Consider the following 115343-nt stretch of genomic DNA (forward strand, 5'->3'; position numbering starts at 1 on the left):
AGATTTCTTTGAGGAAAGATTAAGATGGCACAAACTTATTCCGTTTATGAAATTACTTTACAGATAAAAGAGCTTTTGGAATCCGGCTTCGGATATGTTTCGATTGAAGGAGAAATTTCCAACTTCCGTCCCTCGGCGGCGGGGCATCTTTATTTTACGCTAAAAGATGAAAAGGCCTCGATTCAAGCCGTGATGTTTAAGGGAAAGACCCGCTCTTTGAGCTTTGTGCCCAAGGACGGGATGACTGTAAAAGCTGAAGGGGCAATTTCGGTATATGAGCAGCGCGGTTCCTATCAGATTATAATAGAAGAGATGAGCCTTGCAGGCGAGGGAAATATCTTAAAAATGCTGGAAGAACGTAAAAAAAAGCTTGCCGCAGAGGGCATTTTTGATTCTGAAAGAAAGAAACCTTTGCCTTATTTTCCGAAACGGATTGCCGTAATTACAAGTCCCACAGGAGCCGCCGTTCGGGATATTATAAATGTAGTAAAAAGACGGAACGAAAAAATAGGCATAGTTGTTCTTCCTGCAATCGTACAGGGAGAAGAGTCCGCTCCTGTCTTAATCAGGCAGCTAAAAATTGCCGATGAAAAAAACTTGGGCGACCTTATCATAATAGGAAGGGGAGGCGGCTCTTTGGAAGACCTCCTTCCATTTTCGGATGAAGATCTTGTCAGGGCAATAGCTGCCTGCAAGACCCCCGTCATTTCTGCAGTAGGGCACGAAATAGATTGGGCTCTCTCCGATTTTGCCGCCGACATGAGGGCTCCCACCCCATCCGCCGCCGCAGAGCTGGCCGCTCCAATCTTAAACGATATTATGTACTCCATAGCCGTAAATCGGGAAGACCTTACACAAAATATTGAAAACCGCATCGAAAGGATAAGACTCATGTTAAATAATTTTAAGCCAGATTCATTGGAGCTGCGCTTTAGAAACATTCAGCAGCCCCTTCTTGCAAGATTTGACAATGCAAAGGAAGAAATCTTATCCGCTATGCAAGATCGATGTAAGGAGTTTCGTCAACGGCTTTTAGTTTTAAATAAGATTTTGGAAGGGGCGAACCCTCAAGGTATCTTGGACAGGGGCTACTCCATTGTCCGTAATGCCGAAACGGGAAAAACTATCCGCTCCTTTTCCCAAGTTAAAGAAGGCGAAAGCCTTTTAATTCAGCCTTCAAAAGGAAAAATCGAGGCCGAGGTAAAAAAAGCAATGAGCTAAAACTCAATTTATCTCTACAGCAAGAGCCTTCTTATTCCGATACAATAAAAAGAACTGTTTTACAGAATCTATTTTTTAATTATGGAGGTTCTTATGAAAAGAACTGTAGGGCTTGTTGTGCTTCAGATTGCTTTAGCTTTCTTTTTGATTGTTGCAGGTGTTTTAGGTCTTATCCGCTCAACTGCAGGAGAATTAGGCCAGACTATTGCTCTTTTGGATGCCGTCTTTAAAAGCCGAACAATAACAACGGTTATTATAATAACTTTGGCTGTATCTGAATTGATTGCAGGTGTATTTTTGATTGTAGAATTTTTTTCGGGCGAAATTCGTTTGACCGGTATAATTCTAATTGTTTTTATGATTTTATGGATTGTAAATATTGTACTAATAGATATTATCGGTCCCATCAATGGTAATACTTTTACAAGCACAATGTCCGTATTAAATTATCTTTCACAACTTTCAAGGCACCTAATGATTCTGGGTGCTATTATTGCAGTAAAGGATAAAAGCCGAGTTTAAACTATCTCGATTGATGAATGGCAAATGCCGATTGTCATTTGTCATTCATCACAATTTACAAATTCAATTCTTATTTGATAAAAGCCATGCTGAACCATGGAATGTATGTGATTAAAAGCAAGATAATAAATTGAACAGCCAGATAGGGTAGAATGTTTTTTACTATTTTTATTACAGGCTTTTTAAATGTATAACTTGCTATAAAAAGGTTCATTCCTATAGGCGGTGTCAAAAAGCCGAGAGCTAGGTTAGTTAAAAATATTACTCCGGTATGTACCGGATGTATACCGAAACTTTCGGCAACAGGAATTATAAGGGGCGATACTACCAAGATAGCCGAGTATAAGTCCATAATACAGCCTACTACCAACAGCAAAATATTTAATAGCAGCAAAAATAAAACCTTTGAACCGACAAAGGTAATTGCAAAATCCGAAAGCATTTCGGGGATTCCTGCATAGACTAAAAATAAGGCCAGCCCCTTTGCAGCTCCTATTATTACAAGCACTCCTCCTGCGACGGGAATACTTTGTAAAATAACGTCGATAGCTTTTTTTATGCTCAAGTCCTTTCTTATAAAAACTTCCAGCACAAACGAATATAAAACCGTAAAGGCTGCGGTTTCAAAAAGGGTAAAATATCCTCCAAAATACACAATTACTATCAATATGGGAAGAAGAAGCTCTAAAAAACCTGCCTTAAAACTTTGAGCAAGAGCTTCTTTTGAAAACCTAATTCTTTTTGAGTTTTTATCTTTTATGATTCCTATGACCATCATAGACAAGGCTAAGAGTGCTCCCGGAAGAATGGCTCCCTTAAAGAGGTCAAATATGTTTACGGTCATAAAATTGGTTGCCCCATAGACTATAACGGCCAAACTTGGAGGTAACAAGAGACCTATGGAACCGGATGCTGTTATAAGGGCTTCCGAGTCATCTTCCGAATAGGCCGAACCTTTTAAAATTACGCTTAAAATCCCTCCCAGGGCTAAGATGGTTACTCCCGATGCTCCCGTGAAGGTTGTAAAAAATGTTGCAACCAATACTGCTGCAATCACAACGCCGCCCCTTATACAGCCGACAGAGCTTTTAACAAAATCCAAGAGCCTTTTTCCGGCACTTCCTCCTGCCAAAAGATAGCCTGCAACCGTAAATAGAGGAATTGCAGCTATGGATGTATCCGTTAAGATGTTATAGGTTTCCATGGGGATACTCTCTACGTAGCCTCCTGTGGTCATAAAGGCAAAATATGCCAGACCTGAAAGCACAATGTAAAGAGGCATACCGAAAAGGCTGAATACGGTAAAAATTAAAACAATCAGCCAAATAGCATTTTCAGAAAAAATTTGCACGGACTCGGAAATACCGGTTAAAAGATTTGCAAGACCTGAATCGTTTATTTCAGGGTACCACGAACCGAATACTAAATTTAAAAGGCCCAAAATAGAGCCCGTACTTATTAAAAGTCCTATTAAAAGCCCTGCTATGCTTGAAACTATGCACTTGTTTCTCTTTATTTCCAATGCAAGTATTATTAAGTACATCGGAGGGAGGGCAGAGAAGAAAATTTTTATCGGGATATATAAAACACGATCTTCTGAAGATAGCATATTGTAGTTTGGGAATACGGAGAAAAATACGGCTGTAAGAATTGCTATATTTACACAGGATAAAAATGCATTTATTATCAACTGAACTTTTTTATCTAATTTGAAAGTAAAAACTTCTATATTCAGTTGTTTTTTTCCTATTGTTGTGATAAGACCTGCAAGGCAGGCAAAAACAAAGACCAGCTGAACAATCAACCGCTCATACTCTAAACTATTTCCGCCTAAATTTGCAAGTATATGGCTTACAAAAGGCAGTACAATCAGTACTGCCGTAAGAGCTAGAATAAAACCATTAACTACCTTTTTCATTCCGATATAATATACTTATTTTCGGTATGCTTCAAGCTGTTTTGTTATTTTTTCGTATATTTCCGCATTGATGATATTAGGAAGTGTTTTTTGAACTTTTTTCATATCTTCATGGAATTCTTTTGTCCATTCCTTTTTTTGTTGAGGATTAAGGCTTATTATTTTTATACCGCCTTGTTTCATTTCTTTTGCATATTCCCTTTCCATATCTTCAAGGGCGGCGTTTAGACTTTTTGTTGTTTTATTCATTGCTTCCAGCATTGCCGGTTTATACTGATCAGGGATAAGTGCCCAAGATTCATCCGACATAACAAAGCCTGCCATTATAGGACATAGACGTGCATCAAGCATATAGGATACGTCCTTGTATAGTCTTAGTGTATAAGCAAGAATAGAAACCGATGCAAAACTCCTTGCTCCTGCCGAGGCCTTTAATTCTTGAGTGAATTTGGCGGGTAGTACGGGTAATACATTAAAACCTGAGACTTTTAGCACATCCGTAAAATCCTTTGTGTCATTTGAGCACAGCATTTTTATCTTTTTTAACTCATCAAGGCTTGAATAGGAATCCTTTGTATAAAATGAAAGCCATCCTACATTGGACCATGTTATAAGCTTACATCCGTTTTTTTGTATTTCGCTTTCAAAGGCATATCCGTATTTGCTTAAAACCAAATCAAGCTCTTCCTGACTTTGTATTAAAAATGGCAGGGAAAGGGTAAAAATTTTTGCATTCGGTGCAAGTTCATTTAAGCCAACCGGAGTTAAAATTGCACCGTCAATTTGAGGTCTTTGTCCGGGGCGTGAAGGTTTCATCTTTACAACTCCTGCTTTTTCTCCCCCAAGGACGGTCATATCCATAAACCTGATGCTTACAAGACCCTTTGTTATCTTATTCCATTCTTGGGCTAACTTTTTTAATTCGATATCCCAAGGTGTTCTCGACGGGGCACTGCTTGCAATCTTTAAAATAATCTTCTGTTGAGCAAAGATGCATGAAACCGTTATCAGCACAAAAAAAACGAACAATAATTTTTTCTTCATTTTATATCTCCCAATATAAACATGTCTTTATTTTCTTTTAGCCATTCCGCATATCTTTGTGAAATGCTGATGACCAGCTTATTATCCGGATCCGATTCGGGATTGACAGCCAAAGCTTTTTCTATTGCTTCATCAAATCCTTTACTGTCTTGCTTAGCTACACAAAAAGAGAGGGCATAGGTTACATATATTGAAGGACTTTTTCCTTGAGAAAGCTCAAGCGCTTTTTTATAGGCATTTTCGGCCTTTTCAATATTACCGCCTAGGCTGTCCGGTGCGGAGGCATAGAATTTTGCTAAAATTTCCCATGTTGCCCCGTCAGAATAGCTAGGATCAAGGCTGCAAACCTTTTCGAGCATAAGTCTTGCTCCTTGAACTTTTTGTAAACATTGAATATCCAAAGGATCAAGGGAAAAGGCGGCCAAGATACCGGCTCCCGCCCAGTGCAGGGCTTCCGTGTCATAGGGCTTACAGTTTTTTAGCATTGCTTCTATTTTTTCCGTATTGTCGGAGTTTATAGCTTCGGTAAATCCGGGATAAGCCATGTCTAAGGCTGAAAGAATTTTGTTATAGCCTCTTTTATAAAACTTTTTTGCTCTATTAAAAGCCTTGTCTTTTTTATCGTACTCGTCATCCGAAAGATAGGCCGCAGGACCTTCTACGAATACATTCGAATACATTATATAGAGCTCGCCTGTCATTATGGCAAGCCCCCTATGTGCGGGGTTTGCTATGTGCATTCCCTCATAGAGTTTTAAAATGATGGGAAAAACTTCCCCGACAAGCTCTACATCATCTTCTCCGGTTAAAGCCGTAATTGGGTTCGGAGCATCGGGAGCAGGTTTTGTTTTTTTTTCAGGAAGGGGAGCCATTGCATTGGCTGCCGAATTATAGGCCATTTTTTTTATCGAACAAGAAGAAAAAATCAAGCCGATAATAATGATGAGTGTAAAGATAATCTTATTTTTCATTTTTCCAGTCCTCTATAAATTTTTCGTAGGCTGCGATTGAAGCGGAAAGAGCTATTTCATGCACCTTACTGCGTCCGGCAATATTGTTTCCTTCCAATATGTATAGAGCGTCTAAGGTACCTTGCAGGTCTTCGATGGAGCAGTCATTGGAATTTGCCCTTCTTCTAGTTAAAACCCTTATTTCGTCATCAAAGAGCTCGTTAAATTTTTGTGTTTCCCAGTCTGTAATTTCCGACACATTTTCCGACATAAGGACAATATACTCAATTTTGATACTTTTTACAAGAAGTACTCTTCGTCTTTTTAATGTACTTGACACATCTTCATTTTAAGAATAGACTAGGCCTCAACACGATAAATTTTTAGGAGGCGGAATATGGCAAGAAAAATAAAACTTGTACTGGGTGTAATAGGTTCTGATTGTCATGCTGTCGGTAATAAAATTTTGGATTACTCTTTGACCGAAGCCGGTTTTGAAGTAACCAATATAGGCGTTTTAAGCCCCCAAGAAGACTTTATAAATGCAGCCCTTGAAACGAATGCGGATGCGATTTTGGTATCTTCGCTTTACGGTCAAGGAGAGCTGGATTGCAAGGGTTTACGCGAAAAATGCGATGAAGCCGGCTTAAAAGGGATTAAGCTTTTTGTCGGCGGAAACATAGTTGTAGGTAAACAGGATTTCAATGAGGTACATAAGCGTTTTACCGCAATGGGTTTTGATCATGTTTATCCGCCGGGAACACCGGTCGAAACGACTATTAAAGATTTACATGCCGACTTTCCGGATCACGCATAGGACTTAAGAGAGCGCATTAAGATTTACTCAAAATGAACTGCTATTTATTTGTTGACTTTGGAAGTACTAATACAAAAGTAACTCTTGTAGATATCGAAAAAGAAGACATAATCGGTACGGCAAAGGCTTATACTACTGTTGAAACTGATGTTATGACAGGCTATAATAATGCCCTTGAGCTTTTGCACAAAAAAACCGGAATGGATTATACGGTGGTAAAAAGCCTTGCCTGCTCCTCGGCGGCAGGGGGCTTAAAGATAATTGCCATAGGCCTTGTGCCGGAACTTACAAGCGAGGCAGCAAAACGGGCAGCCCTCGGTGCCGGAGCCAAGGTAATTCACACTTACAGCCACAATCTCAACAAGAGTGAAGCTGAGGCGATCGTAAACTCAAGTGCGGATATAATCCTCTTGGCCGGAGGCACAAACGGCGGCGATTCACGCTGTATAATCCACAATGCGCAGATGCTTGCAGATTACGGAGTACGGGTTCCTGTCGTTGTTGCAGGCAACAAGAGTGCCGAAGATGAAATCATAGAGATATTTAAAGACAAGGTAGAGTTTCACTTGGCCGAAAACGTAATGCCGAAGATAAACAAGCTCAATGTTGAAAGTGCACGTGAAACAATCCGCAGTATCTTTATGAATAATATCGTGCATGCAAAGGGTATGACCCATGTCGAAAACAATATAGATAATATCCTGATGCCGACCCCTGCTGCCGTCCTAAAGGCGGCTCAAACTCTATCCGAAGGTACTGAAAATGAAGCCGGTTTAGGAGACCTCATTGTCTTGGATATAGGCGGGGCTACAACCGACGTTCATTCCGCTGCTGAAGGAGATCCGACTCAAGGCTCTGTCTTTTTGTATGGTCTCCCTGAAGCCTTTTTAAAGAGGACAGTGGAAGGCGACCTTGGTATGCGTTACTCACTTCCGACAGTTGCTGATGTTCAAGGCCCTCATGGGCTTAGACACTATCTTTCAAAAGAGTATAAGTACAATATTGAAGAAGAAGTCAAAAAACGGAATGAGCACACCGATTTTATTTCTGAAAACGAAAAAGATTTGGCATTTGATTGTGCTGTTGCCAAGGTTTGTGCCGATGTTTCTATGGGCAGGCACGTAGGAGTTTTGACCCCTGTCTATACGGGCTGCGGTGCCAGCTTTCAGCAAGAGGGAAAGGATTTAACCCAGCTGCGTTATATAATAGGAACGGGCGGAATCTTAGTTTATAATTCCCATTATAAGGAAATTATGGAAGCATGCAAATTCCGTGAGGATGATCCTTTTAGCTTAAAACCTAAAAATCCTCAGTTTCTTCTTGATAAGGAGTATATACTATCGGCCATGGGGCTTTTGGCTACCGAAGATCCTGATATGGCCATAAGAATAATGAAAAAACATTTGGTATAAGCCGATATTTTATCATCTTTTCAATTTTGTATTGACTTTTTATGCGTTTTAGTGTAGTATGAGCCCTTAAATGTATGGTAAGGCCGCATAATGGTGCGGCAGATATGCTTTTTTAATTTTAGATATTTTGTAGTGGAGGATTGAGTATGGCTGTACCAAGAGCGAATACATCAAAAGCTAGAACAAGACGCCGACGCGGTGTTAATATGCGTTTACAAGCGCCAAATCTTGTTGAGTGTTCCGGATGCGGTAACTTGATTATGCCTCATCATGTATGCCCCAAATGCGGGTTTTATAAAGGCAAGCAGGTTATTAACCCCGATAAATTAGACTAAAGGAGATAGTTTATGGATGATTTATTCAAAAAGATTCAGCAATTAATTGCAACAAAGTTGGAAATCGATGAAGACAAGGTTACATTGGATTCTTCTTTCCGACAGGATTTAGGTGCCGATAGTCTTGACACCTATGAACTTGTTTATGCTCTCGAAGAAGATATGGGCATTAAGATCCCGGACGAAAAGGCTAATGAGTTTGAAACAGTCCGCGACGCCTATGAATTTATCAAATCTCAGCAAAAATAAGTTTTGTTTTTAAGGAGCAGCTCTTTGTTTCCGATAAAAAGCGGTCTTGAACCCAAGAGGAAGCAGGAGCTCCTCGAGTTCCAAAAGCAAGCGGGGTTGAAATTTAAAGATCTACGCTTGCTTGATCTAGCCTTCCATCACAGGTCTTTTTCCAACGAACATAATAATTTCCACGCAAATAATGAACGTCTCGAGTTTTTAGGGGACTCCGTACTCGGGCTTGTCGCTGCTTCCTATCTTTATAATTCTTTTAAAGATAAGCCGGAGGGGGAGCTTGCAAAGATAAAGGCTTCTGCTGTTTCCGAGGAAGCTCTTTCAAAGACTGCTTCTAAACTGAATATAAGTAATTACTTGGTTTTAGGAAGGGGAGAGGAAATGTCCGGCGGAAGAGAGAAAAAGGCCATCCTTGCCGATGCCCTTGAAGCCGTTATCGGAGCCTACTATATTGATTCGGGTTTTAAAACAGCTCAAAAATTTGTTCTAAGGCTTTTGGAATCTACCATCAATTCGGTATTAGAAAAGAAGTTTATAAGTGACTATAAATCCCTCCTTCAGGAATTGGTACAAAAGAAATTTAAAACGGTTCCCAAGTATGAGCTTAAAAAGGCAAGCGGTCCCGACCATGACCGCACTTTTTGGTTTTCGGTTTCGGTAAACGGTAAAGTTTACGGTCCCCTTTCAGGTAAAACAAAAAAAGAAGCTGAACAGTCTGTAGCAAAAGTAGCCTATGAAAACCTGTGTTCAGAGTCCACTGTGTCAAAATAACTCTATTTAAAATGAAATTTTGGCACAGTGGTGTTTTTTGTAACGATTTCATTTGTATTTTCTATGTTTAAAAATCAAAAATCTGTTTATTTTAATTATTTCGATTTTATAATTCTATATCCAATATAAAATTATAAAATTATGTCAAAAACCGCCTCTTTTCTTATAGATTGGCATAGAAATTGCTTATATATAAGTGACAGCTTAAACAGCCGGCTCAAAGAGCCGCTCATTGAGCTTGAAAGAACAACTTATAAGCAGGAGGTGCTTTATGAATAGTTTAAGTCTTTTTAGTCCGTCTTTTACGGACAGCGTATTTGATGCCCTTGATAAGAGCTTGGGTCCCAATTTTGGAGTTTTTGCTCCGATCAAGAATGCAAGCTGCGGAATGCCGAGTGTCGATATCCGCGAAACCGAAAAAGCCTATGTTATGGAAGTAGATCTTCCGGGTTACAGCGAAAAAGATGTTGAAATCAGTTTAAAAGATAGGCTTATGACAATCTCATCTTCCAAAAAAGAAGAAAAGGAAGATAAGGGAGCAGAGTACATCATAAAGGAGCGAAGTTCAAGGCATTTTATGAGGCGTTTTACCTTGCCTGAGGATATAAACTCCGATGAAGTTTCTGCAAAATTTGAAAACGGTGTTTTGGTTGTAAATATTCCGAGAAAACCTGATACCCAGCCAAAACAAATAGAAATCAAAACTGCATAAAAAACTACCTCTGTTCACCAGCTTACCTGCGTCTTGCCTTAGGGCAGGGCGCAGTTTTTTTATAATGCTTTGTGTAAAAACTGCCGATAAAATTATCGATGGTTTCCGTATATAGACAATATGAAAATTCCAATTCCTCTGTTTTAACCAATTCGCTTTTGCGCAGGGAATTTCTTTACGGTCTAAAATTTTTTGCCGTACAAGAGAATTTTATGAGCGAGCAAGGCGCTGTATTGCGTATGAGGATTTCTTTGGCCTGCGTAGAAGCCAGAGCTGTGGTTATTGATGCCTATATTCAAACCGACGGAAACCTGTCATACCTCTTTGTTTTATGCTCATCGATTCTGCCTCCTCAAGTTTTTTCTGAAACCGTAAAAAATATCCTTCCGAATGCGGTTATCGAAGAATTTTATAAGACTCAGGCTGAAGGCTATTTGGAATCGGCCTCTCAAGAGGCGCTGGCAAAAAAGCCGATCCCGTTTTTCTCACCCGCAGGAGTAAATTCCGAATCAAACCATCTTTTAATTTCTCTTTTTATTGAGCATAGGGCTGTCCTTTTGGAGAACAAAAAGGGCGGCCTTTTGGAAAAAAGCCTAAAAAAAGGCTCTCGAAGTCTTTTAAATGAGGCTTCCGAAATACGCAAATATTCTGCTGCAAATTTGGATCTAAACATCTTGTTGTTTCAAAAAGAAAATCTAATCCTTTCGGTTCCGGTTTTTCAGGTCAAAAAAATCGATAAGGATGTTTTTCAAAAAAAGTTTATTCAAATTTTTCCCGAATATGGAGGAAAAAAAATCTATGTAGATGATGTCTTTTGTATAAAAAACATAGATCTTTCCAAAGTAAATTTTACCAAAAGGTTGAAAAGGGGTATATATAGAATCACAATACCCGGTGCTAAGACTATCATGGAATTTAACCTTTTAGTTCCTTCGATGTATGAGTGAACCCCTATGCGCTATCCTGTTTCAAAAAAAAATAAATAAAATATAAAAATGTAAATTCTTAAAAACTTTTCTATATTCCGTCGCTATAAAATAAACAATTCTTTTTTCAAAATTTTACTATTTATTCAACTTAGAACCCTATAATTATGTGAAGACAGGCAAGAATAATTTGCTGTTTTAAGGAGAAAAGTTATGTCAAATGAACAAACTATTTTAAACCCCAAAACCGATTGGGTTTTTAAGCTGATGTTTTCCAAAGGCGAAGAAGGAAATAAGGCTCTTATAAGTTTCCTAAACGCTTTTTTGGAAGATTCTTACGGTAAAATCAAAAAGGCAGAAATAATAAACACCGAGCTTATCAGGGATAGGCCTTCGGGAGAAACTTACCGCCTCGATTTTTTGATTCGTGCGGAGGGTTTAATACCCCGACGCTCTGCGTCGTAACAAAGGGTATTAAAGCCGACTGCAACCACCTTATGAGAACAACATACCCCGATGCTTTGCGTCGGGGTTGTTGATTAGAACCGACAACGGTCTTCTTGTAGACCTTGAGATGCAGCAGTTTTGGAAAACAAATTATCATCGCAGAAGTCAAATGTACCTCATGCGCCTAGCTTCCCGCTTTTTAAAGACTGAACCCAAAGAGGACGATTTTTTGTACGCTATAAGTCTTTCCGTTTTCGGCTGCGATGTTCCTAAAAACGCAGAGCTTGTAAAGATGTCTGAGAGCTCAATAATTCAATATCTTTATGTTGAATTAAACGAGCTAATAGGTTATACTATGAAAAAGAGATTGGAAGAGTATAGCTTAAAAGATTTTTGGATAAGATTTTTAGCCAACTATGAAGAAGACAAAAAAAGCGGAATGTTGGAAGAATTGTGTAAATTAGAGGAGGGTATAAAAATGGCAGAAGCAACACTCTTTAGGGTAACTGATGAAGAGAGGCGAATGGCAATAGAACTCTCTGACGAAAAATACCGGATGTATGTGGAAGATGAACGCAGTGAAGCTAGAAGAGAGGGCTTGGCAGAAGGCCGAACTGCCGGTTTAGCTGAAGGCTCATATCAAGCAAAAGTGGAATTGGCTGCGTCTTTTAAAAGACTTGGTGTTGATATTGGTAAAATAGCTGAAGGTACAGGCTTGAGCCGAGAAAAAATAGAAGCGCTCTAGCTTAAAAAAGCCTATAGACAGGTCCTAAATTTTTGTGTAAACTTTATTCCTATGCGCTATCCTGTTTCAAAAAAAATGAGTGAAATCGCTTCTATTTTTTTTAATGCCGGTTTTTCGGCCTATCTTGTGGGCGGAGCTGTGCGGGACTGGTTTTTAGGAAAGCCGTGCAAGGATTATGATATAGCTACCGATGCCGAACCCAAGGAAGTTCAAGCCCTTTTCCATAAGACGATTCCTACGGGGATAGCCCACGGTACGGTTACTATTCTTTACAAGGGCGAAAAAATAGAATGTACTACCTTCCGCTGTGAGGCCGATTATTCCGACGGCCGAAGACCTCAGAAGATTAACTATGTCCGTTCAATCGAAGAAGATTTGAGCCGCAGAGACTTCACTATGAATGCAATAGCCGTTTCTTTAAAGGACGGCTCCATTGTTGACCCTTTTGAGGGCGTAAAATCGATAAAATCAAAAACCATTAAAACCGTCGGCTCTCCCCTTGACCGCTTTGGGGAAGACGGCTTGAGACCTATCAGGGCGATCCGCTTTGCTTCACAGCTGGGCTTTAAGATAGAAGAAGAAACCTTAAAAGCGATTCCTTTAAGTATTGAAGTTTGCAAAAAAGTTTCGATAGAAAGGTTTCGGGACGAATTCGTTAAAATGCTTTTAAGTGAGCATCCTATAATTTCTTTAAGGCTCTTGGAGGATACGGGGCTTTTAAAAGTCTTTTTGCCCGAGCTTTCGGATTGCCGCGGGGTTGAGCAAAAAGGAATGCACTCCTTCGATGTGCTTGACCACAGCTTTTTAAGCTGCGATACCGCTCCGCAAGATAATCCGATTGTACGATTGGCTGCCCTTTTCCACGATATAGGAAAGGTAAGCACCAGAGAAAAAAATGAATACGGCGATTATACATTTTATAAGCATGAGGCGGTTTCGGAAAAACTTACCAAAAAGATAATGCAGCGTTTAAAATTCCCGAATAAGGAAATTGAAGAGGTTTCTCATCTGGTGGGGCTTCACATGTTTCATTATACGGAAGATTGGAGCGATGCTGCCGTCCGCCGCTTTATAGTCAGAACCGGAGTAGAAAATATTCCTAATCTCTTCGATTTAAGAAGAGCAGACGGTTTCGGCATGACGGGACAGGCTCCCGATTTAAGCAATTTGGTTTCCTTTAAAAAGAGGCTTGAAAAAGTCATAGCCGAAGATTCTGCCCTGAGTTTAAAAGATCTGGCCGTCGGCGGCAGAGAGCTGATGGAAATCGGAATTCCTGCAGGGCCTAAACTCGGCATAATCTTACAAAAGCTATTTGAAGCTGTTCTTGAAGACCCTTCACAAAATACCAAGACTCAACTTTTAAAAATTGCGGAAGCAATAAATTCCAATTTAAGCAAATAAATCTAAGGAAAACCTCAAAAACTGAAGTTTTTAGAGGTTCCCATAATATAAAAAATATGATAAGTTAAGATATGTTTGTAAAATTAGATGCAGAATTGACACCGATTGATCCTCGGGCCGAAAAAATAACGGGGCCTGTTGCCGGCTATATAAGATTTAAAGAACTCATCGAGCTTCAAGGGCTTTTAGGCCTAGATCCTCTTTTTATCGAGCAATGCAGCGATTTTTCCCAACAAAATACCCTCGGCGTTTGGGAAGACTACAGTTTCGGTGTTATAAATATAGTCGAAATGGAAAACATTTTTAAAGACCGTGATACGATAGGTCTTTATATATCGAAAAATCTTTTTTTGGCAATAGAAATTATCGACAAGGACTATTCTACCCAAAAGGCCTTTGAAACTGCCTTACAGCAAACTATAGTTCGTGAAAGAAATATTCCGCGTATTCTTAACCGTTTTTTTAAAGAGCTTATCAAGTCCCATGCCGGTGTCTATCACCGTTTTAGAAAAAAAATATCGGAACTGGAAATGCGGGTTTGGGAAAAAATAGAAGAAGACAGTCACTTTGAAACGGAGCTTTCAAATATAAACAACGAGCTTTTAACCCTCTTTAGTTATTATGATCAGTTGGAAGATTTTTGCCAAGAGCTGGCCGAAAACGAAAACGAAATTTTTACCGAAGAAGAGTTGACAATCATAAATCTGCTTTCCAAAAGGGTAGAGCGTTATGGAGCAAATATCCGTATTTTAAGGGAGTATTCAAATCAGTTACGGGAATCCTATCAAGCTCAGCTGGACCTCCATCTAAATAAGATTATGAAAATCTTTACGGTTGTAACTACAATCTTTCTTCCTCTGACTCTTGTAGCGGGCTGGTACGGTATGAACTTTACCCACATGCCTGAGCTTTCATGGAAGTACGGCTATATTACGGTTATAATATTGAGTATTGCCATCGTTGTTTTAGGACTTTGCTGGTTTAAAAAGAAAAAACTGATATAAAAATTCTTATTGCCTAATTTACTTTAGATACCTTGACAGGTTATGTATATTATGTTATAATATACATATGTTAAACAAACAGGAGATATTACGCGGACTTACCGATACGCTTATTTTAGGCCGGCTGTATTCTAAGGACAGTTACGGTTATGAAATAAATAAACAAATTCATCAAAAGAGTTCATCCTTATTTCAACTTACCGAAGCAACATTGTACACTGCCTTTAGACGGTTGGAAGCGGCAGGACTTTTAACTTCCTATTGGGGTGATGGCGATACGGGTGCCCGAAGGCGGTATTATTCAATCACAAAAACGGGGAAAAAGTTGTACCGTGAAAATGTAAACGATTGGGAAGAATTTTCCGCTGCTATTTCCGGTTTGCTTGAATTATAGGAGAATAGAGGAGAAGGTAATGAACGAGAAAATTAAAAACTATGTAGGGCTTCTTTTTGAAGGTGTTCCTCAAAGCCGCAAAGCTATCGAGCTGCGGAATGAAATTTTGGCAAACTTAAATGACCGGTTTGAAGCATTGCTGGCAGAAGGCAAATCCGAACATGAGGCTTACGGGTTTGCTATTGCAGGACTTGGAGATGTCGATGAACTTATTAAAACGGTTTTACCGGATAAAGAGATTACCGAAAAAATCGATAAAGAACGCAAGCGCAAAGGCTTTCTTACCTCAATTGCCGTAGCACTGTATATGCTTTCGCCTGCCGTGCTTATTTTTCTATCAACGTCTCGTTATGCCTATATTGGTGTTGCGCTGCTGCTTTCTATGGCGGCTGTTGCAACCTCCATTTTAATTTATGCAAATATGAGTACTCCAAGTGAAGTTCAATCTTATTTCAAAAAAGAAGAAAAAATATTTTCGCATGATAATTACGGTCCTAATAAAAACTATTTTTTCACATCGCTTGAAAAATTTTATTGGACATTAGTTCCGCTCGTTTATTTGGCGGTAAGTTTTTACACACACGCATGGCATATTTCATGGCTTATTTTTATTGCCGCCATAGCTGTTTGGCAAGGCGTAAAATTGCTTATTATTTGGTCTAATTATAAAGATGAGGAAAGCAAATGAAAAAAAATATTATTTTGGCTCTTGCCTGGTTTTGTTTGGCTTTTGCAGTCATTGCTTTTTTTACAAATGAATTACGCAGATTTAACCGGTCGGGATATAAAGATTTTATGAGATTCGGTATTGTAAACGGAAAATTTAATCCACATACTTCCGTGTTAAAAGAAATGCAATTTGATATAAACGAAATAAATTCTATAAAGGCATCGCTTATCAATGAAGACATAAAATTTATTCCGAGTAACGATGATAAAATTCTAGTAAAAATTATCGGCATCGAAGAAAATAAAGAACTTCCCGAAATAAAAAAAGAAAATGAAGCTCTCCTTATTACGGCTTCTAAAAATGAAAAAAAGAGATTTTTTTTCGGTTGGAATTATTCGCATAGAATCGAGATTTCCATACCGAGTGCCGAGTTATATATTGCAGAGAATACCGGAAACGGTATGACTGAAAATACAATAAGTGCATTTATCGAAAGCTCTTCTTCGGATATTAGGATTTATGACATTACACTAAAGAATTTACATTTTAAAAGTGTCAGTGGTGATGTGATTTTTAGAAATTCCAAGATTGAAAATCAATTTGAATTTAATACAAAATCAGGCGACATAAAAGGTGAAGCATTTATTTGCGGGTTTACCGGAACTTCCGTATCGGGAGATTTTAAATTAAGGTTTTTATCCGCACCTAAAAACGATTCTACATTTAACAGTACTTCAGGAGACTTTTCAATATATTTACCTAAAGATATAACCGGCTTTTCATGCGATTTTAATTCATCTTCGGGTGATTATAAAAATCATTTTACCGGCTCTTCCGCCGAAAAGAAAATATACGATGTCTATAAAACGGACAGCCCGCGGCTTTTTATAAAAACCGTTTCAGGAGATTGCAGAATTAGAAGCTAAAATATCCCTAAAACAGTCCTTATCATAAAAATTGTTTTCATCGGAGCTGTGATCGTCATACCAAATTTGTGCATAAAAAGGGACATTCTTTGCCTGTTCATCAAAATTCCATGGAGGACATGCGCATTCGGGGCACCAGTGCCCTGTTTTTAGAACAAGGAAAGGACTCGCTTTAAATTTATGGCCGTAAGCGCAGCTCCATTCAAGAGGAGTGTAGAGGTCGCCCTTTTTCATTTCGGTGCTTAAGCATTCGCCGCCCCTAAAACGGGCTGCCTCCCGTACATCGCTTATATCAAGTTCGTTTTCTTTTTTGGATTCGTCATAGCCGTGATTCAGCAAAAGGGAAGCGGCTTTTTTTTCATCTTTTAATTCGGAATAGTTCAGCATTTCTCCCGTTTTCGGATTTTTGTTTTCCGATAAAAGGTTATATTCTTTCCAGTTTTGAGGGATTTTTTCAAAGTCTTCTTTCGAGCCGAAAAAAGCCCTTATTCTGCCTTCAAAATTATTCTTAACCCAATAAAGAGGAGCATTGCTTGTTTTTAAAAGAGGTTCTATGGCAAATTTTCTAATAAGACGCGGAAATGGTTTTCCCAGCTTAAAATACCAAAATTTTTTATCGAGTTTTTTAAAAAAGTCCTCAAAGCCTTCATATTGAAAGTCAAGATAATCATTTAAAATACGGGAATCATAGAACCAGCCGCAGTGAAAGTTGCGGGCCGCATTCCAGTAGGGTTTAAAAATTTCCTTTGCCGATCTGCCCATGAGTTTAAAGCCTCGGTCTAGGGTTTCGTAACCGGTAACCCGTGCCTCTTTTCCGTTTCCTATATTATAGACCTTCTTCCAAAAATCTTCGGGCAAGGTGCCGCCTGTGTCTTTTTCGATGAGGTTTTTAAGCATGAGGCCTGAGGTGCGGGCTGTTGCCCATTCTATCGGAGTATTCCAGCCTGTGTGGAACATAAGGCCGTCATCCATGTTTTTAAGCATAATATCATCATATAAAACTCCCGACTGCCTCAAGGAAACCCAATATTTTAGGCCCGATTCTATTACTTCCCGCTCGGCCATAATCTTCGTAGCCCCGTAAAAGTCAAAGGCTGAACTTATTAAAGGGTCTCCTGTTCTTATCCATGGGTGTTTAAAGGTTCTGTTCCCGTATTGGGCGACCGTTCCTATATGAATAAATTTTATTCTGTCTTTTTGGGGTCGTTTTTTTACGGCATTTATCAAATTTAAGGTGCCCCAAAAGTTTGATTTATAGCCTGCATCGGGATTGTGGTCGATTACGGGAGGAATTATAGCTGCACAATGGATTATATAATCGGCATTTTCGACGGCTCTTTCGCAGTCGGCAAAGATTGATAAGTCTCCGAAGATAATTTTTAAAATATCCGGATATTTTTTTTGCAAAGATTTAGCTAAACGTATATTGACTTTTTTTGTCCGTAAGATTATGGTAATGCTATATTTTCCGGTTTCGGCAATTTGTTTTAATACTTCAGAGCCCATGGAGCCTGAAGCTCCGGTAATTAAAATAGTCTTTTTCATATGTCTATATTATAAAACTTTTTAGACTTTTGCAATAGGAATAAAAAAAAATATTCAAACTCCAATCTAAGCCCAAAACCGGGAATAAGTATAAGTCCTCTTGAAACAAAATAGAAAAAAAGATATAATCCGCTCTATAGTAATGGATGATTTTAAGGTAATTTCGTGGGAGGCTCTGGTTGAAGCAGCTCAGTCTGTTTTGACGGGTTCGGATTTTTTCCCCGAAGGAAAAGAAACAGCGATTAGTGTGGGCGGTTTTGACGGCCCCCATAAAGGCCATGATAAGCTTTTACGGCAGGTTTTAAACTATGCAGCCGAAAATGCCCTTGTTCCGGGGCTTGTTACTTTTTTCCGCTCGCCGGCAGCAGTAAAAAATAAGGCTTATTCGGGCGATGTTTCATCGCTCAGGCTAAGATTAAAAAAGTTTCAGGAATTAGGTTTTCATTTCATTGTACTTATTGACTTTTCCGCAAGTTTTGCTAAAATAGAGGGAACTGCGTTCTTTGATATTCTTATAAAGACTATCCGTATGAAGTATTTGGCTGTAGGCAGCGATTTTTTATGCGGATATCGCCGAGGATTGGGGGTTGACGATTTAAAAGAAATCGCCCCTCAGAAAGGCTTTTGCTTTGATTCCATCGATCCCGTAAATCGAGGCTCCCTTAAGATTAGCTCCAGTGCTATCAGGGAAGCTGTAAGTTTAGGGGATTTTTCCCTTGCAAAAGAACTTTTGGGTTATCCTTTTTTATTTGATTTCGTAAGTTTGCCGTGGGAGGTAAAGGACAAAAACAGCATTTTTGCTCCCAAAGCATATATATCGCAGATTCTTCCGCAAAGCGGGAAGTATAGGGTCTTGGTTCAAAAAACAGACAGACAAGAACAAGAAGCTCATTGCCTTATAAATGACGAGGGGCTGCTCTTGTGTTTTCCTGAAAAGGATTCAAAAGGTTTTGAGCTAAAAGACCTTAATAATTTTGACACTATAGAATTTATTTGTAAGGAGTAAGTAATGGCAGTTACTAAAGAACAAAAAGCATCGATTGTAAAAAAATTCGGTGCAAGCGAAAAAGACACAGGCGATGTAAAGGTGCAGATTGCCTTATTGACCGAAAAAATTAACCAGTTGACAAACCACTGCAAGGATCATCCTAAAGATGCAGGCAGCCGACGAGGTTTGATCAGCATGGTAGGTCATAGACGCAGTTTGCTTAAATACTACCGCAGAACAGACATTGAAGGTTATAGAACTATTCTTAAAGAACTTAACCTTAGAAAGTAGTTTGATAAGGTGCAGGGACAGGGAGGCTGAATTCTTGTCCTTGCGCCTTTATCTTTATTTATTGAGTTTTAAAATTAATGTAATTTTAAAGAAGAGATTTTCAAAGAGAAAAAATGATGAGAAAAAGAGTAACTTATAAAATCGGCGAACATGATTTAATTTTAGAAACCGGTTATTTGGCAAAACAGGCCAACGGTTCTATTTATGCGGAATATGCCGGTTCCGCAATTTTAGCTACAATCTGTGCCTCGGGACAGGCTCAGGAAGGTTTAGACTATGTCCCCCTAACGGTTGATTATAACGAAAAATATTATGCAGCCGGAAAAATCCCCGGAGGCTTTATAAAAAGAGAGGGTAGACCAAAGGATAAGGAAATCCTTGTTTCCCGTCTTATAGATAGGCCTATGCGCCCCTTGTTTAACAAAGAATTCGGACGGGAAATTCAGCTTGTTCCTACATGTATTTCAACGGATATGATAAACCCGCCCGACATCCTTGCAGTTATCGCGAGCTCTGCAGCCGTTCATATTTCGGATATACCCTTTGACGGCCCCGTTGCAGCGGCCCGTGTTGCCTATAAAAACGGCGAATACATTATAAACCCGACCTTTAGTCAAATTGAAACGGCCGATATGGAAATCGTAGTTGCCGGAACAAAAGAGGGCATTACGATGGTCGAAGGCGGTGCTAACGAGGTTTCCGAAGAGGTAATGCTCACAGCCTTGGAAAAAGCCCATGAAATGATCAAGGCTCTTTGCAAGATGCAGGAAGATTTACGCGAACTTGCCGGAAAAGAAAAACTTCCCCTCGTTCCCCTTGAAGCCGAGCTTGAAAATAAGCAGGCAATTTATGACGAAGCCTTCCCTCGTTTAAGCAAAACCCTCTATCTTTCAACAAAGATGGAACGCCGCGAAGAATCGGACAAGGTAAAAAAAGAATTGGCCGAAAAATATGCCGAACAGCTTGAAGACGAAATTCAGCTTAAACTTTTTAATGCCCTCTTTGAAGAGATGGAGTATAATATTTTAAGAACCAATATCTTGGACAAGGGCTTGAGGGTTGACGGAAGAGGCACTAAGGACATTCGTCCCATTACCTGCGAAATCGGAGTTCTTCCCCGTCCCCACGGTTCGGCAGTCTTCACACGAGGCGAGACCCAGTCCTTGGGTGTTGTAACTATAGGAACGGTCTTTGACGAACAAATATATGATGACATCGAAGGCGACAGAAGAGAAAACTTTATTCTTCACTATAACTTTCCGCCCTTCTCGGTAGGAGAGGTCGGAAGGCTCGGAACGGGCCGAAGAGAAATCGGGCACGGAAACCTTGCACACCGCTCCCTTTATCCGATGGTTCCCGAAAGGGAAAAATTCCCCTATACTGTACGTGTTGTTTCGGAGGTTTTGGAATCAAACGGTTCTTCTTCGATGGCTACCGTATGTTCGGGAACCCTTTCCATGCTCCACGCAGGCGTTCCCATGAAAAAGCCGGTTGCAGGTATTGCCATGGGGCTTATCACCGAAGGAAATGACCGCTATGCCATTCTTTCCGACATTCTTGGAGAAGAAGATCACTTAGGCGATATGGACTTTAAGGTTGCAGGTACGGCCGACGGAATTACGGGTTTCCAGATGGACATAAAGATTGCAGGTGTTTCGCCTGAAATTATGAAAAATGCCCTTGCACAGGCCAAAGAAGGAAGAATGCACATCCTCGGCATAATGAATCAGTGTATTTCCGCTCCCAATGCGGAACTTTCCCAATATGCTCCAAGGGTTGAGATGATGACAATACCCGAAGACAAGATAGGTGCTCTAATCGGCCCCGGCGGAAAGAATGTAAAAGCTATTTCGGATAAGTATAATGTAACAATCAATACCGAAAATGACGGTACTGTAACCATTTACGGCAAGGACGGAACTTCGGATCTTAAAGGCGCAAAGAGTATTGTTAAGGGAATCACAAGCGATCCCGAAGTCGGAATGATCTATGACGGAACCGTAAAAAAGATTATGGACTTCGGTGCCTTTGTCGAAATCCTTCCCGGAAAAGAAGGCCTTTGCCATATTTCAAAACTTTCACGCTCCAGAGTCGAAAAGGTTTCGGATGTGCTTAAAGAAGGACAGGAAATACCCGTTAAACTTTTGGAAATCGATAAGCTAGGAAGGCTCAACCTTTCTTATGTCGATGCTCTTGAAGAGCGTTCCAAATAAAAAGGAGCATGGAGCCGGTTGTTCGGCCCATGCTTTTAAATTTTGCGCATGGTGATTTTAGGAGATTGTAAATGGAAGTTTTTACAAAATTAAAAGAAGGTGCCCTTTTACCGGAATACAAAACGAGCGGATCTGCCGGAGCGGATTTGCGGGCCCTTATTGAAGAACCCATTATCTTAAAACCCATGCAAAGATGCTTAATTCCTACAGGCCTTTCAGTCGAATTACCTAAGGGAATTGAGCTTCAAGTGCGTCCCCGATCGGGGCTTGCCCTAAAACACGGCATTACCGTTTTAAACACTCCCGGCACTGTAGATTCGGACTACCGCGGAGAGCTCGCCGTTCTTTTAATAAATCTCGGAAATGAAGACTTTAAAATAGAAAACGGAGACCGTATCGCCCAAGCCGTTATTGCCCAAGCTATTCAGGCTGATTTTGTTCAAAAGGATGAGCTATCCAATACCGAACGCGGAGCAGGGGGCTACGGTTCTACAGGAATAGCATGATTAAAAAGAGCGTAGTTTATGAGAGGTCTGTCGTTTAATCATAAAACAATCTTTGTATATGTTTTTAAAGAACTCCTTTTATATTTTATAGTTTCTTTTTTGTTCTTCTTTTTTATTTTTTTTGTAAATCAGATTCTTTTAATGGCGGAAGAAATCCTATCTAAAAAAGCTCCCACAAAAGATGTTTTATTGCTCTTGTTTTATTCTCTTCCGTTTATAATAGCTACAACAGCTCCATATGCAGCCTTGATCGGAACCCTCATGTGTTTGGGCCGTTTTTCGGCTGACCATGAATTTATTTCGATGAATGCTCTAGGAATTTCGACCTCCTTTATTTTGATTCCGGTTTTTGCTTTAGGAGTTTTTGTTTCGGTAGGTTCGTTTATAACAAACGATATTTTGATTCCGCGCGGGACGATAAAATTTAACGAGGTGCTTTACAATATTGCTTCTTCGACTCCTGCTCTTGAACTTGAGTCTTATTCGGTTAAGCGTAATGAAAATTCGATAGTTGTTTCCGGCTTGATAAAGGATAATTCAATCCATGATCTTTTAATAATCGATTCAAGTCAGAGAGGAGCAAAAAGATTTTTATCTTCATCTAAAACCGATGTAAAAAAATCCAACGACAGATCGATTATCATGCAGCTTGAAATGCTCAATCCTCGTCTTTTAAATTTGGATTTAAACAATAGATCTAAATTCGATGTTGTCTATGGGGAAAGTATAACCTACAATGTTCTTGCAAAGGATGTTGCCCCTAAGTTTATTTCGAGTGCAGGCCCCGACAAGATGACTTCTTATGACCTAATAAAGGACATAAAGCAAAAAAAGGAAGCCGGTGATACGAGCCCGCGTCTTTTGAATATCTATATTATGGAGCTTCACCGTAAATTTTCGGTTCCATTCGGAGCCTTCTTTTTTGTATTGTTGGCTTTTGCTATAAGCCGTGCCGGTAAGACCTATGATCAGAGTACGGGTTTTATAGTGGGGCTTTTAATTTCAGTTGCTTATTGGGCATTTTTAATAGGCGGGCAAATGCTTTGCCTTGAATCGGGCCTAAATATAAACGGTGCTCTTGTAATGTGGTTTCCGAATGTTTTATTGGTTATTTGCACGGCTGTGATTGCAATAAAGAGGTTCTTAAAATGAGACTGCTTCAAAGATATTTGCTTAAACTTTTTATACCAACCTTCGTTGTAGCAATGCTTTTTTTTATCTTGCTTTTGCAGTTGGGAGACTTATTTGCCAACATAGTTGCCTATCTTCAAAACGGAGCACAGTTTAAAGATATTGTAAAAGTTATGTGGCTCTACATTCCTAAATGTATTGCTTATTCCGTGCCCTTGGCAATTCTTTTTGCCGGCTCTTACACCATGGGAAATTTATATGCCCGCAATGAGCTTACATCGATATTTTCGGCGGGAATATCGTTAGGACGTTTTACTCTTCCCCTTTTGATTTTAGGATTTTTCTTTTCCGTAGGGATGATTTTTTTTGAAGACAATGTGGTTATAAAGTATTTTTATGAAAAAACGCAGCTTTCAAAAAAACTTTTGCAAGAAGAAGAAAGTTTGGATACTCAAGATTTGGTAATTTTATCCGAACTCGGAAAAATCGTATACACGGCCGATTATTTTAATGCAGAAAATAAAACTCTTGCAAATGCCTACATAGTAGTCCGTGACGAGGGTGGAAATTTATCGTTGATTATTAAAAGCTCTCATATGGTCTGGAATGAAGACCGTTGGACTACTGACAGTGCTGAAGTCTACCGATTTGATGAAAAAAATAGTGTAAGCTGTTTGAACCATATTCCCGATAATATAATTCTTTCAGAGTCTCCTTCTAATTTTCAAAAAAATCTAAGCTCAGTCGATGAAATGAGAATTTCGGAAGCAAAAGAATTTATAGCTGCCCTTAAAAAAAACGGCCTTCCGTATTATGAGGCCCTTTCAAAATATAACAGGCGCTTTTCATTTCCGTTTACGATTTTTATAGTCTTATTTTTTTCGATTTCTTTGGGCGGTAAATTTAAAAAGAATATCCTGTTGATGAGTATCTTGTTCAGTTTAGGAATAGCAACTCTTTTCTATGTTACGGAAATGGTGACTATGTTATGTGCAAAATGGGAATACATTTCGCCCCTTGCAGGAGCGTGGACTCCTATTTTTATATTCTCTATTTTAAGTATCATTTTACTAAAAAAATCGCGGACTTAGGGCCGGACATTTCTAAAAATCTGATAAAGTTTTTAAAAGATGCCCGCAAGGACCTTAAAATCTAATTACTTGATAAAAATTAAAAAATAACATAAATTACGACTAACTAGAGGTGAGAGGATTATGAAGATAATAAATATTTTTTGGATTGTGTTGGGCTTTATTTGTCTGGGCCTTGGAATTATAGGTATCATCATGCCTATTTTACCGACAACACCTTTTTTTATTGTAACAGTCCTATGCTTTGCTAAGGGCTCCGAAAGACTAGAACGATGGTTTATGAGCTCATCTTTTCATAAAAAATACATTCAAAGCTTTTACGAAAAAAAGGGTATGACTTTAAAAAACAAGCTTATCATACTTTCCTTTGCCTCAATCATGCTTGCAGCCGCTTTTTATTTTTCGGCTAAACTATATGCCCGAATTTTAATAGCCTGTGTATTTTTGGTTAAATATTACGTATTTATATTTAAGATAAAAACTCTTCCGGATGATGAAAAATCGGCAATAAAAGCAGATGCGGGTTGTGTTGAAAAAAGATAAAATAAAGGCCTTTTTACGGCATTGACTTTTTTTTAAAATTTATGTTATACTATACTTTCTGATATTCCGTAGTGCTGGCGGATAAATTAAGGAGATAAGGCTTATGCCTACAATTAATCAATTGATAAAAAAGGGACGCAAATCTGCTGCAGTTAAGACAAAGAGTCCTGCTTTGCAGTCTTGCCCCCAAAAGCGCGGTGTTTGCACCAGCGTTAAGACAATTACGCCTAAAAAACCGAACTCGGCCTTAAGAAAGGTTGCCCGTATCCGTTTAAGTAACGGAATCGAAGTAACCGCTTATATTCCCGGTATCGGACACAACTTGCAGGAACACTCTGTTGTTCTCGTAAGAGGCGGACGTGTTAAGGACCTCCCGGGTGTACGCTATCACATTATACGCGGTACTAAAGACGCTCTCGGTGTAGAAGACAGAAAACGAGGCCGCTCCAAGTACGGAGCCAAGAGGCCCAAGGCTTAGGGGGTAAAAAATGGGTAGAGGAAAAATTACTGCAAGACGCCCTGTTGCTCCCGATAGCAAGTACAATAGTGTGGTAGTTACCCGCTTTATCGGAAGAATGATGCTTTCAGGTAAAAAGAGCATTACTACAAAGATCATGTACGATTCTTTTGATAAAATCAAGGAAAAAACCGGCGAAGAACCATTGGCCGTTTTTTCAAAGGCCTTGGACAACGTAAAACCCGTTGTTGAAGTAAAGTCCCGCCGAGTCGGAGGTGCCACTTATCAGGTTCCTATGGACATTCCGGAGGGAAGGCGAGAAGCCTTGGCCATGCGCTGGATTATCGGCGCTGCTCGAAAAAGAAGCGGTCACGAGATGTCCGAAAGATTGGCTTCAGAGCTGATCGATGCATACAACAACACCGGAACAGCCTTCAAAAAGAAGGAAGAAGTTCACAGAATGGCCGAAGCAAACAAAGCTTTTGCACACTTCAGGTGGTAGTTCAAAGGGGAGTTCGGAATACGGACTCCCTTTTTTTGTAAATATTTTATCCGCCATGGACGGCGGATGAAAAATGTACAAGGATGTACATTCATAAATGGACACGGATGTCCATGGTTCCAAACTTCGAGAGTTTTGCGTAAGCAAAACTCTAAGATGAAAAATATACACGGATGTATATTTTTCATCGACCCCCTTGTATATTATTCTTTTTTTTATTATACTGTAACGTCTTGTATCTTGAAAAGTATTATGACTTTTCGGTTTTATAAAATCATTTAGGAGAAACTGCCTGTTTCCTCCTAAAAATCTATAAAGATGAGGTATTGATTATGGGTAATGATATTTCTAAGATGAGAAATATCGGTATTAGTGCACACATTGACTCCGGTAAAACAACTCTTTCGGAACGAATTCTTTTTTATTGTGATAGAATTCATGCTTTACACGAGGTCCGCGGAAAAGACGGTGTGGGTGCTACGATGGATAATATGGAGCTTGAAAAGGAACGAGGTATCACGATTCAGTCAGCTTCAACTCAAGTTAAATGGAAGGATTATACGGTTAACGTAATTGACACTCCCGGGCACGTAGACTTCACAATCGAAGTTGAACGCTCTTTGCGCGTTTTGGACGGAGCTATCTTGGTTCTTTGTTCTGTCGGAGGTGTTCAGTCCCAGTCTATCACTGTTGACAGACAGTTAAAACGCTACCATGTTCCCCGAATTGCGTTTGTAAATAAGTGCGACAGAACGGGAGCTAACCCGTTTAAAGTTAGAATGCAGCTTAGGGAAAAATTAGGACTCAATGCTTATATGATGCAGATTCCCATAGGTTTGGAAGACAAGCTTGAAGGCGTTGTAGACCTTGTTACCATGAAGGCTATGTATTTTGAAGGCGAAAACGGTACCCAAATCCGCATGGCCGAAATCCCCCAGCATCTTTTAGCCGATGCCCAAAAATACAGGGAAGAAATGATTGATGCCGCTACCATGTTCTCCGATGAACTGGCAGAAGCCTTTTTGGAAGGTGCCGAAACCGAAGAAATGATAAGAGCTGCAGTCAGAAAGGGAACCCTTGCAGAGCAGTTTGTTCCCGTCTTCCTCGGTTCAGCTTATAAAAATAAGGGTATCCAGCCTCTTTTGGATGCCGTAGGTTATTATCTTCCCGATCCGACGGAAATCGAAAATACGGCTTTAGATATCGATGAAAATGAAAAGCCCGTCGTTCTCGGTACGGATGAAAACGCTCCCGTCGTTGCATTAGGCTTTAAGCTTGAAGACGGAAAATACGGACAGCTTACCTACGTCCGAGTTTATCAGGGAACTTTAAAGAAAGGTGAGGAGCTTTTTAATACCCGCGCCAAAAAGAAGTTTAAGGTAGGCCGTTTGGTTCGAATGAACTCTGCAAGTATGGAAGATATTAACGAAGGCGGTCCCGGTGACATCGTAGCTCTTTTCGGTATTGACTGTGCTTCGGGAGATACATTCTGCGGAGGAAACTTAAACTATGCAATGAGCTCCATGTATGTTCCGGATCCCGTTATCTCTCTTTCTCTTACACCGAAAGATAAGCAGGCTGCCGATCAAATGTCCAAGGCTCTTAACCGCTTTACAAAAGAAGACCCGACTTTCAGAAGCTATGTAGACAAGGAATCGAATCAGACCATTATTCAGGGTATGGGCGAGCTTCACTTGGAAGTTTATATCGAGCGAATGAAGAGAGAATATAAGTGTGATGTTGAAACAGGTATGCCTCAGGTTGCTTACAGAGAAGCTATTACCCAGAGGGCAGACTTTAACTATACTCACAAAAAGCAGACAGGCGGTTCCGGTCAGTTCGGCCGTGTTGCAGGCTTTATTGAACCCATTACCGAACAGGATTATGAGTTTGACAATCAGATAAAGGGAGGAGCAATTCCTTCGGAATTTATACCTTCTTGCGATAAGGGCTTTAAAGAAGCTATCAAGAGGGGTACCCTCATCGGATTCCCGATTGTCGGAACTAAGGTTACTATAAATGACGGACAGTCCCACCCGGTAGACTCCTCGGATATGGCCTTCCAAGCTGCTGCAATCGGTGCCTTCCGTGAGGCTTACAAGGCTGCAAAACCTGCAATTCTTGAGCCCATTATGAAGGTTTCTATTGAAGGACCTCAGGAATTCCAAGGTAATATCTTCGGTCTTATTAATCAAAGACGCGGAATTATTATTTCATCAACTGAAGACGATAACTTTACCCGTGTAGATGCCGAAGTTCCGTTAAGCGAAATGTTCGGATTTTCTACCATTCTGCGTTCTTCAACACAGGGAAAGGCTGAATACTCTATGGAATTTGCCAAGTACGGCAAGGCTCCGGCAAGTATTTCGGAAGAACTGATAAAAGAATACGAAGCTAAAAGGCTTGCAGAAAAAAAATAAGGAGGCTCTGTAATGCTTAAAGAAGATTTGATTGAAAAAAGCCCGATGAGAAAACTTGAAAAAGCTCTCGGCGGCGGCTTGGCAGCAGGTGAGGTAGGTGTTGTTACATCAAAAAAAGGTGTAGGAAAAACATCTATTTTGGTTCAGTTCGGTTTGGATAAACTTTTACAGGACAAGCCTGTTGTTCATATATCGTTCAGTCAGCATGTAGACTATGCCATAACTTGGTATAATGATATGTTTAATGAACTTTCAAAGAAAAAGAACCTGGGCAATGCTCCGGAAGTAAAGGCTCAGGCCTTTTCAAAGAGGATTGTTTTAAACTTTAACCAAGATACGGTTAGAACTACTCAGATTTTAAAGACAATCAGGGCTTTATTTGAAGGAGGTTCAAAGCCGTCTGTAGTTATGATTGACGATTTTAATTTTGCAAAGGCTCTCCCCGAAGCAATGAAGGAAATGAAGACTTTTGCCAAAGAAATGGGTGTTGCCGTTTGGTATACGGCTGCCGCAGATGTTGCTTCTTTTGAAATCGATGAGAGCTTGAAGAAGTATGTTGATGAGATTGATGTACTTCTCTATCTTGAAAATGACGGAGATTTTGTAAGGATTAAGGCTTTAAAAGAACATGGAAACGGAGCTTCCGATACCGGTTCTTCTTTTGATGCTAAAACCATGCTTTTGAGCGAAAAATAATCCGTAAGACTATTAAAAAAAGCCGTGTAAGGTTGGTACCCTGCACGGCTTTTTTATTGTATGTTGATTGTGAAGATTAACCGGGAAAAAGCAGGTGTTTACCAGACTAATTTCTTTTTTACTTCAACCTTAGAGACTCCGAAAAGTCTCTTGATTTGTTCTTTTTTGTAATTTGAGCGGGAAAGTTTATTATATTCATCAGCTACCTTTTGAAGGTCTTCTTCGGATTCGGTATAAACGGCATAGGCTGCGGCAGCCCTAAAAGCTCCGGCTTCTAAAAGTTGGTCAAGATTTTTATTTGAATTTTTTGATAGTCTTGCCTTATCTACTATAGCTGAATTTCCGTCATAACCTATTGTGTTTATAAAATCTTTGATTTCCATAACTTCTCTCCAATTTAACTTTTTTATAAATCAACAACCCCGACGCGAGGTCGGGGTACAGTACTCAATGTTTCGCACTGTATGTTCTCATAAGGTGGTTGCAGTCGGCTTTAATACCCTTCGTTACGACGCAAGCGTCGGGGTATTAAACCCTCCGCACGAATAAAGCCGGCTATGTTTTATAAGCCGGCTCCGTTTTTGATACCTTAAAGCATCACACCTTTGTAAAGCTTTCTTTTCCTACTCCGCAAAGGGGGCATACCCAATCATCAGGTATATCTTCAAATGCTGTTCCGGGAGCAATTCCACCGTCGGGATCGCCTAAGGCCGGATCATACACATATCCGCACAAATCGCATACATATTTATCCATTTCATACTCCTTAAATGATGTGATAAAACACTCTATGTTTCATATAATACACTTTTTTTTGTTAATCGGCAAGTAATTTATCCAGGTTTTCCGATAAATTAACGAGATTTTTATTTGAAGGATTTAGGGCCAATACTTGGCCGAGATAATATTTTGCTTTTTTGTAATCTTTAGTTTTTAAATACCATTCATACATAGCAAAAAGAGAGTCTTTGTTTCGCGGGTTTGACAAGAGGCTTGATTGTAGAAAATTTAAATATTCACTTGAATTGCCCTGTTCCAGTTTTGCATTATAGTAATACAAAATCGATTTAAGCTGCGAATCGGCTCCCTTCATTTTTTGATTTATTACCTGCTTTACGGTTTGATAATCCTTTCCTGCATATAAAGCTTCCATATAGAGGTTTATAAAGGAATTTGAAGGATTTTTTGTATTTGCATAAAGCTGCTTTGCAAGGCTGAGTGCCTTTGATGTTTGACCTGCACCAAGGTATGAGGTTAATAGAAGTTCTTTGTTTGCCTCGCTGGGGTATTTCGCGGCTAAGTCTTCAGCCGATTCTACTGCTTGTGCCCATTTTCCATTATTAATATCGTTTTTTACCAATAGGGCCAAGGCTGACGTATTTTTCGGGTAACCTTCCAAGACTTTGCGGATGAAAAAGTCGGCCGGTTTATTGTCTATCTTGGTTGAAGCTTCAAAGCAAATTTCCGCACATGCTAAAAGAACATTAAAATCTTCAGGGTAGTATTTATAAGCTTCGGTTAAAAATTCGGATGCTCGAATCAGATTTTTATTCCATTCTTTTGTTAGCCGGGCTCTATATAGAAGATAGTTTTTTGCAGTTTTGTTTTTGGTTGAATAAGCATCCAAAAGAGAGTTTGCTTTTAGGTACTCTTTTTGTTCTATCAATATTCTTATCCGTAAAAGGAGTGCGGAGATGTTTTCAGGCTCCTTTTTTAAAACCGATACAATGTTCTCCGAAGCCTTGTTTAAATCGTTTTTTGCTATATGAGCTTGAGCATATAAGAGTTTAACTTCAGTATTGTTATTGTAGATGTTGTTTAGTGTATCGGCTATTTTTAAGGCTTCAGTTCCGTTACCTGATTCGGCAGCAAAGTGCCCGTATTTAAAACCGGCAGGATAACAAGAGGAATCAAGCTGCCAAGCTTTTTGGTATAGGGTAACAGCTTCAGTCAATTTATTGGTTTTTTCCTTATAAAGACCTAAAAGATAATAGGCTAGGACGGACTGAGGTCTTAGCTTTTGAGCTTCCATAAGTCTTGACTCTATATCCTCGGAATATTGTGCAAGCGTTGTGTCGGAAAAATTATCATTGGCTAAAACCAATGTAGGAATTATAAGGCTTAAAAGACCGTCTTTTTTTGTTGAAACAGGATATAATCCGGATTTTACCTCTTTTAGAGCCTGCAAATAAGGTTCATCTTCGACATAGGCTGGCGGTTTAACACCATTTGTTTCTAATGGATATACAAGATACATTATATCTGCAATTATTTTTAGATAAAGTTTGTTCTCGCTTGTGAGACCCTTGCTGTCATTTTGGATAAAAAGAACCGCTTCTTTTAGGCTTGCAGGGGAACCTTTTTCTATGAGGGCTGCAAGGGTTGAATCGAGCTTTTTTTCGGCAAGTTCATTTTTTCCGGGGAGAGAAAGAATGGTGCCTTCCCCTATAGGCTTTAAGCCTGCTCCATTTTGCTCTATAGAACCTATGGGCTTATCTTCCACAACTGCTTTTTTTGTGCTTACACAAGAAAAAAAAGGCAGACAGCACATTATGACTGCAAAAACTAGGAGAGAACGATATTTATCTGCAATTTTTTTTACGTAAAAGCTCACTTCTATATTATAATATATTTTAATAATGTTGCCAATATCTTTTTGAAATCTTAATTAAGAATTTTCATTCGTGTTGATTTCAACTTTTTTCTTTTATTACTAGATAATTTTGACAAAATATATTAAAATGAGAAATAAATATTTAGTTTGGGGCTATAATGAAAATTAGGACATCGGTAAATTTATTTTTGGCGCTTACTTTGATTATTGTTGTATTTGGAGCTTTAACTTCAACCATTTATTATACAAGATCATTTATAGAGGATGTTTTTTATAAAAATATTCATTATATTTTGGACTCTTCTTTTTCGGAGCTGCAAAGAGATCTTGAAAGCGGTTTACTTCTTTCACAAAATTTTGCAAGGCAGGACAATTTGATAAGATGGTTTGGATCTTATGAAGAGGAAGGAAAAGACGAGGAAGATATAAAAGCCATGATGTTAAGGTTGGCAAGCGATGAGAAGTTCACTACCTGTTTTGCCGCATCCGGATTGACAGGTTCTTATTATGTAGTTAAAGATAAAAAGGTTGTACGGGATAAATTATCTGAAGATAATTCGGCCGATTCATGGTTTTATACCCTTTTAAAAGAAAAAGAAAATATATTTTATAATATTGATTATAATAAGACCTTAGCAGCTGTAAATTTTTGGTTTGATTATAAAGTTGTTAATAATAGAGGTGAAACCTTAGGACTTGCAGGTGTGGCCGTTAATTTGGATAAGGCTGTAGAAAAAATGAAAAAATCCATACCCAGTGATAATTCGTGGCTGGCTTTTATTGGAAAGGATGATGAGGTTATAATATCCTCTAACTCCGAGGTAATAGGAAAAAAATTAGAACTTATTACCGGCAGCCTGATTCCGGTTAAAGGTATTTCAGAGCTTTATTATTACACGGATAAAGATTTAGGTAAGGTCATTATTGCAAAAAAACAATTAAAAAATTTCCCCTATTCAATTATGTTTTTTGCTCCTATGGGTGATTTTGTGCCATCCATACTTTTAATTTTACGCCTACCTATTATTTGGTCATTTGGTATTTTGCTTATTGTGTTATTGCTTAGCTCCTTTTTATTAAGACTCTCTTTTGCCCGTTTTGCTAAAATGAATAAGGTATTTAATAAAATAGCCGAAGGAGATTTTAGCATAAGGGCTGATGTTTCAAATGATGAAGTTGGAAGTATAACCTCGGTTTTAAATAACGCAATAGAGAAAGTCAGTGCTTCCTTGGCAAGTATTGGGAAGCATGCGGATAAGATGCAGGGGATATGTGAAAATTTATCTGCCAATATGGTAGAATCCGCTGCCGCCTTAAATGAGATTACGGCAAATATTGATGGAGTTAGAGGACAGGTTCTCACTCAAAATTCCAGTGTAGAAAGTACGGTCAGCAAAGTGGATGAAATATCCAGAGGTATTTCAGAGCTTGATGTTCATATCGATAATCAAACTGAAAGTTTTATGTCTTCTACAAAGGCTGTAGGAGAAATAGTTTCAAATATTGAGGGTGTAAGAGGAAAGGCACAAGATAATTTAAAAGCCATTAAAGAACTTGAACAGACAACCCACCAAGGAAAAGAAACGGTAAAGTTAGTCGTAGATATTACCGGAATCGTAACCGAGCAATCTGATGGACTTTTAGATGCAATTTCCGTTATCCAAAATACGGCAAGTCAGACAAACCTTCTTGCAATGAATGCTGCGATTGAAGCTGCTCATGCCGGAGAAGCCGGAAAGGGTTTTGCCGTTGTTGCCGATGAGATTAGAAAACTTGCCGAAGAATCCGGAGAGCAGGGTAAAAATATTACAAAGGTTTTGGAAGAATTAAAAAGCAAGATCGAAAATCTAAACGGTGTCGGTCCCCGTGTTTCCGAGCAGTTTGAAAAGATAAGCTCTATGATGGATTTTATTTACCGCCATGAAGACGGAATGATAAGAACTATGAATGAGCAGCTTAAAGATGCAGAGGCGGTCTTACACGAAATACACGGAATGGAAGAGGTAAGCCAAGCTGTTAAAAAAGGTTCCGATGAAATGCTTTTAAAAATAGAAAAAATTTCACAGGAGCTTAAAACTCTTTCTTCTCTTTCAGAAAATATAACTCAAAGTATGACCGAGATGTCGATTGGTGTAGGGCAGGTGAACAAAACCGTTCAAGATGTAGCCGATATTGCAAGAGTGAATAAAGAAACGGCTTCCGGGGTTGCTTCGGAAATTTCAAAGTTTAAGGTGTGAGTTTAGAGGCTGCCTTAAGGAGATTATAAATGGAAATAGATTATAACAAGATTTGGCAAGAGTCCCATTGTTTTGCCCTTTCTGCACAAGATAAGGAAAAAACAAAGAATATGAGTAAAAAGGAGGCTGCATCTTATGCAGCTTCTGCTCATATTTGGGAAGACGGAAAACGGAGATCTCAGGGAATAAAAATTACGCCTGATGAGACCGTTCTGGAAATTGGTTCAGGCCCCGGCATTCTTAGCTTTGGCCTTGCGGCAAGAGCAAAACATTTAACTGCGATAGAACCGGCTTTGGGAATGATCGAACTATTTAAAGACGAAGCCAAAAAGCGGAATATTAAAAATGTGGATATAGTTCAAAGTTTTTGGGAAGATTATAAGATCGAAAAAAAATATGATGTTGTTGTCTCTTCTCTTTCTCTCATAACCGATGATATAGTTTTGTTTTTAAAAAAGATGAAGAAGACTGCCAAAAAAAGAGTGTACATTCATTGGTTTGCAGGTGAAAGTACTTGGGAAAAACAGGGAAAAGTTGTTTCAAAAATTACAGGAGTACCTAACTCTGCCCGCCTGCCTAAAATAGATATTGTATTTAATATACTATACAGTATGAATATTATTCCGGAAATTAGAATTCTTAGAAATTCTTCGTTTGATCGGATATATAATTCAAAAGATGAAGCTCTTAAAGCCTTAAAAAAAATATACTCGGTTGATACGGATAAATATGACAAAGAACTTTTGGATTATATTGAAAAAAATTATGAATATAAGGATTTAAAATATATCTATTACGATAAAACAAAATTTGCAGAACTAATGTGGGAAAAATAGTTTCTGCAACACATTTTGCATATAGACTTGCATTGAAGCTCGTTACCCAAAATAGCCGAATGGATTATGTCAAAGCAGTATTTTCTATCAAGCAAATGTAGAAACCTTTCCTTTTCAGTATAATTTTTTTCTATACATTGGATAATAAATTATAAATATAATGCTTGTCAAAGTCCACGAGATAGGGAAGGCCAGAACAATCATTTCGATTACAGGGTTTATCGGAACAAATAAAAATATCCACGCAATGCGGGAGGCACAAACTCCGAGGAGGATTATTAACATGGGCTTAAAAGTTTCTCCGGTTGCGTGGATGACTGCCGAAAAAACTTCGGTAAATATGAAGACCGTATAAAAGGGAGCAAGGATATGCATAAGTTTTTCGCTTATTATAAGAACCTCGTAATCCTTTGAGTTGATAAAAAGTTTCCCTAAGGGTACATTCCAAAAATAAAGCATTACACAAACACTTCCTATTATGATGCCGGACATAATAAGTCCTATCCGCACAACTCCGGTAATGCGCTCATATTTTCTTGCACCGTAATTTTGAGCAACAAAGGTTGCAATCGATGAGGTCATGGCTTCAAGCAAAATCCAAATTAAAAAATCCAGCTTGCCGCAAAGAGCCCAAGCCGCAATGTTGGCCGTTCCCGTACCGTTTACCGTCGCTTGAATTATCATATTGGCTATGGGGAAGAAGGCTGACTGTATGCCGATAGGAAGTCCGAGCCTTGCAATCTTGGCAGAAGAAAACCTGTCAATTTTTATCTTGCTAAGAAGCAGGGGACAGTATCCCGTTTTTTTGGTGAGAGCAAAAAGAATTATTACCGCACTTATAAGCTGTGAAAGCACAGTCGCAAGGGCTGCTCCCCCGATTCCCCGCTTAAAGATTCCTATAAAGATTAGGTCTAAGATTACGTTTAATATTGAAGAAACTATCAGGGCATAGAAGGGCGTTTTGGAATTTCCCATTGCACGCAAAATTCCCGAACCTATATTATAAAAAAGAGAGACTCCCATTCCCGCAAAATAAATTCTGACATAGCTCAATGTCATATCAAAAATATCTTGAGGAACGCCCATCATAAAAAGAAGCAGGGGAGAAATAAGAACTCCGATTATCGAAAGACTTATGCCCGCAATAAGAGTTAAGCCTATTGAAGTGTGGATTGCAGAAAAGAGTTCCTTGATTTTTTTTGCACCGAATAATTGAGAGATAATAATCGTTGCTCCCGCCGAAAGTCCGCTGAAAAGATTTATCGGCAGTTTTAATAAACTTAAAACGGAATCAATGGCTGCAAGACCTTCCTTGCCTGTAAACTTCCCCACAATGACGGCATCGGCTGCCGTATATAAATGCTGAAAAAAGTTTCCTGCCAAAATGGGAAGAGTAAATATTATCAAAGTTTTCCAAATTACGCCTTCGGTAAGATCCAAGTTTTTTTTGTACATAGCCTTTTTTCCGTTTTGAGGTTCCCTGCTAAATCTTGGATTATATAATAGAGATAAAATTAGAGCTTGTCAACGAAAGAAAACCGTTTTTTTTTAATTTTAGGATATTATAAATTTGATAAAATTGATATTACGATAAGGTTGATATTTGTGTGGAAACATGCTATACTGCACAGTAATAATAGACAAACGCTCCAACAGCAGTTACAATCATTCTCACAAAAAAAATGCAAAAAGTTTAGCAAAAGCTCTTGACATAAAGCAGCGTATCGGGCAAAATTCGCAGCCTCGCAGTAAAGACCAATTACTCAAATCATGCCCAAAGACAGCCCGTCAGTAAAATACTGATGTTCTGTCTTTGGCCTTTTTTTATATTAGACCTGTTAATAAAACCGCAACGGGCGCAGAGAACGCAAAGGATTATAGAGGAATCTCATACAAAGATACCCTTAAAAACCTTTGCGAACTTGTGCCGCAGCTCAGCGCTTGGCGTGCGGTTAAATAAAAAAACAGCTCTTACAAAATTGAGGAAGTTGTGGTATAATACAATCAATGAGGGGATGGCTATGAGTACTTCAAATAGAAAATATAAGGACTCGGTGTTTGTCGATTTGTTCAGTGAGGACGAAAAAGCAAAAGAAAATTTCTTGTCTCTTTACAACGCCTTGCACGGAACGAACCTTCCGCTTTCGTCTCCGGTAGAAAATATAAGGCTTGAAAATGTCATGTACATGAACATAATCAATGACGTCTCCTGTCTTGTAGATGGTAAAATTATCGTATTGGCTGAACATCAATCCACTATAAATGAAAACATGCCTTTGCGTTTTTTAGAATACATAGCTCGGCTCTACGAAAAACTGCAAGCTCCTACAGACAGATATTTAAGAAAGCTGTTAAAAATACCCACACCTGAATTCTACGTTTTCTATAACGGCAAGGAAGATTATCCTGAAACTACAACATTAAAGCTATCCGATGCATTTATCACAAAACCAGAATCAATTCCGCTGGAATTGACAGTGCAAGTCTTAAACATTAACACTGATAAGGCAAACAAAATCCTAACAGCGTGCAAACCGCTTGAAGAATACAGCCTCTTTGTTGAAGAGGTAAGAAATCAAACACAACTCGACCCAGAAAACGGCTTTACCAATGCGGTAAAGATATGTATAGAAAAAGGAATCTTAAAAGAATATTTAATGAGAAAATCACGGGAGGTAATAAACATGTTAGTAGCCGAATACGATTATGATACGGATATTGCAGTACAGAGAGAAGAAAGCCTAAGGATTGGCATACAGCAAGGAATACAACAAGGTTTTTCTGATGGGGCGTACCAAAAAGCCATCGAAACAGCAAGGAATTTATTCCGTTTAGGACTGTCAATTGAGAATATAGCAGAAGCTACAGGCCTTGCCAAAGAGGAAATTGAAAGCTTTTGAGACCACCGCTATCCGTGCGACGCAGTAGATACCCATATATTTAAAAAAAATCCCAAAAAGGTTGATATTTGTGTGGAAACATGTTACACTGTAGCGTAATGATAGACAAACACACCGATACGAGTTGCAATCATTCTCACAGTACACCACGCGCACAAGAGCGAATCCCGTCCTTCGTGCGCTTTTTTACATTACACCGTTTAATAAAACCGCAACGCCCGCAAAGCGTTGAGCTTCGCTCAACTTTGCAGAGGATTATTAAGGATGCCCTTACAAAGACTCCCTTAAACCTCTTTGCGTTCTTAGCGGGCTCCGCGGTTAAATTAAGATATAGAGGAGGTTGTTTATGAAAACAAATAACAAGAAGGCAAAAGCCTTCACAGTTAAGGGAGCCGCGACGCTCATCATAGCCGCAATATTAGCACTGGTCTTTACAGCCTGTCCGAACAATGCAGGCGGAAGCGGTTCGGGCAGTGGCACACCGCCTGCGCCGCCCGATGTAGGCTCTTTTGAAGACACAGGCGACGGCTTTGTAACAATAACCCCGCCTGCAAACGGCATTGTAGGCGTTGACCCTGACTACCCCTTACCCGGAAATCAAGATTATTGGAAAGGCGTATTTATTAAAGACCGGAAGGTAAAATTAAGCCCCTACAAGCTCGGCAAAACAGAGGTAACATATAAACTTTGGAAAGAAGTTTACGACTGGGCGGTAAAAGCTGAAAACGGATACAAGTTTGCCAATGCAGGAGTAAAAGGCAGTGATGGAACCGGAAATGACGAAGAGCAGCCTGTAACGAGTATAAGCTGGCGGGACTGCATAGTGTGGTGTAATGCGTATACGGAAAAGACAAAAGGTTCCGAAACCGAATGCGTATACCGCAAAAGCAAAACCGATACTACGGTATTAAAAGACGCAACAGCGAAAGATGGGGAAAAATATATTTGCGATGCCGCCTATGCCGATATGAGTAAAAAAGGCTTTAGACTTCCGACAGAAGCCGAGTGGGAATATGCGGCTCGCTGGCAGGGAAGTGATAAAACAAATGCGGCACAATACGGGGAAGTATGGCTGACCAAATTAAACAGTGCAAGCGGAGCCAAAGCTGACTGGAATAATGCGGATGAGACAGAAGCGGTTGCGTGGTATAGTGTTAATTCAGGAGGAAAAACTCATCCGGTCGGAAAAAAGCGGGAGAATGTACTCGGCCTTTATGACATGAACGGAAATGTCTGGGAATGGTGTTTTGATAGGTATGATAATAACCCTGCATCAAACGATGCTGCTTATGAGCAAGACGATATTGTTACCGATCCTCAAGGTGCCGCATCAGGCTCTAACCGTGTTGGACGCGGCGGCGGCTGGATCTACAACACGCACTACTGCTGCACTGTAGGCGATCGGGGCAACTCCAGTCCTGGCCACAGGAACAACTTTGTTGGCTTCCGCCTGGCTTGGCGGCCTTGAGTCGATGAAAAATGTACATACGTGTACATTTTTCATCTTAGAGTTTTAGACTTGCGTCTAAAACTCTTGGAAGTTTGGAACCACCGCCGTCCATGGCGGTGTTGTATTAACTATTTAATTTGTTGTAGTTGAAAATGATCAGTTTTCACCAAAATAAGAGATGATAGTTAATATTTAGAATTTTTTATTTGAATCTTTAGTTTTACCCAAATCCCTCTGTTTTCAATCTCAACTAAAGATTAAACTAAAAATTTGATAACAATGCGGGTTCTTAGGGGCGGAGCCCCTAATCTACAGTTTTTCGATTTCTTCTTCGGGAAGTCCGGTCATTAACAAAATCTCGGAAATGGGATAACCTCTGTTTTTCATAAGTTTGGCTGTTTCCCGCTTAACCCTATCCTTAATATCCATCTCAAAAGTTGACATTAACCTATATTCTTGCCTTGCTTGTATATATAGGGGGAGAGAACACCCCGTTCAGAGCAGGGTTTTCTCTCCCCCTATACCCCCTCTTTTTCCCGCGCTGCCAAAGGGGCTACCCCTTTGGAAACCCCGATTTATGGGTAAAGATAAGTTATATAGAATATTTGAAAAAAATAGTAAATTATAAAAAAAATCTCAGCGGTCTTTGCGTCCTCTGCGGTTAAATTATCTGCCTTGTTAAATTATCCTCGCCTTTGACACTTTTCCCTATTTATGTTATCATCTTCCCTTATGGAAAAAGAGGAAAAGAAAGAAGAACCTATAAAATACGGGATTTTAAGCAATGTTTTGTTTATGCTTAAAACATCTTTTAGAACTTATAAGTCGGTGCCTGTTTTGATTTTGCTGGAATCTCTTTTATATGTTGGAGATAATTTAATTTCGATATTTTTTGCGCCTGCCGTTTTGAGCCTTATTCAAAGCAATGCTTCCATTAAAAATCTTTTAATAACTATTTTTGCCTTTGCTTTTTCTTTAATGCTTTTACGCGGACTCCTTTCTTATCTGCAAACGAACCATCTATTCGGGCGGATTGGAGTTAGGAGTGAGCTTATTTTTATGATAGGCAGTAAGGCGATGAACACTTCCTATAATAACTTGGATAATAAGGATTTTGAAGCAAAGAAAAATAAGGCGATGGATGTTACCGGCGGTAACTCGGAATCTACCGAAGCTATTTGGACTACCTTACAGGGGCTTCTTCAATACCTTCTTTGCTTTATCATCTATCTTGTTATCCTTGCTTCCTTAAATATTAATATAATTTTAATTACACTTTTGACAACCTGCGTGAGCTTTTTTATCACCAACAGTGTAAGCTCTTGGATGTATAAGAGGCGTGATGAAGAAAATAAGCATGTAAATCATTTACGCTACATAACCCAAACCGGAAAAAATAAGCAGCTTGCAAAGGATATCCGCCTTTTCGGAATGGAGGCTTGGCTTAAAGAATTATATGAAAAGCATTTAAGGCTTTACAGCAATTTTCACCTCAAAGGAGAAAAGCGTTATTTTTTTGCCGACCTTGCAGACCTTGTTTTAACATTTTTGCGGAACGGTCTTATTTATTATTGGCTGATAAGTCTTGTCTTACAAAAAAATATAAGCGTTCCCCAATTTATTCTTTATTTTGCCGCAGCGGGAACTTTTACTCAATGGGTAAGCGGTATTTTAAATCGGTTTTCCGTTTTGCATAAACAGAGTCTGGATATTTCCCGCCTTAGAGAATTTTTTGAATTTAAAGAAGATTACCTATTTGAAAAAGGTGAAAAAATTCCTCTACAAAAAGAAAACCTCATCGAGCTAAAAGATGTAAGTCTTTTATATTCGGAAGGTGGAACTCCTGTTTTGGATAGGTTCAATTTGACTTTGAAGCCCAAAGAAAAGCTTGCCATTGTTGGCTTAAACGGAGCAGGAAAAACAAGCCTTGTAAAATTGATTACCGGACTTTATGATCCAACCCAAGGAGAGGTTTTGTTTAACGGAAAAAATATAAAAGAATTTAACCGAAGCGAATACTATAAGTGCTTTAGTGCGGTCTTTCAGGAGTTTTCTATTTTGCCTACTAGTATTGCGGTAAACATTGCACAAGCCCGAGAGGACATTAACAAGGAGAGGATTGAAGAGGTTCTAAAGCTTTCGGGACTTTACGATAAGGTTCAAACTCTTCCCCAAAAAGAAGAAACCCGTCTTTGTAAGGACATCTTCTTTGATGCCGTAGAACTTTCGGGCGGCGAAACTCAAAAGCTCTTACTTGCAAGGGCTCTTTACAATGACAGGCCCTTTTTAATATTGGATGAACCGACGGCAGCCTTGGACCCTATCGCTGAACATGAGCTTTATACTAAGTATAACGATTTATCGAAGGACAAAACTTCTATTTTTATTTCGCACAGGCTTGCTTCCACCCGCTTTTGCGACAGGATTATTTTTATAAAGGACGGAAAAATAATCGAAGAAGGCACCCATGATTCTCTTTTAAAAAAGGGCGGTGAGTACGCTCATCTTTTTGAAGTACAAAGCAAGTATTATAAGGAAGAACATGATAAAGAATTGCCTGAAGGTTTAGGAGAAATCTGATGAAAACTGAAAAAGGATATAATCAAAAAAGACATAACAAGGGCTTGAATCGGCGGGCTTTTTTGCTTCTCTTTAAAAAGGCGCCTTTGTTTTTTATTTCCGTGCTTGGCGAAAAAGTTTTTACAAGCCTCTTGCCCTTTATAGGTATTTTCTTTTCGGCAAGAATTATAAACGAGCTTGTTTTAATTTATTCGGGGAAAGGAGATTTATCAAAAATCAAAAGTTTGGTTTTACTCTCTCTTATTTTAACGGCCGTCTGTATGCTTGTTTCTTCTTTATTTAAACGATGGGCAAACTATGAAGGCCGGAGCGTTGATTATAAACTGCAAGATATCTATGTTCAAAAGTTTTTAAGCATGGACTTTCAAGATGTTGAATCCGCAAAAACAAATGAGATTTATACAAGGATGTGGCAAAATACAAATTACGGAGGCTGGGGCTTGGAAAAAATCCTATGGATATATCCAAAGTGTTCTACACATATTACTTCCGTTATTACTTCGCTCGCCTTGAGTGTAAGCCTTTTTAGCTTTAAGGTTCAAAGTTCCGAATTGGCCTTTTTAAACAATCCTTTGTTTATCTTTGTAATTCTTTTTAGTATCGTACTTTTAATCCTCATTCCTGCAAAGCTTCAGACAATGTCCGATTCCTACTGGGCAATTGTTTCGGAGGGGGCCACAGAAGGAAACAGGGTGTTTAGTTTTTTCTTTAGACTTTTTAACGAAAAAAACCGAGCAATGGATGTGCGTATGTACGGCCAGCAAAAAGAGGGTAACATAATAAGAGCTTCCAGTAATATTTTTATGCCGGGCGGAAGGGTTTCGCAATATGCTAAAAAAGAGATGGGCTTTTTTGCTTTTTTATCGGCCTTTATTTCTACCTCTCTTTTAATAATCATTTACGGCTTTGTGGGGCTAAAGGCTTTAGGCGGAGCTTTCCCAGCCGGAAACCTCATGCAATATGCGGCAAGCATCACAGCCCTTTCTTCCGCCCTCACCGAAATCTTTACGGTTGCAGGGGAGGCAAAAAACAATAGGGAATTTTTAAAGGATGTGTTTGACTTCTTGGATATAAAAAACGGAATGTGTATGAACAAGGCTCCGGTCAATTATCAATCGGTTGATGCTCCTCTTATAGAATTTAAAAATGTTTCCTTTGCTTATCCCGATTCCGAAAAGAGCGTTTTAAAGAATTTAAACCTTACTTTAAGGCAGGGCGAGCGGCTTGCCGTAGTCGGTAAAAACGGGAGCGGTAAGACCACATTTGTAAAGCTCCTCTGCCGCCTCTATGACCCAATAGAAGGCGAAATCCTTTTTAACGGAAAAAACATAAAAGAATATGACTATAAAGAATACCTAAATCTTTTTTCCGTAGTATTTCAGGATTTTAAACTCCTTGCTCTCCCTCTTGCCCAAAACATTTCGGGCGGCGAGGCCTACGATAAACTCAAGGTTTTGGAAGTTTTAAAAAATACCGGTCTCGATCTTTCTAAGTTTAAAAATGCTGAAGAAACTTATCTTTATAAAAACTTCGATGATGAAGGCGTAAACATTTCAGGCGGGGAGGGGCAAAAGATTGCAATAGCCCGAGCCCTTTATAAGGATGCTCCCCTTATAATCTTGGATGAACCTACAGCCGCCCTCGACCCCATTGCCGAAGCCGAAATCTACTCTAAATTCGACGGTCTTGTAAAAAACAAAACCTCCCTGTATATTTCGCACCGTCTTTCTTCCTGTAAGTTTTGTTCCCATATTTTGGTCTTTGACGCTGGTCTCATAGTTCAAGAAGGCAGCCACGAAGAACTTTTAGCGAAAGACGGCCTTTACAGCAAATTGTGGAACGCCCAAGCACAGTATTATCAAAACCACCCCTAGACAAAAGCTCTGATTTTGTGTATAGTCCTTGAGGAAGCAGATGGGGTCTGGTGGCTCCCGCGGTCTTCAAAACCGTAGGTTGCATAATTCGCAATGGCAGGTTCGATTCCTGCCTCTTCCGTTTTTCCGCAGACTAAAACTAACCGTAGGCTGATGCAGGTAGTTGATTTTTTTTTAATAATAATCCATAATTATTTCTATGAAACGAAAATTAGTAACCTCGGCTTTGCCCTATGTAAACAATTTTCCCCATTTGGGAAATTTAATTCAAGTATTATCCGCTGATGTATTTGCGCGCTTTTGCCGCTTAAAAGAATATGAAACTCTTTATATTTGCGGCACCGACGAATACGGAACCGCTACCGAGACAAAGGCTCTCGAAGAAAAAAAGAGCCCCGAAGAGCTATGCTCATTCTATCATGCAATTCATGCTGAAATTTACAATTGGTTTAATATTGCCTTCGACTATTTTGGAAGAACTTCTACACCGCAGCAGACCGAAATAACTCAGGGTATTTTTAATGGCCTCGATAAAAACGGCTACATTACCGAGCACACTATAGAACAGCTTTACTGCCCATCCTGTAAGCGCTTTTTGGCCGACCGCTATGTATTGGGTACCTGTCCTTTATGTTCCTATGATGGAGCAAGGGGCGACCAGTGCGAGCATTGCGGAAAACTTTTAGATCCTACCGATTTAAAAGAACCCCGTTGTTCTTCTTGCGGTGCTTCTCCCGAAGTGCGCTCTACAACCCATCTTTATATAAACCTTCCCAAAATCGTACCGGAGTACGAAAAGTGGATGCCTAAGACAGCAGAGAAGGGCCGATGGTCAAACAATGCTCTTCAAATGTCAAAAAGCTGGCTTAGGGACGGCCTTCAAGAAAGGGCTATAACAAGGGACCTTAAATGGGGAATCCCCGTGCCCAAAAAAGGCTTTGAAGACAAGGTTTTTTATGTATGGTTTGACGCTCCAATCGGCTATATTTCGATAACAAAGTGCTGGGCAGACCTTGCCGGAAAGGATTGGAAGGCATGGTGGCTTGATCAAAATGATGTAGAGCTTTTTCAGTTTATCGGAAAAGATAATATTCCCTTCCATACGGTAATCTTCCCCTGTTCTCTCATAGGTTCCGGAAAAAATTGGACAAAACTCTTTCACATGTCCGGCACCGAGTACCTTAATTACGAGAACGGAAAATTTTCAAAGTCGAAAGGAGTGGGCGTTTTCGGAAACGATGCCAAAGAATCGGGTATCCCTGCCGATATGTGGAGGTTCTACATCTTTTATAACCGCCCCGAAAAAAATGACACCCAGTTTACATGGAAGGATTTTCAGGAGAGGGTCAACAGCGAGCTTATAGGAAACCTCTGCAATCTTGTAAACAGGACTGCCACCTTTGTTCACCGCTATTATGATGGCAAAATACCCCAAGTTGACGGAGCAAAATCCGGTCGGGAAGATATAAAGAGTATGGTAAAATCTTTAAGGGAGGCCGCCTCTGCAAGCTTCAAAAAGATAACGGAGCTTTCGGATTGGGCCGAGCTTAGAGATTCCTTCCATGAAGCCTTTGCCCTCTCCTCAGTTGCAAACAAGGCCTTTCAAGATGGAGAGCCTTGGAAGAGGCGCGAAACCGATCCTGAATATGCCGAAGCCCTTATGGCTGAGCTTTGCTATCTTATAAAGGATATTTTAATTTTAATTCATCCCTATATGCCCCAATACGCCGATCAGGCCGCAGGCTTTTTCGGTCAAAAGATTTGGTCGGGAAATATCTTTGACGGTAAGGCCCCGCAATTTAATAAGCCCGAAGGAGTCTTCCTTTCATGGAAAAATTTAGGCGAAAGGGAAGGACTTAAAACGGTAGAAAACCCCGTAATCATCTTTAAGACCCTCGATAACAAGGTCATCGATGCCTATCGCGAACGCTATTCGGGAAGTCAAAAGGACAGAAAAAAATCGGAAAAAGGCTGTTCAGCTTGTAAGGACGGCGGTTCTTCAAAATCCGATGCTGCTTCTTCTGCAAAGCCGGAAGTTAAACTCTCTCCGGCCGAGCTTTTTTCAAAAAAGATTGCCTTAAAAACCGCCAAGATTATATCCGTCGAAAGGCATCCCGATGCAGACAAGCTCTACATCGAAAAACTTGATGACGGCTCCGGCGAAGAAAGAACAATCCTTTCAGGTCTTGTGCCCTTTTTAAAAGAAGACGAAATCTTAGGAAAAACCGTCATAATTGCCGACAACCTAAAACCTAGAAAAATGCGCGGTATCGAGTCGAAGGGTATGCTTTTGGCGGCAAGCTGGTATGATGAAGAAGAAAAAGAACATGTCGAGCTTCTTCAAGCCCCGTGGGCTGCTCCCGGAACGCCTGTAATCCTTGAAGGCGATGCCGATATTTCAGACCCCGAGGCCGTAAAAGCTTTTTATGCACAAAAACCGGCAGAGATAGACGCAGACACCTTCTTTGCAGCTCCCATCTTAATGGAAGATTATATTCCTAAAATTGAGGGCAAAAAGCTCTTGGCTGCCGGAAAAGAAATGAAGCTTGAAAAGGTAAAAACCGGAGAAGCAGGCTAGGCCGATTTTCGGGTTTATGATTTGATATAAACCCGAGTGTTTTTAAATGTTTGATTTAATCTCCCAATGATTCTGCATTTAACAGAAAATCAAACAGATCCATTGTTATAATCCCGCTTTCATCCCGTCTGACAGGCAGACCATCTTTAACAATGATTATTTTTTTAAAAGAATCCTTAATCTCAAGTAATGAAGCTTTTTCCTGCTTCTCCTTTTCCTCTGCAGACATGTTAAGTGCAGATTGTATATAGTATCTCTTGCTTCCCAAATTCGCTACAAAGTCTATCTCCAAAAAAAATCTTTCTCTGTTTTTGCCGTCCATTGTTTTTTGTTTCTCGAGAGAACCTACATCTACAGAAAAACCTCTTCTTTTGAGTTCATTATAAATAATATTTTCCATGAGGTGTGATTCTTCAGTCTGTCTGAATCCGAGTCTTGCATTCCTAAGCTCAATATCTTCAAAATAATATTTTAGCGGTGTTCCTATGTATCTTCGGCCTTTTACATCATATCGATTTGCTTCACTAATTACATAGGCATTTTTAAGATATTCCAAATAACTCCGAATGGTGTTTAAACTAACTTTAGATTTCAATTTGCTTTGAAAAGTATTTAAAATCTTACTTGGATTGGTCAATGAACCGATGGAAGAGGCCAATATGTTTATCATATCATTCAGTTCTACAACTTTTTCAATTTTGTTTCTTTCAACAATATCTTTAATATAGGTTTCCTCAAATAATTTAGTCAAATAACCGATTTTCCGCTTCTGCGAATTCCCGTTACTACTTTTATCATTCCATTATGAAGTCTATTTTCCAGCTTTTCAATGTATTCAGATCTTTCAATTTTCATATCAGAATCTCCTATAATGAAAAATTTTGTGATTTGCACGATATTATTCATTATAATATCACTCTTTCTCAATTCTTACAATAGTAAATTTGATTATTTTGTATAAAGTTAGGATGAGAAAAAAGGGATGCTCCTTAAAGGAACATCCCTTTTGTTTAAGTGTCTAGCCGAAGATGAACATTGATATCAGATAATAGGCTAATACAATTATGGCTGCGATAGGCAGCAAGGTTGTAAGGGCCGCTATTATTAGGGCAGGCACATCTCCTTTTTCAAGGTTTGCTTCTTCCCGCAGATGATTCAATTCTTCCTTTTCTTCCATAGCTTGACGCCTTTTTGACTTTAAACTATGCTCATGGTCTCTAAAAAACATTACAGCTCCGCTCCGCTAAAGTGGCAGGCAACAAAATGTCCCGGCTTTTCTTCCTTAAATTGAGGAACTTCGCGTTTGCATATATCCTTTGCAATGGGGCATCTTGTATGGAATTTACAGCCTGTGGGCGTGATGATGTTGGACGGAATGTCTCCTTCCAATAAGATTCGCCTCTTTGTTCTCATCTTCTGTAAGTCCGTTTCAGGAATGGCTGAAAGAAGGACTTTTGTATAAGGATGAAGAGGGTTGGCATACATTTCGCGTTTATCGGTAAATTCGACCATATTTCCCAAATACATAACACCGATTCTATCGCTTATGTGCTTTACAACCGAAAGGTCATGCGAAATAAACAAATAGGACAGGTCAAATTCTTTTTGTAAGTCATTGAGGAGGTTTATGATCTGGGACTGAATCGATACGTCCAAGGCTGAAACGGCTTCATCGCATACTATGAATTTGGGTTTTAATGCGAGGGCCCGTGCTATACCGATTCGCTGCCTTTGACCGCCTGAAAATTCATGAGGATATCTGTAAATCATATAGTCTGCCAGGCCGCAAGTGTTCATTATCTCCTTTACATACTTTTCATATTCGGGGTCTTTTTTATTGAACATTCCATGTTCAAGCAAGGCCTCGCCTATGATTTGTCCTACAGTCATCTTAGGATTAAGAGAGGAGTAGGGGTCTTGGAAGATAATCTGCATCTTTTTTCTTAAGGGCATCATCTGAGGTACAGTGTAATTCGTTATGTTTTCACCTTCAAAAAAGATTTCGCCTGCTGTGGGCTTATAAAGTTTTAGGATTGTGCGTCCTAAGGTTGACTTTCCGCAGCCGGATTCTCCTACAAGGCCTACGGTTTCTCCTTCATGGATAACTAGGTCGATACCGTCATTGGCGATTACGCACAAGTTTTGACCATGCAGGGCCGAATAAGTTTCATAGTCCAAAATTAGGTCGGTCAGCTCCTTGCCTAGGTCCTTACCGCTTTTATGCATATCAATAAGCTGATTTATGCCGGCTTCGGCATTGAATATTTTTTTGTAAAGATCTATTGCTTCGTTTGCTGTTCTTTTGAGGTTATTTCTCTCATTCCGTGTTTTGCCGGTAGGAAAATACTGTTTAAGGCCTCGAGTTTCCAATAATATCTTACTCATGTCTACCTCCTGATTTCGGATAAAAGCATCTGATTAAGTGTCCTTCTTCTACTTCAACCAATTCGGGCTTTTCGTTTCGGCATTTTTCGGTTGCATATTCGCACCTTGTCGAAAATCTACAACCCTTGGGAAGTTTAAGAGGATGAGGTACACTTCCTTGAATTTGAGCGAGATATTCTACTTCTTCATCCAAGAGGGGGATTGATTCAAGCAAGCCTTCCTTATAAGGATGAGAAAATTGAGTCTGCCGGTCAAAGATAACGTCTACCGGAGCCCTTTCAACGATTTCTCCCGTGTACATTACAGCAACGTCATCGGCCAATTCTGCAATGGCACCCAAGTCGTGGGTGATAAACATGATTGCCGTGTTGTGCTTTTTCTTTAAATCGTTCATCAACTTAAATATCTGTGCCTGTATTGTAACGTCAAGGGCTGTTGTAGGCTCATCGGCTATCAAAAGGCGGGGTTCGCAAGCCAAGGCCATCGCTATCATTACGCGCTGTCTCATTCCTCCCGAAAGCTGGAAGGGGTAGTTATAAACTACGTTTTCCGGATTAGGGATTTTTACTTCCCGCAAAAGCTCGATAGCGGCAGCCCATGCTTCTTTTTTTGACATGTGCTGATGAAGAATTAAAGGCTCGCTCAGCTGTCTTCCTACCCTGTGAACGGGATTAAGAGAGGTCATAGGCTCTTGGAATATCATCGATATATCGTTACCCCTGATCTTTCTTATTTCATGTTTGTCTAAGTTTACAAGATTTACTCCGCCGAAATTTATTTCTCCCTGAACAATTTTACCCGGATATTCAAGAAGGTTGAGAATACTAAAGGCTGTGATGGATTTACCTGAGCCTGATTCTCCTACTATTCCCAAAGTTTTACCGGCTTCAATTGTAAAATCTACACCTTGGACGGCTTTTACCGTACCCTTATTCGTAAAAAAGTATGTATGTAAATTTTTAACTTCAAGTAGAGGATTTTTCATACAGCCGCCTCCTTTGCTGCTTGCTTAGCCTGTTTTGCAAGGATTTTTTCTTCTTTTCGCCTTGCCTTTGCCTCTTTTCTTTGTTTTTTGGTGGTATATTCGGCCTTTGGGTCAATAGAGTCTCTAAGACCTTCACCTATGAGGTTGATACTCATTATAAAGAAAAAGAGCATTGCACCGGGGAATATCCAAATCCACCAGAAGGTTCTAAGGCTGGTACTGTTTTCTGCTGCCTTCGATAAAAGAGCGCCCCATGTCGGAATCGGTTCCGTTACCGATAAGTTTAAGAATGATAAAAATGCTTCATTCAAAATTGAGTATGCAAAAGTAAGGGTTGCAGATACTACAACCGTCGGCAATACATTGGGAACCAGATGGCGTAAAATTTGGTTTCTTCTTTTTATGCCAAGAGCTCTTGTAGCTACAATAAATTCCTGTTCTCTTAAACCTAAGATTTGTCCGCGTATCAATCTGGCTAAACCTGTCCAACTTAAAAAACCTAGGATTATAACTATTACATAGAGCCTGAATTCAGGCGGTTTTTCCCTGAATATAGCAGAGATTGTATAGGCAATTGCCAAGAAGGGGAATGAGGAAAGTATTTCGATAATCCTCATAATGATATTATCTACCCGTCCGCTAAAAAATCCTGCAATTGCACCCATAGTTAAGCCTATGGTTACAGCCATAAATGTGGATAAAAAGCCTACCTGTAAAGAAATCCAGCCTCCTTCGAGAACTCTCATAAAGGTATCACGTCCGTACTTGTCCGTTCCGAAGGGATGTGCCCATGAAGGAGGATTATTTCTTATTGTAGGATCGGTTTTTGCAAAATCATAGCCTGTGAATTTGGTATAGAAATGCGTTACTACAACAAGGAGGACTATTGTAACAAACATATAAAAGCCTATCATAGCCAGTCTGTTATTTTTGAATTTGATTCTTATCTGTTGTGTCGGGGATAGAATAACTTCGTCTTTTTCACTGAAATTTTTGTCTTCTTCTTTAGCCATTTAAACCTTTCCTTCCCGAATCCTCGGATCTACGACCATATATCCTACATCTATAAAAATGTTACCCAATAATGTAAGAAGTCCAAAGAATAAGAGAACAGTCTGCAATACTGCTCTGTCCTTAAAGCCGTAAGCATAGTTCATCAGTAATCCCATTCCGGGATAAGCAAATATTTTTTCTACTATTATGGAACCGCCGAATAGTCCCGGTATGTATAAACCGATGAGGGTAACAACAGGTATTAAAGCATTTTGAAAGGCGTGGCGGTATATAACTACCTTTTCTGCAAGACCTTTTGCTCTTGCCGTTCTTATATAATCGGATTTTAAGATGTCTATCATAGCAGATCTTATATACCTGATTAGGCCTACAAGAGAGGTAAGAACTACTACCGTAACCGGTAATATGATATAATGCCAGCTGGGAAGAATTCCTCTAGGGTCCGACATACCTGAAAAGGGTAAAATTTGCATAAATATAACGAACATCATTATTAAAAGCAGAGCTAAAAAGAAAGAGGGCAGGGATATACCTATTATTGTTAAAACCGTTACGGTTTTATCAAAAAAACTATTCTTTTTTACTGCTGCCGTGATTCCTACCGGAATCGAAATTAAAAAGGCTAAAAGAAAGCCCCAAATATTTATTTTAAAAGATCTTCCAATATATGTACCTATAAATTCGTTTACAGGTTTATTGTATTTTATTGAATACCCGAATTCTCCTCGAAAAGTATCTCCCATCCATAAAAAATATCTTTCTACAGGGCCCTTATCGTATCCTAAAAATTTTCTCATATTTTCAATATATAGGGCTCTTTCTTCCGGCGTCATAGCCTTGGTCTTTTCTGGATCAAGCATTGCCAGTATGGGATCTCCAGGCATCAGGTTGATGAGTATAAATATAGCAACCGACATGATTATTAATACCGGAATTATTGATACTAAACGCTTGAATATATACCGGACATATGGAAAAAGGATTTCAAACAGCGATTTTGAACCGCTTACATTATTATTTGCCATAAAATCTCCTTTAGGTAAAAAATAAGACCTCCGCTTAAATTAAACAAGAGGTCTTATGATTGAGTTAAACAATCAGTATTGGATTAATTATTTTTTCCAATTTGCTTCAGGTAAAGCTCTTGCCCAGTTCCACAAAGCTGTAGTATGGAAGTTTTCCAATTTATCCGTAAAGAGGTCAAAATAATTGTTTGAGTAAACAGGGATAACGGGAAGTTCTTTATTTATAGTGGTTATGAATTTTCTCCAGTTTTTCCTGTATTCATCTCTTCCGGTTATGGGATGTGCATTTTCGATGTCATCAAGCAGCTGATCCCATTCTGCAGGGGTATAAGAAGAACCTCCCGAGAACATTACATTGTTGATAGATGGCTGTCCCCAAGAATTAATAAGCTTTGTTGCGTAGTCGGATTTGGGATTGGCTTTGAGTGTATAACTTACACCGCCAACGAAAGCATGATAAGTTCTTTCTTCTTTTGTGTCTCCTGTCCAGTGGCTGTACATTACGGGCCAATCAAGACCTGTTAAACTAATCTTAAAGCCGAGCTTTGAAACATAAGTATCATTAAATATGAGGTTATATGTATCGGACCAGAAAGGTGTGTAAGTAATCTTGATTTCAAGGGGTTTACCCTCCCAGAGATAACCTGATTTTGCATTACCTGTAAGTTTTGCATAATCTCCATCGGTTCTCTTGGCTGCCATATCAAGAAGTTCTTGAGCTTTTGCAATATTTGCAGCTTCATCGAATTTTCCGTCGGCATCCAAGATATCGTAGCTTGTCAAGGTGCTTTCAAATTTACCTACGGCAGCTGTTCCGATAAGGTTTTCTTCATCATCATCCCACAATGTCCAGTCGTTTTTGGAGTAGGGTCCGTTAGAAGAAATACCGTATTGACCTAAGAAAAGCTCGACGATTTTCGGTCTGTTAAGAACATAGGCAAAGGCCTGTCGTACTTCCGTAAGAGAAGTGGGACCGAAGTTACAGTGAAGAGCAATAGTTCCTCCTCCGTGTCTGTAGTAATTTGTGTAAGAAAAGCCGGGCTTGTCTTTAACGGGATCGATTTTTTCGGCTTGACCTTGGCTTGTCAGCATGTCTACTTCACCCTGAAGGAGCTGATCAAGTTCTGTTTCGCTGGGAACAACCTTAACGATAACTTCTTTGATGGCAGGTGCCTTACCGAGGTAGTCTTTAAAGGCTTCCAACTTAACATATTCGCCTTCTTTGTATTCGGTCATCTTGTAGGGACCGTAACCGATGGGCTTTGAAATGTTCTTTTTAACATACTGCTGTACTGTAATGCCTTCTTCCTTTGCACCTTTTGTGAAGGTTTCTTCGGGAAAGAGGTAAAAAGGAGTGAATACATCTACGTCAACAGTGTAGCTGACCTTTTTAAGATGGAAAGTTACGGTATTTGCAGCTTCATCAATTTCAATACTTTCAACATAATCGTTGATTGTTGATGATCCGCCCGTATCGCCTAAAGCTTTTGTGTCCATGTAAAAGTCATAGGTAAACTTTACATCCTTTGCAGTTAAAGCTTCACCGTTATGGAATTTTGCTTCTTTTACAAGCTTAAATGTCCATGTTTTAAGGTCATCGCTTACCTTTTTTTCTGCAACGAGAAGAGAGTCCTCAACTTGACCTTTGGAATTTTCGTTCATAAGACCGAATGCCCAAATCAACTTCCGGATATCGTCGTCATAAGACGAATTTGTCCAGCCTCTGTAAAAGTCGCCGTTAAATTCGGCGGAAGCTACAACGAATGGCTTTTCGTTTGTCTTAGTTGCCGCACCGTTTCCGCCGCAAGCGATCAAGGAAAAAGCGAGCACCAGTGTTACAATTAGCACCATAATTTTTTTCATAGTGTCCTCCAAGTGTTTTTTGTCGGTAATATACATTACCGAAGAAAAGTATAGCATAAAACAATAAATATGTAAAGGTTAAGGCAAAAAAATGTTTGATAAAAAATAAATAAATAAAAAATAAAAAATATTTGACAAATCCTCAATAGTATGTTTTAATAATAAGTAGTGTTTTAAACACATAAAAACAACAGGAGGAATTTGATGAAAAGTTTTGTTAAGTTTTTATCATGTATGCTTGCAGTGGCTTTGGTATTTACTGCATGCGGAGGCGGTGCCGGAACTGCCGCAGGAGGTAAAAGTCCGGTAAAGAATGGTACCTATGTAGATAAGGTTATTTACTCCGTAAGTACCGATCAGACAGTAGCCTTAAAAGATGTTATTGAGGGAAAAGCCGATCTTATGTTTACCTCTGTTCCGCCCGTACTTTTGTCGGGTTTGAGCGATGAAGACAGAGATAAGATAGATGTTTATCCCGTTCCTACAGGTTATTGGTCTCTTCTATTTAATCCTATTCCCAACAAGGCACCATATGTTTGGAAGACGGAAGCCGGAGAGGAAATGTTTAACCCCGTTGCAATCAAGGAAGTCCGCTATGCCTTTAACTGGTTAATCAACCGAAAAAAATTGGTAGATGAACTTCTTTTAGGTGAAGGCTCTCCTATGTACACACCCTGTACGGTAGGTCTTCCCGGAGCATACCGCTATAATATCTTGGCTTCCAAATTCGGTATCACCGAAACGGGAGATGAGCAAAAAGCTATCGGCATGATTGAAGATGCTATGCAAAAGGCTTCTCAACTTGCAGAAAACAAGGGAAAACTTGTAAAAGAAAACGGAAAATGGATGTATAAGGGTAAGCCCGTTACAATTAAGTCAATAATGCGTGTTGACGATCCTACAGGCCGTCTTCCTGCAGCCCGCTATATTCATGCTCAAATTGAAAAAGCCGGTCTTACGGTTGAAGGTTTTGAGCGTGATAGAAAAACAGCCGGTAGTCTTGTTTACGGCGGAAACCCTGCCAACTATGATTGGTCTATGTACCTTGAAGGATGGGGTTCAGGCGGTTTCTATGTAACTTGGGAAGTCCCTCTTTGCCAGATGTACAGCCCCTTCTATGGCTACATGCCCGGAGGCGGAGAGGCCGAATTCTGGAATTATTCAAACGAAAAACTCGATGTTTTAGGTAAAAAGGCCGCATACGGACAGTATTTGACTGCCGAAGAATTCTTTAGCGAGACAACCGATATGTGTGCTATAGGAATGGGAGAGGCTGTCCGCGTTTATGTTGTTTCTCAAAACGATTTATATGTAGCCAACAAGGGAAGATTTAATTCGCGTCTTTTCTATGGAACCTCTGACGGCTTTAACGGCTGGACCGTAAGATGTGCCGATGTTAAGCCCGATACAGACGGCCCCTATAAAGGAAAGAGAGTTTTGCGCGTATTGCAGTATTCGGCTCAAGGCTCCTTATTTATGTCTGAATGGGATCCTGTAGGCGGACAGGGCTTTAGTGATGCCTATAGTACAGCCTTTTTTAATGCCGTTACCGATAGAGCTTCCTTTGATAACCCTGCCGTAGGACGATTGGAATTTGCTATGTCAACGGTTGATGTTGCAAATACAAAATTTGCTCCCAAATTTGTAGCCACAGGCAACAAGACGGAAGAAGGCGATGATGAACTTGCAATGGGCGGTGATATTCACGTTCCTGCAGAAGCCGTTATGTATGATACGGCTTCAAAAAAATGGGTTCCTGCCGGGTCCGGTCAAAGTGTTGCAACTGTTGCAACAGGTAAGCTGGTAGACGGTTATTACTGGCATCACGGCGAGCCTGTCGATCTTAACGATGTCAGGTATGCCTTTGCTTTTGCTTATGAGTGGGCTATTCAAGACGGAGAGGGAGACCTCTACTATGATGCTCCTTTAAGCAGTGTAACTCTTCCAAATCTTAAGACCACAAAAGGTATAGTATTTAATAAGGACGGTTCTATCACTACATACAGTAACTACTTCCATGCTCCTATTCCAAGAGATACAGCTATAACTGTAGGCGGTTTAAGCGTAAAGGCTGCTAACCCCGGACGAAGAACAAACGTACCTTGGGAAATTTATGAAGCCTTGGCAGAAATCGTAGTACACGGCTCAAAGAGCGGAACGGTTTATAACTTTGCTAAAGACGGCGGAGAGCGCGGTGTAGAAGCAAACGTTAAAAACCCCGATTGTCTTGCAGATATCAAGGCTAAATTGGAAGATTTTGTTGCTTCAAAGCATATTCCCGTGTCTTTAAAGGATTTTATAAATGAAGATTATGCCCTTAAGAGATACAAGGCTTCTATAGACTTTATCGAAAAATACGGAAATGCTTATATTACGACAGGTCCTTTAATGTTCGAAAAAATCGATCCTATTACAAGTTCCGTTGTATTGGCTAACTTTGATAAATATCCTTACAAGAGCGACTACTTCCCGAATATGTTTAGAACGGATCTTACCGAAATTCAGTATGTCAAGGCTCCTGTAGCCCCTTCAGCCGACAAGGATGCCGTATTTGAGGTAACCGTTTCCAAGTATGCTTATCCTGAGGTTGAAAGAGTTCCTCTCGATAAGGGAAAGGTAGAAGGCCGTCTCCAGCTTCCTTCAGGCGGAGAGAAGACTTATGATGCTAAAGCAATAGGTGACGGTAAATTCACAATTACCGTACCTGCATCAGACTTAGCCGGACTTGAAAAAGGCGTGGAATATATAATGGTTGTATTAACCTCAATTTCCGATGAACCGCCTTCAGCAAATTCGGTAAGTTTTACAATCCTTAAATAGGATTTTAAGATTGTAAGTTAAATCGAGATGCCTTGAAGCGGGTCATCTCTAAAAGTATAACAATGTTTTTAGAGATGACCAAAAAGCTTTGAGGCATTTTGAGCTTTTTTAGCGGTAATGTGCCTTGAGCTCAAGCCTAAATTTTGTAGGAGACTTTTATGTACAAGTGGTATGCACTTAAACGTATTTTACGCGGTGTGGTAATATATTCCATTCTTATTTTTATCTTTTCTTTTTTGTTTAACCAGATAAATGAAAAGGTTCAGCGCAGCCAGATAATGGAAATGGTACGTGCTGAAGCAAAGGGTCTAAAAAATATGACTGCCGAACAGATAATGGCATGGCGTAAAGATCAAGAATTGACCCTTATTAGACAATATAGATTAGACAGGCCCTTAGTTGAGCGTGTTTTACACAACGCAAAGAGGGTTCTAACCTTTGATTTCGGTAAATCGACAACAATAAAATCCTTAACGGGTTCTCAAGAGGTTATCAAAATATTGGGAGAAGCGATTCCCAGAACCCTCTTGCTTTTTACAACAGCCTTTGTGATTAATACGCTGATTGGTTTAGCCCTGGGTTTAAAAAAAGCCCAAAAGCCGGGAAGCCGGCAGGATAAGACAACAAGTTTGATTACTCTTATCATTTACGGTATGCCCAGCTGGTGGTTAGCCATGCTTTTAATATTTTTGTTTGTTTATAAAATTCCCCTTTTCCCTTCGGGAGGTGTAAACTCGGTTCCGGTGCCGGAAGGTATACGGTTTATATTTGATAGGATACAGCATCTTGCTCTTCCGATTCTTACCTTGGTTTTCTTGGGTTTTTGGAGTACGGCTTACATTATACGAAACCTTGTTTTGGGTACCTTGCAGGAAGATTTTATAATGAGTGCAAGGGCGCGTGGTATCCCCGAAAAGAAGGTCCTTCACGGCCACACTTTAAGGACATCGGCGCCTCCCTTGGTAACGATGATTTTGCTCTCCTTTTTGGCCTCGATGTCGGGAAGTATCATATTTGAGGGTATTTTTTCGTGGCCCGGTTTAGGCCAGCTTTATTGGATTGCTGTTCAGCAAAACGATATTCCTGTCTTAATGGGAGATTTGGCCATTACAACAGGTCTTTATCAAGCAGGTCTTATAATCCTTGATCTGGTTTACGGTTTCTTAGACCCGCGTATAAAAGTCGGAGGCAAGGAATAATGAAAAATTTTATTGATAGATTTAAAGAATTTTGGAATGATTTTAAAAAAGAAAAGATAGGCATTGTCGCCATAGTTCTTTTAGGTTTACTTATACTTTTGATTATACTTGAACCTATTGTCTTGCCCTTTAAAGGAACAAACGATAATTGGCATAATATTTCTTATTGGGAAGATAACCCTGCTTCCGCTCCTCCCGTATGGTCGGAATTATTCAGCGCAAAAAAATCGGCTAGGACGGTTCGGTTTACCGAGCCTGAGATTACGGAAGAAGAATCGGAGCATTTCGGTCAGGCTAAGGTTTATAGTTTTAAATATAACTATAATTACGATAAAAATCCCAATAACATTATTTTTAGAGCCGAACTTACCGGTGATGTAATAATGAGTATGGATGTTATCCGCCCCGATGGAAAGCGTATAGAGCTCGGTGTTTTTCAAAAAGGAAATTTAAAAGATTATCACAGCCGTTTTACGGTTTTAACCGATGCAAAATCTACAATGCAGCAATTTACGGCTGCTTACGGTGCATCTACTACATCGGGAAACGCAAATTCTGTTCAGTTATTGTTCTCTGAAGTTTCAAAGACCATGTACAGGGATAAAAAGCCTTTAAAGGGGGAATATGTTTTTAAATTCGTTATACCTAAAGATGTTGCATCCAACTCTGCCAATAAGATTGAAAATCCGCGGCTTATAATTCCGGGAGCTGTTTCGGGGCTTTTAGGTACCGACCTAAACAAGAGAGATTTATTTTCCGGTGTTATGGCCGGTTTAAAATGGGCTCTTTTAATAGGTCTTGTTGCAAGTATTATTTCCGTTTTGGTAGGTGTTATGTACGGAATTATAAGTGCTTATTTCGGCAGAGCGGTTGATACGGTTATGATGTTTATCTTTGAAATAGTCGTGTCCGTTCCTATTATTCCTATATTGATTGTAGCAGCCGCAGTTTTTAAACCCAGTATCTGGATGATAATCCTCGCTCTTATTATCTTCGGCTGGACAGGCTCGGTAAAAACCGTCCGCTCAATGGCTTTACAAATAAAGGAAGAAACCTATATTGAAGCCGCAAAGGCCCTCGGTGCCGGAAAATGGAGAATCATTCTAAAACATATCGCACCTCTTCTTTTGCCGTATTCTTTTGCTATTATGGCAAGTTCGGTTCCGGGAGCTATTATTTTTGAATCCTCTCTTTCACTTTTAGGTTTGGGAGATCCTTCTATTGTAACTTGGGGACAAATTCTCCATGATGCACAAAGCTCCGGCGCAACCTTAAACGGCTTATGGTGGTGGATTATTCCTCCCGGTCTTTTTATAGCCCTTTTGGGTATGATATTTGCATTCCTAGGTTTTGCAATGGATAAGATACTGCATCCTAAACTCAGGACAAGGTAAGGAGGTTTTAATATGGAAAATAAAGAAGTAGTTCTTGATGTAAAAAACTTGAGATTGTACTATCACACCTCCGCAGGTATTGTAAAAGCCTTGGATGATGTGAGTTTTACCCTTCATGCCGGCGAAACGCTGGGACTTGTAGGAGAATCAGGCTGCGGTAAAACGACTACAGGTATGGCTCTGCTTAAAATGCCCTCTCCTCCCGGAAGAGTAGAGGAAAATTCTCAGATTATAATCAATGGAAGGGACATTGTTCCCCTCTCCGATTCAGAGATAAGAAAAAATGTACGCTGGCAGGAAATTTCGATGGTATTCCAAGGAGCTATGAACAGTCTAACTCCGGTTTACACAATCGGAAAACAGATGCTTGAAACCTTGAGGGAGCACAAAGAAATGAGCGATAAAGAAGCTCAAGACCTAATGGAAGAGTATTTGGGCTATGTCGGCCTTCCGCCCGAAGTTTTAAACCGCTATCCCCATGAACTTTCCGGAGGAATGAAGCAGAGGGTTGTTATAGCAAGCGGTTTATTCTTAAAGCCTAAACTGGTTATCTTGGATGAACCTACTACTGCCCTCGATGTTATTGTTCAAGCCCAGATTATAAACCTTTTAAAGGAACTAAAACAGAAATTTAAGCTTTCCTTTATATTTATTACCCACGATCTGTCGCTTGAAGCCGAGATTTCGGATAGGATTTGTGTTATGTATGCGGGAAAAATTGCCGAGCTCGGAACCAATGATCAGATATACGGTAAAGAGCCCCTGCACCCATATACCCAAAAACTTTTACAGGCAACACCTCTTTTAAGAAAGAGGGTAAGCGAGCTTTCCTATATTCCGGGAACGCCGCCCGACCTTATTTCTCCGCCCAAGGGCTGCCGCTTTAATCCGAGGTGTCATTGTACAATGGATAAGTGCTTCGAAGTTGAACCTCCTCTTATAGAGGTTGAACCGGGGCATCAAGTAGCATGTTGGAGGTGTGTAAAATGAGCGATAACGAAAAAAAGATAGATCCTAATGACCATGTTCTTGAACTGATTAATATAAAAAAATATTTTGAGCCCCATCAAGGTTTTGTCCAAAGCCTTTCAAAAGGAACAACCAAAAAGATAAAGGCTGTAGATGATGTTACCTTGCGTTTGAGGAGGGGAGAAATCTTCGGTCTTATAGGGGAATCGGGTTCAGGTAAAACTACGATTGGGAAGATAGCGATGAAGCTTCATACTCCTACCGAGGGAACAATCCTATATAATGGTGAGGATGTTACAAACAGCGATAAGGAAAAAACTGCCTTTTACCGCCGCCGTGTTCAGATGATTTTCCAAGACCCTTATGCTTCTATGAATCCCCGTTTTAAAATTCGGGATGTAATGGAAGAACCGCTTCTTATTCATAAGATTAAGGGAACAAGGGCCGAAAACGATGAAAAAATCATCAAGGCTATTTCGGAAGTAAAGCTCAATCCGCCTGAGGAATTTATGACACGCTATCCTCACATGCTTTCGGGCGGTCAAAGGCAGCGTATAGCTACGGCCAGAACCCTTATCCTAAATCCTGAGGTTATAGTTGCAGATGAGCCTGTTTCGATGATAGACCTTTCAACCCGTGCGGAAATTCTTCACATGATGAGGGAGGTTCAAAGGAAACTGGGTTTAACCTATCTGTATATTACTCACGACCTTTCAACGGCAAGGTATTTTACCGACAGAATAGCGGTTATGTATCTCGGCCGCATCGTAGAGATGGGCGATGCCGATGATGTTATAGACAATCCCATGCATCCCTATACTCAGGCCCTGATTGAAGCCGTTCCCGAGCCTAAACCGGGAATGCTTGAGGTGATTAAAAAACTCCCCATTTCGGGAGAAATTCCTTCTCCTGCAAATGTGCCTTCGGGCTGCCGCTTCCATACGAGATGTCCATATGCAGATGAATCCTGTTCGTCTATGGAAGAACCTTCTTTGATGGACATTGGAAAGGGGCACTTTCATGCTTGCCGAAAGGCCGAAGAGATTAAGAAGGGGTAAAATGGAGTTTAAAAACTGCTTTAATTCTCTTGAGCAAATGCGTTTCTTATGATAATATTTGCGATGTTTTTCATAAGTCATTGATATGTAAGGACTTATGAAAAACTCGTCAGGCATCTATAAAAATCCAACAAGGTTTTTATAGATGCCCTTATGGAGGTATCAATTTTATGGAAGCAAAAAAACTTACGGAAAGCGTTCATTGTATTCATGCAGATATACATGACAGAACTGCCCGCTTTGAAGGTATATGGTTATTGCCCCACGGCGTTTCGATAAATTCTTATGTTGTAAAGGGAGAAAAAACAGCCCTTATAGATATAGTAAAAGACTGGGACGGCTCGGTAGACTCCTACCGGAAGCAGCTTGAGTCCATAGGCCTTTCATTTTCTTCTTTTGATTATGTAATTTTAAACCATCTTGAACCTGACCATGCAGACCTTATAAGCCTTGTAAAGGAAGAAAATCCTAAGGCCGAAATCTTGGCTTCTGCAAAAGGGGCTGCCCTTGTCAAAAACTTTTTTAAGATAGACGAGGGGGTAAGGGCCGTAAAAGACGGAGAGGTTTTGGATCTGGGCGCAGGTAAAAAACTTGTATTTTATGAAACTCCCAATATCCACTGGCCCGAAACCATGATGACCTATGATCCTGACGATAAAATTTTATTTTCTTGCGATGCTTTCGGCTCATACGGCTGTATAGGCGAAAAAATCTTCGATGATCAGCATACGGAAGATGAGCTTAAATTTTTTGAAAACGAGGCCCTTAGGTACTATGCAAATATTGTGGCCAGCTTTAGCAGCTTTGTAAACAAGGGAATCGAAAAACTCGCCGCTCTCGAGCTTAAATTTATTTGTCCGAGTCACGGTCTGGTTTGGAGGGGAAATCCTTCACGAATCGTAGAGCTTTATAAAAAATTTGCAGATTATAATACCGGAACCGGAAGCGGCTTGGAAAAGACCATCTGTATTATTTGGGGCTCAATGTACGGTTATACCAAGGCCGGTCTTGATGCGGTTATTGAAGGCATAGATGAAGAAGGCGTACCTTATTCTATCTATAGAATTCCCGACACGGATGCTACCTTTATTTTAGGCGAGGCCTACCGCTCTGCAGGTCTTTTATTGGCAATGCCTACCTATGAGTACAAAATGTTTCCGCCCATGGCCCATATCCTTGACCTCTTTGAAAGAAAACACTTTATCAATAAAAAGGTGTTCCGCATAGGAAGCTGGGGCTGGGTAGGAGGAGCCAAAAAAGAATACGAGGAAAAAATAGAAAAATTTAAGTGGACCAATATCGAATCCCATGAATGGCAGGGTAAGCTCAGCGATGAGGATAAGCGGATATTAAAAGAAAGAGGCAGGGAATTGGCAAGGACCGTAAAAAACGGATAAAAATCTTTGCTATATCTTGACATATTCTTACATTTTATGCAAAATATTTGAGCTCATTTTTTTGTTTGTATGTTTAGTCGAGCGAGCTTAAATGTTTAGTGAGGTAAGTTATTGGCAAGCGAAATTTTAACTATTGAAGAAGTTGCCCGTTATTTGCGTGTTTCCGAAAGAACCGTCTACGAGTGGGCTCAAAAAGGTGAAATACCTGCCGGAAAGATTGGAACGGTCTGGCGTTTTAAAAAAGATGATATTGAGAGCTGGGTTGATGAGAGGTTAGCTTCTTCAAAAACTTCAGTTCCTAAGCAGCATAAAATAGTAACCGAAAGTTTTTTGTCGCCCGACAGGGTTGTCCTTTTGGATTATGCTTCAAAGCATGATGTTTTGGTTATGATGTCCGAGGTACTGGCTAAGGCTCCTCAGGTAAAAAATTCTGCAGAGCTTTTAGATTCCATACTAAAAAGAGAAGCGCTCATGTCAACGGCTGTAGGAAGAGGAATTGCTATTCCCCATGTAAGATTGTCCTCAGTTACCGATCTTGTAATGGCTGTAGGTATTTCCAAAAGGGATATTTTAGATTTTGATGCGGTTGACGGAAATCCCGTGAGATTGGTTTTTATGATTGCCGCTGCAAACAATCAGCATGATTATTATTTGCAGACAATCTCCCATTTTAGTGCAAAACTGCGTAATGAAGAGCTTAAAAGCAGCCTCTTAAATTCAACCGACCCCATGGAGATTTACGCCCTTTTGTGCGAGTAGGATGCGGTATTGATGGGCTCCGGGGCTTTTTTAGGTCTTCCGAATTATGATTCTCCGGCGGAACTCAAGGCTCTTTTAGAGACTTTGGGTTTTGCCATGCAAAAAAAATTCGGCCAAAATTTTTTAATAGATAAAAAGATCCGCGAGAACTTGATTTCCTTTTTAAATCTTGATAATGGAACAAGGGTTTGGGAAGTAGGCCCCGGTCTTGGAGCTATGACCTATCTTCTTTTAGAAAAGGGAGTTAATCTTACCGCCTTTGAAATTGACAAGGGCTTTATCTCTCTTTTAAAGAAATTCTTTTTAGAAAGCTCAAAACAAAATTTTACTCTTGTTGAAGGGGATGTTCAAAAAAACTGGCTTCCATACTTAAAAGAGAATGGAAAGCCCGATGTTTTTTTCGGCAATCTTCCGTATAACATTGCTTCCGAGTTAATTGCTTCTACTGTAGAAGCCGGAGTTGTTTTTGATACAATGCTCTTCACCGTGCAAAAGGAAGCTGCCGAAAGAATTACTGCAAGGCCTGACAATAAAAACTATACGGCATTTTCGGTCCTTTGCTCCTTGTTTTATGAGTGTAAGATAGTTAAGACAATTCCGGCCTCAGCCTTTTGGCCTCAGCCAAATGTAGAATCCGCTGCCGTCTTGTTTAAGGCGAAAAAAGAATTTGCAGAATATAAAAACTTTAAGCTTTTTATCAAAATAGTCAAAGCTCTTTTTTCTTCGCGCAGAAAAAATATAAAAAACAATTTAGGTTCGTGGATGAAATCAAACGGATACGGTGATAAGATCGATCTTGTTTTAGAAAGGTCAGGCTTAAGCGGAAATTTGCGTGCCGAGTCCCTTGCCCTATATGACTTTTTACTTCTTTCTGATATAATTTCTTCTTTGGATAAAAATAAATGAAGCATACAAAAAAAATTGCTTTTTTAATTTTCTTTGTTTCTCTTTTTTCCGTTTTTCCGATTTACGCTGAAGATACAACGGTTTCAAGAACCCCAGATCCTTATGGGGCCGAGGAGTTTAAGCAATGGCAAAAGGATTTACGCCGCTTTGAGATTATAAGTTTCGGTGCGCTGCCCTTTGTTTCGCTTTTGTCGTTTTGGGCTTACGATATTGGCCGCTCAATAGCTCATAAAGGGGATCCGGCCTATAATCCATGGCCTATTAAAGATGCCAAAATTGCGGTAAAACTTACCGAAAAGGAACAACTGGGTATTTTTTTAACGGCTGTCGGTATTTCTTTGGGGGTTGCAATAATAGATTTAACCTACCGTTCAATTAAAAGAGCCAATGAAAAAAAACTTGAGGAAAAAAATGAAGAGGAAGCGATTTTGTTGATTCCCATTGAAGAAAATAAAAGTGAAGAAACCGAAACTTTAAAAACAGAGGAATCCGATGACGCTCAATAAGAGTGTTCCTTTTAAGTCGATATCCGAAAAATTTAAGGTTGACGGCCTTGAATCGCCTTGCAGGATTGATGTTTATTGTACCGAAAGGTTGAAAAAATTGAGCCGCTCTCAATTAAAGACGGGCTTAAAGTCTCTTTCTGTAAATTCACAAAAAGCCAAGCTTTCCCGCAATGTTCAAAACGGAGACCTTATTGAGCTTGTTTGGGATAATCCGATCCCCGAATATGCTCATCCTCAAAAACTTCCGCTTAATATAATTTATGAAGACGAAAATATAATTGTTGTAAACAAGGAAAGGGGCATGGTAACGCATCCGGCAGGCGGAAATTGGGATAATACCCTTGTAAATGCCTTAAATTATTACAGGCTTTATGATTCCGAAATTAGGGATGAGTTTGCCGAGTCTCTTAATAGTCTTTTAAGTGAAGAAGGGAACTTAAAAAATATTGAGGATTTTTTTTTAGATCCTTACCGCATGGGTATTGTTCACCGTCTGGATAAGGAAACTTCCGGGCTTATTATTACGGCAAGGAATTTAAAAACCGAAAAGCTTTTAAAATCTTTTTTTAAAAAAAGGGCGGTAAAAAAATATTACCTTGCAGTCCTTGACGGTGTTCCGCCTAAAATGGGCAGGATAAAGACTTCTGTTTTTCGATCAAGTTCCGACAGAAAAAAATTTAGCGTTTCTGCCGATTTGACAAAAGGAAAAATTGCTCTTTCAGCCTATAAGGTTCTGAAATCCAACGGAAAAATGTCCTTGGTCCTTTTTGGAATTTACACAGGCCGGACTCATCAAATCCGCTTACACGCCAAGTTTATGGGATGCCCCGTTGCAGGCGATAAGGTTTACGGCAAAAAAAAGACAGGGCTTGAAAAGTCCGGTATGCCGCTTATGCTTCATGCTTATAAGCTGATAATTCCTGACGGCTTAAATTCAAAAAAAGAATTTAAGGCTCCTATCCCTAATGATTTTAAACAAATACTGATACGGGAGGCTCTATGTTAATTGATTGTAAATTTTCTTCTCAAGCTGAAGTTATTTTTGAAAATCAGGCTTATGCCGTTCTATATAAACCTCGCGGAATGCCTACGGCTCCTCTTACGGAAGATGAAGAAGCAACATTGGTGTCATGGTTTTTAAAAAGATGCCCCGAAGCAGAGTCAGTAAAAGGAAAAAAGGATATTGAGGCTGGCCTTGTTCACAGGCTTGATACGGCAACAAGCGGCTTGGTTCTAATAGCAAAAAATCAAGAAAGCTATGATGCTTTAAATTTAATGCAAGTAAACAATTTGATAAAGAAAACCTATGCCGCCTTTACGGATGTTGATAACGAGGCGGATTTAAATGCGGATTTTTCAGCGGCGAGTCTTCCATATATAATTTCAAGCCAGTTTAGAAGTTACGGCCCTAAGGGAAAAATGGTTCTTCCCGTTTTTTACGGTATGAGAGATTTTTGTTCTACCGGTAAAATGTATACGACCAATATTATCGATATAAATGATACAGATGATTCGATGCCGAGGGTAACCTGCACCTTAACTCAAGGATTTAGGCATCAGGTAAGGGCTCATCTGGCTTCTATCGGTTTGCCTATTTATGGAGATCCATTATACAACGAAAAATTCAAAGATTTTCCGCAAGAAAAAATAGAAGATCACTCTTACCCTTTGCAGCTTTACGCCGTAGGTCTTTCCTTTCCTGAGCCTAAAAAAGACTTTAATCTTGAGGACTCAAAAGAGTATGTATCCTTTTTGCTTCAGCCGCCAGATAAAATGATCCTGTAATTAGAAGGGGGCGCTTTTTTTCTTTACATTCGATTATCTCGTTTTTTATTACGGCTTCATAGCCCGCATTTTTTTCTACCATACAGGAAGAACCTTTGAGCCCTTCTTGGAAAATTTTATAGCTTAAATCGGGATTACTCTTTTTTGAAGAACCCGGAATTGTAACGATGATTTTTGTAAAATTATCCTTAAAAAAAGGAACCATGTCCTTTACATTTTTGTCTTCGGCACAAGCAAAGATGAGAGTGCCTTTTTCTTTTACAAGCTCTGTATAAGTACTCATGCACAGGGCAATGCTGTTTTTTGTATGGGCTCCATCTATTATAATTTCGGGATTATCCGAAAGAAGCTCAAAGCGGGCAGGGAGCCAGGCCGATGCAAGCCCTTTTTCTATAAGCGCCTCATCCATTTTAGGAAAAAGATATTTTACCGTACATGCTGCAAGGGCTGCGTTTTCCGCCTGAATTAGGTCAAGGAGTTTTAGGTTTGAGCTTATAGGTCTTTTAAAGAGGCTGCCCGGCTTATCCGAAGTTTTGAATTCTACATCTATTTTTAAGCCCGCTTTTGAAAGGCTGTAATTTACAGGTTCTTTTAGGATGTCGGGGATATAAAAAAAATCCGCATTTAATTCTTTTGCTCTTTTTTTAAAGACAGCCAGCACCTCATCAGGCTGTTTACAGCAAAAGACGGGAGTGTTTTCTTTTATAATGCCCGCTTTTTCAAAAGCTATTTTTTCGAGAGTATTTCCCAGATATTGGGTATGTTCAAGCTCAATGGGAGTTAAAGCGCAGGCTCTAGGTTTTAGGATATTTGTCATATCAAGCCTTCCGCCCATCCCTGTTTCGATAACCGCCCAATCCGTTTTTTGCATACTAAAAAGCAAGAAGGCCGTAACCGTAACTATTTCAAACCAACCGGGGTCTATTTCGGGCTCCTTTTTGAGTATAGCCTCAAAGCCCTCAACGATTTTTTTATAAGCGGCAGAATAGGCCTCATCATCAAAAAAGCTTCCTGCCTCGGTTATTCTTTCTCTAAAGTCCGATACATGGGGAGATGTATAAAGGCCTGTTTTTTTTCCGATTTCTTTTAAAATTGATGCAATCATGGTAGAAACGGAGCCCTTTCCCTTTGAGCCTGCAATATGAATCGATAAAAAATCGTCTTGAGGATTTCCGAAAAAATGAGCAAATTTCCGCATTTTTTTAAGATTATCTTCATTTTTATTTGCATTCCGCTCATAATTTATAAAGGCATCAAGCCATTTACTGAATTCTTCGGTATTCATATAAGACCTCCGGGTCTTGGGTTCCGCATCAATGATGCTGTTCCGAGCTTCACCCTATTGCTAAAAAAAAGAATATAGAATATTATATATGCATGTGTCAAGTTATTCTACCCGATAATTTAAAAGGTTTTAAGATTTATATGATCGGTATCAAGGGTACGGGAATGACGGCTTTGGCGGAAATTTTGGTTTCTCAGGGAGCCGTGGTTTTAGGAAGCGATGTGCCTGAAAATTTTTATACTGATACTGCTTTAAAAAAACTTAATATAGATATTTTTTCGCCCTTTTCTCCCGATAATATTCCTGATGATACCGGGCTTGTTATCTATTCGGCGGCCTATTCTCCTGAAAATAATGAAGAAATGTATGCGGTAGAACAAAAAGACCTCCCTAAGATGTCTTATCCCGAAGCTATAGGCGCCTTGTCCCGTCACTCCTATTCTTGCGGTATTGCAGGCGTCCAAGGAAAGACCAGCACAACGGGCATTACGGGTTCTATCTTAAAAGAATTAAAACTTCCCGTTTCGGTATTAGCCGGAAGCGTGATAAAAAGCTTCGGCGATTCATGCACAATGCTTAACGGTTCAAAATATTTTGTTGCCGAAACATGCGAATATAAAAGGCATTTTTTAAACTTTCACCCTAAAAAGATAATTTTAACCGGAATTGAATCGGATCATCAAGATTATTATCCGACCTATGAGTCTATTTTGACCGCCTTTTTGCAGTATATAGACAGGCTTCCCCACTTCAGCGAGCTATTTTATTGTGCCGATGATGATGGCGCTTGCGAGGCTGCCCGTTTAAGTTTTTCGAGCAGGCCAGATCTTATCTTTATTCCCTATGGGGAAAATGCTTCGGGAGATTATAAACTGACTGTTTTAGACGTACATGACGAAAAACTTTATTTTTCTCTTGCCGGTTTTTCCGGGGAGTTTTATCTGCAAATTCCGGGAAAGCATAATGCTTTAAATGCCGCTGCTGCAATAGCCCTTTCGGTCAGCCTTTTAAAAGAAGAATACGGCGAAATTTCGATGGCCAATATTTCTGCCATCAAAAAGGCCGTTTCTTCATACGCCGGAGCAAAGAGGCGTACAGAGTTAATAGGTAAGGTAGAATCAAAGGATATATTGATTTATGATGACTATGCCCATCATCCTACGGCAATTAAGTCGCTTTTAAGCGGTTTACGCCAATTTTATCCGAAAAGGAGAATAATTGCAGATTTTATGTCCCATACATATACCCGGACGGAAGCTCTTTTGGAAGAATTCGCTTCTTGTTTTGAAGATGCCGATATGGTGATTTTGCACAAGATTTTCAGTTCGGCACGAGAGAAATATCAGGGGCAGGTAGATGCAGAGCTCCTTTTTAACCGCACAAAAAAATATCATAAAAACGTCTTTTTCTTTAATGAAGTATTGGACGCAAAAAACTTTGTTTTAGAAAAATTAAAGCCGGGGGATATTTTTATTACGATTGGTGCGGGGGATAACTATGTTTTGGGTACCGAAATTTTAAAAGAGCTTAGTTAAAATAAGGAAAATATATGAAAAGTATGACGGGCTATGCCCTTACCGAAAAGACCGAACCTAATTCCTTTATAAGTTTGGAGATAAAAAGCTATAATTCAAGATATTTGGATTTAAATTTAAATTTTCCCTTTTGGCTTTCTGCCCTTGAGCCTGTTTTTAGAGCTTTCTTTTCTGAAAGAATAGCCCGCGGAAAGGTTGAAGTTTCCCTCCATGTAAAGGATGCGGATATAGATGTAGATATCCTTACCAACACTAAGGTTGCTAAGGCCTATGCAAAGGCTATGAGGGAGGTGGCTGAGGCTGCCGGGATAAACCCCGAAATAGATATAAACCGCTTTTCCGAAAAGGACGGCGTAATCATTATAGAAAGAAATATAGATATTCCCGCTTGGGAAAACACCTTACTTCCCATATTTGAAGAAACCTTTACAAAATACGATAAGACGAGGCTTGATGAAGGAGATGTCTTAAAAAAAGATATTTTGGCAAATCTGGATAGGATTTACGCCTCATTGAAGGTGATAAAAAAATATGCGCCTCAAATGGAAGAAATTTTTTGTCAAAATATTAAAGAAAGATTTACCGAACTTTTAGGCAGCGAAATAAATGAACAGCGCATTATGCAGGAAGTTGCCGTAATGCTCGTTAAGTATACAATCAACGAAGAAATTGTCAGGCTTGAAGCCCATTGTAATTCTTTATCCCATGAGCTTAAAAAAAATGAACCCATAGGTAAAAAACTCGACTTTATCTGTCAGGAAATAAACAGGGAGATAAATACTATAGGTTCAAAAAATCAGATGATTGAAATGTCTCAGTCTATTATCGAAGTAAAAGACGCTCTTGAAAACATAAGAGAGCAAAGCAGAAATGTAGAGTAGGGGTAAAGAATGAAAGAGCGAAATTATAAACTCCCTAAAGGAAAGGAATTGAGAATTGCAATTTCCGGGCAGTCCGGTTGCGGAAACACTACGGTGTCTACATTAACTGCGAAGGCATTAAATTTGCCCTGCGTAAATTATACTTTTAAAAATATTGCAGAAGAACTTAATATTTCTTTTGAAGAAGTTTTAAAAAGAGCCCAAAACGATTTTTCTTTCGATAAAATGGTAGATAAAAAACAGATTGAACTTGCCTCTGTAGGCTCATGTGTTTTGGGGTCAAGATTGGCTATCTGGCTTTTAAAAAAGGCTGATTTGAAGGTTTATCTAAGGGCTTCAATAGATGTACGTGCAAAAAGAATTCAAAAGAGAGAGGGCGGCAATATAGAAAAAATAAAGGCTGATACCGATTTGCGGGATATGGAAGATACTCGGAGATATAAAGAGCTATACGGCATCGATAATACAAAATATGAAAAAGCCGATCTTATCATAGACACGGACGACCTTGCACCTGAAAAAATTGTGGACAAGATATTAGACGAACTTTATGCCGAAGGCCTTTTAATTTAAGAAATCGGTAATAGTTTTTTTATCTTCATCGGATAAATCCACAAATTTTAAATTTAGAACACCGTCATTTGAAATTATTTTACAATTTGGAACTATAAAGTTATGCTCTATTTTTAAGGAACATTGATCAAGAACCATGTCTATATTTAAATTACCCGCATTGACAGGCATATCCGGTAAAAACGTTATATCGTTGTCGGTTAGGTTTTTTACCGTTCCTGTTATTATGGTTTCGTCTATAGGGTTTGTAAATAAAAATTGGACACTCTTTTCAAGATTTTTGATATGCTTATAATTATACCTATTAAAAATCATACGTAACTCTTCAAGAACGTCGTTATAATTATCGGTTTCTTTTAAGTTTATAATGCCTTGGACTCCTAAAAACATTGCTTTGTCTGCTTCATCTGCCGAAAAATCGGGCGGAGTCAAAAGTATTACCGGTATTTCTTCTCTTGAAGTATCCCATCGGATATGCTGTGTAATAGGCTTCCAATGACGCGGAAAGTCTCTGGTATTGATAAGCACAATATTGGGACTAATTTCTTCAATATTGTCCAAGGCTTTTAGCGGAGAGCGGTAATGTATAAGGTCAAATTTATACTCCGAAAAAAGGGGCTGCAAATCATCAGTTGAACGCGGTAAATCCGAAATCAATAATGCTTTCATTAAAACTCATCCTTATTCTGTTCCTAAGTTCTCGACTATATAATCATATACGGTCCATATTCCATCTTTTGAAGCCAAAAAATATGTAAAGCGTTTCTTTTCTCTAAAATTGGAATATTCAAACCATTCTATTACCTTAACTTCTGCCTTGGTATCTGTGTAGCCCGTATGTTCTATTTTAAATTCTACCGGAATAACGGCAATGTCCTTGTCTACTCTTTCTTGGCTTAATTCGTGTTTGTACACTTCAACCATTTCCATTCTGCCGGCTTCGGATTCGGCCTTAAATCTTCTATTTCGGGAAGGATCTCTGGATATCATTTTTTCCAAATCCATATAGAGAAAAAATTGCTCCCATAGGGATTTTTGGCGGGCAGTTAAAAGATAACTTATTACTTGATCGGGCGGAATGGGTTTTGCCTGTAATATCTCGCCTGAAAGCGGAGAAACCGGAAGAGAACCTAAGGCTGCTGCCGAAGGTGCCGGTTTTATTTCGAGGCTTAACTTATTTGAAATAACATGCATTTCCGAATTGTCCGAATACCGTTTTAATTCGGGAAAAAACAAAGAATTTACAAGGAAGATTCCGGGCTCGCTAATTTCGATATAATCTTTTATGTTCTCGATAAAAGAATATGTTTCTCCGGGTTCCAAGGTTATTTCGCGGAAATAAATTTGGCGGTTAGTATTTCTTTTTCTCATCCATTCTGCTGTGTGCTGCAATTGTCTGTTTTTACTGTTTATAATTCCGAAATCTATACTAAAAGACCTGTCATCTGCAAGTTTAAATCGAAGGGTTTCGGGATTATTGTTTGTAATTGAAATTTGTACAAAAATAGGTTCGGAAGATCCGGAGCCCGGATAATAAACACGCCTGTCATAAAATCTTATAGAAACATCGGCCTTTGAAGCAGGCTCGGTCATGTTTTGAGCAAATATAAATAAAGACTGAATAATGCAAAAAATACTTATTAAAATTTTTTTCACCTTAGATTCCTCCGTTTTAGATTAAGAAAGCCTCAACCTGTTATCGGCATTTTTCTTCTTTTCCATTAGTTTATGTATTATACTCTATTGACTCAAGATTAATCAATAGAGTATACTGATGCCGATATGCTAATGTTTCTTTTAAACTATAAATAGTATATAGCTTTTTTTTAAAATTAACAATACATACCAAGCATAAGTATAGAGGAAAATATGTCAACTTTACAAGAAAAGTCAAAAAAATTAGGTACTCTGAGGCATAGTACTGCTCATGTTATGGCTGAAGCCGTAGTCAAGTTGTTTCCGGGGACAAAGGTTGCTATCGGGCCTGCTATCGATTACGGATTTTATTATGATTTTGAACTGCCTCGTCCCATAAACAATGATGACTTACCCGCAATCGAAAAAGAAATGCGTAAAATTTTAACTACCCGTTCAAATTTTGAAAAAGAAGTGATAAGCCGCGAGAAAGCTCTTGAAATGTTTAAAGATCAGCCTTTTAAAGTCGAGTTGATTGAAGGTCTGCCTCAAGACGAAGAGATAAGTATTTATAAGTCCGGTGAATTTACCGACCTTTGCCGGGGCCCCCACGTATGCTCGATGGCCGACATAAATGCTCAAAGTTTTAAACTTATGAAAGTAGCCGGAGCATATTGGCGCGGCGATGAAACAAGACCCATGCTTACCCGAATTTACGGTACGGCTTGGGAAAAGCCCAACGATTTAAAAGAATATTTGGCTATGCTTGAAGAAGCCGAAAAGAGGGATCATCGAAAGATCGGAAAGGCTATGAATCTATTTCATATAGATGAAGAAAATCCCGGGCAAATATTTTGGCATCCCAAGGGTTGGACTCTTTATTTGACCGTGCAAAATTATGTAAGACAACGCATAAAGGAAGACGGCTACCTTGAGGTTCATACACCCTTTGTTATGCCCCGTTCCTTGTGGGAAAGGTCGGGCCATTGGGCTAAGTATAAAGAAAATATGTTTATAACCGAAAGCGAAAAACGCCTCTTTGCTTTAAAACCGATGAACTGTCCTGGTCATGTGGAAATATTTAAGCAGGGAATTAAAAGCTACAAGGACTTACCCCTGCGCTTAGCCGAATTCGGTTCTTGTACCCGAAATGAGCCCTCGGGTTCTTTACACGGTATTATGCGTGTCCGCGGGTTTGTTCAAGATGATGCCCATATTTTTTGTACCGAAGAGCAAATTTCTTCCGAAGTTGCAAAATTCTGTACCTTGTTAAAGCGCATGTATGCAGATTTCGGCTTTGCTGAAGGTAAAATTCTTGTTAAATTTTCTACGCGTCCAGAGCAGAGGGTGGGGGACGATGCTACATGGGACAGGGCGGAAAAGGCCTTGGCTGATGCCTGTGTAGATGCCGGGCTTGAATATGAAATTGCAGAAGGCGAGGGTGCCTTTTATGGGCCTAAGCTGGAGTTTACTCTAATCGATGCCCTCGGCCGTGAATGGCAGTGCGGTACCATACAGCTGGATTATCAGCTTCCGTCTGCCGAAAGACTTAATGCCGAGTACATTGGAGATGACAACAATAAGCATCATCCTGTAATGCTTCATAGGGCAGTTATAGGCTCACTGGAAAGGTTTATAGGAATCTTGATAGAAAACTGTGCGGGTATTATGCCTCCTTGGCTGGCCCCTGTGCAGGCGGTTATTGTTCCCGTAGCTCCCGCCTTTAATGACTACGCTCAAAAGGTTCAAAAAATCTTGGACGAAAAAGGCTTTAGGGTTATAGCCGACATCGGAACCGATAGAATGAATGCTAAAATCAGAAAACACCAAGAAGAAAAGGTCATCTATCAGCTGATTGTAGGCCAAAGCGAAATGGACAATAATTCCGTTGCTGTCCGAATGAGAAAAGGCGGTCAAAAGGTTATGACCTTAGATGAATTTATCTCATTCTTAAAAGACAAGGTCGATTCTTTTGCTATTGATGCGGAATAGGAAGAAATTAAAAGATTTTTGTGAATACCTATTTTTTGACTGCAGGGTGTAAAACAATACCGGTCTGAACTATTAAGCCGTCCGAACCCTTGTTGACGAGCTTATCCCAAAGGTTTGAAAATGGCAGGTAAGCTTTAAGTTGTACACCGGCTTTCCAGCCTGAGGGTAGAGTATATTCGGCCTTAATGCGCAGTGATGGATAAATAAAGCGTCCATTTTGCCAAAAATACCGGTTTATTTCCTTTACTTCTTTTACTGAACTTAATCCCTCAGTTCCGGTTTTCTCAGGTTTTATTCCGGGTTCAAGCAAGCCGAATCGTATAAAAAAAGCAAGACCTCCGCCCATACTGATTGTCCATCTTTTTAAGTCAAACCTTGCTAAAAAAGGAACATCAAATAAAAAGCTCATCGTAAGAGCCGTTCTATTTTCAATTTCGCAAATATAGGCCTTTTTTTTGCGAAGACCATAGTGAAAAAGAGAAAAATCCAAGGACGGAACTATACTTAATTTTTTTATGCCCTTGTATTCATATTCTGCTCCTAGGTTTAAGGCGGCTCCCATTGGCGGAGCAGCTTGTTTTTTCAGGCTGGAGAATATCATTTCCGTACCTATATAAAACCCGAAGTCTGATGGAACCTTTGTTAAACCTTTTGTTTGATCAGCCTCATTTGTTTCTTCGGTTTTTTGTTCTGCCTCTTGTTGAGGCTTCGCTTCTTGAGCATAGATATTAAAACTTAAAAAAATTAAAAGTAATGTGGAAAAAAATAAATTTGTTTTTTTGCTCATAATTTCTCTCCGTTTTATCTTCAGCCTCGCCTATCTGTCTTCCGTTTGTTGTAGAATTTTTTCGTTTTCAAGGGTCTTAGGAATATCGCTGTAAATTTCCGGTACAAAGGCAGACCGTGGTTTTACCATGTTTTGAATATTTGCATAAGCAAGGTTTATCGTTTTTGCCCGAATCATAGTTTCGGGATTTCTGTTTAGAGCATCCCAAGCCCTTGTCGATTCTCCGAACAAGGATATGGCTCTTCCGTTTTTGTTGGAATCTCCGTTTTGAACGGCTATCCTGTTAAGCACTACTGCAAGGTTATTTGAAGTATGCATATAGTCCTCAACAAATTCCGCATGGTCAACACGGGTTTGCGGGAAAATAATTCCCTTTCTTATTTTTTCGGCTTCCAGTAATTCCATCAGCCTTTCATAGTAAGCTTGGGCTGCAAAATAATTGGTATATTTAAATAGGACATTTCCAAAGCCGTATAAAAGGTTTCTATCGTTGGGTTTTTCGCTGTAAGCTAGGGTCATGGCCTTCATCGCATCCGAATAATTTTCTTTTTGATAATGGATGTAGCCCATCTTATATTGAATTGAGGGACTATTATTTAATTCACGGACAGCATGTTCGTAAGCATCCAAGGCTTCATCATAATCTCCTGCTATAAAATAAGAAATATCTCCATAGTTTGCGTAAAGTTTTCCGATAACAGGGGACGGATAAATGCCTTTTTGAGCTGTGTAAGCTTCGTACTTGGCTAAGGCTTTTGCATAGATTTCTTGGGCCTCGTTATAAAGCTTATCGCCTGCTATGAGCTCTCCGTAAAGGCGCATTGAATCTATCTGCCTGATAGTGCGTTTGGGAGTCATTTTTATGCTGTCTTCGTAGAGGTTTATTGCGTTTACAAGATAATCCTTGGCTGCTTCATTTTTTTGATTGTGTAAAAAGAAGCGGCCCATATTATAATTGGCTTCAGGGCTTTCAGGCCTTTTTTTGATGGCTTTTTCTAAAAGTTCCCTCAGGTCATCTATTTTTCCTATCAGATTTTCAGAATCGGTAGGTTTGGGTTCATATCTTTTTTCTAGAAGATAGCCGCTAAGCTCGATAAGGTCTTCATCCGGTAGTTTTTTGTTTAAAAAATAGTTTTTTAAGGGCAAAACTTCGGCTAAATTGTCTGTACGGATAAAGTAACGCATCATTCTTCCTGAAAATACATCCTTGGGTCCGTAAAGGTTTATAAGGCTTACATAGGTTTTTTTTGCCTCTTCATACTTTGTTGAATCTTCATCTGCCCAGTCCAAATAAACGTCTCCTAAGGCTAAAAGACTACCTTGGTCATTTATGTGATAGTCTAGGACGCCTCTTTTGAGAACTTTTTCGGCCTTTTCATAGTTGCGTAAATCGGTACTCAGCATATCTGCATATTCGATACCGCCTTGGCGGTCATGGTTAAAGTCAGATAAAAGCCTTTCATAAATTGTTTCTGCGGATAGAAACTGCTTTTTTTCACGGAATGCATTTGCAAATTTAAAATACCATTTTCGTTTTTTCTTATATGTTCCTGCTTCATCAAAGCGTTTGATAGCTTTTTCATATTGACCCGATTCTATACTGGTCATTCCTTCTTTATAGAAGCCTTCGGCTACAACCGGTTTGTATATAAATTGCCATACAAGAACAAAAATAGAAAGGATAAATCCCAGAGCTACAGTAGTTAAAATTGCAACGGGTAATATTTTATTTACAAAGCGGTACTTAAAGCTGCGTTTTTCTTTTTCGTATTCTTCATAGGATTTTTTATCGAATCCTCTCGGAATAGGGATGGATTTATCTAGAATACCTTCTAATTTGTTTACTATCTTTTTTAAAGAAACATCGTTTACAATTAAATGAACGATTTCCATCTTGTTTAATTCGGAATCGTCTACATTTACAAGATAGTCTTCAAGTTCTATCCTTAAATTGAGAGGAAATGAAGAAACTCTTTCTATTAGGTAGTCATAATCTTCTTCAGAAATTGAAAGGGGGATTTTCCCCTCATATTCTTCTTCATCTATGGGCTTTTTTGATTCAAAAAATTTAAAATTTTTATCGGGGGAAAATTGGATAAAACTTTCAGGAACCGAAAAATCATCCATTCCGGCGCCCATTTCCGTATTTAAAACATTGTCGTCTATGGCAAAGGCTGTGTGCTCGTCTATTTCGGGAATATCTATGTCAGTAAAGCCGGCTCCTTGAGATGAAAAATCTTCTTGTGAAAAGCCGGGCTCGTCCGAGGTTTGTAAGCTTTCTCCGGATAAAGAGTTTTCAAGGCTTGTTTCCAATGGTTCTGATGAGGCGGAAAAGCTTGAAAAGTCTCCTTCATCAGATTGTGGAGAAGACAGGTCTATGCTCTCAGGGCTATCTGAAAAGGGAGAAATATCCATACTTTCAAGTCCGCCGTCTTCGGGTGAGAGGTCAAGACTTTCAAGTTCATCAGTTTCGGGTGAGAGATCCAAACTTTCGGGTTCATCGGTTTCAGATGAGAGGTCAATGTCCTCAAGTTCACCGGTTTTAGGTGATAGATCGAAGCTTTCCATAGCATCTTTCTCAGGTGATATGTCGAGGCCTTCAAGTTCATCTATTTCCGGCGACATATCTATGCTTTCAGGATTATTAGCCAGAGGAGCAAAATCCTCACTCGCAAGACCTTCTTCCGCGGGTGAAAAATCTATGCTTTCAAGTTCGTCTACATCATTATCGGTATTATTTGATGCAGTTATGCCTAAATCTGCAGGTTCGAAAGATGTACCGGCATCTTCCAAGGGTTCGATTTCCTGATAAGGAGTGTCCTCATCTTTGATTTCTTCAAGATCGTCTTTTCCAGTATTAAAAGCATCTAAATCGGCTGTATTTTCTATGTCTGGTTTGTTTGTATCATCTAAATCAGGCTCTTGTACCGCGAAGTCCGTGTCAAAATCGGGGAAAATATCATCTGTTCCGTCATCCGTATTTGCGGAGTCTTTGCTTCTGGCATCTTCAACCATATCCCCTAGGCCGGAGAGCAAGGCTTCCGGCACATCAAAGCCGTCATCATCTAGGCTGCCCATGTTATCCAATGAATCAGGTCCTTCAAGGTCCAAACCGGAAAGCATATTGTCAAAGTCTTGGGAAACTTCCTCGCTTTCATCTTTTTCTTCTATAGGAAAGATATCTGCCGCATCAAATTCCGAAGAATCATCCTGTTCTTTTTCAGGTGAAATTTTGTCTTCTTTAAAACCTAATAATTCATCCACATTTACATCAGGAACAGGCATTTCTTTGGGTAAAGGAAGATCTTCACGTCTTTCCCCCCATTTAGCCGTAATTTCGGGTTCATTTGCTATTGTGAGAAGTTGATTCTTAAATTTTTCAAGCTCTTTTATACTGGGCATTTGAGCGGGCCTCCCCCCTTATTTTCGGCTTATTTTGGTTCAACTTGATATATTATTTTATACCATAAAAGGAGTTTTTTTTCAATGAGTTTTAACCTGTTCAGAAACCAAGTATAAATGCCGATAATCTCACTAATGGTGCCGCTAAAAGGCTGTTTTATAGTTTACTTCTATTGACATAACGGCCTTTTTTTTGCATTATTATGGACTAGTTTAATAGTGTAGCTTGGCGGCGAAATCCGCTGATTTAGGGGAAATGTGTGAATTTATCAAAAAGTTATTTACAATCCGTTTCTACGGATGAGCTTTTACAAATTGCCGATGATTGCGGTGTATTTGTGACTAAAGGGCTATGCAGAAATGTGATAATTGAAGAGCTGCTTGAAATAGAGGAAGATTCTAATGTATCTGATAACAAGTTTTTAAAAATCGGTAATGAGGATTTGTTTTTAGATGATGAAATGGATGATGAAGGGAATGCAGGCTTGGCTTTTTCCTACAACAAGACTGAAATTCATGTACTGATACGAGATCCCATGTGGGCCTTTGCTTTTTGGGATTTTTATAAGCCCGAATTTGTAAATTTAGTAAATGATCCTGATTTTGACTCTTTCTTTTTAAGGGTCCTTTTGTTTTCTGAAAATAATCTGGCCGAATCATATGATTATTTTGATATTGATATTACAGATACCGATAGAAGCAGGTATTTTTATCTTTCTTTTAATGATTCGGTAACAAGGGTAGAATTATGCTCCCGTAAGATTGAAGGAGAAATTTCGGTTTTAGCAAAGTCTAATCTTATAAGACTTAAACGGGAAAATATTCCTAATAATTTATGCGTTCTTGACAATGATGTAAGTTCGCCGGTATATCTTTCAGGAATTTCCGCATTAAAGAAGCTTCATTTTAAAAATTATCGACAGGCTTTTAGGGTAGAAGAGGAGCCGAAAATTGAAAGATTATAAATTAATTTTTATTTTGGATGCTCATTTACCTTATGTGCGTAATGAAGTTGAACAAGGCTTGGTGGAAGAAGATTGGCTTTTTGACGCTTTGTCTTATCTTTATTTGCCTGTTTTGAAAATGTGTTCTAACTTACAAAAAGATGATATTCCGTTTAAAATCGGTGTCGTTTTTGAACCCGCACTATGCGATATGCTTGCCGACAAGGTTTTGCAGGATAGATACCGCCAAAATGTTCAGCGCAAAATCGAGTTTGCAAAAAAAGAACTTGAATGTTTTGCAGAATGTGCAGATACAAAAAAACTTATTCAGTACAATTTAAAGCGTTTTAACGATGATAAGCGGATCTTCGAAGATTGCGGAGGAAATGTTTTAAAGCAGTTTGATTCTCTTGCCCGTCAAGGTTATGTAGAATTATTGGCAACGACTGCAACTAATTCTTTTTTGCCGTTTTTTTTGAGTATGCCGGAAGCTATTGCTGCACAGATAGAAATGGGGCAGATAAATTACCGCAAGCATTTTAGTGCCGTTCCATCAGGTTTTTGGATTCCTTCTATGGCTTATTTTGACGGTTTGGATGATATTATAAGAAGTTACGGCTATGATTATACGGTTGTTTCTTCGGAAGGTTTTTTGCTTTCGGATAAGGTTCCGCCTGCCGGGGTCTTTTCGGCAGCAGCTTCAAAAAACGGATTAAAATTTTTAGCCTGTGATCTTTCCGCGTGTAATTCTATTTATGATGAGTCCAACGGTTTTCCTCAAAATAAGCTTTATATCGACGTAGAAAATGATGTCGGTTTTAAACAATCCGAAGAATATTTAGCTACAGTATTTGATACTTCAAAGGGCAGGCGGGCAATAGGGTTTCGGTATTGGTCAAAGGATGAAGAAGAAACTCTTTATGATATACAAAAAGCTCATGCTCAAATTCGGGCAGATGCCGAATCCTATGTAAACTCGCGTGCAGAGGCTCTGAGAGCCGTTAAAGAAACGGGGGGATGTGAAGCGCCGTTTTCTCTTTTGATTATCTCATCCGATTTTTTCGGTAAAAAATGGTGTGAAGGTATTATCTGGCTTGAGCAGGTTTTTAGTTTGATAAATGATAATGAAGAGTTGGAAACTATGTTACCTTCAGTTGCAGCTAATTTGTCTAAGCAGCTTTATACCGTTAAGCCGTTTTTTTCTTCTTTTTTGGGGGCCGGTTATGCGGATGAACTTTTAACAAAAGAAAACGACTGGATGTATAGATATATCATTAAGATTACCGAGAGGATGATAGATCTTGTCGAGATGTTTCCTGCAGACGGCAGCTTAAAAGAGCGCGTTTTAAATGCTGCAGCGAGGGAAGTTCTTCTTTTACAGTCCATTTATTGGCCCCTTTATATAAATGATCCGCAGCTTAAGGAGTTTGCAGAAAGGCGTTTTGTAGAACATGTCAATTCTTTTACGGCAGCCTATGAGGCTCTTGGGGCAGATTCTCCCGATGCAAAATGGCTTTCAGAACGTGAAAGTAAGTATCCTGTTTTTAAAGATATAAATTACCGTATTTTTAGCCGTAAAAAATAAACGCAGCAATAGTTGACATAAATCGACTCTAAGATAAAAATCGGACTCAGGATGTACATTCATAAACGGACACGGATGTCCGTGGTTTCAACATTGAGAGTTTGCGCTTGTCGCAAACTCTAAGATTAAAAATGTACTCAGGATGTACATTTTTAATCGCCCCCTTGTCTTTCTCCTCTAAAAGTGCTATAAAATAAGGACCCAAGTCAGGTTATACGATTATGGAAAGCTTAAAAAAAGCGCCTCACATAACTTTATATATTCTTTTCTTTTTTTTGTTCTATCTTTCGAGCGTTAAGCACATAGAAGTTTTGATAGCCTGGGTTTTTATAGTTATTTCCGTGATTTTGATTTTTTCGCCTGAAAGGATTAAAAACCTCAAATCGATTCTGGGTGTTTTACCCTTTGTGATAATGGTCCTGCTTCCCTTTGTAATAAGGGGCTTTTACAATGTTCCGATAGAACAAAGATATTTTTCTGCAAAGCTCATCTTGCGGCTGATGTGTGCGATGATGACGATTTCCTTTATTTCTTCAAAATATTCTTACCTTTACTTGGTCGAAGGCGTTATGAAGCTCGGCCTTCCCAATTTTTTAAATCAAATTATTTCCCTTACCTTTAGATACTTTTTTATGGTAAGAACGGATCTGGACAAGACTGCAAAGGCTATGAGTGCCCGCTGTTTTGACAATGCCCGCACCTTTTCAAAGGTTTCAACCTACGGCGAAATGATAGGCGGCTTTTTTTTAAAGGCGGCGGATCACGGCGACAAGGTTTATAATGCGATGAGGGCACGGGGCTTTACCTCCGAAACCAAATTTAAACCCGAAAAAATTGCCTCGCCCTTTTACATAAGCCTTCTTGTCTTCTTCGTTTTGCTTTTTATAAGCCTCACACTAATAGAAAGATTTATGGAGATTCCATGGCTGTTTTAATAGAAAATTTATCCTACACTTATCCTGATGGAAGGAATGCAATCAAGAATATAAATGCTCATTTTGAAAAAGGGAAAAAAACGGCCGTAGTCGGTCTAAACGGCTCCGGAAAGTCGACCCTCCTTTATCATCTTAACGGAACAATTTTGCCTCAAACCGGAAGGGTGAATATTTTGGGTGAAGAGGTTTCTAAAAAGACCTTAAATTCCGTAAGAAAAAAATCGGGCTTCCTCTTCGATTATCCCGACCATCAGCTTTTTTTGACAAGCGTTTACGAGGACATCGGCTTCGGATTAAAGAATTTGGGTATGGGTAGGGGAGAAGTAGAAGCTGCTGTTGACCGTATCTTAAAAAAACTGAATATCGAGCACTTAAAAGATTATTCGCCCTACCAGCTTAGTTTGGGCCAAAAGAAGATTTGTGCCATAGCCGGTGTTCTTGTTATGGAACCTGAAATCATCGTATGCGATGAGCCTTTTTCGGGTCTTGACAGCAAGGTAAAAGCTGCCTTTAAAGCTATCTTGGACGATTTTTCCAAAGAAGGAAAGACGATTATTTTTTCGACCCACGATCAGGATTTTTGTTATGAGTGGGCCGATAATGTTTATGTGATGAACGAGGGAGAATTGATTGCAGGAGGAGATGCCGTGAGCATTTTTAATAATGCGGAAGTGCTGCAAAGAGCAGGTATTGTTATGCCTAAACTTGCAAGGCTTTTCGGTCATAAAAACCCTGCTCCCCGTTCTGTTGAAGATGCCCTAAATTTATTGTAAATAAAGGAGAGGAATTTATGCATATATCCGATGGAGGATTATCGACGGCTGTTTGTGCCGTAGGTTATGCGGCAAGTGCGGTAGGAATTGCCTTTGCCGTCAAAGGAACAAAAGAAGAGGATATCCCGAAAATAAGTCTTATGGCGGGAACTTTTTTTGCTATTTCGTTGATTATGATTCCGATACCGCCGAGCTCGGTTCATCCGCTCATGTGCGGACTGATAGGAATTATTGTCGGGCGTAGGGCTCCCCTTGCATTTTTTCCCGCACTGCTGCTGCAAGCCCTTTTGTTCCAGCACGGCGGGATTACAACCCTCGGAGCCAACACCCTGATGCTTTCTATTTCTTCAATATTATCGGCAATTATTTTTTATAATTGGAAAAGCGATAATGTGCTTTTAAAGGGAATGGTTGTAGGAGCCTTGTCTGTTATCTTTGTTGTTTTGGTTTTATCGGTTCTTCTTATGACGGGCGGAAGTTTTGCAAAAGAAACATTTATAGCTATCTTTGTTTCTCATTCCGTAGTTATGGCGGTCGAGGCTGTAATTACCGGCTTTGCCGTCAAGCTCATGATGAAGGCGAGGCCCGATTGGTTTAAACGGAATTTATAGGAAAATCAATTGTTTTTTAGAAGGTAAAATTATGAAAAAATATACTTTAATTTTATTGTTTTTATTTGTTGTAAGCTTTGCAGCTTTTTCTCATGCAATGTTTTTGGAACTCGTCGAACCTGGAGTTTTTCAGGTTGAGTACGACGGCGGAGGCTTTACCCCCGGAACAAAGGTAACTCTTTATTCCGACGGAGGCTTTGATGTAATTCAAGAAGGTGTTGTAGACGATAAGGGCTTTTACCGCTTTGATCCTTCTCTTAAAGTAATGTCGGCCGAAGCTTCGGATGGGGCAGGCCATGTCGCCTATTGGGAAGCAAGCGAAGAAGAAAGCTCGGATGAAAGCGGAACGGCCGAATCCGCTTCCGGCGATTCTTCCGCAAAATCTAAAAAAATCGGGAAAACAAAGAGGCTTAGTAAGCTCCCCACAATTTTAACCGTTTTAAATACCTGCGCCATTATTTTTCTCTTTTTTGAATTTAGAACATTTAAAAAAAAGGTTTTAGATAAAAAAGCTTAAAACAAATGCCTAAAATATTGCCGCTCATTTTAACTTGAGTTTTGCTTATAATGAGCGGCAAATTCTTCCGGTATGGTATTTTTTCGACTTATATGTTACACTGTAAATACTAATAAGTAAGGAGGTCTTATAATGTCATATGAAATTTTAGAGAAACGTATAAAAGCTTTGCCTCAGTATTATTATCAAGAACTTGTGAATTATCTTGACTATCTTACCGAAAAAATTGCTAAAAATAAAACCTTGTCGGAAGAAGATGCCTTTAATAAGATGAGTGAGACAAGTATTCAAACTGCATGGGAGTATCTTAAAGATGACACGTGGTGATATTTATATGATGGATTTCGGTATGCCGTTTGGGAGTGAACCCGGTTTTATAAGACCTGTAATTATTATCCAATCAGATAAAGAAAATCTAAATCGTTTAAATACCAAACTTGTTATTCCTCTTACATCAAATACTTTGTTATCCGATCATCTTGGGAATGTATTTATTTCTAAAGATGAATCAAAACTTCCAAAAGATTCTGTAGCATTAATTCACCAAACAATGGTAGTTGATAAAAAAAGATTATTACATTTTGTAGGAAAAATAAATCAATTAGTGTTAGATAAAATAGAAACGGCAATAGACTATGTAACTAAAAAATAAAATGCCGCCGGCGAAAAGAAAGACGGGATAAAAAATGCCTATTGCAGCGATACTGCTGCCGATAAGCATTCCTATCGGAGAAGATATTTGAATCAGCACGGTATTAAAGGCAAAAAATCTTCCTGAGAATTCGGGTTGCACTTTTTTTTGGTAAAGGCTTGTTACATAGACATTAAAAACGCCCATACTGAAACCTGCAAGCAGGGCGGATGAGCTGATAATACTGCCGAGTAAGATTACATTAAATAAAAAGTTGTTTTCTTTTAAAAACCAAAAGTAAAAACCTAAAATCAAAAAAGAAAAGGCCGGCAAAACCAAAGCAAAAAATTTTATATTTTTACCGGAAACTTTTCGAGAAGCAAGGCTGCCCAGTATATTTCCTATTCCTAAACCGAAAAAAACAATTGTTGAAAGAAGAGTTAAAAAAGATTTTTCATCTTTTAAAAATTTATTTATTACAGAAAAAGCCGACTGCCAATTAAACATAAAAACCGTCTTAAACTGATAGGTCAGTATGTTAGAAAAAATAGGTGTACAAAAAAAGTTTAAGCATGAAGCCAATAATGCAAATCTTAAAAGTTCTTTTTCGCTTAAAACATAGCGGTACCCGTCAAAGATTTTTTTTAACTTTGACTCCGCTTTTTTTTGCTCATCCTTCTTTTTAAAATCGTAACGGATAAAAATTTCGGATAGGGCGGATATAAAAAAAGTTATGGCATTTATTAAAATACAGACCTCACAGCCTAAGAGCATCACAAGCCCTGCCGCAAAGATGACTGCCAGCATTGAAATTAAGCTCTTACTCATTTCCAAAACCGAATTGGCTTTTTTTAAATTTTCTTTATTTATTATTTCGGGCAAAATTGCTCTGCTTGAAGGTTTAAAGATGGACAGGCAAAAACCTTGCAAAACACTTATAAGGCAAAACAAAAATACCTTTAACTTAAAATCCAAATTTAAAAGAATCAAAAATAGAATAAAAATATTTAAAACAAACTGGGCCGAATCGCTTAAGTATAAAATCTTCTTTTTGTTAAAGCTGTCTACGATTGAACCCGAAAAAAGAGAAAAAACAATTCTTGAAAATTTGGCTGCAGAATAAACAAGGGCAAAATTTATAGGATTATCTGTTTGAAGGGCGACCCAGATAGAAATAGCTACGCTTCCTATTTCATCGCCTATCAACGAAGTTATTGTACCGAAATAAATTAAAAATAAATTACGCTTTTCCGTTCTTTTTTGAATTTGCATACAAGTATTTTAACTTTTGAGCTCGGAGTTGTCAACCTAAAATCCCGAGATACCGATTTCGCGGTATTTTAAAGCCACCGAAGCGTTTTATGTTTTCGGAAGGAATTTGGGCATCTATTAAAATGCCCTTCTTGTTTTCAAAGAAGTCTTGGGCAAAGAGGGCAAAGGCTGTTTTGGAAGCTCCGCTTACCTTGCTGAACATGGATTCGCCTATAAAGACCTCGTTTATATAAAGTCCGTAAAAGCCTCCGGCCAATTCGCCGCCTTTCCATGCTTCTACAGAGTGAGCAAAGCCCAGCTTATGAAGAAGCCTGTAAGCTTGAAGCATGTCATCCGTTATCCAAGTTCCTTTTTGCCCCTCTCGTTTGATTAGGGCACAGTTTTCTATAACTTCATCAAAGGCTTCATTTAGGCTTATCCTAAAATCCGTCTTTTTTATCTCTCTTTTTAAACGGGACGGAATATGAAAAGAAGCCTTGTCGATTACAAACCGTAAAGAGGGAGAAAACCAGATTATCGGGTCTTCTTCGGAAAACCAAGGAAAAAAAGAATGTTTATAGGCCGAAAGAATCATGCCCGGCGAAAGGTTCCCTCCCGATATGACTTCATCATCTTGGGATGTTTGAATATAATCTTCTTCTCCCAAGGCCTTATTAAAATCAAAAAAATCCTCGCTCTCAAGCCAAGGAAAATCCTTTTGACTTCTTTTTAAGAGTATCTTTTTTTCCGTAGAACTTAAAAGCGATAATGAAGAAAAATCGGTCTGCATTTGTTTTTACTAAAAAGCTGCACCGTTTTATTTTATGTTCAATACCAAATAGGGTTTTTTAAGTTTATCCCCGATTCGGCATTTTACTGAGCTGCCCTTCTTTGTTTCCCCGAAAAGGATCATATCCGTTAATGGAGTTACAAATTCGTCCTCGACAAGGCGGGCCGCATTGCGTGCTCCGAATTCTTCCGAATATCCTTTTTCGGCTAAAAGAGGAATAACATCTTCTTCAAGCTCAAGAGAAATTTCTTTTTCTGCGAGCTGGGAGCGTATTTTTTCTACTTCCTTTTTGATGATGAGGCTCATAACCTGCATCGTAAGGGGGCCGAATTTTATGATTGCATCGAGACGGTTTCTGAATTCGGGAGTAAATGTCTTTTCAACAGCCTCATCGACAGCCGATTCCGAAATACGCTCTCCTCCGAAACCGATTAAGGGCTTTCCTATATTGGAAGAGCCTGCATTGCTTGTCATAATAAGAATTATATTGTTAAAGGCCGCCTTTCTGCCCTGATTATCGGTAAGGGTAGCATAGTCCATAATCTGTAAGAGAATATTATAGATGTCGGAATGAGCTTTTTCTATCTCGTCCAAAAGAAGAACTGCATTAGGGCTTTTTTGCACGGCAGAGGTTAAAAGCCCGCCTTCTTCAAAACCTACATAACCGGGGGGAGAGCCTATGAGGCGGCTTACCGTGTGCTTCTCCTGATATTCGCTCATATCGAAACGGAGGAGGGGGATGCCCAGCTCTTCTGCAAGGGTCTTAGCAAGCTCGGTTTTCCCCACACCCGTGGGGCCGACAAACAAAAAGTTTGCAACCGGCTTATCCTTAGAGCGGAAACCGGCTCGGGAACGTTTTACAGCCTTGGTAACACCCTCGATGGCGGTATCTTGGCCGAAGATTTTTTTTGAAAGGATTTCTTCAAAGTGCCGCAGTTTTTCCGTCTCGTTTACCGAAACCCTTTGTTCCGGAATCTTGGCCGTTTTTGCAACTATCTTATCTATGTCGGAAAGGCTTACCTCCGGCAAAGCTCTTTCTTCAAGGTCTTTTTCATCAGCTTCATTTTCGTTCTTTTCTTTATCGGCTCTTATCTTAATCAGGGCTCCGGCCTCGTCTATAAGGTCTATGGCCTTGTCGGGCAAAAACCTGTCCCTGATATGAAGGGCCGAAAGATGGACTGCCGACTCCAAAACCTCATCGCTGTAGTGAACCTTATGAAAATTCTCGTAACTTTCGCGAAGGCCTTTTAAGATCTTAAGGGCTTCTTCTTCATTCGGCTCTTCAATATCTATTTTTTGAAAACGCCTTGCAAGGGCTGCATCCTTTGTAAAATGCTTATTGTATTCTTCAAAGGTTGTAGCTCCGATACAGCGAACCTTTCCATTCGCCAAAATCGGTTTTAAAAGATCCGGTGCTTCAATTCCGCCTCCGCCCGAGTTTGCATTTACAATGGTGTGGATTTCATCTATAAAAAGAATAGCATTTTTTTCTCTTGAAATTTCGGATACAATCCGTTTAAGCCTTTCTTCAAAATCTCCTCTAAATTTTGCTCCGGCCAGCAGGTCCGATAGGCTTAAGCTGTAGATATTTGCGTTTTTTAAAAAGCTGGGAACCTTGTTTGCCGTAATTCTTTGGGCAAGCCCCTCGGTGATAGCTGTTTTTCCGACTCCGGCTCCTCCCACATGAATGGGATTGTTTTTTTGTTTGCGGCATAAAATCTGAATAGTTCTTTCTATTTCTTCTTCCCTTCCGATGATGGGAGAAAGCCGGCCATTGCGGGCTTTTTCGGTTAAATTTACCGTAAACCTTTCAAGATAAGTTTTTTGTGCCTTATTTTTATCCGTGTTTTTTTCTTCGGAATTATGGTGGGCAGAGTCTTCTTTTAAGCCTTGAGCTTCCCGAACATCTTCGGCTTCTTCATAGGCACTTTTATTTTTGCCGTCATCATAGAAATCGGGGCTGCTGACCAGTTGGAGGAGCCTTAGGCGGTCTATTCCGCTTTGCTTCATAAAAAAAGAACAATGATTTTTTTCTTCATCCATAAGGCTTACTATTATGTCGTTAATCCCGATAACAGGCTTTTCTGCAGCATTACAGTTTAAAATCGCTCTTTCAAAAACATTTTGCAGGCCTACTGTTTGAATCGGTTCTGCCTGATTGTTTTGTGTCCTTACCGGAATCTTATTTTCAAGGTAAGTGTTTAGGTTATCATGGATGTAACCCAGATCCGAACCTGAAAGGGTAAAAAGCTCCAAGGCCTTAGGATTGAACATAATAGCCCACAAGAGGTGTTCCGGAGTAACGAATTCATGATTTCTTTTTTTTGCGTCTTCAACAGCATCTTGGAAAATGCGTCTGACAGTTAGACTTACCGTAAAATTCATAGTTTTTCAACCTTGCATTGCAGCGGAAAATTATTATTCTTTGCTGCCGTTAATACTTGAAAGCATTTTGTTGCTGCTATGTCATATACATAGATACCGACAGAGGCTTGTCCCGTTTTATGAACCTTAAACATCAAAGTTTCGGCCTCTTCCTGCGACTTATTAAATATGGAAATAAGGACGGCCACAACAAAATCCATTGGGGTAAAGTCATCATTAAGAAGAATGACCCTATAATTTTCCGGTTCTATAAATTTTTCAGATATAATAGTCCCCTTTTGGGCTTGCTTTTTTAGTTCCATACATATAAAGTACTGTAAAAATCCGTATTTTACAAGCAATTTTTTATTTTTTTTAGTAATATTCTTCCGTAAAATAAGAATTTTGACAAAAAATTCGATATATTTGTAAAAAGGGAAAAAGGGAACTTGATATTTTAACGTAATGTGATATACTATAATGCGATGAGCTCTAATAATTCTGAAACAAAAAAAATAAAACCTATCAATATCGGCAGAAAAAATGCGGTAATGGAAAGGATTTTTGAACTTATATATAATAAATCATCGTTTTTGCTTTTAGGGCATAAGCACGCCGATGAGGATTGTTTCTCCTCGGTTGTTGCTTTCGGCTTATTATTGCGTAAATTCGGGAAAACCGTAAATATTTTTTTAGAAGATAATGTTCCCGATAATCTTTCTTTTTTTGCGGATATTTGCAGATACAATTTTATCTCTTTCTTTGTTAATGATGTGACTGAGGTCATAAAGCCCGATGTTGTCGTTATCTTAGATACACCTAAGCCTGATATGATAGCCTCAAATGATGATATTAAGGTTTTTTTAAAGGATAAAACGCTTCCTAAGGTTGAGATTGATCATCATTTTGCCGCGGATGCGGATTATTCGGGAGATGAGGATTATAGACTTACATTGAGGGCTTCAAGCACTTGCGAGATAATAGGGCAAATGTGTTTAAAGCTTGAAAAACGGCCTGGGATTCTTAAAAAATACGGTATAAATGAGTTATATTCCCGTAACATAGTTCTTGCTATGCTCACAGGCATGATTGGAGATGCAAAGATGGGGGACTATCTTTTTAAGCAGCGTGATAAGGCTTTTTATAATTATTTTTCAAAAAAGTTCAATTCTATTCTTCATGAGAAATTTAACGAAGGTTCTCAAAACATAAGTTCCGTCAATGAAATTGTGAATGTAATGGAAAAACTTTCAGACGAAGATGCAAGAATTTACAAGTCGGTAATGAAAAACGCATTTTATGATGGCCGTGTCGGTGTTATAATCTTAGATGAAAAACAGTCCGACGCTTTAAGTTCGGGTATTGATTATAATCAGTTTTTGGGTGTTATAAAGCGTGCTACAGATAATATAGCCGAAGAAGTTCATGGAGTGGGCATCTCGGCGTATTTTGATCCTTCGGAAATCTCCGATAAAATTCAGCTTAGAATAAGGGCTTCCGGAGATGTAAAGGGAATCGATGTAAGACCTATTTTAAACGAATTCGGTATTGAAGACGGCGGAGGCCATCCCGGTGCCATAGGCTTTAGGTTCCCCAAAACGGAAATCAAAGATCTTCCCGCCTATGTAGAGAAAATTTCTAAAAAAATTAAAACCCTTATTCCGAAATGATGCCTCAAAAAATAAACTATGACAGGCTGATGCAAGATACGATAAAAAATTTAGGTTCGAATGATAAGACCTTATTGCTTCATTCCTGCTGTGCGCCTTGCAGTTCTTCCGTTATCTTAAAACTTGCTCCTTTTTTTAAGCTGACTATTTTTTATTATAATAGCAATATCGATACTTCTGAAGAGTACGAAAAAAGAGCGGAAGAGCAAGGGCATCTTATTTCCATATACAATGAAGAAAATCTATCATCTCACAAGATAGAAATAATCAAAGAGGTCTATAACCCGCAAGAATTCTATGAGATTTCTCAAGGTTTGGAGGATTGTCCCGAAGGGGGGGAGCGCTGTATGCGTTGTTACCTTTTACGGTTAAAAAAAACTGCCGAAAGAGCTAAAAAGGACGGTTTTGACTTTTTTACCTCAACCCTTTCGGTAAGCCCCTTAAAAAATGCGGAAAAACTTAATTTTATAGGTCTTTCTCTTGAAAACGAAGGCTGCAAATGGCTGCCGAGCGATTTTAAAAAAAGAAACGGCTACCTTGATTCTATAAATTTAAGCAAAAAATACGGTCTTTACAGGCAGGACTACTGCGGCTGCAAATACTCAAAACGATAAAATTTTACTCATTTTATACTCATAAATTCAAGTTTTAGAATTGACTATATACTTAATTCCTGTTATAATGGAAGCCAAAGTAATCAATCTATTGACTAAAAATAATAGGAGGTCAAAAGTGAAACTTGAATTAGGTATTATCCCCATTAACGACATGAAATTTGGAAACAAAACTGCCGTTAACGGAACATGCCTTGAAGTAAACAAAGCTGAACTTGAGGCTCTTATCAAGGAAGATCCGCTTGTAACCGGCGTAGAATTGCACATTGCAAAGCCCGGCGACAACACCCGAATTATCCCTGTAAAAGATGTTCTTGAACCCAGATGCAAGGTAGAAGGCAGCGGCGTTTGCTTCCCCGGTTTCTTTACCGGTGAAGAGGCTGTTGTTGGAGCAGGTAAAACCCATGTATTGAAGGGTGCTGCTGTAGTTACAACCGGAACCGTTGTAGGTTTCCAGGAAGGTATCATCGACATGAGCGGTCCGGGTGCTGAATATACGCCCTTTTCAAAGACCGTAAACCTCGTTGTTGATTGCAAGATCCAAGACGATGTTACCCGTGCTATTAAAGAAAAGGCTTTACGCCTTATGGGCTTAAAAACAGCCCGATATCTCGGAGAAGCTGCTAAAAACGTAAAACCCGCTTCTGTAGAAACCTACGAAACACTCCCCTTCGTAGAGCAGGCTAAACAATATCCTAATCTTCCCAAGGTAGGCTATGTTTACATGCTCCAGAGTCAGGGACTTTTACACGATACCTACTACTACGGTATTGATGTAAAGCAGATTCTTCCCACTATGATGTACCCCACAGAAGTTATGGACGGTGCAATCGTAAGCGGTAACTGCGTTTCTGCATGCGATAAAAACCCGACCTATGTTCACCAGAACAGCCCCATTATCCATGAACTCTATAAGCGACATGGAAAAGACATCAACTTCATGGGTGTAATTGTTACAAACGAAAACGTTACTCTTGCAGACAAGGAAAGATCTTCTAACCTTTCAGCAAAGTTGGCTCAGATGCTAGGCTGCGATGCAGTTATAGTTTCTGAAGAAGGTTTCGGAAACCCCGATGCCGACTTAATTATGAACTGCCGCAAGATCGAAGAAATGGGTATCAAGACCGTTCTCGTAACCGACGAATATGCCGGTCAAGACGGTGCAAGTCAGTCTCTTGCTGACTCTAACCCCTTAGGAAATGCTGTAGTTTCTAACGGAAACGCAAACGCTGTTGTAAAACTTCCCCCGATGAAGACCATCATCGGAGATGTAAAACAGGCAAATGTTATTGCAGGTGCTTGGGACGGAAGTTTACATGCCGACGGAACAATCGAAGCTGAAATTCAGGTTATTACCGGTGCTACAAACGAGCTCGGATTCTGGAATCTTAGCGCAAGAGGACTATAAGGAGTTAAGCTATGAGTAAAGTAATTGTTCATTATATCAATCAGTTCTTTGCCGGAAAGGGCGGAGAAGACATGGCTGACTACAAACCGGAGGTTATTGACGGAACAGCAGGTCCCGGTACCGGAATTCAAGGTGCCTTAGGAGATGCCGGAAAGATCGTCAAGACCATTATCTGCGGTGATAACTTTTTTAACGAGCACGAAGAAGAAGCTCTTGCATTCGTAAAAAAAGTTCTTACAGAAACAAAAGCTGACCTTCTTATTGCCGGTCCCGGATTTAACGCCGGACGATACGGTATGGCTTGCGGTAACGCAGCAAAGGTTGCCTTTGAGCTCGGTATCCCCGCTGTTTCGGGTCTCTATGAAGAAAACCCCGGTTATGATGTATTTAAAGCCTTTATGTACACAATCAAGACAGGCAACTCTGCTGTAAGTATGAGAGAAGCTGTTCCTGCTATCGGAGCTTTGGCTAAAAAACTTTTGACAGGCGAAAAAATTTGCTGCCCCGAAAAAGAAGGTCTCTTACCCAGAGGCGTACGCCAAAACTACTTTGCAGAAGAAAGAGGTGCAAAGAGAGCTGTTGACATGCTCATCAAGAAGATTAAGGGTGAAGAATTCGTAACCGAATATCCGATGCCCGTATTCGACAGAGTACCTCCTCAGCCTGCCGTTAAGGATATTACCAAGGCAAAGGTTGCATTGGTAACTTCAGGCGGTGTTGTACCCAAGGGTAACCCCGACCACATTGAAGCTTCAAACGCTTCACACTACGGCGAATATTCAATCGCAGGTATGGCAGCTCTTTCATCAAAAGACAGTGAAACTGCTCACGGCGGATACGACCCGACCTATTGTAACGCAAACCCTAACCGAGTTCTTCCGGTAGATGTTTTGCGTGATCTCGAAAAAGAAGGAAAGATCGGAAAGCTTCATGACAAGTACTATACAACGGTAGGAAACGGTACGGCCGTTAAGCGTGCAAAGAAATTTGCCGAAGAATTTGTTCAAAAACTTGTAAAAGACGGAGTGCAGGCTGTAATTCTTACCTCCACGTGAGGCACATGTACTCGTTGCGGTGCAACGATGGTTAAAGAAATCGAGAGATTCCTCCCGGTAGTACATATTGCAACTGTTGTTCCTATCTCAAAGACTGTAGGAGCTAACAGAATTGTTCCGGCTGTAGCTATTCCTCACCCGCTCGGTGATCCTAAAATGAACGATGCAGATGAGAAAAAACTCCGCCGCTCCCTTGTTGAAAAAGCATTAAAAGCTCTTGAAACACCCGTTTCAGAGCAAACCGTTTTTTAATTTAGCTTTTTAAACTAAAGCCCCCAAGCCTCTAAGGCAAGGGGGCTTTTTTTATTTAAATTAGTTTATTGCGGCTAATTTAATATATTTTCCCTGACTCGATTTTAAGAAGGCGGGTAAAAAAATCGTCTTTATCCTCGTTATGGCTAATTTCAAAGACTATCTTTTCTTGAGAATAGCCTAAAAGCTTGTTTCTTTCGCTGCGGTAGCGTTTAATGGTTTGAATATCCATTCCGGCTTCGATTTCGTCTATGAGTATTATATCGGCTTTCTTTGCTCGGGCAAAGAGTTTTAGTGCAAGGAGCTTTTTTCTCATGCCTCCGGAAATGTTTTTTGCATTGGCTTCGAGGATAAAGTTTAAAAGGTCTTCATCGTTTTTTGTTTCGGAAAAATCCCAGGCTTGCAAAAAGGCGGAGATCTCTTCAGCTGTAAGGCCTGTTTTCATTACTTCAAAATATTTTTCGATTGTTTCGTTTAAAATGAACTCATCCTGACTTATATAAAGGATTTTATTCTTTTTAAATTGAGATGAATATTCCTTGATGTTTTTTCCGTTGATGAGGATTGAGCCGCTTGAGGTTTCAAGCAGACCTGCTAAAAGTTTTAAAAGAGCAGTCTTTCCGCTTCCGTTTTTACCGCAGACCCTTACTCTATCCCCCGGATAAAAAGTCATATTGAGATTATTTAATAGGGGAGCAGTCCTTTGAGAGCTCTCTGTTTTTTTATCATTATCGAGATTATAATCAAAGGAAAAATTTTCAAACGAAAGAGATTGTAAGCTTTCCCATTTGAAAGTTTTTTCTTCCGTGTCTTTTTTGTGAAGTTGTAGTATTTCTTCAATGTGTTCAAATGCGGGAAGGTTTGCATAAAAGGCCGAGATCAATTGCTCGGTTTGAGTACTGAAAGAGAAGATCATGTTTGAGATAAAAAATAAAAATAATAAGTCGCCTGTTGATGTATTTTTACCTAAAACTATAACCAAGGATAGGGCGAGGAGGGTAAAAACCATATTGATGTTTGCTAAAATATTTTTTAAAAAGACTTGGGTAAAATCGTTTTTGCGGGCAAGCTTGATAAAATTTTTAAGCATCTTTTTATGTTTTTCTTCAATGTAGCCTTTTAAATCGTTTGTCTTAAACAGTTCGATTGAATCTATAAAGGAATTTGTAAGGGCATTAGTTTTTTTTAATTCTGCGTTTACATTTTGAGAATTCTTTTTTATGGTTTTTCTTGCCAGTAAAGAAATCAAAAATCCTGCGCCGGCCATAAGAAGGAGTAAACCTCCCAAAGAGGGGTTTAAGATTGAAACAAAAATTAAAAATAGAGCAAGCATTAAAAGATTTGAAAAGATGCGGATTCCGAAAAGCGTTAAACTTGAAAAAACACTCATGGTATCATTGAATAAAATATTTTTAATCTTTTCTCTTCCGGTATTGCTTATCCTTTGAAACGGAGCACTTATGATGCTCTTAAAAAGTTTATTGCGGACCCGCAGTAAAATTATCCCTCCGGCCTTGTCCAATAATTGATACCAAAAAACATTTAAAAGGTTTCCTGCCAGTAAACAGCAAACATATAAAAGAAGATAGATAGCAAAGGAGCCGCCTCCTATTCCCTCCCTTATTTTATCGATAAATAATTTAAAAAAGAGGGGCAGGCTTATTTCTACGCAGGCGAGGAGGAATGTTAAAAAATAGATAAGGGAAACCAAGGCCTTATTTTCTTTCCAAATTTCTTTACAGTATTTAAAAAATAGTTTCATGTGTTCCTTTTATACGATGTTTATATAGCCGATATTAAAAAACATTATACCCATAAACCGACTTTAAGACTATACATGCTTAAAAATTAAATATCTTCCTTATTTTTTTAGTTTCCCTCTCATTGTTAATAGTTTTTCCGCTCTTGTAGACAAATTTTCACTTTTAGTGTATCATCTTAAAATACTTTTTTTCGAGGAAAAAGATGGATTATATTGAAAGTCTTTTTAATAAGAATTTTTTGGAATATGCAAGTTATGTTATCCGCGACAGGGCCATACCCGACCTTGAGGACGGTTTAAAGCCTGTTCAAAGGAGAATTCTACATTCCCTCTTTGAGATGGATGACGGCAAATTTCACAAGGTAGCAAACGTTATCGGGCACTGTATGAAGTACCATCCCCACGGAGACGCTTCAATAGGAAATGCCCTCGTGGTTCTTGCTTCAAAAGAGCTTTTTATAGATACTCAAGGAAACTTCGGGAATATTTTTACCGGAGATGAAGCTTCCGCTCCCCGATATATAGAGTGCAGAGTAAACGAGTTTGCAAAAACCATTTTCTATAATCCCCATATAACCGATTATACCGTTTCTTATGACGGAAGAAACAAGGAGCCCTTAGCCTTTAGGGCCAAGCTCCCCGTAATCCTAGCGATAGGGGCAGAGGGAATTGCCGTAGGTATGTCCACAAAGATTTTGCCTCATAATATCCTCGAAATAATTGAGGCCGAAAAAGCCTTTTTAAGCGGAAAATCCTTTGCTCTTTTCCCCGACTTTCCCACAGGAGGATTGATAGATGTTTCGGAATATGAAGACGGCTTGGGCAAAGTTTTAGTCAGGGCCAAGCTCGACACCTCCGACGAAAAGAGGATAGTAATAAGGGAGCTGCCCTTCGGAAGCACCACCGAAAGTATGATTAACTCTATCGAGGCCGCTTCAAAGGCCGGAAAGGTTAAGATTTCGGAAATAAGCGACTATACGGGCGAAAATGTCGAGATTGAGTTAAAGCTCCCCAGAGGGGTTTACTCTGCCGATGTGGTAGATGCCCTCTATGCTTTTACCGAATGCGAGCAGTCTATTCCATGCAATCTTTTGGTTATAAAGGACAATCTTCCGGTTCAAATTACCGTAACCGATATAATAAAATATCACGCCAAACAGTTGATGCAGATTTTAAAAGATGAGCTCGAATATGAACGGGCTATGCTTACCGACCGCCTGCACATGCGCACCCTTGAGCGTATTTTTATCGAGGAACGCATATACAAAAAGATAGAAACTATGAAGACGGCAGAGGGCGTAATCAATGCGGTTATCAAGGGCTTTGTTCCCTTTAAAAAGGAATTAATCCGCGATGTAACCGAAGATGATGTCGACAAATTGCTTAAAATCCCCATCCGCCGCATATCTCTTTACGATATAAACAAAAACCGTGAAGAGGTTAGGGAGATAAATAACCGCTTAAAGGAAATAGCAAAGCTTTTAAAGAACTTAAAGGGCTATGCTATTTCGATTTTGGACGGAATTGCGGCTAAACTGCCGGCAGAAGAATTTAAGCGCAAGACCGAGATTACCGGCTTTACAAAGGTTGATGTAAAAGAAGCCGTAACAAGGGATACTGCCCTCCGCTATGATGAAGAAACGGGCTATCTCGGCACCTCCGTTACCACAGGAAAAGAGATTCTACGGGTCAGCCCCTATGACCGCATCTTTGTCTTGCGGAAGAGCGGGGTTTATACCGTAATGGATGTGCCCGACCGAGTCTTTGTCGATACCGGAATGTGGTATTGCGGTTTTGCTGAAAAAGAAGAGCTTTCAAAGGTGCTTTTTACCGTAATTTACCGCGATTCCAAGACAAAGTATGCCTATATAAAGAGGGCTAGGGTAGAAGGCTATATCCTAAACAGGGATTACCTTTTTGCCCCCGACAATACCGAGGTGCTTTTTGTAAGTACGAAACTTAAGTTTTCTTTTAAGCTGAACTATGCACCTAAACCACGTGTAAAAAAGATAGAAGAAGAATTTAAGGCCGATTCCTTTGCCGAGAAGGGCTTAAAGGCCCAGGGCGTGCGCCTTTCGGTAAGGGAGACCCTTTCTGCAGAAGAACTGTCTGAAAAAAAATCTTTGATTAAAAAGGCTCAGGAAAAAAAGACCGAAACAAAAAAGGCGGTTAAAAAGGAAGCTACTATACAGGAAAAAAAAGAGGCCGTAAAGAAGACTAAGTCTGAAAAAACTTCCAAGCCCGTCAAAAATGAGAAGTCTTCCGGAGCTCAAAAGACCTCAAAAACAGGAAAGAAAAAAGTATCCGATAAATAAGGATGCTTTTAATCGAGAAACAAGATTTTTTTGATTTCTTCTAAGAGCTGAAGCTGTTGTTCGGCTCTGGCTATGCCTTCTATTGCGGGATCATAGCGTTTGTCTATCGTTAAAATTTCTTTCCAAAGCTCTATAGCTTTTTCGTAGTTTTTATTATTGTACTCTTTTAAGGCTTGAACATAAAGTTTTTTTACTGTGCTAAGTTTTTCATCTCTTTTATCCTGACCTAAAAGAAGTTTTACTCCAACGCTGATTCGGCTGATATTTGTAACCTGGCTGGATAGGTCAAGGGTATAATTTGCAGAAATTTGAACATCCGAGAGATTGACTTCTCCTCCCAAGGTAAATCGTGGATTTCCTCCCCTAATGCCGAAACCTGTTAGAAGATTAAAATATTTTGTGATTGAAAACATCAATCCTAAGTTTCCATAAGGAAGTCCGGATTTTTTTATGTTTACAACATTTATCCCCTGATTTAAATCCATTCCGAATAAAAAGAAATTTACGGGTCTATATGCAAAGCCTAGTGAGATATAGGAGGGTGGTATTTCGCCCTTTATAGGGGTTCCGAAGTTTTTTAAGCTAAGGCCGAAATAAAAGTTAGGCTCATCACTGTAAAAGATTTTTGTAACATTGGCTCTTATCATAATTCCAAAATCGCCAAGAACGGCATATCCGTTTTGTTGTGAAGCATTTTTATATTGAGGGGCAGTGTTATCCGGATCTGCCGGTTCATCTTGTCCTGAAAAAGGAGGCATTGACCTTATGCCGGTTTTTATACTTCCCCCTACTGTTAAACCTTTAAAATCGTATCCTGCAAAAAAATTATAGGCTATATTTGCAGTTAAAAAGGTTTCGCTGTAATAGCCTGATGCTTTTTTTTGCCCCAACGGGCCGTATTCGGTAAATGGAATATAAAAACACCTCAATGATGTACCCCAGCCCAGATGATTTTTCCTTTGGGTATAGCCTACCGTTTCGAGCTTGGAATCGGCTATCCAACTGTTGTGTAGAAGATTTAGCTCGGTTTCTTTTAAAAGGGCACTCGCAGCAGGGTTTGCATCGAAAAAACTTATATCGTTTGAAAGAGCTGTAAAAGTACCTCCCAGACCTTCGAAGCGGCCTCCCGAGGGAATCAAAAGGGATCTAAAAGCTGTTTCTCCCTCAAATTTTTGTGTAAAGATATCAAAAATTGATGATGTGCCCGAGTAAAAATTGGAAATATCTGCACAAAAAAGGCCTGTTTTTGAAAAAATGAGAAAAATACTTATGCAAACGGCTTGAAAAATTCTCTTCATACTTATACTATTATATATGAATTTCGGCTTTTTTTTAAGCTATTTTTAGAGATTTTTATTAAAAAAAAGTATAAAAAGCCGAAAATTGATATAGGAGTTTTTTGTATAGATGACTTTTTTAAGAGCATCAAATTAAGGTTTGGTAAGTTGAATAAAAAACGTTTTTTTATAAGCCTTTTTATATGTTTTCTCTCTATTTTTGCCTTTTCAAAAGGATCTGCCGAATCGGATTATGCAACGGCTAAAAGTCTTTTGGAAGAGTCAAAAAATACTGCGGCCTTGCAGGATATAGTTAATGTTATTGAAAACAAACCTGAATCTATGGAAAATGGAATAAGTCTAGCTAGAAAAACAATGAAAAATCAAGCCGAATTTAAAAAAACCTTCCATGAACTTATAGAGCTTTTAAGAGTAGATCCTAACAATAACTTAAAAAGAATTGCAATGATAGACAAGATGGAAGTTTTGGAAGCGGATATGGATCCGGACCTTAGAGCCTTTTTGGACAAGGTAAAAATATCCTCATTCTATGCTATTTACCGTATAAAGTTTAATGATTTGATGAGTGAGGGTATTAAACTTATAGAAGAAAAGAAATATAATGATGCTGCCAAGACTTTTATTCAAGGTTTTTCAATGTATGACGGCGAGGCAATGAATGAAGATAAAAGTGCCCAAATAAGCGGCATTTTGAAAAAAGAATTTGATTTGGTCAAATCCGATACAAAAAAATACGAGGCTGCTTATACCGAATTTATTTCGGATGTGAATAGATATAGGAATAAAGTTTTTTCATCATCCTTATCCTCTCTTGAAAACGAATTAAATGCTTTGAAGAATTCTTCTTCTCAGCTTAGGAGTATTACCGGTTCATTAATAAGATCGGGTACGTCATTAAAACAGATTTATCTAAATGAAAGGAAAAAAAATGTTGAGTCCGAAGAAACCATATTACCTTTTGCTTACCGTTTAACTATCGGAAGGGATTCGGCAAAAAAATATGAAGGTGTTGAAGGTGCTATGGAAGCGGGAGTGCATGAGCCGCTTTATTCTTTGGCAGACAGTCATTGGTTAGAAATTAAAAAACTATGGTTTGAATCTTGCAATACATTTGATTTTGAAAATGATATATCTATCGATAAAAATTTATCCCTAATTGATTTTCATTTAAAAAGCCTGACAGGAATTTATTCCGTTATTAATACACGTTCAAGCTCAAGATTTGGACAGACGGTTGATTCTCAAGATAAAAAAAGAAACTCTTTAGCCGAGCTTAATAAAATTATAGATTCTACAAAAAAATATTACAGCCGTTTTTTAGCTATGAGAGAAAGAATACAGTCTATTCCATCTTCTTACACCGGCAGTTCCGATGAATTGCGCAATTCTAAAAATCCTAAAGTTAAAACTTTAAAGGCTGAGATTCAAGAATTGGAATCTATGATAGTTTCCGTAAAAAAATTATCCGAATCTTCGCTACCTCACATTGCAAATGATCTCGGCAAAGAACAGGAAGCTTTAGAAGCCAAAAATAGTTTATTGTTAAGTAACTTGGATAAGGTCAGGCTTATATGTTATGAAGGGCTTGCTATCATAAATAATAGATCAGGTAAAGAGGCTTTTGCCGAGACAAAGCAAAGATATGAGCGCTTTACGAATGATAAACAAAAGACCGATAAGATCTCTCCGGCAGAAGCCAGACAAGAGCTTTTAAGCTTAAAAGAAATTGTAAAATTAGATATTCGTATTTTGAATAATTTTATTAAAGATACAGATCCTTCCGTATCCGAGTCGAGTAAGGTTTTTGCAGAAAATAAAAACGGTATTGAAAAGACAATTGCATCTCTTAAAGATTTTTCCGCTAGTATAGATTCGAACTTGGCATTGATGGACTCAACTCTTTTAAAAATACAGTTAGCAAAAAATGAAGCCGACTTAAGGTTTGAGGAAGCAAAAAGAAATTTAGCATCCGGTAATTTTAGTGCTGCAAGGCGAAATATAGAACTGTCCCGAACAAGAACAAATGATGCTTTACAGCTTGAAGAAGATGAAGAATATAGACAAATGACAGATGAAAGGCTTGATAAATTAGGTAAAGAAATTAATGATGCGGAGAACGCTGTAGTTGTTAAAGATGTCCGTGCATATTTGGAAAAGGCAAAAAAGGAGTACTTTAATACCGAGTTTATAAAAGCTGAAGAAACTTTGAATGCAGCACGCAGCCGTTGGGCTGTAACCAATATTGAACCGAACGAAGAAGTTGAAAGCTGGCTGGCAATTGTAAATACTGCAGGAACCTTAAAAACAGGAAGATCTATTCCGGCTTCCGCTCCCCTATATCCTCAAATGATACAGCTTTTAAATAATGCTAATCAGCTTTATTTGGAAGCAGAGCAAAAAATAAAGGCGGGTCAGAGGAGTGCTGCCTTAAATAATCTAAATCAAGCTAAGGATAATATACGACAGGTATTATTGATATTCCCGTATAACGAAATTGCAGGACAATTAAATTTAAAAATCGATAAGTTGATAGATCCTGCAAACTTTAACGAGCAATTCAAAAGGAAAGTTAAAACTATAAGAGCTCAGTACAAGCGTAATTCTCAAAAATCGTATAGCGACTTATTGGATTTGTATAGCATTGATAAAAACTTTTCGGGGCTTGCCGCTTTGAAGGATGAAATTGAAATTTACTTAGGACTTAAACAGCCGCCGCCCGATCTTAAAGCAATCTCAGAATCTGCCAATCTTACTAAGTCGGCTCAAGCAATATATACAGCCGGTGATAGGCTTTCATTCCCGATTGCTTTGCAGCAGTTGGATACGGCTATTAAACTTAATCCGCAAAATATTGTTGCGATACAATTAAAAGACTCAATTCAAATGGCTATGGGCGGTGCTGCCGTTATTGTACTTTCTGCTGCTGATGAGGCGAAATATCAGCATGCTGTTTCCGAATTACAAAAAGGAAATAAGGTTATAGCGGCTGCATTGGTTGAACAGCTTATGCAAAGTCCTAATGCAAAAAATTCTGCAAAAGTTAGAGAATTAAAAAAGAGGATAGATGCATTACTATGATTAACGGAAAAAAATGTATGAGGAAATTCTTAACTATATTTTTAATATTCTTATTTTTTACATGTTTTTTATCGGCAAAAGAATTTTATTGGGAAAATCCTTCCATCATAAGCGGCCGAAACGGATACTTTTTAAAGTCGGCTTCAAATGCAAATATCTCCGCATCTGTCTGGGAAGAAGCCGTTAAATCATCTGATAGTGAGGGGTTAATATATATATCAACAGGCGTATATGCAAATAATAAATGGACCATAAATGAAAGAATAATTCCGCCCATACCTTATACAGCCGATATTCCGTCGATTGTTTCTATCGCTGTTGGAAATGATGACAGTATTTTAATTGCATTGGTAAAAAATCGTAATACTATTACGATTTTAAAAAGTACCGATTACGGTAAAACATATACGGTTAAAAATATTACTACCGAAATATACGATTTGCTTTCTCCTCAACTATCCGTTGCTTCAAACGGTAAGTATCTTATGTTTGTTTCTCATGGTGCAGATGAAAAGTTTTCTATATTTTATTCTTCATCTGAAGACGGTCTTAATTGGCCTGCTTTTTCTGAATTTAACTTTGCAAAAAAAATGGATAGGATTTTTCTTCCTGCACATACGGCTTCTGCAAGAAATGATGTCTTGGTTTTTCAAGCCTTGGATAAGAGCGGGGACAGGCGTACTTACCAGCTTTTTTCTTCATTTTCTTCTAATGGCGGTTCTTCTTGGTCGGAGCCTGTGAGAATAACGGATAATTTTGATTTTAACAATCAAAGACCTCATATATTATATATTAATTTGGAAAAATCTATTTTCATTGTTTGGGAACAATCATCTTACCGCAGCGAAAAGAATTCTCCCGCTTATGCCGTTTTAGATAGCAAAGGAAAACTTGCCTCTTCAATTGAAATACTTCCATCCGGAAATGGAACGATATTTAGTCCTAGAATTATAGCTTATAATAGTAAGCCTCTTATTTCTTGGTCAGAAACTTATGACGGCAAATCATCCATTTTGATTGCAAGAAAAGAGGATTCAATTTGGACAACCGACTCTGTTGCATCTATTACCGGCTTCTTGCTTTTTGTAAATCCTTTTTTTGTAGACGATAATCTTCATATTCTTTGGCAAGAAGGTGTACGCTCGGCAAAAATAATGCATATCGAACCTGACCATGAGGTAGCGAAAGCTCAGCTTCAGCCTTTGAATTTTGATTCAAAGACTTCGGAAGGAAGACAAAAAATTACAATGAAGATTAAATTTCCCAATGACTCATCAGGTATAGCCGGTTATTCGTATGAATGGTCAAAGGATGTTCCTCCCGAATCTGTAGCCCCTGTAATTAAAAAATTAAAAGACGAAACCGTTTTGGTGTATGAACCTGAAGAAGACGGCTTGTGGTATTTGGGTATAAGGGTATGCGATTATGCCGGAAACTGGTCGGAGATGACTACGGTTTCTTATGAGAGAGATATAGTTCCTCCCGCAGCTCCTATATTTGATTTATTGGCCTTAGATAAAAAAGGTTTTGTAAAATCGAATACATTTGATATTAAATGGAATCCGCCCGATTTAGATATAAACGGAAAACCTGAAACGGCTATAAACGGTTATATATGGAACCTTTCGTATATAAGTGATATAGATAAATTTCTTTCGTACCTAAAAACGGCAGGGACGGCATTTATAGATGATGATGTTGTGCAAAAAGTTTTGTCGGATAATTTAAATGCTAAATTAAATACATCAAATATAAGTTCGGTTTCAAATAAAAGAGAATTTAAAAATTATGAAAATGGTCTTTATGCTTTAACCGTTTCTGCAGTAGACGCTTTTGGGAATATCGGTGTTCCGGCAGTAAAGTATTTTGCTTTAAATAAATATATTCCGTATACTTATGTTGCAGATGTAAATGCAGTGCAAGCTATGGACGGATCTATCTCTCTTTCATTGGTAGGTAAGGGCTTTGCTGCCGGGGGTGAAGTAACTTCAGTCTATGTTGATTCTGACGGAGTTCCGCCTTATGACCTAACTATAGAAAAAAAAGATTTTTCTATTCTGAGTGATAAACTTATATCTAATATAAAAATAAATTATTTGGATTCCGGAAAATACTATGTGGGATTAATGCACTCAGGGCGAGGAGTTTACTTTGCCGATAAAACCATATCCTTTGATGATATAGGAAATATTAAGTTAGGTAATTACGGAAATACCTATAAATATAATTGGCTTCTTTCGGCTATGGATTCCGATTTTTCGGATTATTTTTTAATTATTTGTTTTACCATATTTATTTTATTTATTATGATTCTTTCAATAACGGGAGTTATTTATTCTATAAAAGAAGCTATAAAAATAAAGTATGAAGTAAGTGTTTTATTACGCGGAGGTGCTATGGCATTTGGAAAAGAAAAAAAACTGTCTGCATTAAAAGTTAGAGGCGGCGGATTAAGGTTAAAGTTTATGATGTTTACAACTGCTTTGATAGTATCCGTTATTTTAACCTTGGCTCTTTCTTTGGGTTTTCGATTTTCAGAAATACAGGAAAGACTGTTGGCTGAGGGTTTGGCTTCAAATACTCAGATTTTGCTTGAAAGTTTGAGTTCCGGTGCTAAAGCTTATCTTCCTTCAAAAAATGTATTGGAGTTGGGCTTTTTACCTTCGCAAGTTTCTGCACTTAAAGAAGCAACCTTTGCAACGATAACCGGTGTTCATATTGATGATAAAAAAGTAGGTTATAATTTTGTTTGGGCTTCCAATGATGAAGATATTCTTTCTAAAATAGATACTCCCGATTTTGTTGTAGGTAAATCCGAGTTATCATTGCCTCAATTGGAAGATGTATATAAAAAACTTAATGAACTTGATAAGGAAGCAAAAAATAATATAGGCGAGCTTTCGGACGAAATTCAATCTTTAACAAATACGGCTATGGAAATTGCCTTGAGTACGGATAGAAGATCGGTAGAAAGACGAAATGAAATTCAATCTGCCATAAATCAAATGGAAACAAAACTTAGTTCCGAACTTAACGGATTAAGTATAAAAGGTGCCGGTTCTTATCCCGAATTTAATTCAAAAAAACTTTCAAGAGATATTACAAGTTATCTTTTTTACAAGCCTATTCTTTACAGACAGGCAGGAGGACAATCTAATTTTGTTCAAGGTATGGTTTATATTCAGGTTTCTACACAGAGTTTGATTGAACAAATTGATGAAGCGACAACTGCACTGCGTAAAGTTATATTATTGATTTCGTTGGCGGCTCTTGTAGCAGGTTTAGCCGGTGCTTATATTATGTCTTCGATTATTACGGCTCCTATAAAAAAACTTGTAAGACATGTTGCAATGATTGCCGCTACCGAAGACAAGGTACTTCTTGCAGGTAAAGATGTTAAACTTAAAACAAAGGATGAGATAGGTGTTTTAGGAACCACCATAAATGAAATGACAAGCGGTCTTGTCGAAGCAGCTGCTGCTTCAAAAGATTTGACTATGGGTAAAGAAATTCAAAAAATGTTTTTACCCCTCGATTTAGATGAAGCAGGAAGAAAACTTACATCAGGAAAGACTGTAGACGATAATGTAGAATTCTTCGGTTATTATGAAGGTGCCCGTGGTGTATCGGGAGACTATTTCGACTATATAAAATTGGATGATAGATATTATGCAATTATAAAGTGTGACGTTGCAGGTAAGGGAGTTCCAGCCGCTCTTATCATGGTAGAGGTTGCAACTCTTTTCTTGGACTATTTTAGAGACTGGAGCTATAAAAAGCAGGGACTAAAAATAGATCAGGTTGTATCACGAATAAACGACTTACTGGAATCCAGAGGTTTTAAAGGCCGCTTTGCAGCCTTTACCCTTTGTCTTATGGATTCGATAACCGGTAATGTTCATTTTTGTAATGCAGGAGATAATATTATCAATATTTATGATGCAGCCTCAAAGAAAATGAAAGAAGTCGTGCTAACCGAAGTTTCTGCTGCAGGAGTTTTCCCGACTTTTATGATAGATATGAAAGGCGGCTTTAAGGTTGAAACCGTTAAATTAAATTCCGGAGATGTTCTGTTCCTATACACTGACGGTATTGAAGAAGCCAAACGATTGTTTAGGAATTCCAAACTGCAGCCTGTTTTATGCGAAGAGCCGGGACTTGAAAAAGATGCCGAACATGAAACTCATAGTGTAGGTCAGGACGGAGAAGAGTTAGGTAAGCCCCGTGTATGTGAAATTATCGAAAGTATTTTTGCCCGCAGATTTTTTAGCTTAAAGAAATGGCATAATCCGATTGAGAATGAACAATTTGATTTTGATTTTACAAACCTTGAGGGAACAATTGAAGATGCGGTTATAGGCCTTGTTTCAGTCGAAAAAATATTCCGAATGTATCAGGATCCTAAGGCAACCGAGAGGGATATGGTTCAGGTAGATAAAAAAATAGATTTATTTTTAAATAAACATTTTAGGCAATATCAAACTTATTGCGGAAACCGTGTGCCAAACACAAATTATAACGAATATCTTTATTATACAAATGTACGGGAAGATCAGCAATATGACGATTTAACTATTTTGGGAATTAAGAAGAAATAAGACCATGCTCAAAGTAGAAAACTTAAGTAAGTATTACGGAAGCAAAAAAGCTCCGGTTGTAGGCTGTAAAAATATTTCGTTTGAAGTAAAAACGGGAGAGATAACTTCGCTTTTAGGTTTAAACGGTGCCGGTAAAAGCAGTATCATAAACTGTATATCAGGTTATTATACTCCGGATGAAGGAGATGCTTTTATAGGTTCACACTCCATATTAACTGATGGACTTGAAGCAAAAAAACTTTTAGGCATTCTATATGAGCAAAATCCTCTTTATTCAAATATGACAGTTTATGACTTTTTATATTTTGCAGGCCAAATGCACGGAATAGAAAAAGAAAAATTGGATGCTGCTTTAAATGAGGTAATCGATTTTTGTGAAATAGATGAAGTAAGAAATCACTTAATTAAAAGTTTATCCAAGGGCTTTAAGCAGCGTGTAGGCTTAGCTCAAGCTGTTTTACATAATCCTCCGTTAATTATTTTAGATGAGCCTGCTTCGGGTTTTGATTCGGTGCAGGTAAAAGATTTTGAAAAAAAAATATTGCATATTGCAAAAGAAAAAACAATTTTGATATGCACTCATGATTTAAGGCAGGCTGCGGAGCTTTGCTCCAATCATATTTTGCTCAATAAGGGAGAAATAATAGCCGTTGGTAATCTTTTAAAAATAAAAGAACAGCTGGCGGCTGAAGGCTGCGAGTTCGATTCTGAAATAAATTATACCGTATTGGAAAAAGCCTTTGAATTTTTTGCAGGGATAAACAAAAATGAATTTAGAAAAAACGAATAAAAATCTTATTTTTTTTATTGCAAAAAAAGAATTTAAGATGATATATAAAAGTTCATCCTTTTATGCTGCTTCTCTTTTTTTTCTGTCCGGCGCGGCTATTGCTTTTATCGGCTCCGATTCGTGGTTTAATGCAGGCTTGTCGGATTTAAAAAACTTTTTTTTAAATATGCCTCTTTTATTTTGTGTTGTAATTCCTATGTTGACGATGAGTTCGTGGAGTGATGAAAAAAAACAATTTACCGATAAGTTTTTATTTTCTTTGCCCGTTTCAATCCGCTATATTGTACTGGGAAAATATTTAAGCCTTATTTTAATATGGTCTATTATGCTTGTATTAAGCTTGGTAATACCGCTTTCAGTTTTTCCATTGGCTTATTTCGATTCCGGCTCTTTTTTTGTTTCTTACTTTTCTATTTTTTTATTCGGTGCGGGTATTATTTCGATTTCTCTTGGCCTTTCGGCAGTAAGCGGTAAACCTGAAATTAATTTTTTGCTTTCGTTTTTGACGGTTTTATTTTTTACAATTATTTATCCTTTGACAAAAAATTTAAATCTTCCTTTATTGCTGAATGAGATTATCTCTTATCTTTCTTTTAGTTCTCATTTTGAATCGGCTGCACGAGGGCTTTTTGATTCACGCGACATTATCTTCTATTTAATTTTAGTCGCCTTAGGAATTGAGCTTAGTGTTTTTATTTTAACACAACAAAGGAATGTAAGATGAAAAAAGAATATAAGTTTCAATTTTTGCTTTTTGTTTTGATGCTTATTTTAATTTCTCTTGTTTCTTCAAAAATATATTTTAGACTTGATACTACAAAAGAAAAAAATTACACCCTGTCAAATTATACAAAAGAATTATTGACGAATCTTGAAAGCTCCGTAAAGGTAACTTGGTTTAAAAGTTCAAATGTAGATAATTTTTTCCCTTCATTAAAATATTTAAACGATATGCTTTCGGAGTATAAATTATATTCCAATGGAAATTTTGATGTTGTACTAAAAGATACTGCAAGCCTTTCATCGGATGCTATAAGCAAGATAGGGCTGGTTCCCCGTGAAATAGAAGCTCAAGACAATGCCGTAAAGATAATCCATAAGCTGTATTCCGGTCTTATGATAGAATATATGGGGCAAACAAGAATTATACCCTTTATTGATGATATTGATACCTTAGAGTATGACCTTGCAAGATTTATTTTAAGTATGAGGTCTGATGCTTTAGGAAATACCCAAGCCGGAACGGTTTTTCTTATTGCAGATCCTGCCTTGCTTGAAACAGATTATTCTTATGTCATTCCTTGGCTTGAATATGCAGGTTTTAATGTTTTACCTTTGGAATTGCCTGTAAGCAATATACCTGCCGAATTTCCTCTTTTGGCTATAGGTTCGGATTATATAGATTATTCTTCCGCTGCTGCGATAGATATGTTTTTACAAAAAGAGGGCAGGGCTGTTTTTTTTGTTTCAGGAAATAAGGTCGATGTAAAAGGTTCTTGGAAAGCGAAGCCTAAGGTAAAAGATTTTTTATTGGATGTGCTTTCTCATCACGGCTTTTATATAAATGCCGATATGGCCTTGGATTTAATAAATAACTTCCGCATTACGATGGCTCAAGTTGATAATAAAGGTACAAAACTAATTAATTATCCTTTTTGGATTCAGTTTCCTCTAAGCGGTATTAACCGAGACCATCCGATATTTGCAGCTTACCGGCCTTTGATTTCTTTTTGGCCTTCTTCAATCGATTTGGATTTAAATAAAAACACCGAGCTTGTTCCCTATGTACTTACAGGTCAAAACTCCTTGACGGTTTTCGATTCTTACAGCACCGATCCTCTTGAAAATCATTTTAAAAAATTTGAAGATGCATCGTTTAAGCCTTCGGTTATAGTTGCAGGACAAACAAAGCCTTCCCGTATCTTGGTTATAAGCGATGAGTATATGATAAGCAGGGCAATCGATTACACCGGCTCCACATACAATATGGATTTTATGGTAAACTGTTTGGAATATGTTTCTTTGAAAGACAATCTTCTTTTGTTAAAAAATAAAAAACATTCTCCTCCTCCCTTTAAACAATTTGAAGATAGAGAAAAAATGACAAGCCTTGTATTTAGGGCAAGATTAATTTCTATTATACTTCTTCCTCTTTCCGTTTTTATTTTAGGGCTTTATATGTTTATAAAACAAAGGAGATCAAGGTGAAAAGCTTTTTTAAGTTAAAAAAATATACTCAAGCTTTGATTTTTGCAAATATTTTTTTTCTTTTAAGTTTGATTTTTGTAAGTATTCCAAAAAATGAAGCAAATGTTTTTAACACTTCACTTGTATCAAGACAAAATATAGAAAACATAGATGAAATTGTTTTTACTATTCCCGATAATTCCCTTCCTCCGCGTTTTAACGAGTTAAGGCTTACCAAAAAAAAGGATAAGTTTGTTTTGAGTACTCAATCTGGAGAATATAAGGTTCAATCGGCCTTAATAGAAAGACTCTTTTCCGTTTTAAGTACTAAACAAAATTTTAGGTTTGTAAGCGATGACATAAAACAATATATTAATTTCGGATTGGATGAAGATCATGCTGCCCGTCTACAGCTATTGCGTTCCGATAAAACCATAATGGGCGATTATGTTTTCGGAAAAAACGATACGCTGGGGATAAACCGTTATGTCCGAATAGATGCCCGCACAAAAATTTTTATTATGCCTGATGTCTTATCTTCTTTTTTAACCGTAAAATCTAACTTTTGGCTCGACCTGCAAATTTATAAATACAAATTTGAAAATAACTCAATTCAGCTTATCGAAAAAAACAAACAGCTTATCACCCGTTCGGATAAACATAAAGAAAAATTCGGCGAGTTGGAAATATTTTTAAAACAATTTTCATGTATAGATATTTTTCCTGCATTTCCGATTACCAATTCGGAAACTCAAGAGCTTAATTTAATTTTAGGGACGGGAGAAAAAATAGAGATTCTTCTTACACCGATGGAAAGCGGCGATTTTATTTTGTTTGATTCCGCTTCTAATAATTCTTATGTCATAAGCGGATACACAAAACGCCGCATCGATTCCATCTTAAATTCTATTTTTGAGAATTCTAAAAACTGATGCCGTTAATTGCCGTCTCGTTTAGAAGTTTTTCGATATTGTTTATACAAAGCTCCAAATAGTTTTCAGGCACAGGTGCTTTTTTCCAAGGATGGGTCAAGGCACTGGAGCTGTTTATTCTTATAAGGGCCAAATTGCAGCCGGAATTTTTAAGAACTTCCATTACCGTTTTTGCATCTCCTCCTTGGGAGCCGACTCCCGGAATCAGCATGGGAACCTCTCCTGCTTGGGCGTAAATACCCGAAATTATTTTTAGCTCTTCCATTCCCGTAGCACCGACAACGGCTCCCGTTCCCGGAAATTCCTTTGCATAAAAAGCAATCTTTTTTGCAACCTCGATATAAAGCTCCGGATTATTTTTACCGTCATAATCGGTTTTAAGATTTTGAAAATCCTTTGCTCCGGGATTGCTGGTTCGGTTTAAAATATAAGCCCCCTTATCCGAATATTTTTCAGAAATAAATGGAAGAATAGAATCGCTTCCCATGTAGGGGCTGACCGTTACCGCATCCGCCTTCCAGCCGTCAAAGGCCTCGATAGCATAGTTAAGACTGGAGCGGGCAATATCTCCCCGCTTTGAATCGAGGATTACAGGAATACCGGGGAAGTGTTTTTCGATTAGAGATAAAATTTCTGCAAGGCTTTCGGAGCCCGAAAAATCCTTTTCCCTGGGCTTATCAAGGGCCGAATAGTAACCTATATTCGGTTTAAAAGCTGCGGGAACCAAATTCTTTTCCTGCATCTTATCGAAAAGCTCTTTAAAAAAGCTTACAAGGTTATCCTTTACCATTCCCGTTTTATTCGGAATAGCTTCAAAAATCGGGTCTAAGCCCATACATGCACAGTTATTCGTTTTTTTAGCCGAAGTTTTTAATAAGTCGATGTAGTTCATATTGGCGGTAAGTTTAGCCTAAAACGGAAGATGTGTCAATTATCGTTAAGCTATAGATTTTTTTTTGTTTATTTATTATATTTAAGAGATTATGTTAATTACTTTTAAAGAACTGGGACTTGACGATATAGTCCTGCAAGCAGTTGAAGCCAAGGGTTTTGAAGAACCTACTCCTATTCAGGTTTTGGCTATTCCCCGCCTTCTTTCGGGAGAAGCAAATGTTATCGCTAAGGCTCGGACAGGAACGGGAAAGACGGCAGCCTTCGGCCTTCCCCTTGTGCAGGAGCTGCGTTCAAATACCGGAAAGGTGAGAGCCCTTATTTTGGTTCCTACCAGAGAGCTGGCCGTTCAAGTTGCCGGCGAACTTGAATCTTTTAGAATCGAAGAATATCCCCGTATTGCAACCGTTTACGGAGGAGCGGCGATAGGCCCTCAACTCAGAAGCCTAAAAACAGGCATCGAAATAGTTGTAGGAACTCCCGGCCGCATAATGGATCATCTCGATCGGGGCTCCCTAAAAATCGAAGATATAGAATATTTTATTTTGGATGAAGCCGATGAGATGCTTAACATGGGCTTTATCGAAGACATAGAAAACATCTTTTCAAAGGCAAATCCTGAAGCCCGTGTTTTAATGTTTTCGGCGACGATGCCCAAGCAGATACTGAGCATAGCTTCCGACTTTATGGGCGACTATGAAATTGTCGAAGAAGAACCTCAAGAAGAAAGAGCGTCTTTAACGGAACAATTTTTTTGGGTCGTAAGGGAAGGAGATAAAACCGAAGCCCTTGTCCGGCTTATAGATACAAGCCCTAACTTTTACGGCCTCGTATTTTGCCAAACAAAAATCGATGCCGATGATGTTGCAAAAGAGCTTGACGAAAGGCACTACGAAGCTGCCGCCCTCCACGGGGATATTCCTCAAAGCCAAAGGGAAAAAATATTGGAACGCTTTAGAGCAAAAAAGACCCGTATTCTTGTTGCAACCGATGTTGCCGCAAGGGGTATAGACATCGAGGGTATTTCCCATGTTGTAAACTATGCAATTCCTTATGACGGGCCGACCTATACCCACCGTATAGGAAGAACGGGACGGGCAGGAGCGGCAGGGGTTGCCGTAAGTTTTGTACGCCCCAACGAGGTAAAAAGAATAGAGTACCTGCGCAAACATGCCCGCGGAGAATTAAAAGAAGGCAAAATTCCTTCAATCGAACAAGTCATCGAAATCAAGCGAACCCGTATCTTAAAAGAAACGGCAGCCCAAATCGAAAAGCGTATAAGTGAAGAAAAACCCGAACAGGGTTTTGCAGCCTTTGCAAATAAACTTGTAGAATACGGAGATGCTCAAACAGTTCTCTCCTTTATTCTTCAAATGCAGTACGGCTCATTTTTATCGCCCGCTCATTATAAAACAATCAAGCCTGTGCGTTCCGAAGGGAGGGTGCGAAAATCGGATGACGATTCTTTGCGTCTTTATATAGGTGTCGGCCGAAAAGACGGAATTACAAAGCGCAAGCTTGCCGAAATGCTAAGCCGGCTTCTTTCAATCCCCGAACGGCTTGTAGATGACATAGAGGTTATGGATAAGTTTTCCCTCGCTACAATGCCTAAAAATGCCGCAAATGATGCTCTACGCCTCTGTAAAAAGAAAAGGGGCTTACCTCATATGCATATTGACGTAAAAAGTGAGGCTCCGGCTAATTACGGTTCTATCGGTAAAGGTAAAAGAGGTCAAAAGCGGAAAACCGGAACACAAAGAAAAAGAGAAAATCGAAGTGCCGCTTCAAAATATAAACGTAAATAGTTTTAATTTGAAATTTCTAATTTTTGCTTGACAATATTCTATCCTATACGCTATAATCTGGAGTACAGGAGTTATTTTTATGAATGTTATAAAAGGAATTGTGCGGGATAAAAACAAACAGCCTGTCAGTCACGCTAAAGTTGCTCTTTTAACGGAAAGGTTTGAAGTTATAATCAGCGGTGAAGCTGATGAATCGGGCCGTTTTTCTTTGGAAGCTGATGCTAAAAAATATCCTTATTTTATCGCTTCAAAAGGTTTTAATGAAAAATTTCTTGACTTTTGGGGTTGTAATATAGATTTAAGGAAAGACCTTGAGATAAATCCTATTCTTGGTAAAATAGAAATTTTTAGTTTGATATTTTTCCCTTCTCTAGATGTAGATAATTGCATGATGCTTTATTTTAGGCCCATGAGTTTAAAATACCTTTTAGGCACGGAAAAAGTAATTGCACCTGAACTAAGCACCGATGATATAACCGTTTCCGTCAATGGGGACTTTTACGAAATTGTTACTATGAGGGTCATAAGCGAAACGATTAATAAAGGAGTTGAACCTATAAAGGCCTATGCTTTAAAAATAATTCTGGACGGTATTGAATTTGACGGGAAAAATAAACTTGAAATAAGCATTATAAAAGATGAGGGTTACGGCGAAGCCGTTTTATTTTTCTAAATATAGGTTTTTAAATAAGATTGGTTTATGATAGATTCCCATGTTCATCTTAGAGACGGTCTTTTATCCGATAAAGAAACCATAGCCCATGCCTTGGCCTTGGCCTGCCCCGCAGGTTTTACGGCCTTTTTTGATATGCCGAATACCAATCCGCCTCTTACAAATGCAGAAGCTGTTTTAGAGCGTTTTGCTCTGGCGGAAAAATCTATAAGGCAGTCCGGCCTTTCTGCCTTTTACGGTATTTACGGCGGTCTCACTTCCGATGTTTCCCAAATAGAAAAAATGGTTTTATTCTATAAAGAGTACTTTCCTAAAATAGTAGGCTTTAAGATGTTTGCAGGTCATTCTACCGGAAACATGGGTATAGTTGAAAAAGAAGACCAGAGAAAAGTTTATGCCGCTCTTAAAAAATTCGATTACAGAGGCATTCTTGCTATTCATTGCGAAAAAGAAAGCCTTATGAATAATTCCATCTTCGATATTGAAAATCCTATTACTCACAGCCTTGCCCGTCCGCCTGTTGCCGAAACCGAGTCCATAAAGGATCAGATTGAACTTATGCAAAGCGAGGGCTTTAAGGGACATCTTCATATCTGTCACATAAGCACAAAAGAAGGAATAAGGCTTGTTGCCGAGGCAAAAAAAAACGGTATTAGTATTTCGTGCGGGGCTACGGCTCATCACTCCCTCTTAAATATTGATTCTTATAAAAAGTCGGGTATCTTTGTAAAAATGAACCCTCCCTTGCGTGAAAAAGAAGAGCAGGAAGCCGTTTTTAATTCTCTCATTTTAGGCGGGATTGACTGGATTGAAAGCGACCACGCTCCCCACACATATGAAGATAAGAAAAAAGGTGCTTCCGGTATTCCGGGCTTTGCCGGTTCTCTGATTCTTTTAAAAGAACTGCGCAAGGCCGGCTGCTCCGAAAAAAGACTGGACGAGCTTTGCGGTAAGGCCGTAAACCGTATTTTTAAACTTGATTTGCCTTATAAAGTCCCCTCAAACACCGAAATCGATGCCTCCCTCCCCGGTTTAAGAACCGGCTACCCCTTCGATGCCTTTGAATTTTTTGGTATTTCTAAATTTTCTTTTTAAAATTTTTTGCTATTAACTTTAAATAATCTCTACAATAATTATGAAAGGGGAAAAATTTTTCTTCTTTTAAAAAATTATTAACGGGGCTTAATTATGGAAAAACTTTTTAAAATAACTTTACGCAACGACTACGCTTTTAAGCGTGTATTCGGTACTGAGGAGAACAAGGACGTACTACAGGATTTATTGGAGTGTATTTTAGACATTCCGCCTGATGACATCGCTGGTTTGGAGCTTCTGGATAAGGAGTTTCATAAAGAGCTTTTAAGTGAAAAATTAGGTATTTTGGATATCAAGTTAAGGCTAAAAGACGGCACCTTTGTCGACATTGAAATTCAAAACAGTTGGCATTTTGATTTTCCTGAAAGAACCTTGTATTATTGGTCTAAGATGTACAATGAAGGAATAAAACAAGGTCAAGACTATACAAAACTGCCAAAGTGTATTACAATAA

100 protein-coding genes, 1 tRNA gene and 2 pseudogenes (2 of these 103 cut by a window edge) are annotated in these 115343 nt (G+C 38.9%); 74 read left to right on the forward strand and 29 right to left on the reverse strand.

Annotation, left to right across the window (positions count from 1 at the left end; translation table 11 throughout):
* The 3 genes from E4N80_RS01985 to E4N80_RS01995 form a co-directional block, all read left to right on the forward strand.
* On the forward strand, positions 1–23 hold the 3' portion of the coding sequence (locus E4N80_RS01985) for a Lon protease family protein (RefSeq protein WP_253700032.1). It extends 2383 nt beyond the left edge of the window; the window shows 23 of its 2406 coding nt (coding positions 2384–2406); its start codon lies beyond the left edge, outside the window; its stop codon occupies positions 21–23.
* A gap of 1 nt (position 24) precedes the next feature.
* Positions 25–1221, forward strand: a complete 1197-nt coding sequence (xseA, locus tag E4N80_RS01990; protein WP_253700034.1) for an exodeoxyribonuclease VII large subunit — start codon at positions 25–27, stop codon at positions 1219–1221.
* Between the two features lie 93 nt (positions 1222–1314).
* Entirely contained in the window at positions 1315–1743 is a 429-nt protein-coding gene (locus E4N80_RS01995) for a hypothetical protein (protein WP_253700035.1), read from the forward strand.
* 70 nt (positions 1744–1813) lie between these two features.
* Here the strand turns inward: E4N80_RS01995 and E4N80_RS02000 are convergent, their stop codons facing one another.
* From E4N80_RS02000 to E4N80_RS02015, 4 genes are read right to left on the reverse strand one after another with little or no spacing between them, the layout of a single operon-like run.
* Positions 1814–3661, reverse strand: coding sequence for a TRAP transporter large permease subunit (locus E4N80_RS02000; protein WP_253700037.1), 1848 nt, complete (start codon positions 3659–3661; stop codon positions 1814–1816).
* A gap of 15 nt (positions 3662–3676) precedes the next feature.
* Positions 3677–4705 (reverse strand): TRAP transporter substrate-binding protein DctP, encoded by a 1029-nt coding sequence (dctP, locus tag E4N80_RS02005; RefSeq protein ID WP_253700039.1) that lies wholly within the window; start codon positions 4703–4705, stop codon positions 3677–3679.
* Complete coding sequence (locus tag E4N80_RS02010) at positions 4702–5676, reverse strand: TRAP transporter TatT component family protein (protein ID WP_253700041.1); 975 nt, start codon at positions 5674–5676, stop codon at positions 4702–4704. Before E4N80_RS02010 ends, dctP begins: the two co-directional genes overlap by 4 nt.
* Complete coding sequence (locus tag E4N80_RS02015; protein ID WP_253701038.1) at positions 5666–5914, reverse strand: hypothetical protein; 249 nt, start codon at positions 5912–5914, stop codon at positions 5666–5668. The genes E4N80_RS02010 and E4N80_RS02015 overlap by 11 nt, the downstream gene beginning before the upstream one ends.
* 138 nt (positions 5915–6052) lie before the next feature.
* Here E4N80_RS02015 and glmS point away from each other — a divergent pair, with 138 nt between their 5' ends.
* The 14 genes and pseudogenes from glmS (at position 6053) to E4N80_RS02085 (ending at position 16458) form a co-directional block, all read left to right on the forward strand.
* Positions 6053–6472, forward strand: a complete 420-nt coding sequence (gene glmS / locus E4N80_RS02020; RefSeq protein ID WP_010696482.1) for a methylaspartate mutase subunit S — start codon at positions 6053–6055, stop codon at positions 6470–6472.
* 32 nt (positions 6473–6504) lie between these two features.
* Entirely contained in the window at positions 6505–7884 is a 1380-nt protein-coding gene (glmL, locus tag E4N80_RS02025) for a methylaspartate mutase accessory protein GlmL (RefSeq protein WP_253700049.1), read from the forward strand.
* 146 nt (positions 7885–8030) lie between these two features.
* A complete protein-coding gene (rpmF, locus tag E4N80_RS02030; protein WP_002670496.1) occupies positions 8031–8219 on the forward strand; it encodes a 50S ribosomal protein L32 in 189 nt (62 codons plus the stop codon).
* Between the two features lie 12 nt (positions 8220–8231).
* The gene (acpP, locus tag E4N80_RS02035; protein WP_002689634.1) at positions 8232–8468 is read left to right on the forward strand and encodes an acyl carrier protein; all 237 of its coding nucleotides are present in this window, start codon (positions 8232–8234) and stop codon (positions 8466–8468) included.
* 24 nt (positions 8469–8492) lie between these two features.
* Positions 8493–9233: a ribonuclease III gene (gene rnc, locus E4N80_RS02040; protein WP_253700051.1), complete on the forward strand. Its 741-nt coding sequence runs from the start codon at positions 8493–8495 to the stop codon at positions 9231–9233.
* 271 nt (positions 9234–9504) lie between these two features.
* Entirely contained in the window at positions 9505–9945 is a 441-nt protein-coding gene (locus E4N80_RS02045; protein ID WP_253700058.1) for an Hsp20/alpha crystallin family protein, read from the forward strand.
* A 98-nt stretch (positions 9946–10043) separates the two neighbouring features.
* A complete protein-coding gene (locus E4N80_RS02050) occupies positions 10044–10892 on the forward strand; it encodes a hypothetical protein (protein WP_253700060.1) in 849 nt (282 codons plus the stop codon).
* A 192-nt stretch (positions 10893–11084) separates the two neighbouring features.
* A pseudogene (locus E4N80_RS02055) lies at positions 11085–11293 on the forward strand (hypothetical protein); the annotation flags it as partial.
* Between the two features lie 113 nt (positions 11294–11406).
* Positions 11407–12063, forward strand: a pseudogene (locus E4N80_RS02060) (PD-(D/E)XK nuclease family transposase); the annotation flags it as partial.
* 51 nt (positions 12064–12114) lie between these two features.
* Positions 12115–13464, forward strand: a complete 1350-nt coding sequence (locus E4N80_RS02065) for a CCA tRNA nucleotidyltransferase (RefSeq protein WP_253700062.1) — start codon at positions 12115–12117, stop codon at positions 13462–13464.
* Positions 13465–13535: 71 nt separating this feature from the next.
* Positions 13536–14468 (forward strand): magnesium transporter CorA family protein, encoded by a 933-nt coding sequence (locus tag E4N80_RS02070; RefSeq protein WP_253700064.1) that lies wholly within the window; start codon positions 13536–13538, stop codon positions 14466–14468.
* 67 nt (positions 14469–14535) lie between these two features.
* A complete protein-coding gene (locus E4N80_RS02075; RefSeq protein ID WP_002670505.1) occupies positions 14536–14862 on the forward strand; it encodes a PadR family transcriptional regulator in 327 nt (108 codons plus the stop codon).
* Between the two features lie 19 nt (positions 14863–14881).
* Entirely contained in the window at positions 14882–15550 is a 669-nt protein-coding gene (locus tag E4N80_RS02080; RefSeq protein WP_253700066.1) for a permease prefix domain 1-containing protein, read from the forward strand.
* Complete coding sequence (locus tag E4N80_RS02085) at positions 15547–16458, forward strand: DUF4097 family beta strand repeat-containing protein (RefSeq protein ID WP_253700067.1); 912 nt, start codon at positions 15547–15549, stop codon at positions 16456–16458. Before E4N80_RS02080 ends, E4N80_RS02085 begins: the two co-directional genes overlap by 4 nt.
* Here the strand turns inward: E4N80_RS02085 and E4N80_RS02090 are convergent.
* Complete coding sequence (locus E4N80_RS02090; RefSeq protein ID WP_253700069.1) at positions 16432–18003, reverse strand: NAD-dependent epimerase/dehydratase family protein; 1572 nt, start codon at positions 18001–18003, stop codon at positions 16432–16434. The genes E4N80_RS02085 and E4N80_RS02090 overlap by 27 nt on opposite strands.
* A gap of 142 nt (positions 18004–18145) precedes the next feature.
* Between E4N80_RS02090 and E4N80_RS02095 the strand changes: the two genes are divergently transcribed.
* The 11 genes from E4N80_RS02095 to E4N80_RS02145 all read left to right on the forward strand — a co-directional run bounded on the left by E4N80_RS02095 (position 18146) and on the right by E4N80_RS02145 (position 28841).
* Positions 18146–19009 carry an FAD synthetase family protein gene (locus E4N80_RS02095; protein ID WP_253700071.1) on the forward strand — a complete coding sequence of 288 codons (864 nt, stop codon included), beginning with the start codon at positions 18146–18148 and terminating at the stop codon, positions 19007–19009.
* A gap of 3 nt (positions 19010–19012) precedes the next feature.
* Positions 19013–19282, forward strand: a complete 270-nt coding sequence (rpsO, locus tag E4N80_RS02100; RefSeq protein ID WP_002671840.1) for a 30S ribosomal protein S15 — start codon at positions 19013–19015, stop codon at positions 19280–19282.
* 116 nt (positions 19283–19398) lie between these two features.
* The gene (gene pnp, locus E4N80_RS02105; protein WP_080613101.1) at positions 19399–21495 is read left to right on the forward strand and encodes a polyribonucleotide nucleotidyltransferase; all 2097 of its coding nucleotides are present in this window, start codon (positions 19399–19401) and stop codon (positions 21493–21495) included.
* 71 nt (positions 21496–21566) lie between these two features.
* Positions 21567–22001, forward strand: a complete 435-nt coding sequence (gene dut, locus E4N80_RS02110) for a dUTP diphosphatase (RefSeq protein ID WP_002670520.1) — start codon at positions 21567–21569, stop codon at positions 21999–22001.
* Between the two features lie 18 nt (positions 22002–22019).
* Positions 22020–23153 carry an LptF/LptG family permease gene (locus tag E4N80_RS02115; protein ID WP_253700073.1) on the forward strand — a complete coding sequence of 378 codons (1134 nt, stop codon included), beginning with the start codon at positions 22020–22022 and terminating at the stop codon, positions 23151–23153.
* Complete coding sequence (locus E4N80_RS02120) at positions 23150–24223, forward strand: LptF/LptG family permease (RefSeq protein ID WP_253700074.1); 1074 nt, start codon at positions 23150–23152, stop codon at positions 24221–24223. Before E4N80_RS02115 ends, E4N80_RS02120 begins: the two co-directional genes overlap by 4 nt.
* Positions 24224–24346: 123 nt before the next feature.
* Positions 24347–24766, forward strand: coding sequence for a YbaN family protein (locus E4N80_RS02125; protein ID WP_253700076.1), 420 nt, complete (start codon positions 24347–24349; stop codon positions 24764–24766).
* A gap of 103 nt (positions 24767–24869) precedes the next feature.
* Complete coding sequence (gene rpsL / locus E4N80_RS02130) at positions 24870–25244, forward strand: 30S ribosomal protein S12 (RefSeq protein ID WP_002670535.1); 375 nt, start codon at positions 24870–24872, stop codon at positions 25242–25244.
* 10 nt (positions 25245–25254) lie between these two features.
* The gene (gene rpsG, locus E4N80_RS02135; protein WP_002670537.1) at positions 25255–25725 is read left to right on the forward strand and encodes a 30S ribosomal protein S7; all 471 of its coding nucleotides are present in this window, start codon (positions 25255–25257) and stop codon (positions 25723–25725) included.
* 332 nt (positions 25726–26057) lie between these two features.
* Complete coding sequence (gene fusA / locus E4N80_RS02140; protein WP_002677520.1) at positions 26058–28145, forward strand: elongation factor G; 2088 nt, start codon at positions 26058–26060, stop codon at positions 28143–28145.
* 12 nt (positions 28146–28157) lie between these two features.
* Positions 28158–28841 (forward strand): P-loop NTPase family protein, encoded by a 684-nt coding sequence (locus tag E4N80_RS02145; protein ID WP_253700078.1) that lies wholly within the window; start codon positions 28158–28160, stop codon positions 28839–28841.
* Between the two features lie 98 nt (positions 28842–28939).
* Here the strand turns inward: E4N80_RS02145 and E4N80_RS02150 are convergent, their stop codons facing one another.
* The 3 genes from E4N80_RS02150 to E4N80_RS02160 all read right to left on the reverse strand — a co-directional run bounded on the left by E4N80_RS02150 (position 28940) and on the right by E4N80_RS02160 (position 31455).
* Positions 28940–29224 carry a hypothetical protein gene (locus tag E4N80_RS02150; protein ID WP_253700080.1) on the reverse strand — a complete coding sequence of 95 codons (285 nt, stop codon included), beginning with the start codon at positions 29222–29224 and terminating at the stop codon, positions 28940–28942.
* 214 nt (positions 29225–29438) lie between these two features.
* On the reverse strand, positions 29439–29597 hold the full coding sequence (gene rd, locus E4N80_RS02155) for a rubredoxin (protein WP_002670545.1): 159 nt from the start codon (positions 29595–29597) through the stop codon (positions 29439–29441).
* A gap of 61 nt (positions 29598–29658) precedes the next feature.
* Entirely contained in the window at positions 29659–31455 is a 1797-nt protein-coding gene (locus E4N80_RS02160; RefSeq protein ID WP_253700082.1) for a tetratricopeptide repeat protein, read from the reverse strand.
* Positions 31456–31613: 158 nt separating this feature from the next.
* On the opposite strand from E4N80_RS02160, the gene E4N80_RS02165 reads away from it, so the two are divergent.
* Both E4N80_RS02165 and E4N80_RS02170 read left to right on the forward strand, forming a co-directional pair.
* Positions 31614–33692, forward strand: a complete 2079-nt coding sequence (locus E4N80_RS02165; RefSeq protein WP_253700083.1) for a methyl-accepting chemotaxis protein — start codon at positions 31614–31616, stop codon at positions 33690–33692.
* A gap of 29 nt (positions 33693–33721) precedes the next feature.
* Positions 33722–34528: a class I SAM-dependent methyltransferase gene (locus E4N80_RS02170; RefSeq protein ID WP_253700085.1), complete on the forward strand. Its 807-nt coding sequence runs from the start codon at positions 33722–33724 to the stop codon at positions 34526–34528.
* Between the two features lie 114 nt (positions 34529–34642).
* On the opposite strand, the gene E4N80_RS02175 is transcribed toward E4N80_RS02170, so the two are convergent.
* A complete protein-coding gene (locus tag E4N80_RS02175) occupies positions 34643–35983 on the reverse strand; it encodes an MATE family efflux transporter (protein ID WP_253700087.1) in 1341 nt (446 codons plus the stop codon).
* Between the two features lie 566 nt (positions 35984–36549).
* Here E4N80_RS02175 and E4N80_RS02180 point away from each other — a divergent pair.
* Entirely contained in the window at positions 36550–37428 is an 879-nt protein-coding gene (locus tag E4N80_RS02180; protein ID WP_253700089.1) for an Rpn family recombination-promoting nuclease/putative transposase, read from the forward strand.
* Positions 37429–37774: 346 nt separating this feature from the next.
* Positions 37775–38896 carry a formylglycine-generating enzyme family protein gene (locus E4N80_RS02185; protein WP_253700091.1) on the forward strand — a complete coding sequence of 374 codons (1122 nt, stop codon included), beginning with the start codon at positions 37775–37777 and terminating at the stop codon, positions 38894–38896.
* A 291-nt stretch (positions 38897–39187) separates the two neighbouring features.
* On the opposite strand, the gene E4N80_RS12915 is transcribed toward E4N80_RS02185, so the two are convergent.
* The gene (locus tag E4N80_RS12915) at positions 39188–39322 is read right to left on the reverse strand and encodes a hypothetical protein (RefSeq protein ID WP_301338669.1); all 135 of its coding nucleotides are present in this window, start codon (positions 39320–39322) and stop codon (positions 39188–39190) included.
* 288 nt (positions 39323–39610) lie between these two features.
* Between E4N80_RS12915 and E4N80_RS02190 the strand changes: the two genes are divergently transcribed.
* The 4 genes from E4N80_RS02190 to metG all read left to right on the forward strand — a co-directional run bounded on the left by E4N80_RS02190 (position 39611) and on the right by metG (position 45910).
* Positions 39611–41458 (forward strand): ABC transporter ATP-binding protein, encoded by a 1848-nt coding sequence (locus E4N80_RS02190; protein WP_253700093.1) that lies wholly within the window; start codon positions 39611–39613, stop codon positions 41456–41458.
* On the forward strand, positions 41458–43332 hold the full coding sequence (locus E4N80_RS02195; protein ID WP_253700095.1) for an ABC transporter ATP-binding protein: 1875 nt from the start codon (positions 41458–41460) through the stop codon (positions 43330–43332). The genes E4N80_RS02190 and E4N80_RS02195 overlap by 1 nt, the downstream gene beginning before the upstream one ends.
* A 32-nt stretch (positions 43333–43364) precedes the next feature.
* Positions 43365–43453 (forward strand) — tRNA-Sec (locus E4N80_RS02200).
* A 78-nt stretch (positions 43454–43531) separates the two neighbouring features.
* Positions 43532–45910, forward strand: coding sequence for a methionine--tRNA ligase (gene metG, locus E4N80_RS02205; protein ID WP_253700097.1), 2379 nt, complete (start codon positions 43532–43534; stop codon positions 45908–45910).
* A gap of 55 nt (positions 45911–45965) precedes the next feature.
* On the opposite strand, the gene E4N80_RS02210 is transcribed toward metG, so the two are convergent.
* From E4N80_RS02210 to E4N80_RS02240, 7 genes are all read right to left on the reverse strand, one after another.
* Complete coding sequence (locus tag E4N80_RS02210) at positions 45966–46661, reverse strand: ATP-binding protein (RefSeq protein WP_253700099.1); 696 nt, start codon at positions 46659–46661, stop codon at positions 45966–45968.
* A 267-nt stretch (positions 46662–46928) separates the two neighbouring features.
* Positions 46929–47087: a hypothetical protein gene (locus tag E4N80_RS02215; RefSeq protein ID WP_253700100.1), complete on the reverse strand. Its 159-nt coding sequence runs from the start codon at positions 47085–47087 to the stop codon at positions 46929–46931.
* A gap of 50 nt (positions 47088–47137) precedes the next feature.
* Positions 47138–48295, reverse strand: coding sequence for an ABC transporter ATP-binding protein (locus E4N80_RS02220; protein WP_253700102.1), 1158 nt, complete (start codon positions 48293–48295; stop codon positions 47138–47140).
* On the reverse strand, positions 48288–49280 hold the full coding sequence (locus E4N80_RS02225) for an ABC transporter ATP-binding protein (RefSeq protein ID WP_002677543.1): 993 nt from the start codon (positions 49278–49280) through the stop codon (positions 48288–48290). The genes E4N80_RS02220 and E4N80_RS02225 overlap by 8 nt, the downstream gene beginning before the upstream one ends.
* Positions 49277–50293: an ABC transporter permease gene (locus E4N80_RS02230; protein WP_253700104.1), complete on the reverse strand. Its 1017-nt coding sequence runs from the start codon at positions 50291–50293 to the stop codon at positions 49277–49279. The genes E4N80_RS02225 and E4N80_RS02230 overlap by 4 nt, the downstream gene beginning before the upstream one ends.
* A complete protein-coding gene (locus E4N80_RS02235) occupies positions 50294–51319 on the reverse strand; it encodes an ABC transporter permease (protein WP_253700106.1) in 1026 nt (341 codons plus the stop codon).
* Positions 51320–51406: 87 nt separating this feature from the next.
* Positions 51407–53182: an ABC transporter substrate-binding protein gene (locus E4N80_RS02240; protein WP_253700108.1), complete on the reverse strand. Its 1776-nt coding sequence runs from the start codon at positions 53180–53182 to the stop codon at positions 51407–51409.
* 204 nt (positions 53183–53386) lie between these two features.
* On the opposite strand from E4N80_RS02240, the gene E4N80_RS02245 reads away from it, so the two are divergent.
* The 11 genes from E4N80_RS02245 (at position 53387) to E4N80_RS02295 (ending at position 65975) form a co-directional block, all read left to right on the forward strand.
* Positions 53387–56002, forward strand: coding sequence for an ABC transporter substrate-binding protein (locus E4N80_RS02245; RefSeq protein WP_253700109.1), 2616 nt, complete (start codon positions 53387–53389; stop codon positions 56000–56002).
* A gap of 158 nt (positions 56003–56160) precedes the next feature.
* A complete protein-coding gene (locus E4N80_RS02250; RefSeq protein ID WP_002671803.1) occupies positions 56161–57201 on the forward strand; it encodes an ABC transporter permease in 1041 nt (346 codons plus the stop codon).
* Positions 57201–58595, forward strand: coding sequence for an ABC transporter permease (locus E4N80_RS02255; protein ID WP_253700111.1), 1395 nt, complete (start codon positions 57201–57203; stop codon positions 58593–58595). Before E4N80_RS02250 ends, E4N80_RS02255 begins: the two co-directional genes overlap by 1 nt.
* 12 nt (positions 58596–58607) lie before the next feature.
* Positions 58608–59585 carry an ABC transporter ATP-binding protein gene (locus tag E4N80_RS02260; protein WP_002685959.1) on the forward strand — a complete coding sequence of 326 codons (978 nt, stop codon included), beginning with the start codon at positions 58608–58610 and terminating at the stop codon, positions 59583–59585.
* Positions 59582–60622 carry an ABC transporter ATP-binding protein gene (locus tag E4N80_RS02265; protein ID WP_010691263.1) on the forward strand — a complete coding sequence of 347 codons (1041 nt, stop codon included), beginning with the start codon at positions 59582–59584 and terminating at the stop codon, positions 60620–60622. Before E4N80_RS02260 ends, E4N80_RS02265 begins: the two co-directional genes overlap by 4 nt.
* A gap of 170 nt (positions 60623–60792) precedes the next feature.
* Positions 60793–62019, forward strand: a complete 1227-nt coding sequence (locus E4N80_RS02270; protein ID WP_253700113.1) for an FprA family A-type flavoprotein — start codon at positions 60793–60795, stop codon at positions 62017–62019.
* 111 nt (positions 62020–62130) lie between these two features.
* Complete coding sequence (locus E4N80_RS02275) at positions 62131–62778, forward strand: PTS sugar transporter subunit IIA (RefSeq protein WP_253700115.1); 648 nt, start codon at positions 62131–62133, stop codon at positions 62776–62778.
* A gap of 12 nt (positions 62779–62790) precedes the next feature.
* Positions 62791–63684 (forward strand): 16S rRNA (adenine(1518)-N(6)/adenine(1519)-N(6))-dimethyltransferase RsmA, encoded by an 894-nt coding sequence (gene rsmA, locus E4N80_RS02280; RefSeq protein WP_253700117.1) that lies wholly within the window; start codon positions 62791–62793, stop codon positions 63682–63684.
* Positions 63681–64190 carry a DUF8521 domain-containing protein gene (locus tag E4N80_RS02285; RefSeq protein ID WP_253700119.1) on the forward strand — a complete coding sequence of 170 codons (510 nt, stop codon included), beginning with the start codon at positions 63681–63683 and terminating at the stop codon, positions 64188–64190. Before rsmA ends, E4N80_RS02285 begins: the two co-directional genes overlap by 4 nt.
* Positions 64177–65196, forward strand: coding sequence for an RluA family pseudouridine synthase (locus tag E4N80_RS02290; protein WP_253700120.1), 1020 nt, complete (start codon positions 64177–64179; stop codon positions 65194–65196). Before E4N80_RS02285 ends, E4N80_RS02290 begins: the two co-directional genes overlap by 14 nt.
* The gene (locus tag E4N80_RS02295; protein WP_253700122.1) at positions 65190–65975 is read left to right on the forward strand and encodes a pseudouridine synthase; all 786 of its coding nucleotides are present in this window, start codon (positions 65190–65192) and stop codon (positions 65973–65975) included. Before E4N80_RS02290 ends, E4N80_RS02295 begins: the two co-directional genes overlap by 7 nt.
* Here E4N80_RS02295 and E4N80_RS02300 read toward each other — a convergent pair.
* Positions 65908–67260: a bifunctional folylpolyglutamate synthase/dihydrofolate synthase gene (locus E4N80_RS02300; protein WP_253700124.1), complete on the reverse strand. Its 1353-nt coding sequence runs from the start codon at positions 67258–67260 to the stop codon at positions 65908–65910. The two genes, E4N80_RS02295 and E4N80_RS02300, sit on opposite strands and share 68 nt — an antisense overlap.
* A 92-nt stretch (positions 67261–67352) precedes the next feature.
* Here E4N80_RS02300 and murC point away from each other — a divergent pair, with 92 nt between their 5' ends.
* From murC to cmk, 3 genes are read left to right on the forward strand one after another with little or no spacing between them, the layout of a single operon-like run.
* Positions 67353–68795, forward strand: coding sequence for a UDP-N-acetylmuramate--L-alanine ligase (gene murC / locus E4N80_RS02305; RefSeq protein ID WP_253700126.1), 1443 nt, complete (start codon positions 67353–67355; stop codon positions 68793–68795).
* Positions 68796–68809: 14 nt separating this feature from the next.
* Positions 68810–69676: a YicC/YloC family endoribonuclease gene (locus E4N80_RS02310; protein ID WP_253700128.1), complete on the forward strand. Its 867-nt coding sequence runs from the start codon at positions 68810–68812 to the stop codon at positions 69674–69676.
* A gap of 9 nt (positions 69677–69685) precedes the next feature.
* Entirely contained in the window at positions 69686–70249 is a 564-nt protein-coding gene (gene cmk / locus E4N80_RS02315; protein ID WP_253700130.1) for a (d)CMP kinase, read from the forward strand.
* On the opposite strand, the gene E4N80_RS02320 is transcribed toward cmk, so the two are convergent.
* Both E4N80_RS02320 and E4N80_RS02325 read right to left on the reverse strand, forming a co-directional pair.
* A complete protein-coding gene (locus tag E4N80_RS02320) occupies positions 70241–70918 on the reverse strand; it encodes a response regulator (protein ID WP_253700132.1) in 678 nt (225 codons plus the stop codon). The genes cmk and E4N80_RS02320 overlap by 9 nt on opposite strands.
* A 12-nt stretch (positions 70919–70930) precedes the next feature.
* The gene (locus E4N80_RS02325) at positions 70931–71905 is read right to left on the reverse strand and encodes a hypothetical protein (RefSeq protein WP_253700133.1); all 975 of its coding nucleotides are present in this window, start codon (positions 71903–71905) and stop codon (positions 70931–70933) included.
* Positions 71906–72118: 213 nt separating this feature from the next.
* On the opposite strand from E4N80_RS02325, the gene thrS reads away from it, so the two are divergent.
* Positions 72119–73876 (forward strand): threonine--tRNA ligase, encoded by a 1758-nt coding sequence (gene thrS / locus E4N80_RS02330; RefSeq protein ID WP_253700134.1) that lies wholly within the window; start codon positions 72119–72121, stop codon positions 73874–73876.
* A gap of 28 nt (positions 73877–73904) precedes the next feature.
* Here the strand turns inward: thrS and E4N80_RS02335 are convergent, their stop codons facing one another.
* Both E4N80_RS02335 and flcA read right to left on the reverse strand, forming a co-directional pair.
* Complete coding sequence (locus E4N80_RS02335; protein WP_253700135.1) at positions 73905–74663, reverse strand: hypothetical protein; 759 nt, start codon at positions 74661–74663, stop codon at positions 73905–73907.
* A 30-nt stretch (positions 74664–74693) separates the two neighbouring features.
* On the reverse strand, positions 74694–78065 hold the full coding sequence (flcA, locus tag E4N80_RS02340) for a periplasmic flagellar collar protein FlcA (RefSeq protein ID WP_253700136.1): 3372 nt from the start codon (positions 78063–78065) through the stop codon (positions 74694–74696).
* A gap of 260 nt (positions 78066–78325) precedes the next feature.
* Between flcA and E4N80_RS02345 the strand changes: the two genes are divergently transcribed.
* The 8 genes from E4N80_RS02345 (at position 78326) to E4N80_RS02380 (ending at position 84082) form a co-directional block, all read left to right on the forward strand.
* Entirely contained in the window at positions 78326–79030 is a 705-nt protein-coding gene (locus E4N80_RS02345) for a DUF4912 domain-containing protein (protein ID WP_253700137.1), read from the forward strand.
* Positions 79017–80594 (forward strand): glycoside hydrolase family 57 protein, encoded by a 1578-nt coding sequence (locus E4N80_RS02350; RefSeq protein ID WP_253700138.1) that lies wholly within the window; start codon positions 79017–79019, stop codon positions 80592–80594. Before E4N80_RS02345 ends, E4N80_RS02350 begins: the two co-directional genes overlap by 14 nt.
* Before the next feature lie 221 nt (positions 80595–80815).
* Positions 80816–81529 (forward strand): energy-coupling factor transporter transmembrane component T family protein, encoded by a 714-nt coding sequence (locus E4N80_RS02355; RefSeq protein WP_253700139.1) that lies wholly within the window; start codon positions 80816–80818, stop codon positions 81527–81529.
* On the forward strand, positions 81517–82302 hold the full coding sequence (locus E4N80_RS02360; RefSeq protein WP_253700140.1) for an energy-coupling factor ABC transporter ATP-binding protein: 786 nt from the start codon (positions 81517–81519) through the stop codon (positions 82300–82302). Before E4N80_RS02355 ends, E4N80_RS02360 begins: the two co-directional genes overlap by 13 nt.
* A gap of 17 nt (positions 82303–82319) precedes the next feature.
* Complete coding sequence (locus tag E4N80_RS02365; RefSeq protein WP_002668179.1) at positions 82320–82913, forward strand: CbiM family transporter; 594 nt, start codon at positions 82320–82322, stop codon at positions 82911–82913.
* A 31-nt stretch (positions 82914–82944) separates the two neighbouring features.
* Positions 82945–83430: a hypothetical protein gene (locus E4N80_RS02370; protein WP_253700141.1), complete on the forward strand. Its 486-nt coding sequence runs from the start codon at positions 82945–82947 to the stop codon at positions 83428–83430.
* Positions 83431–83562: 132 nt separating this feature from the next.
* Positions 83563–83757: a hypothetical protein gene (locus tag E4N80_RS02375; protein ID WP_253700142.1), complete on the forward strand. Its 195-nt coding sequence runs from the start codon at positions 83563–83565 to the stop codon at positions 83755–83757.
* Positions 83744–84082, forward strand: coding sequence for a type II toxin-antitoxin system PemK/MazF family toxin (locus E4N80_RS02380; protein WP_253700143.1), 339 nt, complete (start codon positions 83744–83746; stop codon positions 84080–84082). The genes E4N80_RS02375 and E4N80_RS02380 overlap by 14 nt, the downstream gene beginning before the upstream one ends.
* On the opposite strand, the gene E4N80_RS02385 is transcribed toward E4N80_RS02380, so the two are convergent.
* Genes E4N80_RS02385 through E4N80_RS02400 form a run of 4 tightly spaced genes read right to left on the reverse strand, consistent with a single transcriptional unit; the run spans position 84038 to position 88789 of the window.
* Entirely contained in the window at positions 84038–85333 is a 1296-nt protein-coding gene (locus tag E4N80_RS02385; RefSeq protein WP_253700144.1) for an MFS transporter, read from the reverse strand. The genes E4N80_RS02380 and E4N80_RS02385 overlap by 45 nt on opposite strands.
* A 31-nt stretch (positions 85334–85364) precedes the next feature.
* On the reverse strand, positions 85365–86102 hold the full coding sequence (gene aat / locus E4N80_RS02390; RefSeq protein ID WP_253700145.1) for a leucyl/phenylalanyl-tRNA--protein transferase: 738 nt from the start codon (positions 86100–86102) through the stop codon (positions 85365–85367).
* 27 nt (positions 86103–86129) lie between these two features.
* Complete coding sequence (gene clpA, locus E4N80_RS02395; protein ID WP_253700146.1) at positions 86130–88487, reverse strand: ATP-dependent Clp protease ATP-binding subunit ClpA; 2358 nt, start codon at positions 88485–88487, stop codon at positions 86130–86132.
* Positions 88484–88789, reverse strand: a complete 306-nt coding sequence (locus tag E4N80_RS02400) for an ATP-dependent Clp protease adaptor ClpS (RefSeq protein ID WP_253700147.1) — start codon at positions 88787–88789, stop codon at positions 88484–88486. The genes clpA and E4N80_RS02400 overlap by 4 nt, the downstream gene beginning before the upstream one ends.
* A gap of 162 nt (positions 88790–88951) precedes the next feature.
* Here E4N80_RS02400 and E4N80_RS02405 point away from each other — a divergent pair, with 162 nt between their 5' ends.
* The 4 genes from E4N80_RS02405 (at position 88952) to grdB (ending at position 93465) form a co-directional block, all read left to right on the forward strand.
* Positions 88952–90136, forward strand: coding sequence for a DHH family phosphoesterase (locus E4N80_RS02405; RefSeq protein WP_253700148.1), 1185 nt, complete (start codon positions 88952–88954; stop codon positions 90134–90136).
* On the forward strand, positions 90133–90750 hold the full coding sequence (locus E4N80_RS02410) for an epoxyqueuosine reductase QueH (RefSeq protein ID WP_253700149.1): 618 nt from the start codon (positions 90133–90135) through the stop codon (positions 90748–90750). Before E4N80_RS02405 ends, E4N80_RS02410 begins: the two co-directional genes overlap by 4 nt.
* A gap of 118 nt (positions 90751–90868) precedes the next feature.
* Complete coding sequence (locus E4N80_RS02415; RefSeq protein WP_002668203.1) at positions 90869–92158, forward strand: glycine/sarcosine/betaine reductase component B subunit; 1290 nt, start codon at positions 90869–90871, stop codon at positions 92156–92158.
* 11 nt (positions 92159–92169) lie between these two features.
* Entirely contained in the window at positions 92170–93465 is a 1296-nt protein-coding gene (gene grdB / locus E4N80_RS02420; RefSeq protein ID WP_253700150.1) for a glycine reductase complex selenoprotein B, read from the forward strand.
* A gap of 79 nt (positions 93466–93544) precedes the next feature.
* Here the strand turns inward: grdB and E4N80_RS02425 are convergent, their stop codons facing one another.
* Entirely contained in the window at positions 93545–95227 is a 1683-nt protein-coding gene (locus E4N80_RS02425) for an ATP-binding cassette domain-containing protein (RefSeq protein WP_253700151.1), read from the reverse strand.
* Positions 95228–95430: 203 nt separating this feature from the next.
* Here E4N80_RS02425 and E4N80_RS02430 point away from each other — a divergent pair, with 203 nt between their 5' ends.
* On the forward strand, positions 95431–97542 hold the full coding sequence (locus E4N80_RS02430) for a DNA topoisomerase IV subunit A (RefSeq protein ID WP_253700152.1): 2112 nt from the start codon (positions 95431–95433) through the stop codon (positions 97540–97542).
* 8 nt (positions 97543–97550) lie between these two features.
* Here the strand turns inward: E4N80_RS02430 and E4N80_RS02435 are convergent, their stop codons facing one another.
* Positions 97551–98840: a UPF0164 family protein gene (locus E4N80_RS02435; protein WP_253700153.1), complete on the reverse strand. Its 1290-nt coding sequence runs from the start codon at positions 98838–98840 to the stop codon at positions 97551–97553.
* A gap of 147 nt (positions 98841–98987) precedes the next feature.
* Between E4N80_RS02435 and E4N80_RS02440 the strand changes: the two genes are divergently transcribed.
* The 6 genes from E4N80_RS02440 to E4N80_RS02465 are packed head-to-tail and all read left to right on the forward strand — an operon-like array spanning position 98988 to position 110425.
* The gene (locus tag E4N80_RS02440; RefSeq protein ID WP_253700154.1) at positions 98988–101918 is read left to right on the forward strand and encodes a hypothetical protein; all 2931 of its coding nucleotides are present in this window, start codon (positions 98988–98990) and stop codon (positions 101916–101918) included.
* Complete coding sequence (locus E4N80_RS02445) at positions 101915–106516, forward strand: SpoIIE family protein phosphatase (RefSeq protein WP_253700155.1); 4602 nt, start codon at positions 101915–101917, stop codon at positions 106514–106516. Before E4N80_RS02440 ends, E4N80_RS02445 begins: the two co-directional genes overlap by 4 nt.
* 4 nt (positions 106517–106520) lie before the next feature.
* Entirely contained in the window at positions 106521–107306 is a 786-nt protein-coding gene (locus tag E4N80_RS02450) for an ABC transporter ATP-binding protein (protein WP_253700156.1), read from the forward strand.
* Positions 107284–108030: an ABC transporter permease gene (locus tag E4N80_RS02455; RefSeq protein WP_253700157.1), complete on the forward strand. Its 747-nt coding sequence runs from the start codon at positions 107284–107286 to the stop codon at positions 108028–108030. Before E4N80_RS02450 ends, E4N80_RS02455 begins: the two co-directional genes overlap by 23 nt.
* Positions 108027–109514, forward strand: coding sequence for a GldG family protein (locus E4N80_RS02460; protein ID WP_253700158.1), 1488 nt, complete (start codon positions 108027–108029; stop codon positions 109512–109514). The genes E4N80_RS02455 and E4N80_RS02460 overlap by 4 nt, the downstream gene beginning before the upstream one ends.
* Positions 109511–110425, forward strand: coding sequence for a DUF4340 domain-containing protein (locus E4N80_RS02465; RefSeq protein ID WP_253700159.1), 915 nt, complete (start codon positions 109511–109513; stop codon positions 110423–110425). Before E4N80_RS02460 ends, E4N80_RS02465 begins: the two co-directional genes overlap by 4 nt.
* Here E4N80_RS02465 and pyrF read toward each other — a convergent pair.
* Positions 110415–111317 carry an orotidine-5'-phosphate decarboxylase gene (gene pyrF, locus E4N80_RS02470; protein ID WP_253700160.1) on the reverse strand — a complete coding sequence of 301 codons (903 nt, stop codon included), beginning with the start codon at positions 111315–111317 and terminating at the stop codon, positions 110415–110417. The genes E4N80_RS02465 and pyrF overlap by 11 nt on opposite strands.
* A gap of 91 nt (positions 111318–111408) precedes the next feature.
* Here pyrF and E4N80_RS02475 point away from each other — a divergent pair, with 91 nt between their 5' ends.
* The 4 genes from E4N80_RS02475 to E4N80_RS02490 form a co-directional block, all read left to right on the forward strand.
* A complete protein-coding gene (locus E4N80_RS02475; protein WP_253700161.1) occupies positions 111409–113121 on the forward strand; it encodes a DEAD/DEAH box helicase in 1713 nt (570 codons plus the stop codon).
* Positions 113122–113200: 79 nt separating this feature from the next.
* The gene (locus tag E4N80_RS02480; RefSeq protein WP_253700163.1) at positions 113201–113794 is read left to right on the forward strand and encodes a carboxypeptidase-like regulatory domain-containing protein; all 594 of its coding nucleotides are present in this window, start codon (positions 113201–113203) and stop codon (positions 113792–113794) included.
* Between the two features lie 27 nt (positions 113795–113821).
* Complete coding sequence (locus E4N80_RS02485; protein ID WP_253700165.1) at positions 113822–114889, forward strand: dihydroorotase; 1068 nt, start codon at positions 113822–113824, stop codon at positions 114887–114889.
* Between the two features lie 93 nt (positions 114890–114982).
* Positions 114983–115343 carry the beginning of an Rpn family recombination-promoting nuclease/putative transposase gene (locus E4N80_RS02490; protein ID WP_253700167.1) on the forward strand. 506 nt of this gene lie beyond the right edge of the window, so 361 of the gene's 867 nt are visible here — the first part of the coding sequence; the start codon lies at positions 114983–114985; the stop codon falls past the right edge of the window.

Origin of the sequence: Treponema denticola (genome assembly GCF_024181605.1) — a bacterium.
Taxonomy (GTDB): Bacteria; Spirochaetota; Spirochaetia; order Treponematales; family Treponemataceae; genus Treponema_B; species Treponema_B denticola_B.

Excerpts from the sequence above, each read along its gene's own strand:
- E4N80_RS02120 (WP_253700074.1), top strand. The coding sequence starts at position 23,150 with ATGAGACTGCTTCAAAGATATTTGCTTAAACTTTTTATACCAACCTTC.
- E4N80_RS02165 (WP_253700083.1), top strand. The coding sequence starts at position 31,614 with ATGAAAATTAGGACATCGGTAAATTTATTTTTGGCGCTTACTTTGATT.
- E4N80_RS02385 (WP_253700144.1), bottom strand. The coding sequence starts at position 85,333 with ATGCAAATTCAAAAAAGAACGGAAAAGCGTAATTTATTTTTAATTTAT.
- E4N80_RS02360 (WP_253700140.1), top strand. The coding sequence starts at position 81,517 with ATGGCTGTTTTAATAGAAAATTTATCCTACACTTATCCTGATGGAAGG.
- E4N80_RS02240 (WP_253700108.1), bottom strand. The coding sequence starts at position 53,182 with ATGAAAAAAATTATGGTGCTAATTGTAACACTGGTGCTCGCTTTTTCC.
- rpsG (WP_002670537.1), top strand. The coding sequence starts at position 25,255 with ATGGGTAGAGGAAAAATTACTGCAAGACGCCCTGTTGCTCCCGATAGC.
- E4N80_RS02405 (WP_253700148.1), top strand. The coding sequence starts at position 88,952 with ATGAGCTCTAATAATTCTGAAACAAAAAAAATAAAACCTATCAATATC.
- pyrF (WP_253700160.1), bottom strand. The coding sequence starts at position 111,317 with ATGAACTACATCGACTTATTAAAAACTTCGGCTAAAAAAACGAATAAC.
- E4N80_RS02235 (WP_253700106.1), bottom strand. The coding sequence starts at position 51,319 with ATGGCAAATAATAATGTAAGCGGTTCAAAATCGCTGTTTGAAATCCTT.
- E4N80_RS02220 (WP_253700102.1), bottom strand. The coding sequence starts at position 48,295 with ATGAGTAAGATATTATTGGAAACTCGAGGCCTTAAACAGTATTTTCCT.
- flcA (WP_253700136.1), bottom strand. The coding sequence starts at position 78,065 with ATGCCCAGTATAAAAGAGCTTGAAAAATTTAAGAATCAACTTCTCACA.
- E4N80_RS02075 (WP_002670505.1), top strand. The coding sequence starts at position 14,536 with ATGTTAAACAAACAGGAGATATTACGCGGACTTACCGATACGCTTATT.
- E4N80_RS02225 (WP_002677543.1), bottom strand. The coding sequence starts at position 49,280 with ATGAAAAATCCTCTACTTGAAGTTAAAAATTTACATACATACTTTTTT.
- E4N80_RS02245 (WP_253700109.1), top strand. The coding sequence starts at position 53,387 with ATGAAAAGTTTTGTTAAGTTTTTATCATGTATGCTTGCAGTGGCTTTG.
- fusA (WP_002677520.1), top strand. The coding sequence starts at position 26,058 with ATGGGTAATGATATTTCTAAGATGAGAAATATCGGTATTAGTGCACAC.
- rd (WP_002670545.1), bottom strand. The coding sequence starts at position 29,597 with ATGGATAAATATGTATGCGATTTGTGCGGATATGTGTATGATCCGGCC.
- E4N80_RS02455 (WP_253700157.1), top strand. The coding sequence starts at position 107,284 with ATGAATTTAGAAAAAACGAATAAAAATCTTATTTTTTTTATTGCAAAA.
- E4N80_RS02195 (WP_253700095.1), top strand. The coding sequence starts at position 41,458 with ATGAAAACTGAAAAAGGATATAATCAAAAAAGACATAACAAGGGCTTG.
- E4N80_RS02045 (WP_253700058.1), top strand. The coding sequence starts at position 9,505 with ATGAATAGTTTAAGTCTTTTTAGTCCGTCTTTTACGGACAGCGTATTT.
- E4N80_RS02380 (WP_253700143.1), top strand. The coding sequence starts at position 83,744 with ATGACACGTGGTGATATTTATATGATGGATTTCGGTATGCCGTTTGGG.
- E4N80_RS02425 (WP_253700151.1), bottom strand. The coding sequence starts at position 95,227 with ATGAAACTATTTTTTAAATACTGTAAAGAAATTTGGAAAGAAAATAAG.
- E4N80_RS02365 (WP_002668179.1), top strand. The coding sequence starts at position 82,320 with ATGCATATATCCGATGGAGGATTATCGACGGCTGTTTGTGCCGTAGGT.
- E4N80_RS02085 (WP_253700067.1), top strand. The coding sequence starts at position 15,547 with ATGAAAAAAAATATTATTTTGGCTCTTGCCTGGTTTTGTTTGGCTTTT.
- xseA (WP_253700034.1), top strand. The coding sequence starts at position 25 with ATGGCACAAACTTATTCCGTTTATGAAATTACTTTACAGATAAAAGAG.
- E4N80_RS02285 (WP_253700119.1), top strand. The coding sequence starts at position 63,681 with ATGAAGCATACAAAAAAAATTGCTTTTTTAATTTTCTTTGTTTCTCTT.
- E4N80_RS02335 (WP_253700135.1), bottom strand. The coding sequence starts at position 74,663 with ATGAGCAAAAAAACAAATTTATTTTTTTCCACATTACTTTTAATTTTT.
- E4N80_RS02370 (WP_253700141.1), top strand. The coding sequence starts at position 82,945 with ATGAAAAAATATACTTTAATTTTATTGTTTTTATTTGTTGTAAGCTTT.
- E4N80_RS02095 (WP_253700071.1), top strand. The coding sequence starts at position 18,146 with ATGGATGATTTTAAGGTAATTTCGTGGGAGGCTCTGGTTGAAGCAGCT.
- E4N80_RS02265 (WP_010691263.1), top strand. The coding sequence starts at position 59,582 with ATGAGCGATAACGAAAAAAAGATAGATCCTAATGACCATGTTCTTGAA.
- dctP (WP_253700039.1), bottom strand. The coding sequence starts at position 4,705 with ATGAAGAAAAAATTATTGTTCGTTTTTTTTGTGCTGATAACGGTTTCA.
- E4N80_RS02310 (WP_253700128.1), top strand. The coding sequence starts at position 68,810 with ATGAAAAGTATGACGGGCTATGCCCTTACCGAAAAGACCGAACCTAAT.
- dut (WP_002670520.1), top strand. The coding sequence starts at position 21,567 with ATGGAAGTTTTTACAAAATTAAAAGAAGGTGCCCTTTTACCGGAATAC.
- E4N80_RS02010 (WP_253700041.1), bottom strand. The coding sequence starts at position 5,676 with ATGAAAAATAAGATTATCTTTACACTCATCATTATTATCGGCTTGATT.
- E4N80_RS02090 (WP_253700069.1), bottom strand. The coding sequence starts at position 18,003 with ATGAAAAAGACTATTTTAATTACCGGAGCTTCAGGCTCCATGGGCTCT.
- E4N80_RS02065 (WP_253700062.1), top strand. The coding sequence starts at position 12,115 with ATGCGCTATCCTGTTTCAAAAAAAATGAGTGAAATCGCTTCTATTTTT.
- E4N80_RS02180 (WP_253700089.1), top strand. The coding sequence starts at position 36,550 with ATGAGTACTTCAAATAGAAAATATAAGGACTCGGTGTTTGTCGATTTG.
- E4N80_RS02435 (WP_253700153.1), bottom strand. The coding sequence starts at position 98,840 with ATGAAGAGAATTTTTCAAGCCGTTTGCATAAGTATTTTTCTCATTTTT.
- E4N80_RS02410 (WP_253700149.1), top strand. The coding sequence starts at position 90,133 with ATGATGCCTCAAAAAATAAACTATGACAGGCTGATGCAAGATACGATA.
- aat (WP_253700145.1), bottom strand. The coding sequence starts at position 86,102 with ATGCAGACCGATTTTTCTTCATTATCGCTTTTAAGTTCTACGGAAAAA.
- E4N80_RS02230 (WP_253700104.1), bottom strand. The coding sequence starts at position 50,293 with ATGGCTAAAGAAGAAGACAAAAATTTCAGTGAAAAAGACGAAGTTATT.
- E4N80_RS02450 (WP_253700156.1), top strand. The coding sequence starts at position 106,521 with ATGCTCAAAGTAGAAAACTTAAGTAAGTATTACGGAAGCAAAAAAGCT.
- rpsO (WP_002671840.1), top strand. The coding sequence starts at position 19,013 with ATGGCAGTTACTAAAGAACAAAAAGCATCGATTGTAAAAAAATTCGGT.
- glmL (WP_253700049.1), top strand. The coding sequence starts at position 6,505 with ATGAACTGCTATTTATTTGTTGACTTTGGAAGTACTAATACAAAAGTA.
- E4N80_RS02000 (WP_253700037.1), bottom strand. The coding sequence starts at position 3,661 with ATGAAAAAGGTAGTTAATGGTTTTATTCTAGCTCTTACGGCAGTACTG.
- pnp (WP_080613101.1), top strand. The coding sequence starts at position 19,399 with ATGAGAAAAAGAGTAACTTATAAAATCGGCGAACATGATTTAATTTTA.
- E4N80_RS02215 (WP_253700100.1), bottom strand. The coding sequence starts at position 47,087 with ATGGAAGAAAAGGAAGAATTGAATCATCTGCGGGAAGAAGCAAACCTT.
- murC (WP_253700126.1), top strand. The coding sequence starts at position 67,353 with ATGTGTCAAGTTATTCTACCCGATAATTTAAAAGGTTTTAAGATTTAT.
- E4N80_RS02190 (WP_253700093.1), top strand. The coding sequence starts at position 39,611 with ATGGAAAAAGAGGAAAAGAAAGAAGAACCTATAAAATACGGGATTTTA.
- acpP (WP_002689634.1), top strand. The coding sequence starts at position 8,232 with ATGGATGATTTATTCAAAAAGATTCAGCAATTAATTGCAACAAAGTTG.
- E4N80_RS01995 (WP_253700035.1), top strand. The coding sequence starts at position 1,315 with ATGAAAAGAACTGTAGGGCTTGTTGTGCTTCAGATTGCTTTAGCTTTC.
- thrS (WP_253700134.1), top strand. The coding sequence starts at position 72,119 with ATGTCAACTTTACAAGAAAAGTCAAAAAAATTAGGTACTCTGAGGCAT.
- E4N80_RS02295 (WP_253700122.1), top strand. The coding sequence starts at position 65,190 with ATGTTAATTGATTGTAAATTTTCTTCTCAAGCTGAAGTTATTTTTGAA.
- E4N80_RS02170 (WP_253700085.1), top strand. The coding sequence starts at position 33,722 with ATGGAAATAGATTATAACAAGATTTGGCAAGAGTCCCATTGTTTTGCC.
- E4N80_RS02355 (WP_253700139.1), top strand. The coding sequence starts at position 80,816 with ATGGAAAGCTTAAAAAAAGCGCCTCACATAACTTTATATATTCTTTTC.
- E4N80_RS12915 (WP_301338669.1), bottom strand. The coding sequence starts at position 39,322 with ATGTCAACTTTTGAGATGGATATTAAGGATAGGGTTAAGCGGGAAACA.
- cmk (WP_253700130.1), top strand. The coding sequence starts at position 69,686 with ATGAAAGAGCGAAATTATAAACTCCCTAAAGGAAAGGAATTGAGAATT.
- rsmA (WP_253700117.1), top strand. The coding sequence starts at position 62,791 with ATGGGCTCCGGGGCTTTTTTAGGTCTTCCGAATTATGATTCTCCGGCG.
- E4N80_RS02480 (WP_253700163.1), top strand. The coding sequence starts at position 113,201 with ATGAATGTTATAAAAGGAATTGTGCGGGATAAAAACAAACAGCCTGTC.
- E4N80_RS02185 (WP_253700091.1), top strand. The coding sequence starts at position 37,775 with ATGAAAACAAATAACAAGAAGGCAAAAGCCTTCACAGTTAAGGGAGCC.
- E4N80_RS02290 (WP_253700120.1), top strand. The coding sequence starts at position 64,177 with ATGACGCTCAATAAGAGTGTTCCTTTTAAGTCGATATCCGAAAAATTT.
- E4N80_RS02300 (WP_253700124.1), bottom strand. The coding sequence starts at position 67,260 with ATGAATACCGAAGAATTCAGTAAATGGCTTGATGCCTTTATAAATTAT.
- rpsL (WP_002670535.1), top strand. The coding sequence starts at position 24,870 with ATGCCTACAATTAATCAATTGATAAAAAAGGGACGCAAATCTGCTGCA.
- E4N80_RS02050 (WP_253700060.1), top strand. The coding sequence starts at position 10,044 with ATGGTTTCCGTATATAGACAATATGAAAATTCCAATTCCTCTGTTTTA.
- E4N80_RS02175 (WP_253700087.1), bottom strand. The coding sequence starts at position 35,983 with ATGTACAAAAAAAACTTGGATCTTACCGAAGGCGTAATTTGGAAAACT.
- E4N80_RS02150 (WP_253700080.1), bottom strand. The coding sequence starts at position 29,224 with ATGGAAATCAAAGATTTTATAAACACAATAGGTTATGACGGAAATTCA.
- E4N80_RS02080 (WP_253700066.1), top strand. The coding sequence starts at position 14,882 with ATGAACGAGAAAATTAAAAACTATGTAGGGCTTCTTTTTGAAGGTGTT.
- E4N80_RS02260 (WP_002685959.1), top strand. The coding sequence starts at position 58,608 with ATGGAAAATAAAGAAGTAGTTCTTGATGTAAAAAACTTGAGATTGTAC.
- E4N80_RS02485 (WP_253700165.1), top strand. The coding sequence starts at position 113,822 with ATGATAGATTCCCATGTTCATCTTAGAGACGGTCTTTTATCCGATAAA.
- E4N80_RS02125 (WP_253700076.1), top strand. The coding sequence starts at position 24,347 with ATGAAGATAATAAATATTTTTTGGATTGTGTTGGGCTTTATTTGTCTG.
- E4N80_RS02320 (WP_253700132.1), bottom strand. The coding sequence starts at position 70,918 with ATGAAAGCATTATTGATTTCGGATTTACCGCGTTCAACTGATGATTTG.
- E4N80_RS02070 (WP_253700064.1), top strand. The coding sequence starts at position 13,536 with ATGTTTGTAAAATTAGATGCAGAATTGACACCGATTGATCCTCGGGCC.
- E4N80_RS02270 (WP_253700113.1), top strand. The coding sequence starts at position 60,793 with ATGGAAGCAAAAAAACTTACGGAAAGCGTTCATTGTATTCATGCAGAT.
- E4N80_RS02475 (WP_253700161.1), top strand. The coding sequence starts at position 111,409 with ATGTTAATTACTTTTAAAGAACTGGGACTTGACGATATAGTCCTGCAA.
- E4N80_RS02375 (WP_253700142.1), top strand. The coding sequence starts at position 83,563 with ATGTCATATGAAATTTTAGAGAAACGTATAAAAGCTTTGCCTCAGTAT.
- E4N80_RS02255 (WP_253700111.1), top strand. The coding sequence starts at position 57,201 with ATGAAAAATTTTATTGATAGATTTAAAGAATTTTGGAATGATTTTAAA.
- E4N80_RS02460 (WP_253700158.1), top strand. The coding sequence starts at position 108,027 with ATGAAAAAAGAATATAAGTTTCAATTTTTGCTTTTTGTTTTGATGCTT.
- E4N80_RS02145 (WP_253700078.1), top strand. The coding sequence starts at position 28,158 with ATGCTTAAAGAAGATTTGATTGAAAAAAGCCCGATGAGAAAACTTGAA.
- E4N80_RS02115 (WP_253700073.1), top strand. The coding sequence starts at position 22,020 with ATGAGAGGTCTGTCGTTTAATCATAAAACAATCTTTGTATATGTTTTT.
- clpA (WP_253700146.1), bottom strand. The coding sequence starts at position 88,487 with ATGAATTTTACGGTAAGTCTAACTGTCAGACGCATTTTCCAAGATGCT.
- rpmF (WP_002670496.1), top strand. The coding sequence starts at position 8,031 with ATGGCTGTACCAAGAGCGAATACATCAAAAGCTAGAACAAGACGCCGA.
- glmS (WP_010696482.1), top strand. The coding sequence starts at position 6,053 with ATGGCAAGAAAAATAAAACTTGTACTGGGTGTAATAGGTTCTGATTGT.
- E4N80_RS02445 (WP_253700155.1), top strand. The coding sequence starts at position 101,915 with ATGATTAACGGAAAAAAATGTATGAGGAAATTCTTAACTATATTTTTA.
- E4N80_RS02400 (WP_253700147.1), bottom strand. The coding sequence starts at position 88,789 with ATGGAACTAAAAAAGCAAGCCCAAAAGGGGACTATTATATCTGAAAAA.
- metG (WP_253700097.1), top strand. The coding sequence starts at position 43,532 with ATGAAACGAAAATTAGTAACCTCGGCTTTGCCCTATGTAAACAATTTT.
- E4N80_RS02430 (WP_253700152.1), top strand. The coding sequence starts at position 95,431 with ATGGATTATATTGAAAGTCTTTTTAATAAGAATTTTTTGGAATATGCA.
- E4N80_RS02250 (WP_002671803.1), top strand. The coding sequence starts at position 56,161 with ATGTACAAGTGGTATGCACTTAAACGTATTTTACGCGGTGTGGTAATA.